The organism is Nocardia sp. NPDC059236, from assembly GCF_042754085.1.
Classification (GTDB): Bacteria; Actinomycetota; Actinomycetes; order Mycobacteriales; family Mycobacteriaceae; genus Nocardia.
The window spans coordinates 835,929-942,388 of the sequence record NZ_JBHZAF010000001.1; the positions used below are offsets into that span (position 1 = coordinate 835,929).

A 106,460-nucleotide genomic window follows, 5' to 3' on the forward strand; every position below is an offset into this window, starting at 1 on the left:
CACCGCACGCAGCTGCCCGACTACCTGGGCTTCTTCTCCGGGCGTCGGCTGGTGCCGATCCTGACCGCATGCGCGGCCGTCGTGATCGGCGTGCTCATGTCGTTCATCTACCCCGCCTTCAACTCCGCGCTGACCTGGCTGGGCACCACCGTCGCCGACAACTCGGTCGCGGGCGGCGGCATCTTCGGCTTCGCCAACCGCATGCTGCTGCCGCTGGGCCTGCACCACATCATCAACTCGGTGGTCTGGTTCGTCATCGGCGACTACCACGGCGCGCACGGCGACATCCCGCGCTTCCTGGCCGGTGACCCCTCGGCCGGCACCTTCATGACCGGCTTCTTCCCGATCATGATGTTCGGCCTGCCCGCCGCGGCCATCGCCATCTGGCGCCACGCCCGCCCCGAGCACCGCAAGATGATCGGCGGCATCATGCTGTCCACCGGTCTGACCGCGTTCCTGACCGGCATCACCGAGCCGCTGGAGTTCTCGTTCATCTTCGTGGCCTGGCCGCTGCTGGTGATCCACGCCTTCTTCACCGGCACCTCGCTGGCGCTCACCAATGCGCTCGGGATCCACGACGGGTTCACCTTCTCCGCCGGTGCCATCGACTATCTGCTGAACTTCGGCAAGGCCACCCATCCGCTGCTGCTGATTCCGATCGGACTCGGCTACGCGGCCCTGTACTACGTCACCTTCAGCTTCATCATCAAGCGCTGGAACCTGCCGACACCCGGCCGGGAACCGGACGAGTCCGAGTTCGAGAAGGAGAACATCGCAGCATGATCACCCGCACCGCCGTAGTCGCGTCCGAGACCGGACTGCACGCCCGTCCTGCTGCTCTGTTCGCCAAGGCCGCCGGGGAAGCCGGTGTCCCCGTCCAGATCTCGGTCGGCGACAAGGACCCCGTCGCCGCCAACAGCCTGCTGCAGGTGATGACCCTGGGCGTCAAGCAGGGCGACACCGTCACCCTGCACGCCGAGGACGGCGCCGATGCGGCCCTCGATACGCTGGTCGCGATGCTGGAGACAGATCTTGACGCGTGAGGTGCGCGGTGTCGCCGCCGCTCCCGGGATCGCCGTCGGATCGGTGAAGTGGCTGGCGCCCGCGCCGGTCACCAGCCGGGACGACGCGCCCGGGAGTGACGTCGAGGCCGAAATCGCCCGTGCGGAGGCCGCTTTCGAGACGGTCGCCGGCCGGTATTCCGCCCAGGCCCTCGACGCGCAGGGCCCGGCGGCGGACATCTTGTTCATGACCTCGGCGCTGGCCGCGGATCCGGCACTGCTGGATCAGGTGCGCGCCGAGATCCGGGGCGGGACGCCGACCGCGCACTCGGTGACCGAGGCGGTGGCGCATTTCGGCGCGCAGCTGGCCGCGCTCGGCGGCATGATGGCCGAACGGGCCTCGGATCTGCGCGATGTGGGCCAGCGGGTGGTGGCCGAGTTGCTCGGGGTGGATCCGCCCGGGATACCGGACAGTGCAACGCCTTTCGTGCTCGCCGCACAGGATCTGGCGCCCGCCGACACCGCGACGCTGGACCCGGAGCGGGTCATCGGGCTGCTCACGGTGGCGGGCGGGCCGACCTCGCACACCGCCATTCTGGCCAAGGCGCTGGGTATTCCGGCCGTGGTCGCCGCACCGGACGCGGCCGGGATCGCCGAGGACACCGAAGTCGTGCTCGACGGCACGGCCGGCGTGGTCGAGGTCGAGCCGACCGCGGCGCGTCGCGAGGAAGTGCTCGCGCTGCGCGCCCGGCAGGCGGCCGCGCCGACCGGTCCCGGCCGGACCGCCGACGGGCAGGCCGTACCGCTGCTGGCCAATGTCGGCTCCGCGGCCGATGCGCGGCTGGCGGTCGAACTCGGCGCCGAGGGTGTCGGCCTGTTCCGGACCGAATTCCTGTTCCTGGACCGCAAGTCGGCCCCGACGGTGGCCGAGCAGACCGAGCAATACGCCGAGATCTTCCGAGTCATGGGCGACCGGCCCGTCACGGTCCGCACCCTCGATGCCGGATCCGACAAGCCGCTGCCGTTCCTCGACCTGCCGGATGAGGAGAACCCGGCGCTGGGCGTGCGCGGTCTGCGATTGAGCACTGTCGATGAGGGGACGCTGCTCGACCAGCTCACGGCCATCGACACCGCGGCCAGGCAGACCGGCACGCCGGTACAGGTGATGGCGCCGATGGTCGCCACCGCGGAGGAGGCGGGGTACTTCGCCGCCCGGGCCCGCGACGCCGGGATCGGCACCTGCGGCATCATGGTCGAAATCCCCGCCGCCGCACTGTGTTCGGAGCAGCTCGGCGCGGAGGTGGACTTCTTCTCCATCGGCACCAACGACCTGTCGCAGTACCTGTTCGGCGCGGACCGCATGGCGTCGTCGCTGGCGGCGCTGCACAATCCGTGGCAGCCCGCGCTGGCCGCGACCGTCGCCATGACGGTGACCGGGGCGCGCAAGCGCGGCGTCAAGGTCGGCGTCTGCGGCGAATCCGCGTCGAATCCCGAATTCGCCTGTGTGCTGGTGGGTCTCGGCGTCGAGACACTGTCCATGGCGCCCCGCTCGATCGCGGGCGTCCGGGCCCAGCTCGGCGAGGTCACCCTGGAGCAGTGCAGAGCGGCGGCGGCAGCGGTGCTGTCGGCCCGCACCGCCGACGACGCGCACCAGGCCGCGCGCCGGGCATTGGGGCGAGATACGTGACGACCACCCTGCGCGGCCGGGTCGTCACCCTCACCGAGGCGGGCGAGCTCGCCGACGGGGTGGTGTCGTTCGACGGGGCACGCCTCGACTATGTGGGCCCGGCAACGGGATTCGGCGGTGACCTGCCGGACCTGCCGGACGAGCCGCGGATCATCCTGCCGGGGCTGATCGACGTGCACTGTCACGGCGGCGGCGGATTCGGCTTCCCGGAAACCGATCCCGAGGGCGTGGCCGCTGCCGCGAACTTCCATCGCCGCCGCGGCACCACCACGCTGGTCGCCTCCCTCGTCTCCGCCACCGAGGCCGAACTGCGCGACCGCATCGACGTGCTCGGCAAGGCCATCGACGGCGGCCTGCTGGCGGGCATCCACCTCGAAGGCCCGTTCATCAGCGAGCATCGGCGCGGCGCCCACGATCCCGATCGGATCATCGCCGGTGATCCGGCGTTGCTGGAGCGGCTCCTCGACTACGCGGGCGGCCGCGTCGTGTCGGTGACCGTGGCCCCGGAGACGGCGAACTTCGACGCCCTCGCGGACGTGCTCGCCGACGCGAATGTGATTCTCTCCCTGGGACACACCGTCGCCGACTACGCGCAGTCCGTGCACGCTATGCGCCGCGGCGGGCGGGTGTCCATCACCCACCTGTTCAATGCCATGCCCGAGCTGGCGCACCGCGACGCCAACTTCCTCACCGCCGCCATGGCCGCGGCGGGACGCGGGGATGTGGTGGCCGAGGTCATCGGCGACGGCGTGCACCTGGCCGACGGCACCGTGCGCATGGTCTTCGACACCATCGGCCCCGACAATCTGGCCCTCATCACCGACGCCATGGCCGCGGCCGGGCAACCCGACGGGCGCTACCAGCTCGGCAGCCTGGATGTCGTGGTGCGGGAAGGCATCTCGCGCATCTACGACCCGGACGGGGAGGGCGCCATCGCCGGCGGCACCGCCACCGCCGCGGAAGTGCTGCGCCGCACCGTCTTCCACGCGGGCGTCGAGCTCACCGCGGCGGCCACCGCCGCGTGCGCCACCCCGGCCCGCCTGCTCGGCGTGGCCGACGACATCGGCGCGCTGGCTCCGGGCATGCGCGCCGACGTCCTGGTCGCCGACCACCACCTCAACCCCGTGACCGTGTACAAGGACGGAGCGCTATGGAACTTGTGATCACCGACAACGCGGCCGAGGCCGGTGTGCTGGCCGGCCGCATCATGGCCGACCACGTGCGCCGCGGCGCCCGCGCCATCGGGCTTGCCACGGGCTCCTCACCGCTGGGCGCCTACCGGGAGCTCATCCGGCAGTATCGCGAGGAGGGCCTCAGTTTCGCGGGCGTGCAGGCGTTCCTGCTCGACGAGTACATCGGCCTGCCGCCGGGACATCCGCAGTCCTACCGGCGATTCATCCGTGACGAGTTCACCGCGCACGTCGACTTCGCCGACACCGACGTCCACAGCCCCGACGGCAATGCCGCCGACATCCCGGCGGCTGCGGCCGCCTACGAACGCGCCATCGCCGAGAGCGGGCCCATCGCCGTGCAGATCCTGGGCATCGGCGCGAACGGGCACATCGGCTTCAACGAGCCGGGCTCCTCGCTGCGCTCGCGCACCCGGGTCAAGACCCTGACCCCGGCGACCCGCGAGGACAATGCCCGCTTCTTCGACGACGACCTGGCGCAGGTGCCCACCCACGTCCTCACCCAGGGCCTCGGAACCATCGGCGACGCCGGCCATCTGCTCATGATCGCCACCGGCGCGGGCAAGGCCGAGGCGGTCGCCGCCGCGGTGGAGGGCCCGCTCTCCGCGTTCTGCCCGGCGTCGATCCTGCAGATGCACCCGCACGTCACGGTCATCGTGGACGCGGACGCGGCGGCGCGCCTGAAGGCCGCCGACTACTACCGGTTCGCGGTGGCGAACAAGCCCTCCTGGCAGAGCTTCTGAACCCTACGTGCCCTGCTGCATGGCGGTGAACGGGGCCATGTCGAAGTAGTCGCGCCAGGCGGCGATCCGGCCGTCGCGGACCTCGAACACCCCGGTCACCGGCAACTCGATGTGGTTGTCGCCGAGGGTGAATCGGTCGGTGCGCTCGTTGAGCACGACAGTGCCGGTGACGGCCTGGTGGTGGATGGTGAAGTCGATGCCGCCGAACGCGCCGATGAAGCCGCGCAGGAACTCCAGGATCGCGGCCTTGCCGACGAACGGCTGCATCGGAATGTTGTGGTAGACGGCGTCCTCGGTGAAGAACTCGGCGATGGATTCCGGTGTGCCGGTACGCCATTCGGCGCACAGCGCGGTGACGACCTCGGCGGGGGTCAGGGTCGTGTGGTCGATGCTCACTGCGGTGGGAGACCTTTCGTGCGGGTGACCTGAACTGCAGGGGTCAAATTTCCCGGCGACCCCGACGGTGTCAAGGGTGGTCTCGCAGTGAGACTTTCACCCGTCCGCGTCTCGGTGTTTCAGGACGTCAGCGCTCCACCCAGGATCGCGGTCACCATGGCGTGCACGGCCTCGGTCTCGGGTCGGGCCGCGGTGCGGTCGGCGAAGAGCAGGTGTCCCGATCCGATCAGCGTGCGAGCGAGCAGATCGGTGTCGCAGGTGGCCGCGAGGCGGCCGGTGTCGACCTCTGCGGCGAGGTATCCGGCGATCAGCTCGGTGGCCTCGGTCAGGACGGGGACGCCGACCGGCCGGCGCTTCCGCAGCCGGGCGCGCAGCTCGTCCCGATAGGTGACCAGGCTGACGATGGCCACCGCCACCGTCTCGAACACGGCGGTCAGCGCCTCGGTGAGATTGCCCGGCACCGTGGCCTGCCCGGCCCGGTCGCGCAGTGCGGCGCCGAGCCGCTCCACCCGGACGATCCGGTCCTCGACCAGCTCGGCGAGGAACCCGTCGAAGTCTGCGAAATGCCGGTGCAGCACGCCTTTCGCGCACCCGGCCTCGGCGGTGACGGACCGGCTCGTCAGCCCGCTCGGCCCGTCCCGCAACAGAATCCGCTCGGCCGCGTCGAACAACTGCTCCCGTGCATCCCGAATGGCCACCCCGGTGGGCACCCCGCACTCCTTCACGTCGGCCGGACCCAATCCAGTTGCGGAGTGGGCAAGTGCCCACTTAAAGTGGGCGCATGGTCACTCTACCGCCCTCGGGCCCCGAACCCGCAGCCCAGAGCCCCCATCGAGCCCGGCACATCGCGGAGTCGTTCGGTATCGACGCCGCCCGCTATGACCGCACCCGCCCGGCGTATCCCGCCGCCATGATCGAGCGCATCCTCGCGGCAAGCCCCGGCAAGGACGTCCTCGACGTCGGCTGCGGAACCGGTATTGCGACCAGGCAGTTCCGCGATGCCGGATGTACGGTGCTCGGCGTCGAACCTGATGCCCGCATGGCCGATTTCGCTCGCGAAACCGGCGTCGACGTGGAGGTCGGCACCTTCGAGGAGTGGGATCCGGCCGGCCGCACCTTCGACGCGGTGATCGCCGGAACCGCTTGGCACTGGGTCGATCCGGTGCGGGGCACGGCCCGGGCGGCGCAGGTCCTGCGTCCCGGCGGCCGGCTCGCCGCCTTCTGGCCCCTCGCCCAGCTGCCGCCCGACGCGGCGGCGGCCTTCGCCGCGGTCTATCGCCGCCTGCTGCCGGACACACCCGTCGCGCGGGTCGCGGATCGCCCCGCCCTCGAGATCTACCAGCCGATACTCGACACGGTGGCCAGGGGAATCCGCGAATCCGGAGCCTTCACCGACCCCGAGCAGTGGCAGTTCGAGTGGCGCCGCACCTACACCCGCGACGAATGGCTCGACCAGATCCCCACCCACGGCACCCTCACCCAGGCCCCACCCGACACCCTCACCGCCGTCCTCGACGGCATCGGCACGGCGATCGACGCCCTCGGCGGCGCCTTCACCGCCTCCTACGCCACGGTCGTCGTGACAGCCGCACTGCGACCCGGCCGATCCGCCCCGGTCGCACCGAGCTGATCCGGAAAAGCCTGCGCGGGTTCGTGATCGAGCAGCTCGACGCAGTCCGGTCACTTGCTCGGCTGTGCACCGCGACCCCTGCTGCCTGCGTCCGGGAGCGTCCGCATTGCCGGGTCCCTGCTCACCGTGCCCGTTCGCGTGCACCCGTTGCCGTGGCCGTCCGGCGTGCGATCAGGTGATCCGGGATAGCTTGTGCGGGTTGGTGATCGAGTAGATCGTCTGGATCCGGGTACCGGCCGGGTCCAGGTCGACGACGACGGCCGCCAGGGGGCTCTCGTCGGAGAACACCAGGACGCAGGGGTCTTCGGCCACCCAGCGGTAGCGAATGGCTAGGTGCCCGGCGGGGAGGTCGGCGGCCACGGCCATGAAGACCGCGGCGACCCGGTCGCGGCCGTGGACGGGTTCCAGGCTCTGGGCCCGGCCCGCGCCGCCGCTGTCGGTCCACAGGGTGACATCGGGGGCGAGGACCTCGAGCATGGTGGCGAGGTCACCGCGCAGGGTGGCCTCGGCCAGTCGCTCGCTCAGCCCGGCCTGGAAGTGCTGGTCGCGCCGGCGAGGCCGGCGCTCGTGGATGTGCTTGCGGGCGCGGGAGGCGAGCTGGCGGACCGCGGTGGGGGAGCGGTCGAGCATGGCCGCGATCTCGGGGTGGCCGAAGCCGAACACATCGTGCAGGACGAAGACCGCGCGCTCCAGCGGGGACAGGGTTTCCAGGACCACGAGGACCGCCATGGACAGCGATTCCTTGCGTTCCACGACGCCGGACACCTCGTCCTCGGCGGTGACCAGCGGTTCGGGAAGCCAAGGGCCGACATAGGTTTCGCGTCGTTTGCCGATCTCGGTGCGCCGCGCCAGGGCGTGATTGGCGACCACCCGGACCAGGTAGGCGCGGGCATTGTCGACCGGTGCCGCGGTGGGGTCACGGTGCCGTGCCGCCCACGCCAGCCATGCCTCCTGCAGCACGTCTTCGGTATCGGCGACGCTGCCGAGCATGTTGTATCCGACCGCGAACAGCAGTTCGCGGTAGTCGAGAAAGCGCGCGGTGACCTCGTCGGAGGCCGCGTGCGGTGGCTGTGCCGTCATGATTCGTCTCCCTTCTCTCGCCACCGAAGAGCCGGGCGGCCCGGAAACTGTGACATGGTGGCCCGGATCGTGTTCCGCGTCACCGAAACCCGCGCCCATGTCACTGTTCGCGGTCACCGCGCCTCTGTGTTGTCGTCCGGGGAGGGTCCCCGGGGCAGAGGAGACCGACCATGACCACCACACCCTCCGGCGCGGACCGCGCCCTGTTCATCCGGGCCGGCGAGGCCGAACAGCTGCCGGGCCTGGGCGTGCACCTGTATGCCGACCACGATATGACCGGCGGAAAGCTCAGCGCCAACCGCGCGGTCCTGCCCGCCGGCACCGACGGCCCGCCGCCGCACTTCCACACCACGTCCGCGGAGCTGTTCTTCCTGCTGGGTGGCACGCTGCGGGTGCTGGCCGGGGAGGAGATCCTCACCATGGGCGAGGGGGATTTCCTATTGGTTCCGCCCGCCATGGTGCACGCGTGGGCCGCCCCCGCCGATTCGGCGGCCGATGCGTTGATCGTGTTCACGCCCGGCATCGAACGCTTCGAATATTTCCGGATGGGTGAGCGGCTCCGCCGCGGCGACGGAGATCCGCTCGAAATCCTGCGCACCCAGGAGCGTTTCGACAATCACTTCGTCGACAGCCCGCTCTGGCGCGAATCCCGGATCGACCCGGCGGCGGTCGAACCATGGCCGCAGCGCCGATAATGAACCGGTGACCGAGCGTGCAGCGAGCCGGACAGCGGTCCTGGTCTGCCAGGGCCGCGCCGTGGCGGCCGGGCGAATGGGCGTCGGGCGGTTCTCCGACCCGGTCGCGGTCGAATTATTGGTCGACGGCGAACGCGAACTGGTCGATCTCGTGCGCGCGGGCGCGGTGCCGAAGGGGTTCGGCGCGCGGATGGAGTACGAATTGCTCTCCGCCACTTCGGAAGTGCTGGCGGCCCGCACGGTCGCCATCGACGAGGCGGTGCGGGAGAGTGCGCATCCGCAGCTGGTGATTCTGGGCGCGGGGCTGGACGCGCGCGCCTGGCGCATGCCCGAACTGGCGGGAGTCGCCGTGTTCGAGGTGGATCATCCGGCGTCCCAGACCGAGAAGCGGGAACGGCTCGGGGAGCGGGAAGCCCTCGCGGACGTCCGTTTCGTCCCGGTCGATTTCGGTAGGGACTCCCTCGGGGCCGCCCTCACCACGGCCGGCCACGACGAGACCCGGCCCACCACCTGGATCTGGGAGGGCGTCGTCCCCTACCTGACGCCCGCCGAGGTCGCCGAGACCGTCTCCGAGGTGGCGAAGCGCAGTGCCCCCGGCAGCCGCCTGATCATCACCTACCCGACCCCCAATCGGGCGCACCACTACGGCCGCAAGGCCATGGAGCTGTTGCTGTCCGTGTCCGGCCGCACCAATCCCATGGCCGGTGAACCGCAGCGTTCGAGCTGGACCCCCGAGGCGATGGCCGCAGTGCTCGCCGAGCGCGGCTTCTCCGTCACCGACGACCGCGACCTGCAATCGGTCGCCATCGAGGCGGGAATCGAGGGCAAACGCACGTCGGTCCGCGCCGGCGGTCACATCGTCATCGCCGATCGGCGCTGACCCTGGTCAGTTCAGCGTGACGACCCAGGAGCCGTTGCAACCGCGGTTGGTGTCGCGGTTCGGGTCGTAGTTCCACACCGTCTGCAGGTCCGAGTCCTTCTGAATGTTGAAATCACCCGTCGGCGACTGCACCGGCTCACCGTTGTACAGCAGCAGGCTCAGATCGTTCGGGTAGATCGTCCAGGACCCGTTGTAGCCCGCCGGGTAGTTCATGGTCACCGTGGTGGTGCGGCCGGCGTGGTTCTGCACCACGATGCACGAATTCGGATGATTGGACTGAGCCTGGGCCGGTGCCGCGGCCAGCACGATGGCCGCCACCCCGACCGCAGCAGCGGCCACCGGTGCCGCTGCCTTCGCCACCAGACCACGTCCGCCGTTGGGAACGTTCCACATGATGCCTGACCTCCGTTTGAATTCCACCGCCCGAATGGCTGATTGGATGAGACGAAGTTATCCACCGCACCCAGCGGGACTCTTATGAAATCCTTGTCGCCGCGACCCGGCGATTGTCGTCCCCTTCCATCGGATCGGCAGCGATCAGGCCCAGCCGTTCCCGCACCGCGGGCACCGAGATATCCACGTGCCCAATCGCGATCTCGCGAGTCCGTTCTTCGCAATCCGTGAGGCATAGCCACATGCTCGTTCTGAGCTGAGCCGCAACGTGATTCGCGGCAGGCCGAGCGCGCCGACCTGCTTCCGGTGTCGGTGGGCGTGGATATCGTGTTGTGACGGCGCTGATTTCGGTGCCGCCACGCGAGCAGGGGGGTACGCGAATGCTGGTCATCAACGGCGATGGAAGCCGAGTTCCGGGGACCAGAAGGAAGTGCCGGACTGGCTGCGGATCTGGAACGGCGACTACAGGATCGGCGGCATCGCCATCTCGGGGTGCTACATCCCCGACCGGCGCCCCGGCACCTCCAGCAACGCCACCGAGGCCGACCTGGTGATCATCACACCCCAGCTGTGCGTGGTGATCCAGGTCGAGGGCCTCACCGAACCGGTCGACGGCCAGATGACGTGCCCGGCCGACGGCCCGTGGACGCACTCCGCCATCGAGGGTCCTCCGGTGCACGTGCGGCGCAACGACACCAACCCGCTGGACCGGGTGAGCGCGGGCACCGTCAACCTGAAGAACCTGACCCGCCAGGACCGCATCGGCGACACGTTCGTCTCCGGCCTGGTGCTGGTGACCCCGCCCGACGGGCACACCCTCACTCTGGCCACGACCTGGATGCCCACGGGCATCGACGTCCGGGTGGGCACCCTGTCCGATCTGCGCTTGTGGTTCTACATCCGCGCCGCCCGCCGCCCGCCCGTCTGGACTGCGGAGCAGGTCCACGCCCTGCTGCGCGCCCTCAACCTTGCCGATACCGTCTCCTTCGCGGATCTTGCCGCCGAGGGCTTTGCCTGCGCCGCACCATCACCGAGCCCGGCCGCCGGGGCGCGATCCGCACGGCCCGCGCCGACCCTCGCGGGCAATCCGTGGCTTGACCTGGCCGATGACCCGAGAGCATCGTTCCGCGCGTCGCGAGGTACGGGCCGGTGGCGCCGTCGTTTCCTCCGCCGACCCGCCACCGGCGGCGAGTCGTAACCCGAGCCCTCAGCGCGGTGCTGATGCTCGAGCGCCGGCCATTGGCGCTACCAGGTGATCGCCTGGGGGCCATCGACCCATCGGCTGTTCTGGTGAACCGGGACTTCGCTCGTCATACGGGGATTGTTCGACGGGGCCGCAGGGGTGTGCGGTCGCGGAATGCTTCGATTGCCGCAGCGACTTCGAATGGTGTTGTGGCGTGGGCGATGTCGTCTCGGTAGAGCACCCGCTCGGCGACGGCGTCCAGGTCGAATCCCCAGACCATCGACATGAGGGGATTGATGAAGAGTTCGGCACTTTGGGCGCGGGTGCGGGCCAGGGAGTGGTGATCACCGAATTCGCCGCGGGCGGCGTCGGTGATCGACGCGCAGACGATGCTCTCCTTACCCGGGGTGTGCTGCTGAACCCAGTCGACGGCCGTCAGCCAGGCATCGACGGCCGCGATGCCGGGGGTGAGAGCGAAGACGCCGTGATATGCGCCGAGTCGGGCAAGTGCGGCAACGTTTTCCAGGAAATGCGCGTGGCAGACACCATGGTGGGCATCGACGCCGAACCCGACACAAACGGCCAGCTTGACGGGCAGGTCGAGCGCCTGCGCCGCCAACAGGCTGGTCACATCCTCGACCGGTGTACCCAATCCGGCTTCATCACCGGTCATCAGGAGATCCGTACCCCCATCGACCAACACCAACCCGTCGAGCCGGCGTTCGCGAGCCAACCACGCGTAGGCCGCCCGGACATCGGCGGGCCCACCCTTGCGAATCAGGAACACCCGATCCGGAAAGCCGTTGTCGCGCAACCACACCGCGAGGTGCTTCTCCGGAAAGTACGCGTCCGCACCCGCGGTCTCCGCATCGATGTCGAACAGCCCGGGCGCGACCTGCCGGGCCGTGGTCCGCGTGACCGGTGTGAACGTGAGATTCGCCAGCACCACCGACTTGCCCTGCTCCTGTAGCGCGAACGCCATCGGCAAGCCACTGAGCACGTCGAACCCGCCCCCGGCTCCAGCGACCAGGACCCGCTCGCAATCCCGCAGTCGATGCAGTGCCGGTGTGTCGAACAGCGAGAGCGCACCCATCCGTCGAAGTATTCAGCACTTCCGCCGTCCGTGCCCGATCTCGCGGGCGGATCAGCCGACCGTCATCCCCGAATTCGACTGTGCGACTCCGCTGCTCATCCATGAGCTCGCCGATCTCGCCTCCGAGGCCCAGATCTTGATGGGTGCCGCACTTCATTTCGTCGACGGGCTGGCTCCCGGTGTCGCGTATGCGGATTCGATGAATGGGCGGACGAGGTCCAGGAACTGCTCAGGGGCGGAGGAGAAGGGCAGGTGGCCGGTGGGGAGGACCTGGAGCTCGGAGCCGGGGATCAGGGCGTGGGCTTTCCTGCCGTAGCGGAGGGGGAGGACCGGGTCGCGGCGGCCCCACACGATCAGGGTCGGTGCCGCGATTTCGGTTGCGCGGCCGGTGAGGTCGTAGCGGGGATCGTTGAAGCTGTGCCACAGGGCGGAGTAGGTGGTGCGGCCGATGTCGGTGCCTGCCACGCGGATCGCGCGCTCTACGACGGCGTCGTCGTGCGGGGTCACGGGTTTCATGTAGTTGCGGATGCTGTGCGGGAGCCAGCGGCGGGCCACCAGAGCGGAGCCGTAGAGGTTGCAGTAGGCCCGGGTCAGCGGCGTCTGCCGGACGAAGCCGCCGGTGTTGACGAGGACGAGCCCGGCGACGCGCGCGGGTTGTTCCAGCGCCAGGCAGGCTGCCGCGAATCCGCCGACCGAACTGCCGATGAACACGGCGTGATCCAGCTCGAGTGCGGTGACCACCTCGGCGAGCGTGTCGGCGATCCCGGCGGCGGTGATGGTCGAATTCGGTTCGGACGCACCGTGTCCCGGCCAATCGATGGCGATCACCCGATGCTCCGCGGCCAATGCCGGGAGGATCGGATCGAAGTCGTGGTGGTCGTGCAGGGTGGCGTGCAGCAGGACCACGGTGGGCCCTGTGCCGATGTCTTCGTAGGCCAGTCGTCCGGCCGACGTGCGCATGATGTGCATACGCAACAACCCTTCATTCGATTGTGGTGACCGATCGGTCGTTCACTGACCAGTCGGTCGGTCAAGTATGATGTGACCATACAATCGGTCCGAAACACACGCAAGGGGGACGCCGAATCGCCTGTCGCGCAATGCAGGGCGAGCCGGCGCGGCGCCCGGTGAGGGTTGAATCTGATGAATCTGCGGGAGGATTCCGCCGCGCGCACCCGCGCCGCGCTCGTCGACAGCGGCCTGCTGCTGGCCGAGCGGCTGGGACTCGGCGGTGTGAGTGTGAACGTCCTGGTGGCCGAGCTCGGCGTCTCGAAAGGCACGTTCTTCCATCATTTCGGCACCCGCGCCAACTACCTGCTGGCCCTGCATCGCGAATTCCACGAGCGCCTGCAGGCCGTAATCGACTCCGCCACCTCCGGTCTCGCCCCGGGCCTGGACCGTCTCCTGGCCGGATCCACCGCCTACCTCGACGCCTGCCTGCGCGACCGCGGCGTCAAGGCCCTGCTCCTCGAAGCCCGAGCCGAACCTCTGATCGTGGACGAGGTGACGGCTCGCAACACCGACAACGCCGCGCTGATCGAACCCGATTTCGAGGTCCTGGGCTGGCCGCACCCGGAGGCAGCCGCCCGGTTGTGGGTCGGCTTGGTCGCCGAAGCCGCCCTGCTGGAATTGCAGGCCGGCCACGAGCAGAGTTCGGTGCGAAACGCCCTGAGGCGGTTCCTCCCCGCCTGAGACCCGCCCGGCCCCATTTTCGCCCCCCACGGTGGTCCACCCTGCACGAGCCAAACTCTCTGCGATCCTGAGTGTGGCTCTTGCGCTGTGCGGCGCGCGCCCGATCGGCTCCGGGCTCAGTCGGCTGCGCAGAGCGCGGTGTCGAACGCCTTCTGGAGGGCAGCGGTGACGGTGGGATCCGAGGGCCGGAGATTGGCGATGAGGGTGACCGCGCGGCCGTCCGGGGTGACGGCGTTGAAGGTTCGGAAGCCGGGGACGGAACCGCCGTGTCCCCACACCTGTATGCCACACGGTGCGGGGGTGGTGGTCAATCCGAGGCCGTACGAGTAACCCGGGCGGTTGGTCAGCGGTTTCGGATCGGTCCGCATGGCGGCCACCTGGGCCGGGGGCAGCAGGTTCCCGGTGAGGAGCGCACCGAAGAACCGATTCGCATCGGAGCCGGTGGAGATCAGCGCACCGGCGCTGCCCGCCCACGACGGATCGAATCGGGTGACGTCGGTCGGTTTCCCGTCGACCGCCTCGTAGCCCTGCGGGTGGGGACTGCGGAGGTCGGTGTCGCCGGCGGCCGGGAAGTAGGTGTCGCGCAGCCCCAGCCGGTCGATGACGCGGTGCGTGACTTCCTCGCCCACCGGGTGCCCGGTCACGCGTTCCACGATCATGCCGACGATGAGGTAGTTGGTATTGCTGTATTCGGCTTTCGCGCCCGGCTCGAAGTCCGCGGGCAGGGTCATGGCGCGACGGACCAGGTCCGCCGTGTCGAAGTGCATGGTCAGCAGATCGGGCGAATTACCTTGCAGCTCGGGCAGTTCCAGATACTCGGGCAGACCGCTGGTGTGCTGCATGAGATTCCGGACCGTGATCCGGTTGCCGTCGATGCCCGCACCCTGAACGACGCCGGGCAGGTAACGCTCGACAGGCGCGCCCACATCCACCGCACCCTCCGCGACGAGCTGCATCATGACGGTCGCGACGAACGCCTTGGTATTGCTGCCGACTCGCACATGCGCGCTCCGCGGAAAGGCCGCGCCGGTAGCGACGTCACCGACACCCGAGGTCGCACTCCACTCCCGGTCGTGCTCGGTCACGACCACCTGCACCCCGGGAACTCCCGCCGCCACGGCCGCGTCCAGGGCGCGCCCGACCTCCGCACGCGCATCGGCCGACAACGGCCCTCCCGGCTGTCGCGCCGCATCATCACCGCAGGCCCCCACCGCGCAGACCACTGCGGCGACCGCGACCGCAGCGGCAATCCGGCGAACGAGCCTCATATGCTCCCCTTCTGGCGTAGTGGCCACGAGCGCTCGGCCGGAACGCGCTGCTGCGCCGCCGGATTCGCAACTCGCGGAGGTCGATAACCGGATGGTAGCTCCGAGCCGCGATCCGGGCATCACCCGCAGCGCTCACCCGAGCTCATCCCTGAGGCGTAGCGCTGGTCAGGGAAAACCCGCTGTCCCGTCGTAGGGGGGCGAGATCACCGTCAGAGCCGGTAATGAGAGGCGACGGCGTCTTGGCCGGTGTAGTTCGGGCCGGCGTGGGCATCGGCGCCGGCGTAGGTGAATTCCCACCGGGGGAGGGCCCGGCCGTTGCAGGTGAGGCGGTCGCGGTTCATGGCGGAGTTCGCGACTACCGCAGTCTGTTCCAGGTGGGCGTCGTCGAGTAGCTCGGGCACACAGGACATCCTGCCGGGTGCGGTCGACGGCGGTGCGGAGCCGCCGACCGATTCAGGCGGCGGCCTTGTCCGCGGGCGCCGGGGCCGAGGTGGGGAGGGGTTCGCGGGTGCGCATGGCGGCCCAGAGGGCGGCGGTGGCGGCGGTGCAGGCGGCGGCGCCGCCGACGTGGACGGCGACCAGGGCGGCGGGCACGTGGGTGAAGTACTGGACGATGCCGACCAGGGCCTGGGAGCAGACCAGGGCGATCACCAGGATGAGGCGGTTGCGGATGGTCTTGTTCATGCCGACCGCGGCCAGGCCGCAGGCGAGGCCGACGAGCAGGGCCAGGTAGGCGACCAGGAGTTCGGCGTGCAGATGGACCAGCGTGACGATCTCGACCTGCAGGCGTTCGACCGGCTTCTCGACGCTCTTGTCGCCCGCGTGCGGACCCGCGCCGGTGACCAGGGTGCCCGCGATCAGCGTTCCGGTGAGAGCCAGACCGGACAGGGCGGTCAGCAGCCGCAGCGGCTTGGGAACCTGAACCGTGTCGATACCGTCGTCGGGTTCCCCGACCTTGGCCCACAGCAGCGTCGCCAGCCACACCATCAGCATGGACGCCAGCAGGTGCACCGCGACCGTCCACCACAGCAGCCCGGTGCGCACGGTGATCCCGCCGATCACGGCCTGCAGCACGGTGCCGCCGGGCATCAGCCACGCGTACACCTGGACCTCGCGCCGCCGCCGCGCCCGGGTGACCGCGAGCACGATGGCCGCCGCGGCCAGCGACACCACGAAAGTGAGCATGCGGTTGCTGAATTCGACCACCTGGTGCAGCACCGGCACCTCGGCCACCGCGGTCGGCACGAAGCTGCCGGGGAAGCACTGCGGCCAGGTGGGGCAGCCCAGGCCCGACGCGGTGACGCGGACGACCGCGCCGGTCACCGAGATTCCGGCCTGGGACAGGATGACCAGGAAGGCGAGGAGTCGCTGCACCCGCAGGGAAGGCATCGGGAACAGGTCGGCAAGTCGCTGGAAGGCGCGAGACAGCACGCACCGATGGTAACGGGGCCGCATTTCGCCCCGTCACCGGCCCTACTACAACGTGTCGTTAAACACCTGGGCGGGCGCGAACTTTCGAGGTGACCGCCGCCCGGACGGCCTCAATCGAACTTGAAGAACCGGGTGGCCAGCCACCCCGCGAGCCCGCCCCAGCCGGCCAGCACCGCGAGCCCGTACCAGTCGATGCTGGTGCGCATCGCCTGCTCCAGGCACTCCGACAGCGCCCCGGACGGAATGATCCGCGCGATCAGGCTCACCGCGTGCGGCAGGTCGTCGGACATGAACACCAGGCTCGCGGTCCCGAGCATGACGAACCACAGAATGTTGGCGAGCGCCAGCACCACCTCGGCCTTGAGCGTCCCGCCCAGCAGCAGGCCCAGCGCCGCGAAGGTCGCCGTCCCGAGCGCGATCACCACCGCGCCCAGCAGCAGCCCGGTCAGCGACGGCCGCCAGCCGAGCGCGAACCCGATGGCCCCCAGCAGGATCGACTGCAGCACCACCACGATCAGCACCGCCGAGCACTTGCCCGCGACAATGCCCCACCGCGGCAGCGGCGTCGCCCCGAGGCGCTTCAATGCCCCGTATCGCCGATCGAAGCCGACGGCGATCGCCTGCCCGGTGAACGCGGTCGACATGATCGCCACCATCATCACCGCGGGCACCACCCGGTCCACCCGGTGCTCGCCGAGCCCGCTCATCGGCAGCAGGGTCAGCCCGATCAGCAGCGTGATCGGAATGAACATGGTCAGCAGCAGCTGTTCCCCGTTGCGCAGCAACAGGATCAGCTCCATGCGCGTCTGCGCCGCCAGCATCTTGGCGCGTGTGGTCGGCTGCGGCGCGGGGGAGAAGGTGCCCGGCGCGAATCGGTTCACGGTCTCGGTCATCCGCGGAGCTCCCGCCCGGTCAGTTCGAGGAACACGTCTTCCAGCCGGCGCTGGTCGATGCGAATGTCGGTGGGCAGCACGTCGATTCGCGCGCACCACGCGGTCATGGTGGCCAGCACCTGCGGGGTGATGTCGCCCTGCAGCAGGTACGAACCGGGCGCGGTCTCGCGCGGGGTGAACCCTTCGGGCAGTGCGGCTTCCAGTAGCGACAGGTCGAGTTTGGGTGGTGCGGTGAACGCCAGCCGGCCCTCGGCTCCGTGCGAGGTGACCTCGGCGGGCGTGCCCTGCGCGACGACCTGCCCGTGGTCGATGATCACCAGCTGATCGGCCAGCTGCTCGGCCTCGTCCATCATGTGCGTGGTCAGCAGCACGCTGACCCCGTCGCGGCGCAGCGCGTCGATGAGCTCCCACACCAGATGCCGTGCCTGCGCGTCCAATCCGGCGGTCGGCTCGTCGAGGAACACGATCTCCGGCCGCCCGACCAGCGCGCACGCCAGCGCGAGCCGCTGCTGCTGCCCGCCCGAGAGCCGCCGATACGGCGTCCGCCGAGCGTCTTTCAGTCCGAGCGTGTCCAGCAGCCAGGCCGGGTCCAGCGGGTTCGCCGAATAGGAGGCGACGAGATCGAGCATCTCCCCGGCCTTGGACCCCGGATACGCGCCGCCGCCCTGCAGCATCACGCCGATGCGCGGTCGGAGCTGATCGGAGTCGGCGATCGGGTCCAGGCCCAGCACCCGCACGGTCCCGGCGTCGGGAGTCACGAAGCCTTCGCACATCTCGGTGGTGGTGGTCTTGCCGGCGCCATTGGGTCCGAGCAGGGCCAGCACCTGTGCGCGTTCGATATCGAAGCTGATGCCGTCGACCGCGGTGGTCTCGCCGTAGCGTTTCACGACGCCGTCGACGCGTACGGCGGGTCCGGAAGCTGCGGTCACGATGAGACACCGTAAGGCGTGGGCTGCTGTGACCGAGCCGACACCCCCGGCTGATTGCGCCACGGCAGCACATTTCGGGTGAGGAAGATCAGCGACAGGCCCACGATCACGGTGGCGATGGCGGATTCGACGATCTGGAAGACGTAGAAGTCCGCGCCGCGCGGCATGACCATCACCGACACCACGACCGACAGCACCACCGCCGGTACCCGGAACGCGGGCCGGTTGGCCCACGCGGCGAGGGGCACGATCGCCCACAGCAGGTACCAGGGTTGCACCACCGGGAACAGCAGCACGATCGCGCCGAGTGAAACACCCAGCGCGCCGATCGCATTCAAGCGCCCGGTCCAGGCGGCGATGAGCATGCGGATGGTCACGAAGGCCGCCACGAGCTCCGCGATGGGTCGGGTGATGTCGAGCAGGGCGGTGGTGTGATCGCCGAGCCCGAGCAGCACGCCGCCGAATCCGGTGATGATTCCGACGGCGGTCGGCAGCGACAGGTAACTGCGCACGGAGGTGGCGGTGCCGACGGTATTGACCCAGCCGAATCCGAGTCCGCTGGCATAGCTGACCGAAAGTGTCGTGACCACGGCGATGACACCGAGTACACCGCCGGCGACGAGTACCGGTTTGAGCCCGCCTCCCCACCGCCGCGCCAGCGCCATGCCCACGAATCCGAGGCTCACCAGGGAGATGATCTTCACTGACGAGGACAACGTGATCAGCACGGCACCGAAAACCAGCAGCGCCCAAGCCCTTTGATTGAACTGCGGGCAATCGTCGATGGCGCGCAGGCAGAATTCCAGGCCCGCCAGCATCAGCCCGAGCATGAGCGCGTCATTGTGCACGCCGCCGACCAGGTGGAACAGCACCAGCGGGTTGGCCGCGCCCAGCCACAGCGCGCTCACCCCCGCGATTCCGCAGCGTCGCGACAGTCGCGGCAGCGCCCATACCATCAATGCCACGCCCGCCAATGCCAGCAACCGATGCATCCACACCCCGAGAAGGATGTTGTCGCCGGTGATCTGCGCGATGCCGCGTCCCATCCACAGGAACAGCGGCCCGTAGGGCGCGGAGGTGTCCCGCCAGATGGTGGGGACATTGTTGGTGAGCACATTGTTGAGCCCGAGCCCGGCCACCGGGCCGACCGAATACGGGTCCATGCCCCGGGCGGCGATTTCGCTCTGTGCCAGGTACGAATAGACGTCGTTGCTGAACATGGGCGGTGCGACGCTGAGCGGAATGATCCACAGCAGCAGCGTCCGATCCATCTGCGAGCGGCTGAGCCGGTGGCGTGGATCCCCGCCCCAGCCGCCGACGGCGAAGCGGCCCAGCAGCAGCCACGCCATGATCACCAGGATGGTGCCGATCATGCACATGGCCAGCGTCGAGGTGCCGGCCCGTGCGAAGAACCCGAGCACCCGCATGCCGGAGATCGGATTCTGGTGCACCGGTTGGGCTCCGACACCCAGCGCGGACACCGCCATGATCACGGCCCCGGTCGCGCCGAGCAGCCGGATCCGCATCAATTGCAGGGTTTCGCGCCGGTCCAGGCCGGGCCGGTCGGCGTCGACGCCGTGCAGGACGGCGACGGTGTGATCGGCGGCGGGAACGTCCAGGCCCAGGGCCCGGCGTCCGATATCGATGACTCTGCGCCGCGCGCCTTCCACTACCGCCACAGCTGCGAAGCCTAGTCCGGAGCCGCGGGTCGGACGCCGATCGCATGGCCGTAGCGCGGGTTCGCCCGATGTGCTCGCGAGTTGCCGATCGGCACCCACACTTGCCATTGATACCCCGGGGGGTATAGTCGTGACATACCCCAGGGGGTATGGAAGGAAGTCAGATGCGAAGTACCACAGTCGGCGTCGCCGACGCTTCTCCGATCACGACCGCCCCCGGCGGTCTGCTGGGCCGCCTCGGGGCCCGCATGGCCGATCACGCCCGCTGGGTGTTCGGCTTCTGGTTGATCCTGTCGGTCGCCCTCGGTGCGGCCGCGCCCACGGTGTTCGACTCGCTCGCGGGGGCGGGCTGGCAGGCCAATGGATCAGAGTCCGTGCGGGTCCGCGAACTCGCGCAAGAGCACTTCGGTGGCAACTCGGCCGCGGCGGTGCAGGTGGTGATCCATTCGGACACCGCGACCATGGACGGTCCGCAGGCGCAACGCCTGGTGGGGGATCTCACCGGAATCCTGCAGGCCGACAGCCGATTCGGCGCGATCGTCGCACCCGTGCCGGGACAGTCGGTCAGCCGCGACGGCCACACCGGCATCCTGCTGGCGGGCGCGAATGCGAACACCGACGAGATGGTCGCCGCGGTCACCGACGTCGGCCCGAAACTGCAGGCCCTCTCATCCGACGGCTTCGAGATCTATCCGACCGGCGCCTCGGCGCTGTGGAGCGACTTCAACAAGGCCAATCACGAGGCCATGATGAAGGCCGAGATGTTCTCGTGGCCGGTCACATTGGCGATCATGGTGCTGGCCTTCGGCTCGCTGGTGGCGGCCGGACTGCCGCTGCTGCTGACGCTCACCGGCCTCGTCGCCTCGGCGGGCGGTCTGGTGTTGCTGAACCATGTCACGCCGATCTCGGTGTGGGCCATGAACTTCGCCATGATGTTCGCGCTGGCGCTGGGTATCGACTACGCGTTGTTCCTGGTCTCCCGCTTCCGCGACGCTGTTCGCGGTGACACGCCACCGCGCACCGCCGTCGCCGTCACCATGGCGACCGCCGGCAAGGCGGTGCTGCTCTCGGGCCTGACCGTGCTGGTGAGCCTGTCGGCCGTGCTCGTGGTGCCCGCGCCCGCGGTGCGGACCATGGCGGTCGGCATCATGTTCGCGGTCTCGTTCGTGCTGCTGGCGACGCTGACCCTGCTGCCTGCCGTGCTCGGCGCGCTGGGCCGGCGCGTGAACGCGGGCTCGCTGCCGTACGTGGCCCGGCAGCAGCATCGTTCGCCGGTCTTCGCGAAGTGGGGACAACTGCTGCACCGCCACCCGTGGCCGTTCGCCATCGGCTCCCTGCTGGTGCTGATCGCGCTCGCGATTCCGGTGACGAGCCTGAAGGTGGCCATGCCGTCCATCCAGGTGGTGCCCGCGGACGCGTCCGTGCGACAGGGCTACGAGCTGGTCCAGCGCGAATTCGGCCCGGGTGCGCCCGGCATGCTGCAAATCGTGGCCCCCGCCTCCGACGGCGCGGACGTGCAGCGAATCGCGGCCTCGGACAATCGGATCGCGATGGTCACCCCGCCGCAGCCCGCCGCCGACGACAGCGGCCTGGTCATGCTCCAGGCGACCCCGACGGTCGACCCCTCGGATCCGGCCATGGGCGATATCGTCCATTCGCTGCGCGCCGCGCTCCCCGCGGGTGCGCTGGTCGGCGGCGCGGTCGCCGAGAACCTGGACCTCCAGCAGGCCCTGAACGACTACCTGCCCCTGGTGGTCGGCATCATCCTGGTGCTGGGCTTCCTGCTCCTGCTGGTCGCCCTGCGCGCCCCGCTGATCGCCCTGCTCGGAGCGGGTGTGAGCCTGCTGTCGACCGCGGCGGCGTTCGGTGTGGCGAAGCTGGTCTTCCAGGACGGCCACGGCGCGGGCCTGCTCGGTTTCACGCCGCAGGGCTTCCTGGACGGCTGGGGTCCGGTGTTCTTCTTCGCCATGATCTTCGCCATCGCCATGGACTACACGGTCTTCCTGCTGGCCACGGCGAAGGAGCACTACGAGCGCTCGGGTGATCCGGAGGTGGCCCACATCGACGGCATCGCCCACTCGGGCCGGGTGATCGCGGCCGCGGCGGCGGTCATGGTGGCGGTGTTCTTCACCTTCGCCCTGGCCGATCCGCTGCCGCCGAAGGAGATGGGCATCATTCTCGGTGTCGCCGTCCTGCTGGACGCCGTGCTGATCCGCCTGATCCTGCTGCCGGTGCTGCTGCGCCTGACCGGGCACGCCGCCTGGTGGTCGCCGCGCTGGCTGCGCAGGGTGCTGCCGGACATCAGCTTCGCGCACTGACGGGTGGGGTCGTGGGAAAGGGTGAGCCCTCTCTCATGACCCTCCCATACCCCTAGGGGTATACTGAAGTCATCGGACTCAGGGAAGGAAACCCCCAATGATCGGCGACGAAGACAGCATCGCACTGGTCCTCAACCGGCTACGCCGCGCGCACGGACAGCTTGCGGGCGTCATCTCCATGATCGAGCAGGGCCGCGACTGCAAGGACGTGGTCACCCAGCTCGCCGCGGTCTCTCGCGCTCTCGACCGCGCCGGATTCAAGATCGTCGCCACCGGTCTGCGGGACTGCCTGACCGGGGAGCGGGCCGAGAACTCCGAGCCGATGACAGTCGAGGAACTGGAAAAACTCTTCCTGGCGCTGGCCTGAAGCTCTTCCGGGCGATCCCTGCCGAGCGATCGCCCAGCGCCGGGAGCGAAAGGAATTCAAGATGATCGCGATCCGCCACTGGTCCATCGACCGCATCGTGCCGGGCCTGGCCGGCACCGTGGTGCTGCTCAGCCTTGCGCTGGTGCTCGCGTTCTCTCCCTGGTGGCTGCTGCTGACCGCCCTGGTGGCGGCCAACCTGGTGCTCTTCGGGGTCGTCGGCTGGTGTCCGATGACCTTGCTCCTGCAACGCCTGGGCGTGCCCCGAACCGGCAGCCCCGCAACGGAAAGGAATTCGTGATGACCCTCGCACTCTCGGCCACCCTGCGCACCGATTTCGCCGACGCGGTGCAACGTACCCGGAAGGCCCTGTCCGAGCAGGGCTTCGGCGTGCTCACCGAGATCGACGTGACCGCGACCATGAAGCAGAAGCTGGACGCGGACATGGAGGACTACCTCATCCTGGGCGCGTGCAATCCGTCGCTGGCGCACACCGCGCTCGGTGTGGACCGTCAGATCGGCCTGCTGCTGCCGTGCAATGTGGTTGTGCGCGCGGATCGTTCGGACGCCGGCACGATGATCGTGGAGGCCATGAATCCGGAGGTGATGGTGCAGGTCGCGGGCGATCCGGCGCTGCAAGAGGTCGCCGACTGCGCCACGGAGATGCTGAGCGCGGCCATCGCGGCGCTCAGTTGATCCACTGCCCGAACACGATTCGCGCTGCCCCTGTCGGACCCCGCTCATACTCTGGATGAATGGTGTCCGATTCGAAACGGCGGATCGAGGTGGCTGCGGCCGGGCTGCTCGCCCGGCACGGCTATCACGGATTCGGGCTGAAGAAGTTGAGCGAGGCGGCGGGGCTGCCGTATGGGTCGATCTACCACCACTTCCCGGGTGGCAAGGAGGAGATCGCGGTCTCGGCCATCACCGGCACGGGCGTGCTGGTGGGGCGCATGATCCGGCAGGCCCCCGGCGATGTGTTCGGCACCGCGGCAACGCTGTTCGACTTCATGGCCACCAAACTGGCCGAGACCGACTGGGCCGCGGGCTGCCCGGTCGGGACCCCCGCCCTGGACGGCGGCAGTGATGTCGACGCCGTGCGCACCGCGTGCGTGTCGGCCTTCGAGGCGATGACACACGGTTTCGCAGAACTGCTCACCGAGCTGGGCCTGGCGCCGGGGGAGGCGCGTGATCTGGCCACCACGGTGGTCGCGGCCTATGAGGGCGCGACCGTCCTGGCCCGGGTGCGCCGCACCGATGAGCCGCTGCAGACGGTTTCGGTGGCCATGGCCCGGTTGATCCGGCTGAGTCTCGCGGAAGTCGCTGCTGCCGAGGCGAATTCATCCTAGGGGGTTGACTGGAAAGAACGTTCTAGCGACGATCGATCCATGAAGCGACTCGTGCTCGACGGCCCGCACGCACTGCGCTGGGAAGACGCCGCCGAACCCACCCTCGATGCCCCTGATCAGGCCCTGGTCCGCCCGATCGCCGTGGCCACCTGCGATATCGACCCCGCGATCCTGCAGGGCCGGTTCCCACTGGCGGGCCCCTACCCCTTCGGCCACGAGGGGGTGGCGGAGGTGGTGGCCGTCGGCGACGACGTCACCACCGTCCGCCCTGGCGACAGGGTGGTGGTCCCGTTCCAGATCTCCTGTGGCGCCTGCGATTCCTGCCGCCGCGGCCATACCGGCAACTGCACCACCCACCCGTTCATGTCCAGCTACGGCCTCGGCCCGATGGGCGGGCTGAGCTGGGGCGGGCTGTGGTCGGACCTGGTCGCCGTCCCGCACGCCGACGCCATGCTGGTCCCGCTGCCCGCCGGAGTGGATCCGGCGGCGGTCGCCAGTGCCAGCGACAATATCGCCGACGCCTACCGATCGGTCGCTCCGCAGCTCGCCGCCCGCCCCGGCGCCGAAGTTCTGGTCCTGAGCGGTCCGGCCGCACCGTCCATCGGCCTGTATGCGGCCGGTCTCGCGGTGGCGCTCGGCTGCGCCCGGGCCGTCTACCTCGACACCGACCCCGAAAGGCTCGCCATCGCAGCCGAACTCGGCGCGGAGCCCGTCGAGGGCAGGCCGACCGACCGGGTCGGCCGGTTCCCGGTCACCGTCGAAGCCGCGGGCGGCTCCACAGCCCTGGTGGCCGCCATCCGTGCCACGGCCAATGATGGCTTCTGCACCAGCGTCAGCGTCCAGACCCAGGATGTCGCCCTGCCCATGCTCGAAATGTATTCGCGCTGCTGCACTTTCCACACCGGCCGGGCGCACGCTCGCCCGTCGATCCCGCACATTCTGGATCTGGTGGCGGCCGGGCGTTTCGATCCGAGTGTGGTGACCACCCGCACCGTGGCCTGGGAGGATTCGATCGACGCGCTGCTCGAGGCGCCGGTCAAACTCGTCGCTACGCGCTGAAGCCGGATACCGAGAGTGGTAGTCGCGCCAGCGTTTCCGCGTCGGCGAGCACGTCGATCCGGACGATGCGCTCGCCCTCGACGGTGAACGCCATGACCGCCGGTGGCTCGTCGCGGCCGGCCACCAGTGCTCCCGGCCGCCCGTCGACCAGGACCATCGCCGAGAAGTCGGCGCGCGCCGCGAACCCGGCCGCCCGCCGCGCCACGATCGGCGCTCCCCGTGCGGTGACCGGCACCGGCCCCGGTGCGGCGGTCCGCGGACACCGTCACGTCGGCCGAACGTCACGGTGTCATGACTACACAAACCATCGTCACACGAAAAGCTCTCGACCGCTCAGTGCTCTATTGGACCGCCACCGTGCTGGTCGCGGCGGAACTGGTGGTCGGCGGCTGGTGGGACATCACCCGCTACTCGCAGGCCCGCGACACCATCGTGCACCTGGGCTATCCGACCTACTTCCTGGTCCTGCTGGGCGTCTGGAAGCTGCTCGGCGCACTCGCGCTCCTGATGCCGGGATTTCCCCTGGTCAAGGAGTGGGCCTACGCGGGCGTCGTCTTCGTCGACAGCGGCGGCATCGTCTCGCACCTGACGGTCGGCTATGCCCGTGGCGAGGTGGCCGTGCTCGCGCTGCTGCTCGTGCTCACGGTCGTCTCGTGGGCGACGCGCCCGGCCGGGCGGAAGGTCCGGGACCAGCTGATAGGTTTCCGGCGGAATCTCCCGTAGAACACCGCGTTCCCGTTCGACCCGATCGATCCGAAAGCGAGTGCTCGATGCAGGTGGCGATCGCCCTGTTCACCCGTGACCTGCGGGTGCACGACAATCCGGTGCTGGCGGCGGCCGCCACGGGCGGGGCGGTGGTGCCGCTGTTCGTGCTGGACCCCGGGATCATCGAGCGAAACCCGGTCGCGCCCAACCGGCTCCGCTTCCTGACGGCGGCGCTCGCGGACCTCGACGCCGAATTGCGCGGGCTCGGCACACCATTGGTGATCCGCCGGGGCCCGGTCGCCGACGAGGTGGCCCGGGTGATCGCCGAAACCGGCGCGACGAGTGTGCAGGTGGCCGCCGATGTCAGCCGGTACAGCCGAAACCGTGAGCGGGAGTTGCGCGTTCGCGCGGGCGAGTCGGGATGCCGGCTGGTGGCCCATCCCGCGTCGGTGACCGTGGTCGACCCGTCGGAGCTGCGTCCGGCCACCGGCCGCGACCATTTCGCGGTCTTCACACCGTATTTCCGTCGCTGGCTCGACACCCCGCTGCGGCCGCAGGCCCCCCGGCCACGACAACTCGCGGGTCCGGACATCGGCGGCGAGCCGGTGCCCACCTATGCGGATCTGTGCGCAGAGCCGACCTCCCCGCACCTGTCGGTGGGTGGCGAGCGCACCGGCCGGAAACTGTTGCGCGACTGGCTCTCCGGGCCAGTGGACCACTACCACACCGACAGCGACATGCTGGCCGGCGCCACCTCCGGCCTCTCGCCCTACCTCCACTTCGGCTGTCTCTCCCCGGTCGAGGTGGTCCGCCGCACCGATCTCGCCACCCCCGGCGGCGAGGCCTTCGCCCGTCAGCTGGCCTGGCGCGATTTCCACCACCAGATCCTCGCGGCCCGGCCGGACCTCGCCCACACCGACTTCCGCCCGCGCCCCACCGCCCCCCGCGACGACCCGCACGCCTTCGCGGCCTGGCGGGACGGACGCACCGGCTACCCGGTCATCGACGCAGCCATGCGGCAACTGCTGGCCGAGGGCTGGATGCCCGGTCGCGCCAGGCTGCTGGTCGCGAGCTTCCTCACCAAGTCACTGGGTGTGGACTGGCGCCTCGGCGCGGCGCACTTCCTGACCTGGCTGGTCGACGGCGATATCGCCAACAATCAGATGAACTGGCAGTGGGCCGCGGGCACGGGCACCGACACCCGCCCGAACCGGGTCCTCAACCCCATCCGCCAGGCCGAGCGGTTCGATCCCGACGGCGAGTACGTCCGTCGCTGGCTCCCCGAGCTCGCGCATCTTCCCGGTGCGCGCATCCACAAGCCTTGGCGCGCAACACCTCCCGTGCCCGGCTACCCGGCTCCGCTGGTGGAGTTCAACGGCATGTGACCGCCGGCCCGATTCGCGATATGGCAACAATGCAGCAATCCTGACTGCCCGATTTCGGTAGAGTGCGTCGGTGGCCTCCGGTCATGCTCGGTCTCGACACTGCGAACGGAGCGATCATGGGTCGGAATTCGGTCGCCAGCCAGTTGGTCTACGCCCTCGTCGTCGCCGGGGTCCAACGGGTGTACGGACTGGTGGGGGACAGTTTGAACCCCTTCGTCGACGCGGTGCGCCGGACCGAGGGCATCGACTGGGTGCATTGCCACAACGAGGAGAGCGCCGCCTTCGCGGCCGGCGCGGAATCGGTGCTCACCGGTCGGCTCGCGGTCTGCGCGGCCAGTTGCGGACCCGGCAACACCCACCTGATCCAGGGGCTCTACGACGCACATCGCAATGGCGCCTCGGTGCTGGCTATCGCCTCGCACATTCCCAGCCGTGAGATCGGCACCGGCTTCTTCCAGGAAACCCACCCCGAGCGACTCTTCGTGGAGTGCAGCCACTTCTGTGAAATGGTCGGCACCCCCGAGCAGATGCCGCGGCTCGCCTACATCGCCATGCAGACCGCACTCGGCCGGCACGGCGTCTCGGTGCTGGTGGTCCCCGGTGACGTGCTCAGCGCGGAGGCCGAGAACCGCGGCTGGCAGTCGGATCTGGTGTCCGAAGCGCCGACCGTGGTCCCGCCCGCCGCCCAGGTGGACCGCCTCGCGGAGGCCCTCAATGACGCCGACACAGTGGCCCTGTTCGCGGGCGCGGGCGTGCGCGGCGCACACGCCCAGGTCATGAGCCTGGCCGAGCGGCTGCACGCCCCGATCGGCCACGCGCTCGGCGGCAAGGAGTGGATCCAGTTCGACAACCCGTACGACGTCGGCATGAGCGGCCTGCTCGGCTACGGCGCCGCCTATGAGGCGACCAACGAAGCCGACCTGCTCTTGTTGCTCGGCACCGACTTCCCCTACGACACCTTCCTGCCGCAGAACGGCCGGATCGCCCAGATCGACCGCGACCCGTCCCGCATCGGGCGCCGCGCCGCGGTCGATATCGCCGTCAATGGCGACGTGGCCGCCACCATCGACGCCGTGCTGCCGCTGCTGCACCAGAATCCGAGCCGCGCCTTCCTCGACGACATGCTCCGCCGGCACGCCTCCGCGCTGGAGAACGTGGTGGACGCCTACACCCGCGATATCGACCACCACACGCCCATCCACCCCGAGTATGTCGCCTCGCTCATCGACGAAATCGCCGACGACGACGCGGTTTTCACCGTCGACACCGGCATGTGCAATGTCTGGGCGGCGCGGTACATCACCCCGAACGGCCGCCGCCGCATCGTCGGCTCGTGGCGGCACGGCACCATGGCCAACGCCGTCCCGCACGCCATCGGCGCCCAGACGGCCTACCCGGGTAGGCAGGTGATCTCGCTGTCGGGAGACGGCGGTCTGGCCATGCTCATGGGTGAGCTGCTCACCGTCTGGCGGCACCGGCTGCCGGTGAAGATCGTGGTGTTCAACAACTCCACACTCGGCATGGTGAAGCTGGAGATGCTCGTCGACGGCATGCCCGACTTCGGCACCGATCAGGAGCCGGTGAACTACGCCGATATCGCGGCGGCCGTGGGCATTCCGTCGTTGCGGGTGACCGACCCGGCCGAGGCGCGGGCCGTGCTGGCCAAGGCGTTCGCCGAGCCCGGGCCGATGCTGGTGGACGTGGTCACCGACCCCAATGCCCTGTCCCTCCCGCCCCGGATCGACGCCGCGCAGGTCAAGGGTTTCGCCCTGGCCGCGGGCAAGATCGTGCTGGCCGGCGGCGTCGGCCGCATGCTCGACATGGCCCGCAGCAACCTGCGCAATATCTCGCGCCTGTAGCGGGTCGCGAATTCCGCTGCTGGACCCCGGCGGAAACCGGTCGGCCTGCTTCTGGAAGAAATAGGGGCATGGCTGTTCGACCGATCCTCATCGCCGGTGACCCCAGACTGTCCACCCCGGCCGTGCCCGTCACCGAATTCGACGCGGAGCTGGCCGCTTTCGTCGAGGACCTGTTCGAGACGAACACCGCGGCCCGGGGCGCGGGCCTGGCGGCCAATCAGATCGGCGATCCCCGTGCGGTTTTCGTGTACGACCTGATGACCGCCGACGGCCGCCGGCGCGGGTACGTCATCAATCCGAGCATCGAGACCTCCGAGATCCCGGAGACCATGCCCCACCCCGATGATGACTCCGAGGGCTGCCTCTCGGTGCCCGGCGAGTGGTTCCCGACCGGGCGCGCCGACTGGGCCGAGGTATCGGGCGTCGACATCCACAACCAGCCGGTCATCGTCTCCGGCACCGGCTACCTGGCCCGCTGCCTGCAGCACGAGACCGACCACCTGCTCGGCCATCTGTACCTGGACCGCCTCATCGGCCGCAATCAGCGCGCCGCCAAGAAGATGATCAAGGCGAACGGCTGGACCGAAGCGGGCCGCTCCTGGTTGCCCGGCCAGGACGCCGACCCGTTCCACGACTAGGTCCCGGTCTCCCTACCGGGCGAATGCATCGGCCTCGACACCAGGGGCGATCCCGGTGATCGCCGACAGCGCGAATCCGGCCAGGGCGGCGAGGAATACGCGCGCGGCCGAGGGCGCGGGCCGGATGGCCGGCGAGGGTGAGCAGGGCAGCGCAGGCGACGACGTAGCGACTCACCACCCAGGCGATCAGGGTGAAATTGGCGAGGCCGATCCGCCGGGCCGCGAAGACCATTCGGCCGCGCCGAATCGAACCCTGTTGCGCCGCAGGAGTAAATAGGGGCTCGCGGTCGGGGGGGGCCCGTCACTACGGTCGGGCGGGCAATCGAAACCCGGGACCATGGGGGGTGCGCATGCCGTTGCCGGCCATCGATCAGGCGGCGGCCGCGAATCAGGCTGCGCCGCAGCGGCACTCGATTCCCCTGGTTGTGGTGTGGCCGGTAGCGGTGCTGGGTGCGCTGGCCGGGGTGTATTGGCTCCACCTGGCGATCGTGGCACCGCGGATGGCGCTGCACCTGGTCGATCTCGATGCCTATCGGATTGCGGCGGACCGGGTGGTGCACGGTGTCTCGGTGTACGACACACCGCTGCACGGCCATACGCGCGGGGTCTGGGAGTTCGTCTACACCCCGTTCGCGGCGCTGCTGTTCGTGCCCCTGGCGGCACTGCACGGAGCGGCGTTCACCTGGGTGGGCGGGCTCGCGAATTTCCTCATGCTCACCGGATCGGTGTGGGCAGCCCTGTCGGTGCTGGGCTATCGCCGCGACCGTCGCATGCTGATCGTGGGACCGACCGCTGCCGGGCTGCTGCTGTTGTGCGAGCCGATCCGCGAGACCATGGCGTTCGGCCAGGTCAACATGTTGCTGCTGCTCCTCGTCCTGGCCGATATGGCCTTGCCCGATTCGTCACGCGCGAAAGGCGTACTGACCGGCATCGCGGCCGGCATCAAGCTGACTCCGGCGTTCTTCATTCTCTACCTGCTGGTGGCCCGGCGATTCCGGGCCGCCGCCACCGCGACCGGCGCTCTGGTGACCACGATGGTGATCGGTCTGGCTGTGCTGCCGAAGGATTCACTGACCTTCTGGAGCGGCGGGTTCGCCGACCCCTCCCGCGTCGGCGCCCCCGAGAACCCGGACAACGAATCGCTGCGCGGCATGCTCGCCCGCTCGCTGGGTTCGGGTGGCGGCATCCAATTGCTGTGGCTCGCAGCAGCTCTCGTCATCACCGCCGTCTGCCTTGTGCTGGCCCGCCGTCTCTCCGGAACCGGCCGCGAACTTCCCGCCGTGGTCCTGTGCGGCCTGACCAGCACCGTCGTCTCCCCGTACAGCTGGATCCACCACTGGGTCTGGCTCGCGCCCCTGCTGATCTACCTGGCCCACCTGGCGAATCGCCACCGCTCCGTCCCCACCGTCGCGGGCCTGCTCGCCGTCTTCCTCGTCTGTTCAGGCGGTATGTTCATCCTGTTCGGCGTCCACCGCGAGAGTGTCTTCGACTTCCCGAACCGGGGCCCTTTCGCCCTCTTCGACCACAATGCCTTTATCTGACTCGCCCTGGTCCTGTTCGCTGTCACCGCCGTCGCTCTCCGGCGAAATACTCCGGCGGAGAGCGACGGGTCGGCATAGAGGTCGGCCGATGTCGTTCAGCGCGTGACGGATTCGCGTGCTTCCATCGCAGCGCCGGTCAGCTCGATCGAGCGCACCCGGTCGTCGATGTTCTGGGCGTGATGCGCCGTGATGAGTTCGTCGGCCTGGATGCCGACCGCGAAATCCTCCAGGTACGCCACGACGTCTGCGGGTGTGCCGACGGCCGTGTACGTGGTCATCCTGGCCAGGTGACGGCCATTGGGCGAGGCCAGGAAGGCGTCGATCTCCTCGTCGGAGAAGTCCATGCCCGCCGCGCCGCGCTTGATGAACGCGCGGGTGCGCGCCCGGTAGGAGATGGTCTTCTGCTCCTCGGCCTGCGCGCGATCCTCGGCCGCGAACACATTGACCCCGGCCATGACATACGGCTCGGCCAGTTGCTCGGAGGGCCGGAACCGGTCGCGGTATTCGCGGACGGCCTCGTGCAGCGAGTCGGGCGCGAAGTGCGAGGCGAAGGCGTAGGGCAGGCCCAGGTGTGCGGCCAGCTGCGCGCCGAACAGCGACGACCCCAGAATGTAGAGCGGCACAACGCCTTCCGCGCGCGGGACCGCCTGAATGCCCGGAATCCGCGAGTTCCCGGTCAGGTACCCCTGCAACTCCAGCACGTCCTGCGGGAAGGTGTCCGCCGAGGACGGGTTACGCCGCAGCGCCCGCATGGTTTCCTGATCGCTGCCCGGCGCGCGACCCAGTCCCAGGTCGATGCGACCCGGGTACAGCGATTCGAGGGTGCCGAACTGCTCGGCGATCACCAGCGGCGAGTGGTTCGGGAGCATGATTCCGCCCGCGCCGAGCCGGATGGTCTCGGTATGCCCGGCCACGTGGCCGATGAGCACGCTGGTCGCGCTGGACGCGATCGACTTCATATTGTGGTGCTCGGCATACCAGACCCGCCGGTACCCGCTGCGTTCCGCCGCCTGCGCCAGCGCGACGCTGTTCCGGAAGCTGTCACGCGCGGTCTGACCGGGCGCGATCACCGCCAGGTCGAGGAGGGACAGTGCGACGGGCATGCTGGCACCGGCTTTCGTGGATGTCGTTGTCTGGACGGCAGGCGCTGTAGCACCCGCACCCAGTGATAATTCGATTGGCATCGAACTTATGCCCGCGCCTCCTCGAGCGGCCATCGGGCGACCGGTCGGCTACCGGAATTTCTCCACGTGCTCCGCGGCCCAGTCCCGGACATCCCGTGCCGGCCGCCCGGTGAGGTCGGCCACCGTCGTCGTGACCAGATCCGAGCGTGGCCGGAATTCGGCCATCGACAGCAGTGATTCGATCAGCCGTGCCGGCAGTCCGGCCCCGGTCATCGACTCTCGCGCCGCCTCCAGCGGCAGCGCCTCGAACCGCAGCGAACGACCCAGCACCTCGCCGATCGCCGCGACCTGATCCGCTCGCCCGACCACCCGCGGCCCGGTCACCAGGTATTTCCGCCAGGTGTGCGAGTGGTCGGTGAGCAGTCGCGCCGCCACGGCCGCGATATCGCCCTCGTGCACCACCGCGCTCGGCGCGACCTCGGTCCCGCGCACCACGTCACCGGCGCGAATCTGCCCCGCCCAGCCCAGCGCGTTGGAGGCGAGGGTGTCCGCGCGCAGCACGGTCCACGGCAGCCCCGAGGCCTCGATGAGCCCCTCCATCTCGGCATGCAACTGCGGAATCAGATCCGATTGCGGCCCCTGGTCGTTCACCGTCGTGGACGACAGATAGACGACGCGCTGGGCATGCCCGGCGAGCACCTTCAGCACCTGCGCCGCGCCCTCCGTCCCATGGAACGGCCACACCAGGAACACCGAGTCGACCCCGTCCGCGGCCGCGGCCAGCGATTCCGGCTCGGCCAGGTCCCCGCGCACCACCTCGACTCCCGGCGGCAGGGCGGCGGTCTCCAGATCGCGAGCCAGCGCTCGTGTCCGGACCCCTGCCGCGACCAGTTGGGCAACTACCTGCCGGCCGACGTTTCCCGTCGCACCCACCACGAGCACACTGTTCACGTCTTCGGAAACCCGCCGTGACCGGGCCGAATTTCCGAAATGCCGGGATATATATGGTGGCTCGGATCACACCCGACCCCATCGCCCCAGGTCGCGAAGATCAGGTCAGGTGACCCTTACTGGAACAAGGGATGGAATTCCGTCACACTGATGTTGTGAAAACCGTGGGTTTGCGGAACGCGGAACAGGCCGGGCACCAAAACGACGGTGCCCGGTCCGTTGTCGTGCCCGTGCCGGCGGGTGAGGGTCATACCCGGGAAGCCGTCATCAAGCTGCTGCTGGAGGAGGGCCCGATCACCGCGACCGCCATCGGCGAACGCCTGGGCCTGAGCCCGGCGGGCGTGCGCCGGCACCTGGACGCGCTCATCGAATCGGGCGAGGCCCGCGCGATGCGGTCGGCACCGTGGCAGCAGAAGGGGCGTGGTCGTCCCGCCAAGCAGTTCCAGTTGACGGCCACCGGCCGTGGCCGCCTGGGGCATGCCTACGATGACCTCGCCGGAGCCGCCATGCGGCAGCTGCGGGAGATCGGCGGAGAGCAGGCCATCACCGAGTTCGCGCGCCAGCGGGTGGCGACCATCGTGTCCGGGGTCGGCGCGCTCGCCGAGCACACCCCGGCCGAGACCGAGGCCAAGGCGGAGGAGATCGCGGACGCGTTCACCGACGCCGGATTCGCGGCCTCGACCCGGAAGGTCGGTGCGGGCGTGCAGATCTGCCAGCACCACTGCCCGGTCTCGCATGTCGCCGAGGAGTTCCCGGAGCTGTGCGCGGCCGAGCTCGAAGCCTTCCGGGAGATTCTCGGTACGCACGTGCAGCGCCTGGCGACCATCGCCAATGGCGACTGCGCCTGCACCACGCACGTCCCGCTCGTCGCAGTGCCCCCCATATCGAATACCGCCCAAAAGAATTCCGCATCGACCCCCGTTGCACAGCCCGCAACGACTTCTACAGATGACTCCGGAAGGAGTGCCGAATGACGACGACCACCGACCAGGTGCAGCCGCTGTCCCAGGAAGAGACCATCGCGTCCCTGGGCACGTACGAGTACGGCTGGGCCGACAAGGATGTCGCCGGTGCCAGTGCCAAGCGCGGCCTGTCCGAGGACGTCGTACGCGACATCTCGGCGAAGAAGGACGAGCCCGAATGGATGCTCGACTTCCGCCTCAAGGCACTGCGCATCTTCGACAAGAAGCCCATGCCGAGCTGGGGCTCCAACCTCGGGGGCATCGACTTCGACAACATCAAGTACTTCGTGCGCTCGAGCGAGAAGCAGGCCGCGTCCTGGGAAGAGCTGCCCGAGGACATCAAGAACACCTACGACAAGCTGGGCATCCCGGAGGCGGAGAAGCAGCGGCTGGTCGCGGGTGTCGCCGCGCAGTACGAGTCCGAGGTCGTCTACCACTCCATCCGTGAGGACCTGGAGAAGCAGGGCGTCATCTTCCTCGACACCGACACCGGTCTCAGGGAGCACCCGGAGATCTTCCAGAAGTACTTCGGCTCGGTCATTCCGTCGGGTGACAACAAGTTCTCCGCGCTGAATTCGGCGGTGTGGTCGGGTGGCTCGTTCATCTACGTGCCGCCGGGCGTGCACGTGGACATCCCGCTGCAGGCGTACTTCCGCATCAACACCGAGAACATGGGTCAGTTCGAGCGGACGCTGATCATCGTCGACGAGGACGCCTACGTCCACTACGTCGAGGGTTGCACCGCGCCGATCTACTCCTCGGATTCGCTGCACTCCGCGGTGGTCGAGATCATCGTGAAGAAGGGCGGCCGCTGCCGCTACACCACCATCCAGAACTGGTCGAACAACGTCTACAACCTGGTGACCAAGCGCGCCAAGGCCGAGGCGGGCGCGACCATGGAGTGGGTCGACGGCAATATCGGCTCCAAGGTGACCATGAAGTACCCGGCCGTGTGGATGACCGGTGAGTACGCCAAGGGTGAGGTGCTCTCCATCGCGTTCGCCGGTCCGGACCAGCACCAGGACACCGGCGCGAAGATGCTGCACCTGGCGCCGCACACCTCCTCGACCATCATCTCCAAGTCGGTGGCGCGCGGCGGCGGTCGTGCCTCCTACCGCGGTCTGGTTCAGGTGAACAAGGGTGCGCACGGCTCGAAGTCGACCGTGAAGTGCGATGCGCTGCTGGTGGACAACGTCTCTCGCTCCGACACCTACCCCTACGTCGACATCCGCGAGGACGACGTGACCATGGGCCACGAGGCCACGGTGTCGAAGGTGTCCGAGGACCAGCTGTTCTACCTGATGAGCCGCGGCCTCACCGAGGACGAGGCCATGGCCATGATCGTGCGCGGCTTCGTCGAGCCGATCGCCAAGGAGCTCCCGATGGAGTACGCCCTGGAGCTGAACCGCCTGATCGAACTGCAGATGGAAGGAGCCGTCGGCTGATGACGGTCGAGAATGTTGCCGTTGCCACCGAGGGCCGTGTGCCGGCGATCAACAAGGGTGAGGTTTTTGCGTCCTTCGACGTGAACGCCTTCGAAGTGCCGTCCGCGCATGACGAGGTCTGGCGCTTCACCCCGTTGCGTCGCCTGCGTGGCCTGCACGACGGCACCGCCGTTCGCGACGGCCGGGCCGTCGTCGAGGCGAACGCTGTCGAGGGCGTGACGGTGGAGACCGTCGGCCGTGACGACGCTCGCCTCGGTGTCGCCGGTACCCCCACAGATCGCGTTGCCGCGCAGGCATACTCGGGTTTCGAGCACGCGACCATCGTGTCGATCGGCGCGGAAACCGAAGTGGCCGAACCGGTCGTCGTCACCATCACCGGTCCGGGTGAGGGCAAGACCGCCTACGGGCACACCCAGATCCGACTGGGCAACTTCGCCCACGCGAACGTGGTCGTCGATCAGCGCGGCAGCGGAACCTACGCGGAGAACATGGAATTCGTGCTCGGCGACAGCGCCAAGCTGAATGTCACCGTCATCCAGGACTGGGCCGACGACGCCGTGCACGCGACCGCGCACCACGCCAAGCTGGGGCGGGACGCCACCCTGCGGCACGCCAATGTCACCCTCGGTGGCGATCTGGTGCGCCTGACCGCGACTGTCCGCTACGACGGTCCGGGCGGCGACGCCGAGCTGCTCGGCGTGTACTTCGCCGATGACGGCCAGCACTTCGAACAGCGCCTGCTGATCGATCACGGGGTGCCCCACTGCAAGTCGAACGTGCTGTACAAGGGTGCGCTGCAGGGCGATCCGTCCTCCGGCAAGCCGGACGCGCGCACCGTGTGGGTGGGCGACGTGCTCATCCGCGCGGCGGCCGAGGGCACCGACACCTACGAGGCCAACCGCAACCTGGTGCTCACCGATGGTGCGCGCGCCGACTCGGTGCCGAACCTGGAGATCGAGACCGGCGAGATCGTCGGCGCCGGACATGCTTCGGCCACTGGGCGTTTCGATGACGAGCAGCTGTTCTACCTGCGCTCGCGCGGTATCAGCGAGGAGGCGGCGCGGCGTCTGGTCGTGCGCGGCTTCTTCTTCGAGATCATTCAGAAGATCGCGGTCCCCGAGGTCCGGGCGCGGCTCGAGGCGGCCATCGAGGCCGAGCTCGCCGCTGTCGGCGCCTGACACCAACTTCCCATCCCCGCAAAGGAATTCGAATTCGATGACCACCCTGGAAATCAAGGACCTGCACGTCGAGGTCGCCAACCCGGACCAGAACGCCGAGCCCATCAAGATCCTCAAGGGCGTCAACCTGACCGTGAAGTCGGGTGAGACCCACGCGATCATGGGCCCCAACGGCTCCGGCAAGTCGACCCTGTCCTACGCCATCGCCGGGCACCCCAAGTACACCGTCACCCAGGGCACCATCACCCTCGACGGCGAGAACGTGCTGGAGATGTCGGTCGACGAGCGTGCGCGGGCGGGCCTGTTCCTGGCCATGCAGTACCCCGTCGAGGTCCCGGGTGTCTCGGTCTCGAACTTCCTGCGCACCGCCGTCACCGCCGTCCGCGGCGAGGCCCCCAAGCTGCGCACCTGGGTGAAGGAAGTCAAGGACGGCATGTCCGAGCTGGACATCGATCCGGCCTTCGGCGAGCGCTCGGTCAACGAGGGTTTCTCCGGCGGTGAGAAGAAGCGCCAGGAGATCCTGCAGCTGGGCCTGCTCAAGCCGAAGATCGCCATCCTCGACGAGACCGACTCGGGTCTGGACGTGGACGCGCTGCGGATTGTTTCCGAGGGTGTGAACCGTTACAAGGAGCGGGAGACCGGCGGCATCCTGCTGATCACCCACTACACCCGCATCCTGCGCTACATCCAGCCCGACTTCGTTCACGTGTTCGTGAACGGCCGCATCGTGGCCGAGGGCGGCTCCGAGCTGGCCGAGGAACTCGACGCCAACGGCTACGTGCGCTTCACCTCATCCGCGGCGAGCCGCGAATCAGATTCTGTCGTAGGAGCCTAAATGACCAGCACCGTGGGGACTCTCGACATCGCCAGGATCCGGGCCGACTTCCCGATCCTGAGCCGGACCGTGCGCGACGGAAAACCGTTGGCGTACTTGGATTCCGGTGCGACGTCGCAACGTCCGCTGCAGGTGCTCGACGCCGAGCGGGAATTCCTGCTCGAACACAACGCGGCCGTGCATCGCAGCGCGCACCAGCTCGCCGAGGAGGCCAATGAGGCCTACGAGGCGGCGCGTGCGGCGATCGCGGCGTTCGTCGGCGTCGGCGCGGACGAGATCTTGTACACCAAGAACGCGACCGAGTCGCTGAACGTGGTGGCCTACGCCTTCTCCGACGACCGATTCCCGTACCGCGTCGGGCCCGGCGACGAGATCGTCATCACCGAGCTCGAACATCACGCGAATCTCGTGCCGTGGCAGGAGCTCGCGCGCCGGACCGGTGCGACGCTGAAGTGGTACGGCATCACCGACGAGGGTCGCATCGACCTGGACTCGCTGGAGCTGTCGCCCGCCACCAAGGTGGTCGCCTTCACCCACCAGTCGAACGTGACCGGCGCGGTCGCCGATGTCGCCGAATTGGTGCGCCGCGCAAAGGAAGTCGGCGCGATCGTGGTGCTGGACGCCTGCCAGTCGGTGCCGCACATGCCGGTGGACTTCAAGGCGCTGGGCGTCGACTTCGCCGCCTTCTCCGGTCACAAGATGCTGGGCCCCTCGGGTGTCGGCATCCTGTACGGCCGCCGTGAGCTGCTCGAGGACACCCCGCCGTTCATCACCGGTGGTTCCATGATCGAGACCGTGTACATGGATCATTCGACCTTCGCCCCGCCGCCGCTGCGGTTCGAGGCGGGCTCGCAGATGATCTCGCAGGTCGTCGGATTGGGCGCGGCTGTCCGGTATCTGAGCGAAGTCGGCATGGAAGCCGTTGCGGCGCACGAGCACTCGCTCATCAGCGCGGCACTGGAGGGCCTGGGCGAGATCGACGGCGTCCGCATCATCGGCCCGACCGAGAACGTGAACCGCGGCGGCGCGGTGTCGTTCCTGGTGGACGGTGTTCACGCCCACGACGTCGGCCAGATCCTCGACGACCAGGGCGTCGCCGTCCGCGTGGGTCACCACTGCGCGTGGCCGCTGCACCGGCACTTCGGTATCGCCGCGACCGCGCGGGCCTCGTTCGCGGTGTACAACACCCTCGACGAGGTCGATCAGCTGGTGGCCGCGGTGCGGAAGGCCCAGAGCTTCTTCGGAGTTGCATAGAACATGCGCATGGAGCAGATGTACCAGGAAGTCATCCTGGACCACTACAAGCACCCGCACCACCGAGGGCTGCGCGAGCCCTTCGGCGCCGAGGTGCACCACGTCAACCCCACCTGCGGTGACGAGGTGACGCTGCGTGTGCACATCGACGACGACGGCGACGTCAAGGACGTGTCCTACGACGGCCAGGGTTGCTCGATCAGCCAGGCGTCCACCTCGGTGCTCACCGACCAGGTCATCGGCCTGCCGGTGCAGCAGGCGCTGAAGGTGGTCGAGGCGTTCGACGAGATGGTCACCAGCCGCGGCACCGTCGAGGGCGACGAAGAGGTGATCGGCGACGGCATCGCGTTCGTCGGCGTCGCCAAGTACCCCGCCCGCGTGAAGTGCGCGCTGCTGGGCTGGATGGCGTTCAAGGATGCCGTGGTACGGATAGCCTCGGCCGAGGAAGCCAAGAAGACGATGGGCAACGGGGAGTAGAGATGAGCGAAACCGACCAGCAGGCCAAGGAATTCACCCCCGAGGAGATCCAGCACCTCGAGGACATGGAGGAGGCGATGCGCGACGTCGTCGACCCCGAGCTCGGCATCAATGTCGTCGACCTCGGCCTGGTCTACGGCATGGCCTTCGAGGACGGCATCGCCAAACTCGACATGACCTTGACCTCCCCGGCCTGCCCGCTGACCGACGTCATCGAAGACCAGTCCCGCAACGCCCTCGTGCGGTCCGGCCTGGCCGAAGACCTCCAGATCAACTGGGTCTGGATGCCCCCGTGGGGCCCCGACAAGATCACCGACGACGGCCGCGAACAGCTGCGCGCCCTCGGGTTCACGGTCTAACGGGACCACAATCCGCCGACGATGCGGGCCGATCCGATACGGATCGGCCCGCATCGTTGTTTTCGGCTCGAGTCCATATTCATTCGGCTGACCGAAACCACTGTGCGATAGTCGGATCCAGAAAAGGAGTGATCCCGACGAGGCAAAAGGCCTGTCTCCCGCCGCCGGCCTCGACCCGCAGCGCTACCGGGTCGGCCCCGGCCATCCGCCCGCCACATCACCGCCCGCCTCCGCGCCGCGGGCATCATGGACGACTGAGTCGTCCGGCTACCGAGCCGTGACGCCGAACCGAAAGAACGGTCGGCCCACCGTGTTACGGTGCGCCGACGTTTTCACTGGGGGAGGAAGCCTCGTCCTACGGAATCATGCCGTATGCCATTGATCTGGAAGGGATTCGGCGATTCGGTTCGTGCGGCCCTGAATTCGTGGACGACGCCCTTCCCGATCACTGGTCGAGGCCTCGGTCGAGGGGGTAGCGGTCGGCCAGGGTCATGCGATCGTTGTAGAAGAAGTTGAGGACGAGATCGTCGGCGACTCGGAACAATTCGTCGCGACCTTCGACGGCGGCTACCCATTCCATGGGCAGGGCCTCGAGGCCGTGGATGGCGCCGATGAGGTTGCCTGCCACCGCACCCGTGGAGTCGGAGTCGCCGGAGTGGTTGACCGACAGCAGGAGCCCGGTGCGGATGTCGCCGGTGCGGTAGGTGTGCAGTGCGCAGTACACGGCGATGGCCAGGCACTCCTCGGCGCACCACCCCGCGCCGATTCGCTCCAGCCGCTCCGGGGTGGGGTCACCCAGATGCGCGGTGGTGAGGGCGGCGGCCAGGGCGGTGATCGTTTCCGCACTCGCGGGCATCGGGGCGAGCCGGGAGATGGTGTCCTGCACCGCGATCGGTAGTTCGGTTCCGGACAGGACGCTGTCGATCAAGATGGCTAGGGCGCCCGCCGCGAGGTAGCCGGTCGGGTGGCCATGGGTGAGCTGGGCGCATCGCATGGCGGTATAGAACGCGCGGTCGGCGCCGAATCCGGCCAGCCCGAACGGCGCCGATCGCATCACGGTCCCGCACCCCTTCGACTTCGGATTCACCGGTCCGGGCTCCCCGAACTCCAACGGCGGCACGAACCCCTCGGCCTGCCGCCGCAGCCCGGTCAGGCAGGCATTGCCCGGAGACCGCATGGCATACAGGAATCGGTGCCCCGCCAGCCACCCGTCCACATCGGCCGCAGGTTTCTCCTGCTGTTGAGTATCCCGCCACCGCAGGTAGGCGCGGCGCAACACCGGCGCGGGGTCCGCACCCGGCGGACAGCGCAGCAGGCCCTCGGCGGTGAACAGCGTCATCTGAGTGTCGTCGGTGATCTGCTGTGGCGCGGCCGGATCCGGGCCGGGCAGGAATCCGGTGACCCCCGCCGCCCCGTACCGCCCCCGGATCTGCTGCAGCGACAGAAACTCGATCGGCCACCCCAGCGCGTCCCCGATCGCCCCACCCAGCAGCGCCCCGCGCACCCGGTCGAACAGCCTCTCGTGATCTTGCACGCCACCCACCCTATGCGCGTCGTCTGCAGAGCCGTCACGATGCGTCGCATCCGTCGGGGGCAGGACCTGGCAACGGTGGCCAGGCAGGCAGGTCCATCTGGCTCGTATCCCGCTGCCGGACAGCCTTTCCGAGTCGGTGGCCGTCGCTCGTCCTGACCGACGGCAGTGTCGACGCCTGCCGCACCGTCCAGACCCTGGGCGCGAAGGCGTAGCCGCGCTTGTCCCGGCCGGTTTTGCCGCAGACCTGCCGCTACCGTGGAGGTCGGCGTGGGCGGCTCGCGGCCACGCGTCGGTGCGGAAGCGGAGGGGCCCATGGCATTACGCAGTGCGTTCACCGAGTTGCTCGGGGTGCGGTATCCGATCGTGTCGGCGCCGATGGGTGGGTCGGCCGGTGGGGCTCTGGCTGCCGCGGTGTCCGAGGGTAGCGGGCTCGACCTGGTCGGGGCTCTCGCCGCCGAGGCCGAGGCGGCACTCGCGCGGGCCACGGCTGGTCGTCGCCGGGAGTGACACGGCCGGTCGTGGCCGGGAACAGCCGGTTCGGACCGTAGGATTCTCCGGTGACCTATGACGACTTCGACGGGTTCGAGCATCTCGACACCTCCACATTGCCGGAGCGGCAGCAGCGGATTCTGTGCAGTATTCGCGATTGGGTGCAGCGGCACGGGTATTCGCCGAGTACGCGGGAGATCGGCGATGCGGTCGGGTTGAAGTCGGCTTCGTCTGTTTCGCGGCATTTACGCGAATTGGAGGAGCGGGGGTTCCTCAAGCGCAGTGAATCGGTGACCCGGCCCATGGATGTGCGGCTGTTCCTGCGGGCGACCGGGCCGCAGCGGCAGCAGGACGAGAATTCGGTGCCGGTGCCCGTGGTGGGCGATATCGCGGCCGGTACGCCGATTCTGGCCGAGGAGCACACCGACGACGTGCTGTCCCTGCCGCGAGAGCTGGTGGGCCGCGGCACCGTCTTCGGCCTGCGGGTTCGCGGTGACTCCATGGTCGACGCCGCCATCTGCGACGGCGACATCGTGGTGGTGCGCAAGCAGCAGGAGGCGCACACCGGCGAGATCGTGGCCGCCATGATCGACGGCGAGGCCACGGTCAAGGTCTACCGCCGTGCCAATGGTCACGTTTATCTGGAGCCGCGCAATGCGGCCTACCCGGTGATCGATGGCGACCACGCCCAGGTGCTGGGTAAGGTTGTCTCGGTCATGCGCAGGGTCTGAGCGTCTGGCATGATGACGGCCGTTATCACCTTCCATCCCCGGGGAGTATCGAATGTCGTTGCTGCGCAAGGCCGGTGTAGGCCTCGCCGTTACGTCGATGGCCGCGATCGGCACCGTGGCCGCCGGAACCGCCTCCGCGGCGGACAGTGAACCGGTCTTCGTGGCCACCTCCGGTGACCTGTACGGCGCGCTCGCGCTGTCCAAGAGCACCGGAAACGTCGCCTATGCCGTGAACTACGGCAGCTGGGACAGCGCGGACAGCACCGCCGTGGACAAGTGCGGCGGCGGCGACTGCGCGGTCGTCGTGCACTTCGCCAATGCCTGCGGCGCGGTCGCACAGGGCGCCGACACCCGCTTCGGCTGGGCGTGGGCTCCGTCCAAGGTGGAGGCCGAGTCGGCCGCCATCAACGTGCTCGGCAAGAGCGCCCCGGGTTTCCCGGACACGGGGTCGTCCTCGCCGCGCCAGGCCAAGGTCATCCTGTCGGCGTGCACCGACAACGCGAGCTGACCGATCGCGAATCACCCCGGCGCCACACCGGATTCGTCCGGTGTGGCGCTGTTTTGTTTGCCGGACTCCATTTTCCAGCAACACGCCCGGCCGGACGGAGATGATTTCCCCGTGGACGACATCACCTACGAGGACACCCGGTTCGCAATGCACGCGGCGGCCGAGCTGCTGATCGCCGGCCCGCAGTACCGCCGATTCGGCAGTATCCGCATGCGTATCGTGCTGGGCGGCTTCACCGGCATCAAGTGGCCGGTGTCGGTGACGGGCACCGATCTGGTGTGGCCACAGGGCCGCATCCGCCTGCACGGCACCTACAGTGACCTCGCTTCGGCCGCCGGATTCGCGGCCGACGCCCCGCCCGCGGGCCTGTATGCCGATGGCACCCGGATGGATCCGGACGAACCCTTCAGGGTCGACGCCGACGCCGCCACCTCGGTGCACGACTGGTTCGCGGTGGGAGACACCGCATTACGGCGCTTCGCCGAGGAACAACCGGTGCTGTGGCCCGAGCACTTCGATCTGTCCGTCGCCGTCGACGAGGTGAATTACGGTGTCTCCCCGGGGGATTGGGACAACCCGCAACCGTACGCGTACGTAGGGCCGTGGACCCGGCGCGAGGGCGAGTTCTGGAACACGTCCTTCGGGGCGATGCGCCCGCGCGCCGAGGTGGCGACGGTCGAGGGCCTGCTGGAGTTCTTCCGGGAGGGCAGAGCCCGTGCCGCGCAGGATAATTGACGTCAGCGCAGGTGCGCCTTCAGTACGTCGCCGCCCTCGGTGCCGAGGATGTAGGTGTGGTCGTCGGACGGGTCGACGGCCACGGAGGTCAGCGGTTGTCCCGACAGCAGCGTGCAGCTGGTGTGGGTGACCGGATCGGCCCGCACGAATTGCCCACTGCCGGTGGCGATGTAGAGCAATCCGTCCGCAGTGATCGCCAGATCGTCGGGGAGCAGCGGTGCGGTGAGCGGCGCGGGCGCCAGATCGACGGCGACGCCGGCCCGGGCCGGATCGTCGATGGGCAGCGCGACGATGCGTGCCGTGGGGCTCTCCAGCAGGGTCACATAGAGGATGTTCCCGGCCGCGGCGATCCCGTCGGCGCCGGATCCCTTGGCCGCCAGCGCGTTCCGGGCCCGCTCGGTCCACTCGGTGTCGAGGGTCCCGTCCGGCCGGATCCGCTCCACCGTATTGGCGGTGGTGTCGGCGACGAACAGATTCCCGGCCGCATCGAAGGCGGCCCCATTGGCCTGGCCGAGCCCGGAGACGAAGACCTCGGGCTGCGGAACGGCCGCGCCGGGATCGAATCGGAGCACGCCGCCCTGCCCGGTGAGCCCGGCGAACGGTGAGTTGCCGTATGTCACGTACATCAGCCCGTCCGGGCCGAGCCGGACCGCGCCCGGGCTCGACACCGGCACGCTGACGACGAGGTGACCGTCCCGGTCGTACCGCTCCACCGCATTGCGGTAGGTGCGCGCGATCCAGATGTCCCCGGTCGCGTCGAATCCCAGATTCTCCGACCAGTCGCCCACCGGCGTGCGGGCGGGCAGGCCCATCGCCAGTTCGGTGGGGGAGCAGGAAACCGTCGTGGCGGTGCCGGGTACATCGGCGGCGACCGGACCGGCCATCGCGACGGGTCCGCCCGCGGCGACGGCCAGCAGGAGGGTCACGCCCAGTCCGGCGCGTCGTCCCCTGGGATCCGCTTGCGGCGCAGCTACTTCCGATCGCGGCTCCGGCATCGAGGCGCTCCCTTCGCTGGGCGGTGGTCGCGGCCAGCGTATATCGCCTGGTCCAGCCCGGCAATGATCGCCGGGCCGACATTTTCGAAGGTCAGGCGGCCGTCACGACGCGGCGGGGTGCGTGGGCAGCTGCTCGGTGGAGCGTTCCGCCAGTGCCGCTTCGACATTCGCGATGCCGGCCCGCACTCCGAGCCCGTAGCCGTCCTCGTCGAGGGCGTCGAGCCGGTTGCGGGCGTCGTCGAGGTGGCGCTGGGCTGTGTCGAACGCGCCCAGGCGCCGGTAATTGTCGGCGAGATTCAGGTGTAGCGACGGATAGAAGCCCGGGACACTCAACCCCGCATGGTGGGCCTGGGCCCGCTCGTCGGTCAGCGCGTCGGCGGCATCGAGGGCCCGGATGTCCCAGGTGAGCGCATCCGCCGCATGCGCCTGGAGGTCGGCCAGGAAATGGGCGAGCGAGACCCGGTGCAGCGGGTCGCCGCCCGCGCCGATGGTGTCCCACAGCGCGGTCAGCTGCTTCCGTGCCGTCGCCGTATCACCTTGGCGGCCAAGGGTTACGGCGTCGTTGATGGCGGTCATGATCTCGTCGACGGCGGTCATGCCCGCGACCGTAGCGTCAGGGTCCGACAACTAGCGGGCGGGCCGCCCGTGCCGCCCGTCCCCGGTTATCCGGCCGCGCCTGATGAGATCGCGCTTGGTGCCGGGTCCGAGGGTGACCTGCTCGTCGGCCCCGGCCACGGCCTCGTCCGGATTCGGCCGCACGAACAATGTCACCGTGGTGCCCTCGGTGAAACCGTTCCTGCGCATCATGGACGCCGAGGCCGTGTTGTGGTTCTCCACGTCGGTCACGATGCGGGCCGCGCCGTGCCGGAACAGCAGATCGCAGCACGCGGTCATGAGCCGGCCCGCGACACCGCGCCCCTGCATATCGGGCGCCACGGCGATCCACTCCAGGTACGCCCAGTCCTCGCGCAGCTCGAATTCCATGGAGGCCAGCACGAATCCGACGACCCGATCCGAATCCACCGCCACCCAGCAGGACCGGCCGGCGCTGTCGAGGTGCTCGGCCACCGAGGTCAGCGACCACGAGGTGTAGGGCTTGGCCTGGGTGTCGAACACCTGGTAGCCGAGGTCGATGACCTGACGCAGATGCCCGAGCCCCATGGGCACGACGGCGATATCCGGATGGCTGGATATGTCGGAATCCATGCCCGACAGTTTGCCAGGCGGGTGCTGGCTACCCGGGCGCCCGCCGGGTAGCGAGGCCGCGCGGGTGGCGTGCTATCACGCGCCCTTGCGGGTCTGTTTGGCCGGAGCCTTCTTCGCGGCTTTCTTGGCGGGCTTCTTCTCCGCGGTCGCCTTCGCCGCCTTGGCCGGCGCGGCCGGTGCGGTACCCGCCTTGCGTCCGGAGGCTTCGAGACTGCGCTGCAGGGCCGCGACCAGGTCCACGACCTCGGCATCCATTGCCGAGGCCACTGCCTCGGGCACCCGGGTGACCCTGCTGGAACCGCTGGCGATCGCCTCGTCGAGCAGCTTCTTCAATTCGATCTGATATTCGTCCACGTACAGACTCGGATCGAAATCGTCGGACAGCGTGTCGACGAGCGTCTCGGCCATCTGCAATTCCTGGGACTTCGGCTCGGTCACGCCCTCGAGCTTGTCGAACGCCACCGCCCGCACCTCGTCCGGCCACAGCAGCGTCTGCAGCACCAGCACCCCGTCACGCACCCGCAGCGCGCCGAGCCGGGTCTTCTGGCGCAGCGTGAAATGCACCAGCGCCACCCGGTCCACCCGTTCGAGGGTCTTCGCCAGCAGCACATAGGCTTTCGGCGTGGTCGAATCGGGTTCCAGGTAGTAGCTCTTGTCGAAGAGAATCGGATCGATCTGCTCCGACGGCACGAATTGCAACACTGGAATTTCGTGTTTCTCGGCCGCCGGAAGTTTGGCGAAGTCCTCGTCGGTGAGAATCACCCGATCCCCGTCGGGTGATTCGTAGGCCCGGTCGATATCGGAATACTGCACCGGCTGCCCGTCCACCGTGCACAACCGCTCGTAGCGAATGCGCCCGCCATCGGCGGCATGCACCTGGTGGAACTTGATGTCGTGGTCCTCCGTGGCGGTGTAGACCTTCACGGGGACATTCACCAGTCCGAACGCGATGGAGCCCTTCCAAATGGACCGCATTTGGCCAGACTACGTCGTACCAGGTCAGCGTTCTACCGCAACCCACCGCGACCTGGCGGTTTCGCCTGGTCGTCGGTGCTTGTTGGTGGCTGCCGGTGAGCGTCTGACGGCTTGTGGACGGCTTGGGCTCGCGGACGTGTGCCGTCCGGCCAGCGTGCTCGAAGGCTCTCGAGAACAGCTGGGAACCCGCTCCGCTCCTTGCGGTCATGCAATGGTTGCCGCTCGAGACACGATGCCCTACATCCTGTACGAAAAATGCGCGACCTCGGCCGTTTCCATCAGCAACAGGAATTCGCGCTGCTCCATATGGATGAGCGCCTCGTGATCGCCGGCCTCGAAATAGACCTCCGGCTCCAGCGCCAGATCCTGCTCGAGGAACGTCTGCATGCCGTACGCCATGCAGACCGGCGGCACCGCGCCCGTATCGCAGTCCTTGAACAGCTCGCGCAGCTCAACTTCCTTCGCGAGCACCAGATGCCGGCCGGTCCGCGCCCAGAGATCGTCCAGGCGCACCGCTTGCGTCGCCGGCAACACAGCTGCGACATAGCCGTTGTCGTCCTCGAGCAGCACGGTTTTCGCGAGGCGATCCGCGGGGATGTGCGCCGCCGCGGCCGTCTGCATACTCGTATCGCTATGAGGGTGGTTCACGACTTCGTACCGCGAGGATTTCTGGCGCAGGCAATCCTGCAGGGTAGGAGACATGGACATGGCACACCTCGTCTCAACGTCTCGGGTGAATATTGTGTTTGTGCCGGTGTCGTTCAGCATAGATCGCATTTGCGCGGATGGAATCACGTTGCACCCCTTTGCCTTCACATCGGCCCAAAGCCTGGCAATCAACCCCGACGCCTAGATTATCGAGGGCGGCCGGCAGCGTTGCTCGAGCCTGCGACCCCGCTCACCCCGAATCTGCCTCGGATCGCATCGAGCCCTTCGTCCGGAGAATCGAGAGGCGGTGAAGCGTGTGTGTCGTGTGCGCATTTCGCCTCGAAAGCGAGTCGCGTGCGATTGGCTGTCGGTATGGTCTCGGTAACACGGGGGGCGCGTCGGCGAGGCATCTTGCAAATCTGCTTATAACTAGCTGACCTTGCCTGATTGGAATGAATTCATATCGGGACGCCTATGTCCATAGGAAATGCTGCGAATGGCACGAATCAGCATATTTTAGCGGGGCTAATGTTTCTGCACCCCGAGCTCGCCCGCTACACCGCCGCCGAACTCATGGCCGCGCAAGCCCGCTGGTACCGCGAGCAGGCATACAGCTTCATCGACTGCCTCCGCCGCCACGACCGTCCCTTCACCGACGTGCAGACCACGTGGCCCCTCTACTCCCCGAAAGCCGAAGCAACATGACCACCACCGAACCCTCCTACCCTGCCCGCCGGCTGATCGCAGACGGCTACATCGACGCCACCCGCGCCCAGACCCACCTGGCGAAGATCATGGCCACCAGATGCGTTTCCTTCCACCGGCTTTCGCTGCAGATCCAATGCCGTCCATGTCCCTGCTGCGCCTGACCGATGGCCGCTCGCGACTGGTCAACCTGGAACTCGAACGGAGACTGCTCGCCGTCGACCCCCGAAGACCTGTACATCCTCTACCCCCTTCCCGAACCACCGTCGACGAGGACGTCCTGACACGAATCTTGGCCGGCAGCTCCTTCGCGATCGTCGCGAAGGACAAACCCGTCTACGCGCGAGTCCTTCATCGCGAGCACGGCTGGGCCAAGGGTCGCATCGGCAAAGAGCTCGGCATGTCCGGCACCAAGGTCAACAAGCACTGAACGGGTCGAACTGATGGCTGGATCGGCGCCGCTGCGGGTCTCCCGCAACGCACACTGTGGCTGGTCCGCGGGCGGACCTATGAGAAGACACGGCTGGAGCAGGCGATGCGGCTGATGAGCGTCACCCATGTTCCCGTCGCCGAGCAGTCGACCCTGTTCGTGTCAGCACTGGGTGTCCGGCGTCGAATTCATGCACTGCAGGCAATCGGCTACAGCTACCGCGACCTCGGCGACCATTCCGGAATCCGACCCGAATCGTTTCGACGCCTCACCGATGTCCCACAAGTGCTGGGACGCAGCTGGTTTTTCATCGCCGAGCTCTACGACCAATCCGGTACACCCGGACCGTCTCGCCTGAGCGATCGCCGGTCGTCAGCAGTTGTTGGGTTCGCCATATTTGACGACGGACAGGACCGCGTCGCCCTCGCCGAAAGGGGTTCCCGGGGAGGGGGATTGGGCGACCACGAGCCAGTTGCGGTCGATGATCAGGTGGCGGCCCTTGCCTGTGTTGTCCTTCGATCGGGAGTAGAAGACACCAGCCTCGTGGATCTTGTTCTGTGCGTCTTGCAGATTCATGCAGACGACGGCGGGCATGACGGCCGCCGGGGATGCCGGGACAGCCGTCGTCGTGGGAGGAGTCGTTGCCAGGGGCGATAGCGTCGGGTCAGGGGTGCTCGATGGCGCGAAGGTCGTTGTTTGCGAAACGGTGGCCAGCGGGAGGGATTTCGAGACCGTCGTTGTCGGATGTGCCGTGTCGGTTGCGATCCCGCAACCGGCCATGGCACACGCGAGACCGATCAGGACCACAAGGCGACGCGTGAACGATCCGGCCGAAATGGCATGGTTGTACACAGAACTCCTTGTTCTGGCCGCTGGGCACGTTGGACCTGGCAGCGAGTCGAGGACGGTACCCGACCCGTCAGGCGGGTCGAGCAGTGGAGAAGTATTGCAGAGAATTCGCCTGTGGGGATCGGCTTCTGAATCGGTCAGGGAATCGGTCGTCCAAAACCCTGGCACATTGCACTGCGTGCAATGCGGCGCGGCGGTCCACACAGGTCTCGTGCCGTGCGAGAACGGGTGTGACCCGCGCACGTGGAAGGCGGTGGCATGACCGCGCGGATAACAGCCGGACTATTGTGCGCGCTGAATCTCGGTAAACCGATGCTGAACAACAGTTTCCGAAACTGTGGGATATCTACCCGACCGTCATTGAGGCCGTCGTAGAGCCCGCCGTGTCCGCGGCGATGCTCAGGGGTCAGTGTCAGCTCCACCACCGACCGCACCGCGCCCTGCGCGCACAGCACTGCATCGGTGAGCTCGAACAACTCGTCGCCCCGCGCGGTCAGACACGCGTAGAACTCGCCGCGCATCCGCGACAGTTCCGCGAACGCTTCCCCTGCTCCGCCGCCGACCGGCAGACTCATCCCGGGCCTTCGTCTCGATCAGTGCATTCCTTGGTCGGAGCACATGATCAGACGAAGGCCGCCTGCTTGTCCCACGAATACCCGAGCAGGCCAAACGGTTTGGAATCGGAGGTTAAAGAACTAACAGCTTCATGTGTGCTCGCCCGGGTTCTTCAGCCAGTCGGGCCGGTGCTCGAGTACGTCGTTGACAGTGCGGATCGCGTTCGCCACCGCTTCGGTGGGGGTGGGACCGGCGGCCACCATGTCCTCGCGGGCCCCTGATCCGCACCACGCATGCACTGCACGCAGGGGGCACCATGCGTTTGACCTTCATCGCCAAGGATCCGGGATCGAACCCGACGTGCTCTCCGACTCTGTACCGCACCGATCGTGGTTCATGGGTGGTACAGGGCTGGGTGATCGACGATCCGGCAACGCTGGCGCAGATGGATATTCCTGCCGGCGAATCGTGTGTAGAGATTCCGGACCGTCTGGTTCCGTTCTTCGAACAGGGAGACAGTGACTCCGATAAGCGATGACGACTTCGAGCAACTACTGATCGAATTCCAGACGGAGTCCATCCATCTGGAGACTCGGGACGCCTACGGCACCGTGGTAGAGCTGCCGCACATGGCGCAGTGGACGGCCGGCGAACCAGTCGACCTGGAATGGCTCCAGGGCTGGTGCTCAACGCTGAGAGAACACACTGCCGCGGGGAAGTCGATCCGGCGAGCGCGCATCGTCTCGGAACCGCTCAGCGACTACCAGAGGTGGTCGTACAGCATCGCGTGGCCGATGGTTGATGCCGGCGAGGATATCCGCTGGACGCCGAGGCGTCTGGTCTCGTCGATTGCCATGCCAGGCAACGACTTCTACCTGTTCGATGACCGCCTTGCCGTGTTCCTTCACTACGCAGGCAACGGCCTGGGAACCGGCAAGGCCGCATCGACAGACCCCGCCGATATCCAGCTGTGCCGCACGGCATTCGAGGCGGTGTGGAAGCTGGCGATTCCTCACCATGAATACCAGCCCTTCTAGCTCAGCGCAGGAGGCGCGACGGGCACTCGGGGCCAGGCTGCGGGATATCCGCAGAGATGCTGGTCTCAGTGCCCGCCGCCTCGCTGATGCGACACAGCAGCACTACACACGTGTCTCCAAGATCGAAAACGGTATTCAGGCACCGACCGACCATGACATCAGGGAGTGGTGTCGCGTCTGCGGCGCCGAGGACCAGGTGGCCGATCTCATCGCGACATTGCGGGTAGCCGATTCGGCCTACCTCGAGTTCCGGCGTCAGAGCCGAGCTGGCCTTAAGCGAGTTCTCGGCGCTCACACCCAGCAGCGGTATGAGGCGACGAAGGTGTTCCGGATCTATGAGCACAACGTTACCCGGGCCTGTTCCAAACTGCCGAGTACTCCGCCGCCATGCTGTCGTTCTGGATTCGGTTCCTGGGCACACCAAACGACATCGATGCCGCGGTCGCCGTCGGGATGGAGCGTCAGCGGATCCTGCAGCGAGGTGGCAAGCGGTTCGTGACGGTGCTCGAGGAACAAGCGCTGCGAACGTGGTTCGGTGACGCCGAAGTTCAGGCGGGGCAGCTCGGACGGCTACTCGAGTTGATGTCGCTACCGAACATCTCGCTCGGCATCATTCCGCTCATGCGAGAACGCGAGGCGGTCGCATCAGCGGGGTTCTGAATCTTCGATGATGACCTCGTCGCTCTTGAAACGCCGACCGCGAGCATTCAGGTCACACAGCCGACGGAGTGCAACCTATATGTGCGCATGTTCGAGGTACTGAAACAGGCTGCGGTCTACGGGCGGGATGCGCGTGCGCTGATCCTGAAAGTGCTCGCTGAGCTTGACGATTGACTCGTGGCCGAGCAGGTCCGATCAGTAGCGGTCGTCAGCGTCGGCGAACGACGTTCCGATTACGGTAGACGCCGAGGCCCCTGCGCACGAGCAATCTGGAATATCGGACCGCCTCTATGGCCTTTGAGCTGATTGTTTGTCGGTCCTGGTGTGGGCCTTCGGTATTCGCGTTGTCGCGCTACCGAAAGCCCTTCCAAATGGACCGCATTTCCCGATCGTACTTCGGACGGGTGATTCCGGTGGGTATCCCCGGGGTCAGGCGGCCCGGCGTTCGGGCTCGCTGCGGTAGCGGGATTGGTCGCCGTCGATGTGCAGGAGCTTCCACAGTCGCTTGGTGACCGGGTTCATCAGGCCCAGGTCGTCGGCGAGGGAGCGCATGTCGCCGAAGTATCCGGAGAGGATTTTCGACGCGGTGGGGGAGCGCCAGAACGCTTCCTTGATGACCTCGCGGGGGATGTCGAAGGTGCGGGCGAATTCCGGTGGGGGAGCCATGATCTCACCGGCCAGCCACCGCATGGCGAGCGGGAAGGCGATACCGCAGACATTGCGATACAGCGGATTGAAACCCGGCACATGCTCTTTCAGGAACTCATTGGCAAAGGAGATGTGCCGGGCCTCCTCGGCGATATGGATCTCCATGCAGCGCACCACCGCGGGCGGCAGCTTCGCGCCATTGCGGATGACGGCCTTCTGATAGTGGTCGATCGGTTCCTCGCCGCCGAGAATGCCGATGAACAGAATCGGCCAGGCATAACCGCCGGCCACGCCGATGAACGGCGACAGCCTCCGGAAGATGGGCCGCATCCCCGGGACGTCCACGCCGATCCGGTTGACCAGCTCCTGGAACATCTGGATGTGGTTGCACTCCTCGGTCATCTCGTGGAGGCAGTAGCGGAACTCCGGCGACCCGTTGGGCAGCTTCATGATGTACTGCATCATGCCGCGGATCAGGATGCTCTCGAAGGCCGCGCCGACCTTGATGGCATTGGCGATCCGCCACCGCCCGATCTCGATCTGCCGTTCCAGGGGCAGGTTCTGATACCACTGCGTCGCGCCGAGCGGATCGATGTCCGGTTGCAGCACCCATCGCGGGTCCCGGGGGTCGATCGCGAATTCGGGTGAGTCCCAGGCGATATCGAGATACGGATCGAATCGGCGGTACACCGATCCCTCCGACAGGGTGTGCAGCACATCCGCATAGTCTCGTGCCGCCGGAACGGAGCCCGACATCGTCGTCAGAGCCATCATTGCCTCCTCGTCTCTGTGCCGCGCCGCCCGGAAGCCGAAGCCGAGGCCGCTCCTGTGCGGTGCAACACACTCCAAGGTAAGTGCTAACTAGGGTTACAGACAACCCCGAAATGCCCGCATGTCCCGGGATTCGCCTGGTGCCCCGCCTGTCACCAGCGCTGCCAGTGCAGAACCCGGTCGCGGGGGACGCGGGCCGCGGGCTTGAACTCGGTGCCGAGCGTGAAGGCCAGTGGCAGGAACGCGGCGAGCATGACCTCGTCGTAGGGCACGCCCAGGATTGCCGACAGTTCGCGCTCGAGCGGAGCCTGGGCCGTGGTCCACACGGTCCCGAGCCCGCGGGCGCGGGCGGCGAGCATGAAACTCCAGACCGCGGGAAGGATCGATCCCCAGGTGCCGGACTGGATCTGGACCGAGGCGGCGTCGGTGCGGCCCTCGACGGCGGGGATCACGAACGCGGGCACGCGGTGAATGTTGTCGGCCAGATGGCGCACGCCGTCGAACACCCGCGCCATGCTGCCCGGCCGGATGTGCATGCGCGCCAGGTCGTCCCGCGACAGCGGCGCGGCCTCGCTCAGTGTGAGCGCCCGGCGGAAGATCTCGGCCACCTCGCGGCGCTGCCCGGCCTCGGTGACGACCAGGAAGTGCCAGCGCTGGCGGTTGCGCCCGGTGGGCGCCTGGGTGGCGAGATCGACGCACTCCTCGATGAGGTCGCGCGGCACCGGCCGGTCGAAGTCCAGGCGGCGACGCACGGCCCGGGTGGTCGACAGCAGTTCATCGGGGGAGAGATCAAGCGTCATGGCAGCTCCTGAGGCCCAACGGGTTTCGAAATCGTCTGCGCGAAAATCATCTGCGCCCAGACGATTAGACCGTAGGCGCGGTAATCATCTGCTGTCAAACGATCTGTGCGCAGATGGTTTTGGTAGGCTGGCCGTGATCGAACGAGGAGACCATGCCTGCCGCCAGACCGTCCTACTTCCCGGCTCTCGCCGCCGAACGCCCCGATATCGCCCTCTGCCGCGCCTCCGTCGCGGTGGCCAAGGCCGGTGAAGCCCATGCCGCCGCAACGGAATTGGGGGTCGGACAGCATTTGGTGCTGAAGATGCTGGACGCGGTCGGTGACTGCGCGCAGCAGACGCTGGCCGCCGAACTCCGCATCGATCGCAGCGTCATGGTGACCGTCTGTGACGACCTGGAGCGATCGGGCTACATCCGCCGGGAACGCAACCCGACGGACCGGCGCTCGTACGCGGTCACCATCACCGCGGCCGGACGGGAGCGGTTGCGGACCGCCGAGGTCGAGATCCCGGGCTTCCTGGCCGGCGCCTTCGCCGCGCTCACTCCCGGGGAACGGGTCCAGCTGACGACCTTGCTCGGGAAGCTCCTCGCTGCCGGAGTGACATCCGAGTAGCAACCGCGCTGCGCGCGTGCGTGATTCGCGTGCGGTGGGAAATCCGTCGAACCGGGTTGCCCGAGGCGCTGAATTTCCCTGCCCCGGACCGTCTTACGAGGTAGGTGGCGCGAACACCGTGCCCTCGGAACAGGAGGAAGCCGGCCATGTCGATCCGGAAATCGTTGCAGCAAGCACGGCGCGTGCACTCGAAACTGGTGCAGGCCCATCGGGGTCGGGATGACGAGCGCAGCGCCCTGCACCGCCGTCGGGTGGCGCAGGACGCGTGGCGTGGCGCTCGGTGAGAGCGGGCCGGTCGGCTCAGTTCTGACCGGCGGCCGCGAGGGTCGGCTCCGGCTCCGGGGTGGCCGGGGTGGGGCGGGGTCGCAGGGTGAGGGCCAGGACGGCGGCTCCCGCGAGCGCGAAGACCATGGTCCAGACACCGCCGACGTGCATGGCGTGGATGAAGGCGTCGTCGGCGGCGTGGGACAGGTCGGGGCGGTTGATGGCGGTGGCCACATGGCGCGCCTGTTCGGCGGATACCTGGGCGGGTTCGCGGGCGGCGTCGGGCAGGCCGGTGAGCGCGGCCTGGATGCCGGTGCGGTAGGTGATGGCCATGATGGTGCCGCCGAGCGCGATACCCAGGACGCTGCCGGTTTGCCGGACGGTGTTGGTGACGGCCGATCCCGCGCCGGCGCGGTCGAGTGGGAGCGTGCTCATCAGGGCGCTGGTGACCGAACCGATCACCATGCCGATCGAGAAGCCCTGTGCCGCAGCCAGTGCCACGTTCCAGATGATGGGCGTGTGCAGTCCGAAGAAGACCGCGCTGCCCATGCAGAGCGCGCCGACGGTGAGGGCGGTCGCGGTCACCGCGCGCAGCGAGAAGCGGCGGACCAGGCGGACGCCGAGCGGACCGCCGATGATGACGCCGACGGCGGCGGGGGAGTTGATCAGACCCGCGGCGAGCGGTGAGAAGCCGCGGGCGCCCTGGAGGTAGAACGCGCCGTAGAAGCCGGCCGCGGTCATGGCCAGGAACAGCAGGCCCAGGGCCGCGTTGCCGCCGCCGAAGACCTGCTGCGCGAGCAGTCGTGGATCGAAACTCGGCTGTTCGGAACGCAATTCGACGACCACGAACGCGGCCAGCAGGGCCAGCCCGGCGGCGATGGGCGCCCACACCTGCACCGGTGTCCACGCGGCGACCTGGCCCGCCCGGATCAGTCCGTAGGCGAGGGCCGCCAATCCGCTCACCGACAGCGCCAGTCCGCCGAGGTCCAGCGGTCGCGGCGTCGGGCTGCGGAAGTTCGGGACCAGTACCGCGATCCCGATCAGTGCGACCGCGACGACGGGCACGTTCACGAGAAACACCGAGCCCCACCAGAAGTGGTCGAGCAGCACCCCGGCCAGCAGCGGCCCGGCCGCCAGTCCGACACCGGCGGAGGTCGAGAACAGCCCGATGGCCGATGCCCGCGCCGGACCGGTGAACGTCCAGGTCACCGTCGCCATGGTGGCGGGCATGATGAGCGCGCTGCCCACGCCCATGACAGCGCGGGCGGCGATGAGCCCGGCGGGATCACCGGTGTAGGCCGCCCAGACCGAGGCGGCGGCGAAGACGATCAATCCGGTGACGAGCACGGTCCGGTGCCCGTAGCGGTCGCCGAGCGCCCCGGCGGTGAACATGAGCGCGGCGAACACGAGCGTGTAGGACCCTGAGGCCCATTGCAGCTGAGCGGGATTCGCGCCCAGCCCGCGCACCGGATCGGCGAGGGTCTCGAGCGCGGTGGCGAGGATGGTGTTGTCCAGCCAGATCAGCAGGGAGGACAGCAGGAGAACGGCGAGGATGAGCCGCTGCCGGGATCTCGGCAGCGTCGCGGGCACGGTCATGGATGCCTTCGATAAGATTGGTAGGAACCTGACGATCGCCAGTGTGCGCGATTGTCAGGAACCTGTCAATCTTTGGAAAGGGTTGTCGCGGTGAGCTGTTCCGGATCGCAGGATGGATCCCTGACCTTCATGGTCCGCACGGTGTGGTTGAGCATGCGTTCCGCCATCGGCGAGGAACTCAAGGATTTCGGCCTCACGACCTCGCAGTACGCGACGCTGATGATGACGCAGGAACAGCCCGGGAAGTCGGTCACCGATATCGCCCGCGATGTCGGCAGCACCCGGCAGGCCGCGAACGAGATGCTCGGCGGCCTGGAGAAGGCGGGCCTGATCGAGCGCCGCCCGCACCCGACCGACCGCCGGACCCATCAGATCTACGTGACCGACGCGGGCCGCGCCATATACACCGAGGCCCACGCCGCGGTCGGACGCCGCGAAGCCGAACTGGAAGCCGGGTTCACCCCCGAGCAGCGCGCCGCGGTCCGGGAATGGCTCGGCGGCATGGCCGAAGCCTGCCGCTGACCCGCGCCGATTCCGCCGCGAGAAGCAAGCCGATTTCCACGATATGGAAAATTCGGCCGCCAAAGGATCGTCCTGATTCGAACCCTTCGGCGAGTACGACCGGCCGCCTTACCGTTCCGGACACCAACTCTCCCGGGAGGAACGGGCCGATGAGCGAACCATGGCAGATCAGGACCGACGTGCTGGTGATCGGCGGCGGGCCCGCCGCGTGCTGGGCGGCGGTGCACGCCCGGGAAGCGGGCGCGGAGGTGGTGCTGGTGGACAAGGGCTACTGCGGAACCAGCGGCGCCACAGCGCCTTCCGGCACCGGCGTCTGGTACGTCGCGCCCGAGGCCGCAGCCCGCGCCAATGCCAAGGCCGCCCGTGAGGCGTTGGGCGGGCATCTGGCCGACCACTACTGGATGGATCGGGTCCTCGACCAGACCTACGCGAACATGAACCGGCTTGCCGTCGAGGGCCGGTACCCGTTCCCGGTGGATCCCGGCACCGGCGAGCCGGTGCGCACCGGTGTGCAGGGGCCCGAATACATGCGCCGGATGCGGGCCTGGGTGAAACGCCTCGGTGTGCTGATCCTCGACCATTCACCCGCGCTGGAACTCCTCGTCGATGCCGAGGGGGTGGTGCGCGGGGCGGCCGGCTATCGGCGGCAGGCCGAGCAGGACTACCGGATCACCGCCGGTGCGGTGGTGCTGGCCACGGGCGGGTGCGCCTTCCTGTCGCGGGCGCTGGGCACCAATGTCGACACCGGTGACGGCGCGCTCATGGCGGCCGAGGCCGGCGCGCGCTTCTCGGGCATGGAGTTCTCCAACGCCTATGCCATCGTGCCCAAGGGCTCGACCGTCACCAAGACCGCCTACTACGGCTACGCCACCTTCTTCCACGCCGACGGCCGGGTGCTGGAGGGCGCGGGCTCCGCCAAGGGCCGGTCGGTCATCGCGCGAACCCTGTTGTCGGAGCCTGTGTTCGCGCAGCTGGACCGCGCCGACGCCGAGGTGCAGGCGCGGATGCGGCTGGGCCAGCCCAACTTCTTCCTCCAGTTCGACCGGCGCGGGATCGACCCGTTCACCGACCGCTTCGAGGTGGATCTGCTCGCCGAGGGCACGGTGCGCGGAACCGGGGGCATCGATATCGTCGACAATGACTGCGCGACCACGGTTCCCGGTCTCTACGCGGCGGGCGACGCCGCGACCCGGGAACGAATCTGCGGTGGATTCACCGGCGGCGGCAGCCACAACTCGGCCTGGGCCATGTCCTCCGGAAGCTGGGCGGGCCGGGGCGCGGCGGCCTTCGCCCGGCGATCGGGACGCGTCGATCCCTCCGCTGTCCACGGAGCCGGGCGGGTCGGATTGCGGCCGGAGACAACGGAATCGGTGTCCGCCGACGAGGTCGTGTCGGCCGCGCAGCGCGAACTCATCCCGTTCGAGAAGAACTATCTGCGTCATGGTGACCGCATCCGCCCCGCCCTGGCCGCACTGGACGAGCTCTGGGAGCGGGCCGCGCGCGGGCTCGGCGGCGCAACCGGTGCCGAGCGGATCCGGGCCCGGCAGGCCGCCGCCATCACCGCGGTCGGCCGGCTGATGTACCGATCCACGCTGGCGCGCAAGGAAACCCGCGGTATGAGCAAGCGTGCCGACCACCCGGACCTGGATCCGGCGCAGCACCACCACATCCTGTCCGGCGGCCTGGACCGGGTATGGACCTCGACCGCCGCGGCCACCGGTCTCACCTCGGCGGTGGCGTCGTGATCGAACTGGTCCGCGCCGACGACTGCATCGCCTGCGACAAGTGCGTCGACGTCTGCCCGACCGATGTCTTCGACCGCACCGACAGCGGAATACCGCTCATCGCACGGCAATCCGACTGCCAGACCTGCTTCATGTGCGAGGCGTACTGCCCGGCCGACGCCCTCTACGTCTCACCCGAGGAAGCGCCGCTCGCGGACCGCAGCGCGATCCCCGAATCCCACATCGGTCGCTACCGTGAGCAACTCGGTTGGGGCCGGGGCCGCACACCGGGCAGCCTCGTCGCCCTCGGCCCGGCCCTGCCGCACGGCGCTCTGCCACCGCGGCTGATCGAGCCCGGTCGACTGGTTCGATGAGTGGCCGCTGCGCATACTCGACGCGCTGCTGCCCGCACCTATCTCCGGCCGAGATGTACCCAGCCGAGCTGGTGTGTCGATTAGGGTGTCCGGCACAGTGATCGGCGATCGCGCCCGTCGATCCGGGCATGCGGTCACCGCAGGGCGAGGGCGAGGAAGAAGTCGACGCGGTCCTCGAGCCGGGACAGGTCGCGGTTGGTGAGTTCCTCGATGCGCTGAATGCGGTAGCGCAGCGTATTCACGTGCAGGTGCAGCAGATCCGCGCACTTGGTCCAGGAGCCGGACACCTCCAGGAAGGTCTCCAGAGTGTGCACCAGATCGGCGCGATTGTCCTGGTCGTAGACCCGCAGCGGATCCAGCAGCCGCACCCGGAACATGCGCCGGACCTCGTCGGGAACGCTGGCCAGCAGCAGCATGTGGGTGGCGAGTTCGTCGTGGCGGACCACGCTGGTGGGCTGCTGCCGTTCGGCGGCCATGCGCCGGGCGTAGCGGGCCTCCTCGACCGCGCCGCGCAGCCCCTCGCCGTCGACCGCGCCGCTGATGCCGACCGAGAGCCGGCTCAGTTGCAGCCCGGGTTCGAGGGCTTCGATGGCCCGGTGGATGCGGTCGTCCAGGGCCTTGTCGTCACCGAGGGCGACCAGCAGGATGACCTCGCCGTCGACCACACCGACGGCAGGGCTTCGGCCGTAAAGGATTTCGCGCAACACGGCGCGCAACTCACCGGGCCGCACGGCCCCGGAGTCCGCGGTCGCGGCGACCGCGAGGTACCGGTCGGACAGTCCCAGCCCGGTCAACTCCAGCCGGGAGATGATGTCGGCGGATTTGGCGTCGGACATGATCAGCTCGATCAGTTCCTGGGCCAGCCGCCCCTCGGCGCTGTGCCGATCGTCCTGCCGGGCTCGTTCGAGGGACACCACCGCGGCCAGTTCCCCGATGAGGGCCCGCCGCTCCTCGGGCCAATCCTTGTAGTCGCTCTCGAACACGAGGAACCAGTCCGCGATGCGCGAGGTTCCGTCGGCGTCCACCGCGAACAGTGAGTACCGCACCTGATTGTGGGAAAGCACATGCGGCAGCCGCCGCGCGCCCAGGAACGCCGACCGAACCTGTTCGGGCAGGTCCCGGGTCGGCCCGGCCACCACGCGGCCGAGTGCCGACACCACCCAGCAGCGCGTGCCCAGCGTGCGATGCACCAGGTCGAGCACCGAATCCAGCCCGCCGCCGGACACCAGTTGCCGGTGCCGGTCCAGGATCGCGCTCAGGTCGGCGGCCCGTCCGGACGACAGTTTCCGGTTGATCTGCTCGGTGACGGTGGCGAAGGCGATCTGTTCCTCGACCCGGAACAGCGGGATTCGGTGTTTCTTACAGGCCGCGACGAGATCGTCGGGCGCTCCGCCGTACAGCGCGTCACCCGCGGCGAGCGCGGCCACCCGGGCGCGGGCGAGCGCGCTCACGAAGGTCTCGCTGTCCTCGGGAGAATGCCGCCATTGCAGCCCGGTCAGGACGAATTCGCCGCCGGAGAGGTATCGACCGGGATCGAGCATGTCGGTGGTTACCACCCAGCGTACGAAGCGGTCCAGCTCGTCCTCTCCGGTGACGAGCCGCAAGCCCAGATCGTGCATGGTGAGCAGGGAACGTAACCGCATGATGCCCGAGGCTAACAGTCGGTGACGGCCCGGTTACCGAACTTGGATGTAACTACGAACGCGCCCCTGTGAAGCAGGCCACAGGTTCGGAGGTCTCGTCCTTTCGGGCATGACCACCCGCCGGGTTAAGTGGTTGACACACGCCAATGACGGATGGAGGTCGGATGTCGAGTCGCCTGGAATGGCTCGGTTCGCTGCCCCTGGAAGAGGCCGAAACGCACCTGCTGACCTGCAATGCGTCGCGGACCTGGGCACGCAAGATGGTGGCGAACAGGCCGTACGCGGACGAGTCGAGCCTGATCGCCGCGGCGGTGACCGGGGTCACCGAGCTGAGTTGGACCGATGTCGAGGAGGCGCTGTCGGCGCACCCCCGGATCGGGGAGCGCACGGCCGCCGCCCACCAGTCCGAGCGTGAGGCGAAGTGGTCCGCCGACGAACAGTCCGGAGCCGCCGACGGCGACGATCAGGTGAAGGCCGACCTGGCCTCCTGGAACGTGACCTACGAGGAACACTTCGGCCACGTCTTCCTGATCCGGGCCGCCGGGCGCAGCGCCACCGAGATGCTCGCGGAGCTCCAGCGCCGTCTCGGCAACTCTGTCGCCGACGAGCAGCTGACGGTCCGCCGCGAGCTCGCCGACATCACCGGCCTGCGGATCCGGAAACTCCTGGAGGACAAGTGAGTCTGTCCACCCACGTGCTCAATGCCGCGACCGGACGCCCGGCCGCGGGCATGGCGGTGCGGCTGGAGAGCGCGGCGGGGGAGATCCTCGCCGAGCGCCACACCGATGACGACGGCCGGGTCGCGGATCTGCCCGCCCCGAGCGCCGGTACGCACCGCCTGATCTTCGACACCTCCGGTGTCAGCCCGTTCTATCCCACGGTGACCATCGATTTCCTGGTCACCGATCCGGATGAGCACTACCACGTACCCCTGCTGTTGAGCCCCTACTCCTTCTCTACGTACCGGGGCAGCTGAGTGCTGTCGTACCTGCGTCGAACCGATATCTAGAGGATTGCAATGGATTTCCTACAACCGGGAAGCTGGGCCGAAGCGCTCCAGCTGAAAGCGGAACGCCCCGAGGCGGTTCCGATTCAGGGCGGCACCGACGTGATGGTCGAGCTGAACTTCGACCGGCACCGTCCGGCCGCCATTCTGGACCTGAACCCGTGCCGTGAGGTCTTCACCGTCGACGAGCAGGAGGACGGCCGGATCCGGCTGGGCTCCGGCGTTCCGTTCGTGAAGCTCATCAACCGGTATCAGGACCGCCTGCCCGGTCTGGCCCAGGCGTCGCGCACTGTGGGTTCTCCGCAGATCCGCAATCGCGGCACCGTCGGCGGCAATCTGGGCGGCGCCTCGCCCGCCGGTGACGCCCACCCGGCCCTGCTGGCCGGCAATGCCGTGGTTGAGGTCGAGTCGGCCGCCCGCGGCACCCGCATGATCGACATCGACGACTTCTACGTCTGGGTCAAGAAGAACGCGCTCGAGCCGGACGAGCTGATTCGCGCCGTGTGGCTGAAGCCCGCCAGCGGCCCCCAGTACTTCTCGAAGGTCGGCACCCGCAACGCCATGGTGATCGCGGTGTGCTCGTTCTCCGTTGCGCTGCACGCGGATTCGCGGACCGTCGGCGCGGGCATCGGCTCGGCCGGTCCGACCCCGATCCGTCCGGTGGAGGCGCAGGACTTCCTGGCCGCCAACCTGGACTGGGACAACGCCGGCGCGCTGAACGACGAGCTGGCCCGCGAATTCGGCCGTCTGGTCGGCGCCGCGGCCAAGCCCATCGACGATGTGCGCGGCACCGCCGACTACCGCCGGCACGCGCTGTCGGTGATGGCCCGCCGGACCCTCAGCTGGGCGTGGAACGACTACAACGCGGAGAGGAGGGCGGCCTGATGCGTATCAACTTCACCGTCAACGGATCCCAGGAAACCGCCGACGACGTCTGGGAAGGCGAGAGCCTGCTGTACCTGCTGCGTGAGCGGGTCGGCCTCCCCGGCTCCAAGAACGCCTGCGAGCAGGGCGAATGTGGTTCCTGCACCGTCTATCTGGACGGCACCCCGGTCTGCTCGTGCCTGGTGGCCGCCGGTCAGGTGGAGGGCCGCTCGGTCCGCACCGTCGAGGGCCTGGCCGACGGCGACAAGCTGGACCCCATGCAGCAGGCCTTCGTGGAGGCCGGCGCGGTCCAGTGTGGTTTCTGCACACCGGGTCTGATCGTGCAGGCGCACGACCTGATCGATCGGGTGCCGAACCCGTCCGACGTCGAGATTCGTGAGGCGCTCGCCGGAAACCTGTGCCGCTGTACGGGTTACGAGAAGATTCTGGATGCCGTTCGACTGGCGGCCGAGCGGAAGGCTGCCAAATGAGTACTGCATCGCGAAGCGATTCCACCAGGGGCGGCGGTGGGGCGACGGGTGGGCGCAAGCTCGTCATCGAAAACGCCTACATCGCACCGGTTGTCGGTGCGGAGATTCCGAACGGCTATCTGATCGTCGGCGACGACGGCCGGATCGAAGCTCTCGGTGCAGGACCTGCGCCGATGGTGGTGGGTGCTGAACGCCTCTCCGGCACCGGCTGCCTGGTGACCCCGGGCCTGGTGAATACCCACCACCACCTCTACCAGTGGGCCACCCAGGGCCTGTTCCAGGACGCCACCCTGTTCGAGTGGCTGACTGGTCTGTACCGCCTGTGGGCCACCATGGACGCCGAGATCGTCTACGGCGCAGCGTCGGCAGGCCTGGGCTGGCTCGCGCTGACCGGCACCACCACCTCGACCGATCACCACTACGTGTTCCCCAAGGGCCGTGGCGATCTGTTCGAGGCCGAGGTGCGCGCCGCCCGCGAGCTGGGCATCCGCTTCCACCCGTGCCGCGGGTCCATGGACCGCGGTCAGTCGCACGGTGGCCTGCCGCCGGACGAGGTGGTCGAGAACCGCGAAGAGATCCTCCTCAACACCGAGGAGATCATCCGCACGTACCACGACCCGTCCTTCGACTCCATGCTGCGCGTGGCCGTCGCCCCCTGCTCGCCGTTCTCGGTGTCGGAGGGCCTGATGGTCGATTCGGCCGCGCTGGCCCGCCGGCACGGCGTGCGCCTGCACACCCACCTCGCCGAGACCCTCGACGAGGAAGAGCACTGCATCGAGCAGATGGGTTGCACCCCGGTCGAATACATGGAGAAGCTGGGCTGGCTCGGCGACGACGTGTGGTTCGCCCACGCGGTGCACCTGCACGACAAGGACATCGCGGCGTTCGCCAAGACCGGCACCGGTTCCGCGCACTGCCCGACCTCCAACGCCCGGCTGGGCGCGGGCATCGCGCGAGTGATGGACCTGCTCGCCGCCGGCGCGCCCGTCGGCCTCGGCGTGGACGGCGCGGCCTCCTCCGAGCTCACCTCCATGGCCGGGGAAATGCGGCAGGCCATGCTGTTCCAGCGCGCCGTGCACGGCCCCCGCGCCATGACCGCGCGGCAGGCCCTCGAGGTCGGCACCCTGGGCGGCGCCCGGAACCTGGGCCGCCAGAACGAGATCGGTTCCCTCGAGGTCGGCAAGCTCGCCGATATCGCGGTCTGGAAGGTGGACGGCTTCCGTGCCGCCATCGAGGACCCGGTGTGCTCGCTGGTGTTCGGCCCGCAGCCGCCGCTGGCGCGCCTGCTGGTGGGCGGCAACACCGTCGTCGAGAACGACGAGCTCAAGACCATGCCGCACGACGCCGTCGGCCAGGCCGGCGTCGCCGCACGGCAGCGAATCATGAAGCAGGAGAACCGATGACCATCACACGCACCACTCGGTTCCCCACGGATGTGGCGGTCCCGGGCAAGGGCGGGATCGGCGAGAGCCCGCTCCGCCCGGACGGCACCCTCAAGGTGAAGGGCGAATTCGCCTACTCCTCCGACCTGTGGATGGACGGCATGCTGTGGGGCGCGACCCTGCGCAGCCCGCACGCCCGCGCCAAACTCGTCAGCGTCGACACCAGCAAGGCCCTCGCCATGACCGGCGTGCACGCCGTGCTCACCCACGAGGACGTGCCGGGCCGCAAGGTCTACGGCCTCGACCACACCTGGGACCAGCCGGTGCTGGCCTTCGACGAGGTGCGCCACCACGGCGAGGCCATCGCCCTGGTCGCCGCCGACCACCCCGAGATCGCCCGGCGCGCCGTCGCCGCCATCGAGGTGGAATACGAAGTGCTGGAACCGATCACGGACCCGATGGCCGTGGTCGAGGACCCGGTCGGGCTGGCCGTGCAGTCGCGCGGCGGCATCGCGCGCTACCAGCCGGTGCGCTCCGGCGACATCGAGATCGGCAAGACCCTCGCCACCGTGGTGGTCTCCGAGGAGTTCGAGGTCGGCATGCAGGACCAGGCCTTCCTGGGCCCGGAGTCCGGCATGGTCATCCCGAACGAGGACGGCTCGCTCGACTTCTATGTCGCGACGCAGTGGCTGCACTGGGACCTCACCCAGATCGGCCCGTGCCTGGGTCTGGACGAGGACCAGATCCGCATGACCATGTCCGGCGTCGGCGGCGCGTTCGGCGGCCGCGAGGACCTGTCCATGCAGATCCACGCCGGCATGCTGGCCATGCGCACCGGCAAGCCGATCAAGATGATGTACAACCGCGAGGAGTCGTTCTTCGGGCACGTGCATCGCCACCCGGCGAAGATGCGCTACGAATTCGGCGCCACCGCGACCGGAAAGATCACCTACGCCAAGGTTCTCATCGTTCTCGACGGCGGCGCGTACACTTCGGCCACCCAGAACGTGATCGGCAATGCCGCCTCGCTGGCGCTGGGCCCCTACGAGGTCCCGCACCTGGAGATCGACGCCTACGGTGTCTACACCAACAACCCGGTCTGCGGCGCCATGCGCGGATTCGGTGTCGTGCAGGCGTGTTTCGCCCACGAGTCCATGATGGACAAGCTCGCCGAGGCCCTCGACATGGATCCGGTCACGGTCCGTCAGGTCAATGCCGTCTCCCAGGGCTCCACGCTCGCCACCGGCCAGGTCGTGCACGCGCCGACCCCGCTGAAGGAGATGCTCGACAGCCTGCGCGACATGGAACTGCCGGAGTCCGTGGACACCTCGGACATCCGCAACCTGCCCGGCGGTGCGTCGCAGACCACCCACGGCGAGGGCGTGTACCGCGGCGTCGGCTACGGCGTCGGCATCAAGAACATCTGCTTCTCCGAGGGTTTCGACGACTACTCGACCGCCCGGGTGCGCCTGGAAGTGATCGGCGGCGAGCCGGTCGCGCTGGTGCACACCGCCGGCGCGGAGGTCGGCCAGGGTCTGATCACCCTCGAGGCGCAGATCGCGCGCACCGAGCTCGCCATCGAGCGGGTGGTCAGCCACCCCTCGGACAACAATGTCGGCAGCTCGGGTTCCTCGTCCGCGTCACGTCAGTCATACATGACCGGCGGCGCGGTAATGACCGCCTGCCGCGCGGTGGCCGACGAGCTGTTCGTGCTGGCGCGCAAGAAGTTCGACGTGCACGGCTTCATGCGGCTCGAGGGCGGCAAGGTCGTCAAGAACAACGGTGAAGTGGTCGCGACCATCGAGGATGTGCTCGGCGACGACGTCATCGATCTGACCCGTGAATACCACCACCAGCCGACCACCGGTATGGACAAGGTGACCGGTCAGGGCTCCAGCCACACCCAGCTCGCGGTCTGCGTGCACCGGGCCGTGGTGGATGTCGACACCGAACTCGGATTGGTCAAAGTCGTTGCCCTGGACGCCGTTCAGGACGTCGGCAAGATCATGAACCGGCTTTCGCTGGAAGGCCAGATCCACGGCGGCTCCATTCAGGGCCTGGGTCTGGCGGTTATGGAGGAAATTCAGGTCACCAACGGCAAGGTGCGGAACCCGTCCTTCACGGACTATCTGATTCCCACCATTCTCGATACACCCCCGCAGAAGCTGGAGATCCTGGAGAACCCGGATCCGCACGCCCCCTACGGCCTGCGCGGCGCGGGTGAACCGCCCACTCTCTCCTCCACGCCTGCGATCGCCGCAGCGATTCGCGATGCCTGCCGCAAGCGGGGCGGCACCGGAAACATCAACCGCGTGCCCGTGCGTCCGGAAGACATCATCCGGAACAGTTGACTAACAGGGGCAGATCGCGCTTCTCGAAATGTGGAGCGCGATAGGGACCCCACAACAAGCATCACCGAATCCGCGGCCCGGGATACCCCAGCACCCCGGGCCGCTGGTCGGCTACGCCCATAGGAGGGCAGCCATGACCCAGACTCAGTCACCGATCACCACCCCGGAAACGCGGGGTTCTGCGCTCGAAAAGTTCTTCAGGCTATCGGAGCGCAAGACCACCATATCGCGTGAAATCCGTGGCGGCATCACCACATTCGTCGCTATGGCGTATGTCATATTGCTGGTTCCGCTAATTCTCGGCGGCGTCACCGACGCGCACGGGGACAAGCTCAGTATCGCTCAGCTGACCACCACGACCGCCTTCTCCGCCGGCCTGACCACCGTCCTCATGGGCGTGGTCGGCAATGTGCCCCTCGCATTGGCCGCCGGCCTCGGTCTGGTCCCCGTCGTCGCCTATCAGGCCGCACCCCATATGACCTGGCCGCAGGCCATGGGCCTGGTGGTGCTGATGGGCATCGTCATCGTCATCCTGGCCGCGACCGGCCTGCGGACGATGATCATCAATGCCATTCCGCTGGCCATGAAGAACGCCATCGGCGTCGGCATCGGCATGTTCATCGCCATGATCGGCCTGGTCTCCTCCGGCGTGGTGGGACACGGTGCGCCCGGCGGGCCACCGGTAACACTGGGTGTCGAAGGGCATCTGGCCGGCTGGCCCACGGTGATCTTCGCGGTCGGCCTGCTGCTGATGCTCGCCCTGTTCATCCGCAAGGTGCCGGGCGCGATCCTGATCAGCATCGCCATCTCGACCGTGCTGGCGATCATCGTCAACGCCATGGCGACCATCGACCCCAAGGCGTGGGGCACCGTCGTCCCCGAGAAGCCGAAATCGCTGTTCGCTTCCCCGGATTTCGGTCTGATCGGCCACATCGACCTGTTCGGCGGCTTCGCCACCGCGGGCGCGGTGACCGCCACGGTGGTGCTGTTCACCCTGGTGCTGACCGGCTTCTTCGACGCCATGGGAACGGTTTTCGGCGTCTGTGACGAGGCGGGCCTGGTGGACGAGAAGGGTCAGGTGCCCGGCATGGGCAAGATCCTCACCACCGACGGTGTCGCCCAGATCGTCGGCGGCCTGTCCGGCGGCGCGGGATCCACGGTGTACGTCGAGTCCGCGACGGGTGTCGGTGAGGGCGCCCGTACCGGTCTGGCCAGCGTCATCTCCGGCGGATTGTTCTGTGCCGCCATCTTCTTCACCCCGATCGCGGCCGTGGTGCCGATTCAGGCCGCCGCTCCCGCCCTGGTGCTGGTCGGCGCGCTCATGATGACGCAGGCCCGCAAGATCGACTGGAACGATCTCGAGGTCGCCGTGCCGGCCTTCATCACGATCGTGCTCATGCCGTTCACCTACTCGATCACGAACGGTGTCGGTGCGGGCCTGATCGCCTACACGGTGATCAAGCTCGCTCGCGGTAAGTACCGCGAAATCCATTGGCTGGTGGCCGTGGTGAGCGTCGTCTTCGTCGCCTACTTCGGTATCAACGGCATCGAATTGGCCCTGGGAGGCTAGTCATGCGCGACATCGCGGCACAACTCTTGGAATGGCATGCGGCGGGCAAGGATTACGCCGTGGCCTCCATCATCGGGATCGGCGGCTCCGCGCCCCGTCCGATCGGCGCGGCCCTGGCCGTGGATGCCGACGGCACCGTCATCGGGAGCATTTCCGGCGGCTGTGTCGAGGGTGCGGTCTACGAGTTGTGCCGCGAGTCGCTGCGAACGGGAGAACCGCTCCGGGAGACCTTCGGCTACAGCGATACCGACGCCTTCGCGGTCGGATTGACCTGTGGCGGAACGATTCAGGTGTTCGTCCAGTCGGTGACCGAGTCCAATCGCGATGCGGTGGAGAAGGTCCTGCGAGCTGAGGGGGAGGCCGTGGCCATGGTCCGCGACCTCGACAGCGGCGCCGTGATGGCGCTGGGCACCTGGTGGACCTCCGGAGCCGAATTCGACGAACGGGTGGTGGCCGAAGCCCAGGCCATGCTCGACGCCGGCACGACCGCGGTGCGCACCATCGGGTGCGGTGCTCAGTCCGATGGGCAGCCCGCTGCCGCCGAAGTCACGGTGTTCGTGGAATCCCATGTGCCGCCGCCGCGGATGATCGTCTTCGGGGCGATCGACTTCGGGGCCGCGGTCGCCGGAATCGGCAAGTTCCTCGGGTATCACGTCACCGTCTGCGACGCGCGGGAGGTCTTCGCCACCCGCGCCCGCTTCCCCGACGCGGACGAGGTGGTCGTGGAATGGCCGAACAAGTATTTGGCGCGGACCCAGGTGGATGCCCGGACCGTGCTGTGTGTGCTCACTCACGACGCCAAATTCGATGTGCCGCTACTGGAGGTGGCGCTTCGCCTGCCGGTGGCGTTCGTGGGTGCGATGGGATCCCGGCGGACGCACGAGGACCGTCTCCAGCGGCTTCGTGCGGTCGGGATGACGAATGCCGAACTGGCGCGGCTGAAGTCGCCCATCGGACTCGATCTCGGCGGGCGGACTCCGGAGGAGACAGCCGTCTCCATCGCCGCCGAGATCGTGGCGGTCCGCCGTGGGGGCACCGGAATGCCTCTGGGCACCTACGGCGGGCCGATCCATCGCGATGCGATCGCGGTGCCGGAGGTGACCGTCCCGGACTCGCCGGACGCCCTCCGGCTCACCGCCTGACCCCGCTGTCGACCGAAAAGGGAACCACGGCAATGCCTTTGATCTTCCTGAACGGGGGTGCCATGCGCGGCGGACCCCTGAACCACCTGCTCGAGGGCGCGCCCTGCACCGGGGAGGTCAGGACCGCGCCGCACTACCGGTTCTATTCGGTCGGCGACCGCTTCCCCGGCCTGCATCCGGTGGCCTACGGCGGCGCGCCCATCGCGGGCGAGCTGTTCGAGGTGCCGATGCAGGTGCTGCGCACCCGCCTGCTCCCGGCCGAACCGCCGGAGCTGGAACTGGGTGTGATTGTGTTGGACGACAACCGCTCGGTGCTGTCCATGCTGTTGCGCCGCCCGATCATTTCCTACCCGCAGCTCATCGACATCACCGATTTCGGTAGCTGGCACACCTACAGGGAGGAAACGACCCGATGAAGTACACCGCCGACGGTGCGCTGCGGAAGTTCGACGTGCACTGCTCGATCCTGTTCACCGATCTGCCGCTGCTGGAGCGTCCGGCGGCGGCGAAGGCGGCCGGGTTCGACGCGGTCGAGTTCTGGTGGCCCTTCGGCGAGAACCCGGCGCCCGGGGACAAGGAGGTCGACGCGTTCGTCTCCGCGGTGTCCGACGCCGGAGTGCAGCTGGTCGGGTTGAACTTCATCGATCTGGTGCCCGCCGGGCGGGGACTGGTGTCCGTGCCCGGGCGGGAGGCCGAATTCCGGGACAATATCGACATCACCGTGGGGATCGCCGAGCGGCTCGGCTGCCGGTCGTTGAATGCCTTGTACGGGAACCGGATTCCCGGTGTGGACCCGGCGGTGCAGGACGAGCTGGCTTTGGAGAACCTGCGACTGGCCGCGCGCGCCGCCGCGGGCATCGAGGCGCAGGTGGTGCTCGAGGCACTGAATTCCATCGAGTCGCCGGACTATCCGATCGTCTCGGCGGCGCGGGCCGTACAGGTGATCGATGCGGTCGGCGAACCCAATCTCCGGTTCCTCTGCGACCTCTACCATCTCGCGCGCATGGGTGCGGATCTGTTCGGCGTGATCGCCGAATACACGCCCCGGATCGGGCATGTGCAGATCGCGGATGCGCCCGCGCGCAGCCGGCCCGGCACCGGAACCCTCGATTTCGAGGCCCTCTTCGCCGCCCTGGACGCCGCCGGATACGACGGCTGGATCGGGCTGGAATACCAGGACCCCGACCGTGATTGGAGCTGGATCGAGTGAGTGTCGTGCTGGGTCGGCCGGGATCGTGGACACCGCAGGGGCACTGTGCGTCGGCGCTGCCGCCCGGCTGGGTGGTGGAGCGGTTCACCGTGCAGCTGCCGGTAGTCGGACGCACGCGGCATCGCCACGGGCGAGTGGGACCGACGGCCACGAGCGAGTGGGGCTGACCTCCCTTCACGGCCCGGGAGCCGCTGACCGATGAGGGGCCGGCGGCTCCCGTGCTTCACTGCGTCAACGCCCGATCGATGACCACGGCGTACATCGCTGTCTCCCAGGGCTCCGGCTCGGCACCCATGAGGATCTCGTCCAGAAGTGGCGCTCGTGCCAGGCTTCCCGCGCCGTAGTGGCCGGAGGCGCGTGCACTGGCGATGACCGCGAAGATGACGGTCGCATACACCTCGGACCGCTCCGCGAGCACGACACCGTCCTTCGCCTCGAAACGCCGCAACCGATCCTCGACCGCATCTATCACATCCTGCAGCGCTCGAATCTCGATGTCACTCTGGTCGTCCACGTCCCACCCCATTCGGTCTGCGGTGCGATTCACCGAGAAGAAATGTCCTGGCCTGCAATTTGATCGGGCAGATAGTGATCGGGCATTCGGCGTGCGCTTTCTGCGCGGCGAGCGCATCAGAAACGGTCATCCTCGGCAGTACACGGTGACTGGATCGTGGAAGGTCGAACATCGTTGGAACCTCCCCTATTCGGGATTGCGACCCCACCAGCAGACCATCAGCGACTGCTTTAGACTGGCAATTCGGGAGAATTCGGGTAGATCAATACCGAACGCGCTACCGATAACCGTCGACCCACTGCGCTACACGGGACCCTCGGCGGATGAGGGCGTGGCTCGGGAGGTGGGTGTGCGGCGGGGCGGTCGGGCCACGGCAATGGCGAGCGTGCGCTGTATTCGCCAGGGGAGCGTCGCGAACAGTGACATCATGGCGGCGGCGGTGCCGCGGAGGTCGTCGCGGCCGGAGAGGTAGGCGCGCTGGGATTCGACGGGCAGTGCGAAGAAAGCCTCGAAGAAGAGGGGCAGGTCGGCGGGTGGCAGCGCCAGCAGAGCGCGTAATCCGGCCTGGCGCAACAGGTGCACGACGCGCGCCCGACCCGGCCACAGGGGGTCCCCGGCTACGACGGCATCGGCCATCCGCAGGGAGGTCGCGACGCTGTATCCCGTCGCCGGATGCGTGAAAGCGCCCGCGGCGCCGAACGTGCGGGCATTCGGCCGACCGCCGTGCACGGGGAACCGGACCCGTTCGACCGGTTCGGTGCCGGTGAGAGTGATTCCCCGGGAACGCAATCGGTGCGTCAGCCGGTCGTGCAGCGTCCGCTGATCCAGCGCCGGGAGCCCGGCCAGGCACGTCTCCTCCAGCAGGACCCGCTCATCGTCCAACGGCACCGCGTACAGAAACGACCGGGGCGCATCGGTTTCCGCGCCGTTGTCCGCACGCCAGTCCATGAAATACGTCTCCGGCTCCGGCAGGCGGGCCCGGTCCACGATCACCCCGAATGCCGTCTGCTCGGCCAGCCCGGGGGAGCGGGCCACCCCGCGCGCGTCGATGACGCGTCCGGCCGCCAGCACCGAACCCGACGCGAGCCGCACCGACGGCAGATCCAGTCCGTCGTGCCGGTGGCGGGCCGCGGGCGCGATGTCGGTCACGCTGTCCTGCAGGAGCCGCGCCCCCGGGAGGTCCAGCGAATCCTGTAGGCGCGCTGTATCGAAGACGACGTAGCGGCGGTCCAGTTCGATGCGGTGCTGCGTCCACACGATCGGGCGGTCGACCGTGGCCCCCATCGCCTCCGGGGCGACCCATTGCGGCAGCTCATCCGCCCAGGCCGCATAGGTGGCCGTCCATCGCCGCCGCGGGCGCGGATCGACGATCGTGACCGAGAGTCCGTGCGCCAGCGCGCGGTGGGCGAGGGCTCGCCCCGCCGGGCCCGCACCGCAGATGAGGAGATCATCGGTCACCACGTGATTGGATCATGCCGGGTCGCCCGCCTACGCTTCGGGAATGATGCCGGGCCGGGGAGGGCTCGGGCAGGCCGTGAAAGGTGAGCAGATGACGTATCCACCCGCCGGATTCGGCGGCGACCCCACCGTGCACGGGCAGCCGCCGCAGGATCCGGATCCGGCGTGGTGGGACCACCCCACTCAGCAGACCGGCAGCCAGCAGCAGGCGCCGCAGCCCGGCTGGCCGGGACAGCAGCAGGCCGACCCGGCGGGCTGGCAGCCGACGCAGACGAATTGGATTGGGCAGCAGGGATATCCGCAGCAGCCGGGGTATCCGCAGGACGCGGGTTATGCGCAGCAGCCGGGGTTCCAGCAGAACCCGGGCTTTCCGCAGCAGCCGGGCTTCCCGCCGCCGCAGCCGCCGAAGTCGAACACCGGCTTGATCATCGGCGTGGTGCTGGGCGCGATCGTGGTGCTCGCGGTCGCCGTCGGCGCGATCGTCCTGGTCTCCAAGAAGGACGACTCCTCGCAGGCCGACGCCACGACGACGACCACCACGTCGTTCGCCACCAGCGCCCCGGCCACCACCCGCAGTGCGCCCACCACCTCCAAGTCCGCGCCCGGCGGCAGCCGCTTCAGCTACACCGAATACGGCAAGGACTGGAACTTCAAACTGGGCGACGTCGCGCTGCAGGCCACCTACGTGTCCGGCCGCGACTACGACTCCTGCGCCCCGATCGAGGAGTCGGGCGCGCTGACCGGCCTCGGGTGCACGCGCGCCTCGGAGATGGCGTGGAAATCCGAGAACGGCGCACTCATGCTGACTCAGCTGGTGCTCACCATGTCCGACGCCGGCAAGGCCTCCAGCGCCGACGGCCAGTTCGACGACCAGGACGTGGTGCTCCCCGACGGCAGCTACATCAAGAACTTCGAAACCGGCAAATGGAAGGACGGCAACCAGGACAAGTTCCTGGTCATCACCGTCGGCACCGCCACCCCGGCCGTCGACGAGGCGACGGTCGAGAAGTACGTGAAGTACCGCCACAGCGACACCCTCGGTGCGCTCGCCTTCCGCTGAGTACTGCGAAACTCGCGCCCGGCACCCAATCCTGGTGCCGGGCGCGAGTTTTCGATGCGTCCGAGGTCAGATGCCGCCGGTGGCCAGCAGGCCGCCATCCACCCGCACGGTCGTGCCGGTGATCCACGACGACTCGTTCGAAGCCAGGAATCCGATCAGCGCCGCCACATCCTCCGGCGACCCCAGGCGCTTCATCGGATAGATGCCCGCCGCGGCCTCCTCGTCGGCCGAGTACAGCGCGTCCGCGAACTTGGTCTTGATCACGCCCGGCGCCACCGCGTTCACCCGGATCTTCGGACCCAGCTGCCACGACAGCTCCTCGGTGAGCCGGATGAGCGCGGCCTTGGACGCCCCGTACGCGGCGATCACGCCGGTGGACCGCAGCCCCGCGACGCTGGCCACATTCACCACCGCGCCCCCGTGCTCACCCATCCACGCCCGGTACGCCTCCTGCACATACCCCAGCGCCGCAACGACATTCACATCGAAGATCTTGCGCACGGCATCCAGATCGGCATCCATCAGCGCCCCGTACACCGGATTGATCCCGGTGTTGTTGATCAGCACATCCAGCGACCCGAACTGCGTCACCGCGGTGGCGACCTGCTCGGCCCGCGCCGCCGCATCGCCCGAATTACCGGCGACCGCGACCACCTTCCCCGGATACCCCAGCCCGCGCAGCCGCTCGGCCGCCTCCTCCAGCGGCTCCGGCTTCCGAGCCGAAATCACCACATTGGCGCCTCGCCGCAGCAGCTCCGCAGCCACCGCGAACCCGATACCCCGGCTGGCCCCGGTGACCAGCGCGCTCTTACCCGACAAGTCATCACTCATGTGACGGCACGTTACTCGGCAACCGGCGCGCCTTCTTGACCTGCAGGGCCGGGTTGTCGTGGGGGTGAAGGATCCGATCCGCTTCGGCGTGGCGGTAGATGCAACGGATCGCGGAGATCATGTTCGTTGCCGCGCCGCGTCCGCCCCGGAAATTGCGCCGAACGACGGCGTTCGACCGATGATGCCGGACCAGCTGATCGATCTCGGTAGCCGCCGGCGAGGTAAGGGGCCGGTCGGGCCAGGCCCTCTCGATGACGTTCCAGTACGAGCCGTAGGTACTGACTGTCGTTTCCGACAGAGCCTCACGCAGATGCCGGAACTACGCAGAAAATGTCGGCCTCGTGCAGTGATTTCAGTGTCTGGGCGACAGCATGTGCATCTTTGGTCGGCGATTCGTCGGCGACGCGGCGCGCCAACTCGTCCCGTTGCCCGGCGTGGTGGCCTTTTCGAGGGCATCGATTGTGGGGGTTGAGTTGGCGACGGCCCAACCTGGCCTTCGGCTAGGAGACTGCTGAATAAGCGGGTTTTGGGGCGGGAAGAGCGCCGACAAGGCCGTCTGTGCGGCGTGTGAAGTCAGACCCCGTGGGGTCGACAGAGTGGTCGTTCTTCCCGCCAGTGACAGTATGGCGGTCGGCGGGCGGGTGTGGCGAGTGTCAGGTGATTGCCCAGGTGCCGGTGACGTGGGTGAGGCCCGCACCGCGTCAAAGATCCGGTGTGGCCGATCCGACCGCGAGGGCAACTCGATCGCGCACGACACCGATTTCGAGGGGCAGCCGGGTCGGCAGCCGTTGACCTATGACGAGGTCCAGGCGTTGTTCGATGCCGATGACGGGCGCGTAGAGGTAGCACGGCGGCGTGGCCGCAAAGGTGCATTGCCCGCGTTGCGGGACGCCGCGCTGCTGAAGACCGTCTACGCCTATGGATTACGGCGTCGAGAAGCTGGCGGCCTGGACCTATCCGATCGTCGTCATGCACGACGATGCCGCACTACGGTCAGTACGGTGCATGGTTCGTGCGATGGGGAAAGCCGTCGAAGGGCAGTCCGCCCAGGCGGCGGACGGTACTGACTGTCCCGGAGATGGATTGGGTGGTCGAGGTGCTCGACCATTGGGTGAGTGAGGTGTGCCCGCTGTTCAATCCCGGCCGGTTGCAGGCACTCTGGGTTCACGAACGCGCGGGTCGGATATCTCCGGGTGTCGCATAGTGCATCTGAAATTGTGATGGTTTGCAGCAGATCCAGCTATTGGACTTATGGCGCTGTCGGTCGCAGAGTGGAATCAGACGGGCGAGAACAAGGCCAGTCCTTCGCCCGGTCGACATTCTGATCGATTCGAAAAGTCAACCAATGGAAAGGAATAGGGTCGCGATGCCATCTGGCTCGTGTGCCCTGACTGCGCTATGACTGTATTTCGCGATCTGCGGCACTACATCGATAACCTCACTGAGAACTTGGGTGAGGATGAAGTGCGTGTCATCGACGGTGCCGATTGGGACTTGGAGATCGGTGCGATCACCGAGCTGCTCGCCGAAAAGGAGGGGCCAGCACTGCTTTTCGACAATATTCCCGGCTATCCAGCGGGCTATCGGGTCTTCACGAACTTCATGGGCACCGCGGAGCGTTGCGCGGTGGCGCTCGGGCTGCCTGCGGATACCTCGAAGATGGATATCATCCGGGCCTGGAAGGACCTGAGCAAGCGGATCGAACCGATACCGCCTGTGGTCGTATCGACGGGTTCGGTGCTGGAAAACATCATGGAGGGTGACGATATCGATTTGACCGCCTTCCCTACGCCGCGCTGGCACGCCGAGGACGGCGGTCGCTATATCGGCACGGCCTGCATGGTCATCACACGCGACCCCGACACCGGATGGGTCAACGTCGGCACCTACCGGGGGTGTGTGCAGGGTAAGGATCGCTTGTCGCTGTGGATGCTCGGCAATCGCCATGCGCGCGCCATCGCGAAGAAGTATTGGGATCGTGGCATCGCGTGCCCGATCGCGGTGGTCGTCGGTTCGGATCCGATTCTGTCCACGGTCGCCGCAATCGCCGCGCCCGCAGGTGTTTCCGAGTACGACGTGGCCGGCGGTCTCCGCGGTGAAGCGGTGGAGGTGCTGTACGCCCCGGGTAGCGACCTACCGATTCCGGCGCATGCCGAGATCGTCATCCAAGGCGAGATGCCGCCGGTAACAGAGGAATCGGTCCTCGAAGGTCCCTTCGGTGAATGGACGGGCTACTTCACCCACGCGGGGCAGGAGACGGTGGTCCGGGTCAATCGGATCATGCATCGAGACTCGCCGATCATTCTCGGTGCGCCGCCGATGATTCCGACCGTTCCGGCCGGCGACCAGGCGGTCCCGCTGTACTCCGCGTCGGTCACCTGGGACCACCTGGAGGCCTCTGGAGTGCAGAACATTCGAGGCGTGTGGGCCTACGCGCGCCAGCTCATGATGGTGATCTCGATCGAGCAGACCGGCGCGGGAGACGCGATGCACGCGCTCATGGCTGCCGCCGGCCGCAAGCGCACCGGCGGCATGGAGCGGTACTTCGTCGTGGTCGACGAGGACATCGACATCACCGATATCAACCATGTCTTGTGGGCCATGTTCACTCGGGTCGACCCGTCGGAGTCGATTCACGTGGTGCGGGCTCCGACCACCGCGATCGATCCACGACTGTCGCCCGCCAAGCGTGAGGCCGGGGATATGTCCATGGGGATCGTGCTGATCGATGCCTGTAAACCGTTCGCGTGGAAGGACTCCTACCCGAAGTCGAACCGTTTCGATGAGCCGTATCGGGCCGAGATCCGCGAGCGGTGGAAGGCGACGCTGCCGCTGTAATTCCGGATCCGCTGACACGCCCGAGAAATGATGGAAAGGCCCGATCTGATGCCACTGCCCGACGAGATCATCGCGTTGCTACGCGGATTCCCTGATCCAGACGCCCATGAACAGGCCTTTCCATTCCTCACCGTGGATCCGAACGGGTTTCCCCACAGCGCACTGTTGTCGCGGTCGGAACTCGAGCCGGCCGCTGACGGCGAACGCTTGCTCGCGGTGATCGCGAGTAACCGGAGTCGGGCGAATCTGCGGCGCTCGGGTTGCGCCGGATTCATCGCAGTGCATGGTTCGGTCTGTCACCACGTCAAGCTCGAGCTGACGGCATCGTTGGACGACGGCGATTTCGCCGGCTGCGTCTTCGCGCTCGTCGAGCACAAACGTGACGATATCGGTATTCCGATGAAGCCGTTGACATTCCGGACCTCCGCTGAGCTCGCGGCCCGGGAGGATTGGCGGCGCAGTGCGGCGCTGCTCGCTAGATTGCACATGGTGGGGGCCGACGGGGAGGTGCGGCGATGACCGAATCCGTGACCCGCATCATTGTGGGAATCACCGGTGCCAGCGGTGCACCGTTCGCGGTACGCCTATTGGAGACATTGCGTGAAATGCCGCAGGTCGAAACCCATCTCGTGATGAGCGCCTGGGCGAAGTCCAATATCGAGATGGAAACGCCCTACTCCGTGCGCGAGGTCGCGGCATTGGGCGACGTCACCTACAACCTGGGCGAGCAGGGTGCGGCTATCTCGTCGGGGTCCTTCCGGACTGCCGGGATGATCGTCGTGCCGTGCAGTATGCGGACCCTCGCGGGTATCCGGCACGGCCACGCGGACAACCTCATCTGCCGCGCCGCCGACGTGGTGCTCAAGGAGCATCGCCGGCTGGTCGTCGTGCCACGGGAAATGCCGCTCAACGAGATTCATCTGGAGAACATGCTGGCGCTGAGCCGGATGGGCGCGCGGATCGTGCCGCCGATGCCGGCGTTCTACAACCAGCCCGAGACGATCGACGACATTGTCGACCACATCGTCACCCGGATTCTCGACCAGTTCGATCTCGATGCTCCGCAGGCCCGCCGGTGGCGAGGTTTGGATGTGGCCCGACATGAACGCGCAAGGGCACGCGCTGTTGCGGATTCATCCGAAAGCTGAGGGCTGACGTGGTTCTCTGCGTTGCGATGCCAGTGCCGCCGTGTGTTCGATGAAGACCCGGGCGGCGGGACTGGCGGCGGCGCCGGCGCGCCAGATGATCCCCAGCCGGCCCCGTGGAAGCTCTGGAATGGGCACTCCGACAACTCGATCATTGTGCCGGAGTGCTGATTCCGGAACCAAGGCCATGCCGAGGCCCTTTTCCACCATCATGACGAGAACATCGGTGTCACCGGCCTCGAACGCGATATGGGTGCGAATGCCGGCGCGGGACAGGGCTCGGTCGAGCTGCCAGCGCAGGCCCGAGCCCTCCGGTAGTGCGATGAGTGGCCGTTCGCTGAGAACGCTGAGCGGTAGTTCCCCCTGCCGTGCCAGCGGATCGGACGGTAAGAGTGCGGCGACAACGTGCTCGGTGTGGAGTTCGCGAGTGTGGATGCCCGCCACCGCTTCGTCGGTGAGGCTGGTGAACGCGACGTCGATGACACCTTCGTTCAACCGTCGGAGCAGTGTGGCCGCCGTGTCTTCGATGAGTGAGATGCCGACGCCCGGATGTTTGCGGTGGAACGAGGCGAGGGTCTCGGGTAGGTCGACGCTGCGTGGCGAGATCGAGGTAATGCTGCCGATCGCCACATGTCCGTTCAGTAGCCCGGTGAGGGCGTCTACGGCGGCGCGACCGGTCGCGAGGGCGTTGATCGCCGCGTGTGCGTGGGGGAGCAGCGCCGCCCCGGCGGCCGTGAGCTGTGCTGCTCGCGGCCGCCGATCGAAAAGCGGTTGTCCCAGTTCACGTTCCAGCGCCTTGATATGGGCACTGACCCCGGATTGGGCGACATGCACCTGTTCCGCCGCGCGGGTGAAGGTGCCCGCTTCCGCGACGGCAATGAAGTACTGCAGCTGGCGCAGGTCCATTGTCTATGTCTATCGGAGAGGCGTTGCTGGGCGGCGGCCGGTGTCGACTGGTGCCATGTCCGGAAAGGTTGGTTCTATAAGCGGAACCCTCGGCGCTACACTGCGGAGCTGAGCGCGACGGAACAGCCCGAACACAGCTCCCTGATCAACCTGACCCACTGCCATCTTGGTGCTGCTGGTCACGGTCCGAGGAACAGTTGTTCGCACGGCAGGCGCGGCAGCAGCCCATAGTCGTCGATCGTGTCGCGTATGAATTCGATTGTGAACCAATGCTTTTTCCTCCAATCGTGGATCAAGTAGCGCACTGCCGCCGCGGTGGCCGTGTAGTCGAAGGCCATGCCGGCCAGCCAGATTCGCACGTGGACATCACCTTTGGGCGGGAACCATCCTTCGGTAGTCATGGCCGGTCATCCCCAGGCATTACCGTGTCAACCTTTCCGGATGAGGCACTAGGTGGTCAGTTCGTCGCCCAGCGGGACCAGACCTCGGCTCTGCAATCCGCCGTCGGAGTGGATGACGCACCCGGTCACCGACTTCGTGCGTTCCTTCGACGCGAGGTACACGTAGGCCCAGACATGGTCGGCGGGTTCGGAGGCCACCTGCAGCGGGTTGGTCTGGCGAATCAAGTTGGGCAGGTCGGGCATGTCGACCAGTCGAACGTCGCCGGAATCCATCGCCTCCACGCCACGTAGCTGCGTGACGGTCCCGCCCGGTGCGACCGCGTTGACCCGGATGTGCGGGGCCAGCTCGAAGGACAGCTGGGACAGCAGGCCGCGGACGGCGAATTTGGAACCGGTGTACAACGGTCCGCCTCCACCGGGGAGGAAGCCGGCGTTCGAAATCGTCAGCACCACATTGCCCTGCGTCTTGGACAGCTCGGGCAGGGCTGCCTTCACGGCCAGGAGCGATCCCTTGACGTTGATGTCGAACATCTCGGTGAAGGCAGCGTCGATTCGATCGTCGGGCAGGCTCTCCAGGGACACGAAGTAGTCGAAAATCCCCGCGACCGTCACCAGCACGTCGATCCGGCCGAACCGTTCGACGGTGTCGGCGACCGCGCGCTGGTGGTCGGCAAGGTTGCGCACGTCACCCTGGGTCGCCGATACCGCGGTGCCCGGTAGGGCGCGCAGCTCAGCGATCGCCTCGTCGGAGCGATCGAGCACCCCGACCTGTGCGCCCTCGTCGACGAAACACTCCACCACTGCCCGGCCGATTCCGGTGCCGCCGCCGGTGACCAGCACGACCTTTCCGGCCAACCAACCTTCACTCATATCCAACTCTTTCCACTGGGGGTGCCTCGCCTCCGCGAGGCCGAACGGGCGGTTGTCACAGCGTCGCCGGGCCGATAGAGCCCTCGAGCATGCGGGTGAATACGTCGGCGGGCTGCCATGTCAGGGCCTCCAGCACGACCGGGTCGAGACGAATACTGGTGCCCCGTCGCAGTGAGGTGATCTCGAGCCGCTCGCCATTGCCGGTCGCGACCACCCGCATGAAGACCTCGGCGAACTCGTTGCTGAGCCGTAGCGGACTCACAGGAATATCCCGAGGTTGGCGGTGACCAGTGTGGTGTGTGCCAAATGAACCGTCCGCGCCGCGACTTTCCAGCCGTCGGCGGTGTCGTGCAGTATGTCGAACCGTTCGCCGACGATCAGATCGGATCCGGTGCCGTCACCCTGCCCCCGAAAACACATGAAATTGCTTCGCACATCATATTTTCCGGCGGTGTCGAGTGCATCGACTCGGACGTTCGTCACCAGCCGCTGGGTTCGTGACGGCGGATCTTCGGCGTAGGCGTGTTCGGTGTAGAGCCGAGAGACACGCATTTTCATCGATGCGTACGTCTCTTTCATGTGGAATCCGATGGGGGAGAGCTCCAGATGCCGCGCTTCCGGGCCGCGAGTGATGCGAATGGGCATCAGATACACGAGCTCCTCGGACAGGCATTCCAGCCAGCAGTTGAACTCGCGGTGGTCCAGGTACTCGGCCTCGCGATAGAGGAAGCTCGCGCACTCGGCGGCGATGTCTCGAGGGGTGTTCGTCGGTGAAGTCGTCGAAACCGTCACTGGTCGGTCTCCTGTCCTTCGCCGTGGTTCGCGTTGGAGACCTCACGCAGCCAGCGTCGGTAGAAGGCCCGCTGCGGGGCTTCTCCGAGCGCGGAGGTGGTCGCTCGGCCGGGGAACTGCCATTGCGTGTCCTCCTCGTAGTCGCTCATTCCGTCGATACCGAGCTGAAAGTTGAGGCGCATGCCGCTCTTCCGCGCGAAAACCGATTTGCCGGCGACCGGTGCACCGGCCCACGCGACCGGGTCATCCTGCTCGAGGATTCCGGCCGGGCCGTGCATACTGAGCCCGGCGACGTAGGCGTCTTCGTTGAATCCGTCCGGTGCGCTGTTCCAGCCCAGCGTCCAATTCCAGTTCTCCAGCGTGTCCGGTCCGGCGGGTTGCAGCAGGCGCAGGTAGGTGAACACCGTTGGCGGGGCGTCCGGGTGTGGGGACGCGGGGACGCGAATCAATCCCAGGTTGGGGAAGATGAGAAAGGTTGTCGCCGAGTGGTTCTCGACGAACAGGCGCTGGTCCGGGGCGAGGCGGTCGGTCTGGAATGTCTCGGCGACTTCCGGCGGAAAGCCGGAACGATGCCACGGAGGTGGGAGGAATCCGTCGTTGATGATCATCCCGTGGCCTTCGTCGAAGTACACGTGCCTCGACACCCCTTGTGGCCCCGCGCCGCCCGATTCGATGTTGGGGAACATGCCGACCTCCTCCGCCGAACGGTGCAGGGAGGGAACGTGATACGCGTCGGCCATGACATTGTCGGCGGCGGATTTCCAGTTCGCGGGCACACGCCAGCGGTGGGGTTCGCCGATTGCCCGCATTCCCTGGTCATTGAGACCGAGCAAGACGTCCAGGTACCAGCGCATGTCGCCGAGATACTCGTCGAGCGTCGGCGCGTCCGGATCGAGCGTGGCGAATACCAGGCCGTGTACCGAGTCCACATGGGGCGCGGACGCCAAGCCCCACACCGCGGCGTCCAACTTCTTGTATGCCTTCTTTCGATACGGCGCGCCGCTCCATTCGCCGTTGTTCTTGAAGACCCAGGAGTGATACGGGCAGCGGAAGTGCGAGCTATTGCCCCTTTCCACCCGGCACACCGGACTACCGCGGTGCGTACATTTGTTGAACAGAACCCGGATCTCGCCGTCTTCGTCACGTACGACGATGAACTGATCCTCGCCGATGTAGCGCAGCACGTAGTCGCCGGGCGTCGGAATCTCGGACTCATGGGCGACGAAACACCAACAGCGCGCGAAGATTCGGTCGAGCTCATAAGAATAGAGCTCCGGATCGTTGAAGATCCGAGGTGAAATAATTCCTTGTTCCAACTCGCGATCCACCGTACGGAAGAATTCTGCGGCAGAATTGGATGTCTGGATTCCGCCCCCGGATTCGGGCTTGATCTTCTGATCGAACACGTGATATCTCCTCGTGAAGCACCCTCGGACTTCCGAGCAAAGTACGGCCCTGGAGACCGGACGCCAATGGAGCCGGTCCGGATGTCGGAACATCGGCGGTGGCGGCGCCGGGATCGGGTGAATCAGCGGATCGGGCACGTGTGTCGCAGTATGCTGGCGCTATGCTGCTCAATGGATCGGTCGGCTGCCCGAGATCGGCCGATTCGAGGATTTCGGCCTCATGTTCCGCGCGTAGCTCTCGGGAGATAGGCCTTGTCGATGGTCAGCCACGATCCGCTGCGAACGCAACGTGAAATTGGCGCGAGCATTCCAGCCGGTCTGAGAGAGGCCGGATTCGAGGACGTCACCGAGATCGGGCGCGGCGGTTTCGGAATCGTGTACCGCTGTGCGCAGTCAGCGCTGGAGCGGACGGTTGCCGTGAAGGTGCTGACCTCCGACCTCGACCGCGAGAACCTCGAACGGTTCCTCAGAGAACAGCGTGCCATGGGCAAACTCTCGGGTCATCCGAATATTGTCGGCATTCTGTTCACCGGCGTGATAATGGCCGACCGCCCGTATATAGTCATGCCGTTCCACCCGCGCGGATCGCTGCAGCGTCGGATCGAACAGGATGGTCCGCTCCGGTGGCAAGACGGCCTGCGGATCGGCGTGCGGCTGGCAGGCGCGCTCGAGACGGCGCACCAGTCGGGTGTGCTGCATCGGGATGTCAAGCCGGGAAACGTATTACTGAACGAGTACGGCGAACCGGAACTCAGCGACTTCGGAATAGCCCATGTCCCAGGTGGGTTCGTCACCACATCCGGAATCATCACGGGGTCGCCGGCCTTCACCGCACCAGAAGTATTGAAAGGCCACTTGCCGACCGTGGCATCGGACATCTACAGTCTCGGTTCGACATTGTTCTGTTTGATCACCGGTCACGCCGCCTTCGAACGCCGCACCGGAGAGAAGGTGATGTCGCAATTTCTGCGCATCACCTCAGAACCTGTTCCGGATTTGCGTGAACGACACATTCCGGATGATGTGTGCGCCGCGATCGAGCGAGCGATGTCCGAGGATCCGGCGGATCGCTTTGCCACCGCCGCCGCATTCGGCGGCGACCTCTGCGAAATCCAACGACGCCACCGTTTGCCCGTCGACAATATGGCCCTGCCCGACGGCCAGGCCGCCGCCTCGCTGGATATCGTCCACAGCTCCGACAGCCCATCGAACGACCGAGGTGATGTGATGGCCGATGCACCGACGCCCCCGGGCGGTTCCGGCCTTCCCGTGGACATGACCAGCCTGGTGGGACGAAAAGCCGAGTCGGCGGAAGTCCGCCGGGTGCTGGCCAATTCGCGGCTGGTCACGCTGACCGGTATCGGTGGCGTCGGCAAGACCCGGCTCGCCGTGCACGTGGCTCGAAAAGTGCAGCGCGGCTTCGCCGATGGTGTGGTCCTGGTCGAGTTGGCAGATTTGGCGGATCCCGCCCTGGTGGGGTTGACGGTCGCGCAGGCGGTGGGCGCTCCGACGCATCAGCCGGATGTGGTCGCGACCTTGATCGACTATCTGCGTAGGCGTGAGCTGCTCTTGGTGTTGGACAATTGCGAGCATCTGCTGGACGAGAGTGCGGTCCTGGTCCGAAATCTCTTGTCCGCGTGCGCGGGTCTGCGGATCCTCGTCACCAGCCGGGAGCCATTACGTGTTGCGGGTGAGCATGTGTTCGAGGTGGACCCGCTGGCGGTGCACCGGACGGCCGCGCAGCTGGCGTATCCGGCATCCGTCGCGGATTCGCGACCCGATGCCGTGGCACTATTCGTCGAGCGTGCGTTGGCGGCGGCGCCGGTCTTCCGGATCACCGCCGACAATGCCCAGACGATCGAGGAGCTGTGCCGGCGACTCGATGGATTGCCACTGGCGATCGAGCTCGCCGCCGGGCGCATGCGGGCGCTGTCGCCACGTGAGCTGCTCGATCGGCTCGACGACCGCCACAGATTGCTCAGCGTCGGTGACCGCTCCGCGGCCCCGCGTCATCAATCGTTGTGGGCGACCCTCGACTGGAGCTACGAACTGTGTTCGGATCGAGAACGACTTCTGTGGGAACGGCTTTCGGTCTTCACCGGTGCCGTGCATCTACAGGCAGCCGAATGCATCTGCAGTAGTGAGGATTTGCCGCGAGACGCGGTCGTCGATTGCATCTCGGCACTGGTGGACAAGTCCATCCTCGCCCAGCATTCGACGGGCGGCACGCCGACCTATCGGATGCTCGAAACGGTGCGTGACTACGGTCTGCGGAGGCTGCACGGGCGTCCTGCCGAAGCCGAGATCAACGGGCGCTATCGAACCTATTACCAGCGACTGTCGCGCGAGTTCGAAGAGAATTGGTTCGGTCCCGGCCAAGAGCAGATGGTCGAACGAATGCGTGGCGAACACGCGAACCTGCGGGCCGTCCTCGATTCCCTGTTGTCGGATCCGGCGGGTGGGCGGGCTGCCCTCGGCATGGCTGCCGCGCTGTTCTGGTATTGGCTCGGCTGCGGCCAGCAGCGCGAGGGCCGGCATTGGCTCGATCGGGCCCTGGCGTCCGACAGCGCCGCGAGTTCCGAGCGTGCGGCGGCCCTGTGGTCCAACGGCTATCTCGCGGTCGCCGAGGGCAAACCGGTGGTGGCGCTCGAACTGCTGCGCACCAGCCAGGCTCTGGCGAAGGAGCTGGGCGACACGGTGAACCTCGCGCATGCAACACATTTCCGCGGCGTGGCCGAACATAATCTCGGAAATACGATGCAGGGGATGGCCCTTATCGAAGAGGGGTCTGCGATGGAGGCGGCGGGTGGTCCCGGTCTGCTGCACATCCTGGCACTGGAACAGCTCGGCTGGGCCTACTGCCGCAAACACGAACCCGACCGGGCACTCGAGGTTCTCGAACAGTGCCGCCAGGCCTGCACGGCCCACGGCGAGCGCTGGCTGCTGTCCTGGATCCTGACCTTCCTCGGTTTGGCGCAGTGGATGCGTGGCGAGTTCGCCGAGGCCGGTGCACTGCTACGAGAAGCGTTGGCGGGCAAACGGCCGTTCCACGACGCCCTCGGAATCGCGGTCGCGCTGGAAATACTGTCCTGGGTGGCAGCGGCCGAGGGCGACCCCGGACGATCGGCGCGCCTGATGGGTGCGGTTCGCCAGGTTTGGGAACCGCTCGGCGATTATCCAGGGGGCTTCGAACTGCGGACCTGGAGTGATCAGACCGGGCGAGAGGTGAGAGCTCTGTTGGGGGACAACGCCTTCGAGAACGCGTTCAGCGAGGGCAGTCGGCTCGGCACCGAGCGCGCGACCGGGTATGCGCTGGGCGAGGCAGCGCCGGTCGAGGAGCAGTCCTCGCCCGACGACGCCCCCATCGCCGCTCTCACACCACGTGAGGCGCAGGTCGCGCGCATGTTGGCCGAGGGAATGACCAACAAGCAAATCGCCCAGGCCTTGATCATTGCCCCGCGCACGGTGGAGACGCATGTGGAGCACATCTTCACGAAATTGGGTGTGAACAATCGAACCCAGGTCGCCTCCCTGCTAGCGGCCCAGTAATGCTGACCTGCGATGAGCCGTGTTGGGTCGACCCGGATCCAGCGTGGAGTTCACAATATCGTCGCGCGATTGGCCAGTACGCCGGTAGCGGCCCGGGCGTCGCTGACGACGGTGTCGTCGATATCGACGATGAGCAGCCCGGGGGCCGCGCCCAGTCGACCCTCGATGCGGCCGAGTGGATCGATCACGACCGAGCGGCCGATACCTGTCGGTGCATTCGGATCGACCTGCGTGCCAGTGGTTCCAGGGTCTGCCTGATCGCATCCGAGTACCCAACAGCCGGTGTCCAGTGCCCGCGCGCTTACCAGGATGTCCCATTGCTCGGCCTTTCCGTCGCCCGCGCCCCAGGAGGTGGGGAGTAGAACCGCACTCGCCCCCTGCTCGGCGAGGCGTTGGAACAGCGTGGGAAAGCGCACGTCGTAGCAGGTAGCGATACCCAGCCCGAAGCCGTCGACGGTGACCGTGACGCAGTCCGTGCCAGCGGCGACGGTGTCGGATTCGCGATAGCCGAAAGCGTCGTAGAGGTGAATCTTGTTGTAGCCGAGGTGCTTTCCGAGACCGGTCAGTAGAACTGTGTTGTGAATCCGGTCACCCGCAGGGGTGAACATGCCCGCGACGATGAGGACATCGTGGGCGTCGGCCAAGTCGGCGACCGCAGTGGGCCACGGACCGTCGAGCGGTTGGGCCAGCTCGGCCAGCGGGGCGCCGAAGTGGGCCATGGTGGCCTCCGGGAACACGACCACCCGGGCACCGGCATCGGCCGCGCGCCGTACCCACTGTCGCATCAGTGCAAGATTTTCGGCGGGATCAGCGGTGGAGACTACTTGGCACAGCCCGATGCGCAATCTGGTGTGGGTCACGACTGCGCACCCTGTCCTGCCCGGGGGATCCATCCGGGTCGGCTCAGCAGGTAGCGCACCATGCGCGGGGGGATCGTCAATGTGGTTTCGATGTCGGTGGGGTGCGCCGGCAGCTCGGTTCGAATCTGATGGTGTGCACCGGCTTTCACCTTGTCGACCCATTCGGGATCGATGAGTGCCGCGCGGCCGATCGCGACCAGATCCGCACCCGCACGCAGTGCGTCGCGGGCATCGTCCAGCGATCGGATGCCACCGCTCGCAACGATCGCGCTGCGTCCGGCTACCGCCGCGGCGATCGCCTCGATCGGATTGCGTGATTCCACTCGCGCCCGCGTCCTCGTCCAGTCCCGATCCTCCGGCTGCGGTGAGTTCGTCCGGAAGTTGTCCATCGAAATATGCACGTAGTCGACTCCGGCGGCGGCCAACCGGTCGGCGAGGCGTGCGGAGTCGTCGAGGGTGTAGCCGCCGGGCTCGGATTCGAACGGCGTGATTCGGAATCCGACGGTGACCGTTGGGCCGACCGCGCTGCGCACGGCATCGGCCACCGCGAGTGGGAAGCGCATTCGCTCGTCGAGTCCGCCGCCCCAGTCGTCGAGCCGGCGGTTGGCGCGCGGCGAGAAGAACTGGTGGATCAGATAATGATTCGCGCCGTGGATTTCGATCCCGTCGAACCCTGCCTGCACCCCGAGGGCGGCCGACTGCGCGAAGGCCGTGAGCAATTGATCGATTTCCGGAGCGGTCAGCTCACGGGGCGTGCGGGCGTTGGGACGGGCCGACGGAATGGGTGAGGGGCCGCGAATGCCGCTGGGCCCCACCAGCTCCGGGAGGGCGATCCGGCCCCCGTCGTAGATTTGCAGGATACCCAGGCCGCCATCACCGCGAACGGCGTCGGCGACGGAGGCCAGGCTGCCGAGGTGAATGGCGTCGGTTGCGCCGATCCCACGCCAGGACCGGCCGTCGGCATGCACGTACGCGCACGAGGTGATGGCCGCGCCGAACTCGGCGGCGCCGCGGCGGGCGAGGTAGTCGATTTCGGCTTCGGTGACCAACCCGTCCGGCTCGGACGCGTCGGTTGTCATGGGTGCGAGTACAAACCGATTTCTCAGTGTCGCACCGGAGTTGAGGCGCAGTGGCGCCCAGGGATCGGCGGTTTCGTGCACAGCGGCTCCTGCGGAGAGGGTGATGTCGGGGGGATCAGTCGACCGGCGGCGGCGTCTGGCGCACCGTGTAGGACAGCGAGATCGATTGCCCGGTACGGGGATCGCCGAGCTCGACGCTCCATCCGGTGCTGAATTGGTCGACGTCGGCGCGCATCGGAATGGTTCCGGACACGAGTACGGTGCCGGGCTTCAAGAGCCGGCGTGCACGTAGTTCCTCGGCCCAGTACATCGGTGTCAGCAATTCCGCGAGCGTGCCCTGCTGGATCAGCTGAGGACCCGCGTCGGTGATCACACTGCCGGTGAGTGTGAGCTCGTCGATGTAGCCGGCCACGTCGTCGAGGCGCCATGCCTTGCGGGCCAGCACATCCGGTGCGGCCTGCTTGCTCCAAGCCACGCCGTGTTGTTCGAGGCGGCGATCGGTGTGGTCGCATGCCGCGGTCAGCAGCAGGTCACCCGGGTCGTCCCCGGCCACCACGAGCGCCCACTCGGCCTCGCCGGAGGTGCGTTCGTGTTGCACCGGCACCTCGTCGACCTGCATCGCCAGGTAGGGGGCGATCGGATAGATGCACGGGATCCTGGTGGGTGCGGGCACGCCCAGCTCGGCCAGTTCAGCGACGTGCGCGGCGACATCGGCCTGGCTGCGGCCTGCATACCCGGCGTTGAGCAGCGTGCCGACCGTCACCGTGTACTGCTCGCCATCGGGGAGGTCGAAGGTGAGGCGGGTCATCGGTTGTCCTTGCTGTGAGGGTGGCGTTATGCCACAGGTGTTTTCGAGGATTCGTGTCAACGAGACAGATGCCGTTGCCAACTCGCCTGCTGGGCGCGCTTGGCGATTCCCGCAGCGGCAGTGCGGATCGCGGTCGCCGCGGTGGCCGGTTGGAAGCGTTGTACCGAACCGGATATGGAGACCGCGGCGACCACGGTGCCGGACCAGCTCCGGACCGGCGCCGCGATACAGCTCAGGCCAGGCCTGGTCTCCTGCCGGTCGTAGGCGATGCCGGTTCGCCGGATCGCGGCGAGCTCGCGGGCGAGTTGAGCCGGCGAGGAGATGCTCGACGAGGTTGCCGGACGGAGATTTCTCGCGACCCGGTCGACCACCGCGGTTTCGCTGAATGCGAGCAGCGCCTTGCCGACCGCGGTGTTGGCCGCCGGGAGCCGGGCGCCGACCAGAGCCGGAGAATTGACGCAGTTGTGTCCGTGGATCTTATCGACGTAGAGCACATCGTCGCCGACCAGAACACAGAGATTGACTGTCTCGTGGGTCATTTCGTAGAGGTCGAGCAGGTACGGCAGCGCGACGCGGCGCAGATCCTGAGTATCTGGCTGCGCGGAGAGCGCGGCCAGCTCGGTCAATCGGCCGCCCGGCGAGTACTCCGTGCCACGCTTGGTGATCATCTCCCATTCGACCAGGACCGACAGCAGGCGATGTGCGGTGGATTTCGGCAGGTTCGCGCGCCGAGCGATCTCGGTGACGCCCATGGTGAGGTGATGCGGTGTGAAGCTGCTCAGGAGCGCGAGCGCCTTCGCGACGGAGGTGGACGAGTCGCGGTCGGGGCGGTCCCAACCGGCGATCTCGGGAGTATGGACGCCACTACGCGAGGGGCTCGATAGCCGGGCGTATGGGACGGTGTGGGAGATGGTCACGGTTGCCTCTCGGTCGCCAGGTCCGACCGCTGAGTCGGCGACCTGGTGCTGTCAAGAAGGTGCGACGGATGGGTCGCGTTTGGGTCGGCGGGCTGGTGGAAGCCGTATCCGACCTGCTCCTCGACGGTATGGCAGCCGTGGCGTCCGTCACATCGGGAGAACTCCCGAGGGGCTGCCCATTCCTCAGCACCGCACCCCGACCGATCCGAGATGGGTGAACTGTGCGCTGATCGTTGCGCCGGCGGGCGCGTCGACCGCGTCGGTCAAGCCACCGGTCATCACGATCCAGCCTGCCTCGATGGCATGACCGCGCTGGGCGAGCGAGTTGGCGGCCATGGCGAGCGCCTCCGCGGGATGCCCCTGTACCGCCGCGCCGACCCCGGTCGCCACCAGCCGTCCGTCGACCTCGAGCAGACAAGCCTCCAGCGGCAGATTCAATGTTGTCGGGTCTGCGCCGACCGGTCCGGTCACGTAATAGGCGGAGGACGCGTTGTCGGCGATCACATCCGGCAGTGTGAAGCGGAAGTCGAGGTAGCGGCTGTCGATGATCTCGAGGCTCGCGTACACCCGATCCACCGCTGCCAGTGCGGTGGCGGCCGTGATGCCCGGCCCCTCCAACCGCCGCCCCATGACGAACGTGATCTCGGGCTCGATCCGGGGATGAATCAGCAGCTCCCGTGGCAGTGGGGTGCCGTGGGGCAGTGTCATCGCATCAGTGAGCCACGCGGTCAACGGCGCGGATACACCCATCTGGCGTTGCTTGGCGGGCGAGGTCAGGCCCAATTTGACGCCGATGATGTTCTCGCCACGCTCGATTCGCTGACTCAGCGCCTCGTCTTGAACGCGGTAGGCCAGGTCGATATCGAGCTCCGGGTACTCGGTGGTGAGCGGACCGCGTGCGGTGCGCACAGCCTCCGCGCGCAGCAGTTCAGCCGCCAATGAGTCGGCCGATGATTGTGGCTCCAGGACCCGGATCGGTCCGCAGGGTTCTACTTTCATGTCGCGCTCCTCGCGTCGTTCTTGGGCTCGGTGAACGTTCACCCTGATCGCCGCCGCGGACCATGAGAATCGTTGCGGTCCGCCCCCCGGAACATCGGTGCCGACGATGCGGGGACAGCCGTGTTTGCCGTTCTGCGGAACATCGCCGTTGCCGCGCGCGTCGTTGTCGTCGACCCTGCCATCTCGACAAACAGTGCTGGAACAGAAGGGAATCGCCCATGGCCACCTTGGCCGTCGACAGTGTCGAGATCTACTACGAGGAGCATGGGCAGGGGGAGCCGTTGCTGCTGGTGCACGGCGCCGCCGCGTCCGGGCGGTGGTTCGGTGACCTCGTGCCCAGGCTGGCACGGACACACCGGGTAATCGTGCCGGACCTGCGTGGGCTGGGGCGCAGCGAACGCGTTGCGCCGCTGGTGCATCCGCGGGTGTGGGTGTCGGACCTGTGGCGACTCTTGGATCAGCTCGAACTCGATCGGGTCAACCTCGCCGGGGTTTCGCTGGGGTCGCGGATCGCAGGCCGATTGGTGCTCGACGATGCGACCCGGATCCGGACATTGACCGTGGATGCGCCGATCATCGGGTTGAGCACCAGCGGAAACACCTCCCTCAATACGGTTTTCACCGAGATCGACCCCGACAGCGAGCAGGCTCGCGAATGGCAGACCCTGCACGGTGACGACTGGCGCGCTGCCATCGCCTTCTACGCCGAAACGCGCGCCACCGCCGAGTTCCAGGAGTACTTGACGCTGCGGCCACATCTCGCTGACCTCACGGTGCCGACACTGGTGTGCCGCGGCGATCACGACGACGCGATCCACCCGGTGGATGATGCCTTCATCTGGCACAAGCAGGCGCCGGACACTCGGCTTTTCATCGCGCCGGGCATGAGCCAGTCGTCGGTGATGCTGGAACGCGCCGATTCGTTCGTCACGGCGTTCACCGCGTTCCAGACGAGCTGTGCGTCTGCGCTGTCGGCATGAGCCGGGTACTCGTCACGGGATTCGGCGCATACGCGCAGGAGACCGACAACCCCAGCGGCTTGATCGCACAGCGGCTCGATGGGCGGCGGCTCGATGGTTTCGATGTCGTCGGCCGGGTACTCCCGGTGGACACCGAGGCGGTGCGGGAGGCGCTGAGTGCGGCCATCGAATTCGCCCAGGCCGACGTCATTCTCGTCACTGGGGTGGCACCGGGACGTACAGCACCTGCGCTCGAGCGTGTCGCAATCAATGTGCGGGACTTCCCGATTCCCGATATCGAGGGCCGCACACCGGTCGACGAGCCCGTCGAGCCGGATGCGCCCGCAGCCTATCTGAGCACGCTGCCCGTCAAGGCGATCGTCGACGGCTGGCGACGCGCGGGAATTCCGGGATACGTCTCGAATACCGCTGGTACATACCTGTGCAATCAAACTTTCTATCTTGCCCGGCATCTCGCGCGGGAGTCGGCGGCGCGGGTCGGCATGCTGCACGTTCCGGTCACACCGGCCCGTGCCGTCGAAGCCGTTGCGCCGCAACCGATTCCGTCGGTATCGCTGGACCAGCTGGAGGCGGCTGTGCTACTGGCTATTTCGATCGCTGCACGATTCGAAGGGCCGGATCTTCCTATTGGAGGCGGTGCGATCAGTTGACGACGACGCAGCGCTGGGAGCAGTCCAGCAGTCGCACTCTGGAGGTGGACGGGAGCGCGGTCCACTTTCACGATGTGGGCTCGGGCCCGCCGGTGATCGTTCAGCAGGCATTCGGTCCGTTGCCCGGTACCACGGCGTGGCTGACATACCATCGGGTGCTGGCGGACCTGGCGGCCGATCACCGCTGTATCTTGGTGGACTACCCCAACTTCGGGCGCAGCGCCGCACGCGAGTTCCATGAGCCGGTTCACGACCTGTATGTGCGGAACACCCTCGCGATACTCGACGAGCTCGATCTGGACACCGTCACCCTGCTCGGCGTGTCTACCGGCGGCACCGTCGCACTCGATATGGCGCTGACCGCTCCAGAGCGCGTCTCTCGACTCATTGTCGGAGGCTGTAGTGCGTCCACCGGCGGTGACCCGTATCTGCTCGCACCCGCGCCGACCGAAGTGGGAAGGCTGTTCGACGAATGTCAGTCGGGCCCACCCGATCTCGGTGCCATCTCCCGTCTGCTTCGCGGGATCGTGTATGACGCCGGACTGATCGGCGACGACCTCGTCGAGGACATGTACAAGTGGCGGCTGCGCGAGCCGGAGCATGCCGCGACCTGGTCACGCTCGACGATTGTCCCACGCAGCAATCTGCAAGCGCTGTCGACGATTACGGTGCCGACGCTCGTCGTGCACGGGCGCTTCGACCGGATGGTGCCGCTGGAGGGTGCACTGATGCTGCTCGGCCATCTGCCGACCGCGGACTTGGTTGTGCTGAACAACTGCGGGCATTGGCCGCCCTTCGAGCGTCCGCGCGAATTCATGACCGCGGTCCGGGCATTTCTGACCGCCTGAGGATCCTGCGATCGGGCACTGGTGTTCCGGCTGACGGATCGGTGCCGTTGTCGGGCCCGACAGCTATCGCGCATGCTCCACACCCACGCCGGAGCCGACATCGCGGCATCCAGCGTATTTCATCAGGAAGGCAATACGAGATCATGACTGAAGTTGTCGGGCTCGGCTACGTGGGCCTCTACGCGACGGATCTGGACGCCTGGCGCGCATACGGCACCGAGATTCTCGGCCTGCAGGATGTCTCCGCCGCGGTAGGGGCCGACCAGGACACGGTCCTGCTGCGCGCCGACGAACGCGGCTGGCGGTTCGCGATTCACCGGGGTGAGGCCGGCGGGGCGGCATATATCGGCTGGGAAGTCGTCAACCGGCAGGCGCTCGACGCGCTCGGTCGCAGGCTGGCCGCGGCAGGTGTGGCGGTCGAAGAGGATGCGCAGTGCGCAGCGACCCGCCGGGTGGAGGGGCTGCTGTGGTGCGTGGACTCCGACGGCCACCGGATCGAATTCTTCTACGGTGCCCGCGTGCCGAAGCAACCGTTCCTTTCGCCGCGTGGGATCCGTTTCGTCACAGGTGATCTCGGTCTGGGACACGTCTTCTTCTTCGTCACCGACCTGGCCGCCGCCAAGGAGTTCTATCTCGACGTGCTCGGATTCCGGCTCAGCGACACCATCGAGTTCCACGGACGCAAGGTCCACTTCCTGCACGTCAACCCGCGCCACCACAGCCTCGCATTCGTGCAGAACAACGAATTGGCCCCGGCCCTGGGACATTTCATGCTCGAGGTGGCCGACATCGACGACGTCGGACGGACCCTGGACGAGGTAGCGACCCGGGGCGTACAGCTCACCGAAACGCTCGGCAGGCATACCAACGATCTGGCGCTGTCCTTCTTCATGAAGAACCCATCCGGATCCGAGGTCGAGTACGGCTACGACGGCCGCCTTGTCGACGATTCGACCTGGCGGGTGTCGAACTACGACTCGACCAGCCTGTGGGGCCATCGCCGCGATTGAGATGCACTGCCCGAAAGAGCTCGAGAGGCACCGAACATGACCGAGAGGACGAAATGACCGAAACCTACGCCGTCATCGGCGCGAGCCTGGCGGGGGCACGTGCGGTCGAGGCGCTTCGAGACGAAGGGTTCGACGGTCGCGTCGTCCTGATCGGCGCCGAGCACCACCTGCCCTACGATCGCCCGCCGCTGTCGAAAGAAGTGATTCTGGGACAGAAGCAACCCGGCATGACACTGATCCATCGCGATGGATTCTACTCCGACAACGATATCGAACTGCGCCTCGGCGTGCGTGCAACCCGCATCGATACGCACAGTCGCGCAGTCGAACTCGATAACGGTACGTCGCTGCGTGTGGACAAGTTGTTGCTCTGCACAGGTACCGCGCCGCGCCGGCCGGATATCCCCGGACTCGACCTCGACGGGGTGCATTTCCTGCGTACGGTGGACGACGCGATCGCCATCCGGGGACGATTGCTGACCGGCGGTTCTGTGGTCATCGTCGGTGGTGGGTTGATCGGGATGGAGCTCGCGGCCGCCGCGGTCGTGCTGGGCAATGAAGTCACAGTGTTGGAGCGCGACGCCGGACTATTGCGGCGCGTGCTCGGCACGCGGATCGGAGACCGACTGTCGCGCTGGCATTCCGAGCGTGGCGTGCACATTCGAACCGACGCGGAGGTGGCCCGGATCGAGGGCGATCACCGGGTGCGCAGGGTGCGCACCGCGGATGGATTCGTCGCCGAGGCCGACCTGGTGGTGGTCGGCATCGGCGTCGTTCCGGCACTCGATGTGGCTCGGGACTGCGGCATCGAGATCGACAACGGCATCGTCGTCGACGAATTCTGCGAGACCTCGGTGCCTGGTATCTACGCGGCGGGCGATGTGGCTCAGCATCCGAATTGGCTGACTGGACAACATATTCGACTCGAGCACTGGCAGCACGCCCAGAATCAGGGCATCGCCGCCGCCCGTGCGATGGCGGGACGCCGCGAACCTTATCGGGAAGTCCCGTGGTTCTGGTCCGATCAGGGCGACACCAACATTCAGGTCGCAGGCGATCCCCGGACCGCCGATGAGCAGGTGTGGCGCGGTGATCCGGAATCGCTGGACTTCACCGTGTTCCACCTGCGCCGCGGAGTGCTGGTCGGAGTGGTCGGGGTCAACCGCCGCCGCGATGTCCGAATGGCGATGCCCTTGATCGAAAAACAGGTGCGCCCGGTGCCCGCGCTGCTTGCCGACCCTTCGGTGGATATACGCAGCGTCGATGACGGCGCCGCGACGGCCACGAGCGCCCAGTGGTGAAGAGGAGAAGACAATGACAACAACCGAGAAGTCGGAGAATCTTGTCCGGGTGTGTGCCGTCGGGGAACTGACCCCCGGCAACGTCACTCGGGTGAATACGCAGCCGCCCATCGCGGTATACAACATCGACGGCGCCTTCTACGCGACGGCGGACTGGTGCTCGCACGACAAGTCGTCGCTGGCCGATGAAGGATACATCGAGAACGGTCAGATCGAATGCGGCTGGCATTTCGCAAAATTCTGCATCAAGACCGGTGCGGTCACCGCGCCACCTGCATCCGCGCCGCTCGCCAAGTACGAGGTCCAGGTCGTCGACGATGCCGTCTATGTCGTGATCGAGAGCTGAAACCGCTGTTCCGCAGCTCAGAACGAACGTATCGACTGGACACTCGCGCACTGCTTGGCTGTAGTGCAGTCATTGAATAGCAATGCCGGACAATCATATTGAAAGGAGATGGTCGTGGCTGTTGACGCCGATTATCTGCATTCACTGGTGAACTGGAAGAAGGGCAATATCGGGCCCGAGATCTTCATTAGTGAAGAAATCTACAAGCTGGAGCAGGAGCGCATTTTCGGGCGCTCCTGGCTGTTCCTGGCGCACGACAGTATGATCCCGAATCCCCACGACTTCTTCGCGACCTACATGGGCGGAGATCCGGTGCTCGTGGTGCGTCAGCCTGATGGCGGAGTCAAAGCATTCCTCAATGTCTGCCGCCACCGCGGCATGCGGGTGTGCCGCGCCGAGGAGGGCAACACCCGCTCGTTCATGTGCACCTATCACGGCTGGACCTACGACAGCGCGGGCAAGCTGATCGGCGTCCCGAACATGGAGGACGCCTACTTCAACAAGCTGTCGCTGGAGGACAACGGCCTGATCCAGGTCGCGCAGGTCGACAGCTACCAAGGTCTGATCTTCGGAAACTTCGACCAGGCCGCGCCGCCGCTGCACGAGTACCTGGGTGATCTGAAGTACTACATCGACGGCTGGGTCGATCATGCCGAAGGCGGCATCGAGGTGTTGCCCGGCGCGATCAAGTGGACCATCAACGCCAATTGGAAGCTGGCCGCCGAACAGTTCGCCGGCGACACGTATCACGCCACCACGAGCCATCTTTCGTCGCTCCTGGCCTTCGGCCCCGGCTTCGAGGCCAAGGACGGCGCACATGTCTCTCTGCGGGAGGGCCACGGCGAGAGCTTCCTGTTCGAGCGCCACACCAGGTTCGCGGACGACCCGCTCGGCCAGTACAACGAGAACAAGCGCCGCATCGCGCGCGAGCGGGTCGGCGATCGCGCCGATATGGTCGCCAACTTCAACGCGTTCCCGAACTTCGCAGGCCTGCCGGGTTCTGCCAATCTGCGGGTGTGGCACCCCAAGGGTCCCGGCAAGTTCGAGATCTGGTCGTTCACCGTCGTGGAGAAGAACGCGCCCGAGGAAGTGAAACGCGCGCAACAGATTTCGGCGTCCTTTACCGAGGGGGCCGCCGGTGTCGTCGAGACCGACGATGGGGAGAACTGGGGCATGATCGGTGGCGTCCTCGAACACGGCTATCAGGCGCGGAAGATGGCCTGGAACTACGAGATGGGCCTCGGAAACGAGCAGGAACACTCGGAATTTCCGGGCGAATACTACGACACGTTCTTCGGCGAGGCGGGTCAGCGCGGATTCTACCGGCGCTGGTTGGAATTCATGACAAGCGAGGCGTGGCCAGTGATTCCGCCGGCAGACCGGAACGGTGAGATGGCTGCGGCAGCGCCCGTAGTAGCAGGAGGTGCGGAATGACCGTTGAAGGAATCGTGGCGCCCGAAGGCACGAATGCCCTGGGACAGTTGCTACTCCAGCATCAAGTCGAGCAGTTCCTCTACCGTGAGGCGCGGTTGCTCGATCGCTGGCAGTGGGGCACCTGGCTCGAGCTGTTCACCGAGGACATCCTCTACTGGATGCCGGTGCGCAAGAACCGTCTTCGCCGCCAACGCGATCAGGACGAGGTGCCCCAGGGCATCGAAATGGCGCACTTCTATGACAATTACGAGTCGCTGCGGATGCGCGTGAACCAAATGCACTCCGGAACCCACTGGGCCGAGGACCCGCCCTCGCGCTGCCGACATCTGGTGTCCAACGTCGTCGTCACTCCGCGTGGCGAGCATGGCTGCGCCGCAGTGGAATCCGCGGAGTTCGACGTTGTGTCGAACTTCCTGCTGTACCGGAATCGACTCGAGTCGGAGACCGATGTCTGGGTGGGTGAACGACGCGATGTACTGCGTGTGACCGACGGCGAATTCAAGATCGCGAAACGCACGATCCTGCTCGACCAGAACGTCGTGCAATCGAAGAACCTCAGCGTGCTGTTCTAGCTCGCCGCCGGAATCTGAAGGAGACGAATTGCCATGGTAGTTACCAATATCGACGATTCTGCGGACGTGGCCTTGCATCAGACGCTGGTCGAGCGTGCGCGGGCGCTCGGGCCGCAGATCCGGGAGCTGTCCCAGGTGACGGAGGCGCTGCGCTCGGTGCCGCGGGAGCTGATCGACCAGATACTGGCGGCCGGGCTCGGCGGACGGATCCTCGCCCCGCGCCGATTCGGAGGTGATGAGCTCACGCTCGACACCATGTACGAGGTATCGCTGGAACTCGGCCGCGCCTGTGCATCCACCGCATGGTGTGCGGCGCTGCTGCCACACGATGCGCACATGGTCGGGTTCTTCCCGCTCACCGCGCAGGAGGCGGTGTGGGCGGACGGACCGGACGCCTGCATCGCCGCATCGCTGGCCCCCGCGGCGACCGTGCAGAAGGTCGACGGCGGCTATCGGCTGACGGGCAAGCACGCCTTTGCCAGCGGTGTCGACCACGCGTCCTGGGTAATTGTCAGCGGGCTGATCAAGGACGGCGGCCGGCCGGCGAATCACCACTTCCTGGTGCGGCCGGGCGATTACACCATCGATGACGACTGGTATGCGGCCGGCATGCGCGGCACCGGCAGTAAGACCATCGTGGTCGACGATATATTCGTACCGGACGGGTTCGTACTACCCGCGGCGGCCTTGGTATCGGGCGACGGTCCGGGCACCGAAATCAATCAGGGCCCGCTCTACCGTCAGCCGCTGGCGCTCCACGCCGGGCTCACCTTCCTCGGCCCGATGATGGGTACATCTCTGGACGCATACGACCACTTCGTCGAGTGGGCGCGCAGCCGCCCGCAGACCGCCGGCTCGGAGATCGTCCAGGAGGCGGTCGCGCGCACCGCGGCCGACCTCGGGCTGGCGCAGCTGTCGATTCGGCGAATCCTGGACGCAGCCGGCACTTCCGGGCGGCTCGAGCTGGCCGATCGTGCCGAGATCCTGCGCGACTACAACCGGGTGGCCGAGCTGCTCGTCGAGTCCGTCGATCGACTGTTCGCGCTCAGCGGCACGTCCGGTTTCAAGGACACCAGCCCGATGCAGCAGAAGTGGCGCGACATCCACATGATGGCCAGCCACGTCTCGTTCGCCCGCGCCAACTATCAGCATTACGGACGCATGGTGCTCGGTCTCGAGCGCGACCCCAAGCTAGCGGTGTTCTGAGTCGCAGTCCTCACACACTCCACGTTGTTCCACTAGATCTCCGGAAAGAAGCAGATCCATGGCCGCTGTCAGCCAACTCAGTTATGTCGTAGGGACGTCCAGCGACGTCCCGGGGTGGACACAGTATGCGACCGACGTTCTCGGACTGGAGGTGTCGCGCGACAGCGACAACAGTCTGCTCTACGTCCGCGCCGACGACCGGCACCACCGGATCGGAGTGCGCGCAGGCCACGACGATGATGTGGCGTATGTGGGCTGGGATGTGCCCTCGAAGGTGGCGCTCGAAGCCGCAGCGGCCCAGCTCGAGGCCGCAGGCGTCGTCGTAACGGCGGGAACGCCGGAGGAGGCGGCCGATCGGCGAGTCATGGAGTTCGTCCACTTCATCTGCCCGTATTCGGAAGTGCGGATGGAGCTCGTGCTCGGACACGAGAAGGTGTTCATGCCGCGGTTCCGTCCGGGGCGGGACATGGCGGGGTTCAATACCGGCGAGATGGGCATGGGGCATGTCGTGCTCTACGCCGCCGACATCCTCGGCGCGGCCGACTTCTATTCGCGGGTACTGGGTTTCGGTGTCAGCGACTTCGCCCACATTCCGAAGGTGGGACCGTTCGCGGTATTCCTGCACTGCAACTCGCGCCATCATTCGCTTGCGTTCATGAATATTCCGGGTGCGCCGCGCCGCATCCAGCACGTCATGTTCGAGACGGTCAGCATCGATGACGTCGGCCACAGCTACGACCTGTGCCTCGAGCGCGGTATCACCAGCACTTCGACCGGTCGCCACCAGAACGACCATGTCTTCTCGTTCTACTTCCGCAACCCTTCCGGATGGCATTTCGAGTACGGCTGGGGCCCGCGGCTGGTCGACCCGGCAACGTGGACGGCTGAAAGCTATTCCCTGGGTTCAGGTTTCGCCTGGGGACACCACGGCCTGATGAAGATGGTGTGACTGCCGTGGAACGAAGGATGCGGCCATTCATCGTCGGGCTCGGCGGCACACTGCGCGCCGAGTCGTCGACGGAGTCGGCTCTGCGCATTGCGCTGGACGCCGCCGCCGCGAACGGTGCGCGCACGGAACTGTTCGGCGGCAGCGTGCTCGCGGCCCTGCCGATGTACGACCCGGACGGGCCGAAAGTCGCTGAGGCCCAAAAGCTCATCGATGCACTGCGAGTCGCCGACGGCGTAATCATCGCGTCGCCCGGCTACCACGGGTCGATATCGGGATTGGTGAAGAACGCCCTCGACTATGTCGAGGACCTTCGCGAGGACGGCAACCCGTATCTCTCGGGCCGCGCGGTCGGGTGCGTGACCACGGCCTACGGCTGGCAGGCCGCGGTCACCACGCTGCAAACGCTGCGCAGCATCGTGCACGCGTTGCGGGGCTGGCCCACTCCGCTGGGGGCGGCGATCAACTCGGCGACCACGCGGATCGCCTACGGGCAACAGCCGGACGAGCGAGTCGAATTTCAATTGCAGACCGTCGGTCGCGAAGTGTGCGCACTGAGTGGGATGGCGCGCACGGTCAATAACGGTGTCGCGGTTGCCATACCGGAATAGGTAGTGGCTCGGCGCGCAAGGAATCGCCCCGATATTCGGATTCATCGAATATCGGGGCGATATGCATCGGCAAGGATGCGCGTTGGTCAGGCATCCTCGAAGATTGCGAAATGCTTCCCCGCGGTGAGCCCGCCATCGACGGCCAGGACTGCGCCGGTGATGTAACTGGCCTCGTCGGAGGCAAGGAAGACTGCCGGCCGGGCAATCTCTTCCGGTTCGGCATAGCGCTTCATCGGGCACAGGCCATCGAGCAGGGAGTCATGTCCGGGTACTCGATCGAGGTAGTCCTGAATGCGGGGAGTCATCGTGCTTCCGGGGCAGATCGCGTTCACGCGGATGGCGTCGGCGGCATAGTCCATTGCCATGTTCTTGGTCAGCAGCAGGACTCCGCCCTTGGCGGCACTGTAAGCGGAGCAGCGGTTTTCGGCGAGCAGTCCCGCGGTCGAGGATATGTTGACGATACTGCCGCCGCCCACCCGCCGCAGTTCGGGGATAACGAACTTCGAGCAGCGATAGACCGAGGTCAGGTTGATATCGATCATCCGATACCAATCGCTGTCGGCCATCTCGTCGATGCGCTTCGGCAGGCTCGCGCCCGCGACATTGAACAGTGCGTCGATCCGGCCGAAGCTGTCGAGGGCCGTCGCGACGACACGTGGCATCGCATCGGCGTCCGTGACATCGGCGGCCACCCACGCGGATTGCCCGCCGGCGTCGGTGATCGATCGGGCCGTCGCGCGGGCCGCGTCGCCGTGCAGATCCGCGACGACCACCGAGCCGCCACGCGCGGTCCACTCGACCGCGATAGCCCGCCCGATACCTGCGCCCGCAGCGGTGACGATAGCGGTCCGGCCGGCCAGCGACAAATGAGAATTCGAATTGGACACTTTTATTCGACCCTTCGGGTAAACGCACGAAGAACGGGCTGAGGTCAATTCAGCTGTTCCGGCATGTGGCACAACGGATTTGAGTGTGGTGACGCTTGACCTGGTGTGAATCGAATCATAAGATTCGTGCAACCGGCAGTAGCTTTGTTCTACGCGCTGGAATCAAATGGGCAGATCGGCGAGGGTCGACTCGGGCGGTCCGATGCCCGCAAAAATATCGATGCGGAGGCGTGGTGTTAGTCACCAAATATGAACCAGAAGTCGCGGCGGACTATGAGCGGGTTCGGGCGTCGATCGCCGCGCGCTTCGCCAATCCGCTCGACCTGCCCAAGGAGATATTCTCCGATCCGCTGGTGTACCGGGAAGAGTTGCAGCGGATCTTCTACGGTCCGTACTGGCATCCGGTCGCGCACCGAGCGGAATTGGGCGAAGTCAACAGCTTCAAAACGGCATGGCTCGGCGAAGTCCCGATCCTGGTCAGCCGGGGTTCCGATGACAAGATTCGAGCCTTCGTCAACACCTGCACCCATCGCGGGACGTTGCTGGAACAGCGCTCAGCCGGAGTAGCCACAGAGTTCCAATGTCCGTATCACCGTTGGCTTTTCAACAGTTCGGGTGACTTCTGCGGAGCGCCGGGGGAGCGGGATTTCCGTTCCGACTTCGATCGCAAGGACTACGCGCTGCCGGAACTGCGGGTCGCGGAGCTGGCCGGGTTGATCTTCGTGACCAGACATCGCGAGACCCCGTTGCTCGAAACCTTTCTCGGCGAGTGCGCAGATTCGGTGCGTGATTGCCTGCTCGACGATGGGAACCTCACCCTGCTCGGCTACCAGAAGGTCGTCTACAAAACGAACTGGAAGACCTACTTCGACAACGACTTCTATCATGCGCCGTTGCTGCACACCGGGTTTCGGATTCTGGGTTGGCAAGGTGGCAAGGGTGAAGTTCGGATCACACAACCGGTCGGCCACTTCTCGGTCGGCTATCAGAGCACACCGTACGTCGACAACGGCTACCTGGCGGATCCGAGCGTCGTACAGTTTCGCGGCGCGGACGACAGGGCCAGAGTTGTGGCATTGCGCCCGGTCACGGTGCTGACCAAGCATGTCGACACCATCAACGTGCGATTCGCACGCCCACGTGGTGTCGATCGCACCGAGGTCAGCTATGCGTTCTTCGGGCACGCCGGCGACACCGAGGAGTATCGCGCGCATCGAGTACGGCAGGCATCGAATCTGTTGGGGCCCAGCGGTTTCATCACGATCGAGGATGCCGCGGTGTTCAACCGCCAGCAAATGACCGCGGACGACGGGACATTGGCCCGCTTCGTCAAGGGCGTCGACGGCCGCCCCGAAGACGCCACTCAGAACGACGAGATCGGCAATACCGTCGGCTGGGCGAACTACCGGAAGGTGATGGGCTTTGATTACTGAGACTACCGCCGGACTGCTCGCGATCGACGAGCTGCTCGGGCGCTGCTCCTACGTGCTCGACCAACAGGACTGGGCGCAATGGCCGGACCTGTTCGCGCAGGAATGCTCGTACACCGTGCAAACTCTCGACAACATCGAGCGCGGCTTGCCGCTGGCCTATATGTATGACGACAATCGCGCCAGAGTGCTGGACCGCGTCAAGTTCATCACCGAGGTGTGGGCGGGGACCATCGAGCCGTACCGGACTCGCCATGTCACCCAGCGTACCCACGCGAGCCCGGTGGATGCCGACCACTGGATGATCCGTTCGAACTTCCACGTGAGCTTCACCGAGAACGATTCGCTATCAGGACTTTTGGCGACCGGGTACTACGAAGACGTGATCGAGCTCGCTGGTGGCAACGCTCGGCTGACGAGTCGCGCAGTTCGCCTCGACAGTATGCCTGCTCGCTATCTCGTATATCCGCTGTAGCGGTTGACACTTCGGCGCGTGACCGCCGCGGTTCAGGCTTCCTCAGGAGATTAGTATGACCGACCTAGCATTTCTCTCCGCACGCGAGCTCGCTGCCGCCATCGCCGCAAAGGAGGTGTCGAGCACCGAGCTACTCGACCACTACCTGTCCCGGGTGGAGCAATTCAATCCGCAGGTGAACGCCATCGTCGCCTGGGATGAAGAGGGTGCGAGAGCTGCGGCATCGGCGGCCGATCGCGCCGTCTCCCGCGGCGAGCAGCTCGGCTGCCTGCATGGTGTGCCCGTGACGATCAAGGACAGTCTCGAAGTTGCGGGCATGCGAACCACCGGTGGTTCGACCAGATGGGGACACCATGTCTCGACCTGCGACGCCGACTCGGTCGCGCAACTCAAGAACGCGGGCGCGATCGTTTTCGGCAAGTCCAACCTTCCGGAAGACGCCCGGGACTGGCAGACCTACAACGAGATCTACGGAACCACGAGCAATCCCTGGGACCTGACCCGCGGACCCGGCGGTTCCTCCGGCGGGTCCGCCGCCGCCCTCGCCGCGGGTTTGACCGGCCTGGAGCTCGGTGGCGACACGGCAGGCTCGATTCGGGTGCCCGCCCACTTCTGCGGTGTGTACGGGCTGCGCCCGTCATACGGAATCGTCCCGAGACACGGCAGCGTCTCGGGACATGCTCCCGGGACGCTCGCGGAGTTCGACATGGCGGTATTGGGACCGCTCGGCAGGCACGCCGACGACCTCGATCTTGGTCTCGACGTCCTCGCAGTGCCGGACCCCGACCGCGCCCCGGCGTGGCGGCTGGAGCTGCCTCCGGCGAGATCGAGCACACTGCGGGAGTTCCGGGTCGCCGCATGGCTCGACGACCCGTTCTGCGCCGTCGACAGCGAGCTGGTCGCGATCATGGAGACGGCCCTGGAGGCAGTGCGGGCCGAGGGCGCGGTCGTCGTCGAGCGCAAGGGCCCGGTCGGACTCGAGGAGACGATGGCTCTCTACCAATCGTTACTGATGGCGCAGAGTGGGTTGATCGAACCAGATGAGTCGTATGCCGGACTCGTGGAGATGGCCACAGCCGAAGGGGCCACCGGCGGGTTCGCATCCGACCTGACGGTCCGCTTCCGTGACTGGCACCGGCTCGACGAACGCCGGCAACACTCACGACGCCGCTGGTCAGAGTTCTTTCGCGAGTTCGACGTGCTCCTTTGTCCGGTGAGCCCGACAGCCGCCTTCCCACACGACCATCGACCGGATCCCGGCTGGTCGGTACGAACACTGCAGGTCGACGGCACCGACCGGCCGTATCGCGAGATGCTTGCATGGATGGCGCCCTCGGCGCTCAACCATTTGCCCGCAGCGGTCGCGCCGGTCGGTGCGAACCGGCAGGGTCTTCCGGTCGGTATTCAAGTGATCGCGCCCTACCTCCACGACCGCACGGCAGTGCAGTTCCTGCGGTGCCTTGCCGAGGTTATCGGCGGGTTCCGCCGTCCCCCTGGATTCTGAGTGGTCGCAGTTTCCTCGTCCCGTGGAGTGCTGCGGTCTTGAATCAAATGGCAATGAATCATACTGCTGTCCTTCATATTTCATCGGAACAGATCGCGAAAGATGCATCGGCACTGCCATCGCCTGTTCGCGACGAACATCGGCAACAGCCAGGAAATGGCAAAGGGATCGCCGCAGCAGTCGGCCGCGGACTGCGCCGCGCCGCGGGCGGCTTTCCCGAGGACGGCCGCTTGGCCGCTCTGATTCGAGCTCATCCTTCGACGCAGCGCCAACAACAGTCTGCTGCTGACTATGCTCCTGCAAATGCCGTGGATCGGCGCCCACTATGGCTTCAACCGCCACTGTTCAATCATTGAGGCCAGTTGATCGATCTCGTCTGTCGTCACCGACAACGGATCGCGGCTTGCCGTTCCGATCGCCCCGGTCACCCAGGTGTGCATCCTCCATTTTGATAGGGATCTGGCTAGGACGGGCCATGCCCTGTGACTGGAGCCCGCTGAGCAGGTCCAGCGGTTGTGGGAGTTCTGATGCACCAGAATGGGTGCAGGAGGACGAGATCACGACATGGCGCGACGACGACACACTCCCGAGCAGATCATCCGCAAGCTCCGCGAGGGCGAGAAGCTGCTCGGTGAGAAATTCTCGATCGAGGAAGTGTGTAAACACCTCGAGATTTCCGAGGCCTCCTGGCATCGCTGGCAGGCCCAGTACGGCGGCATGAAATCCGACGACGCCAAACGGCTCAAAGAGCTCGAACGCGAGAACGCGCGGTTGAAGAAGATGGTCGCCGAGCAGGCCCTCGACATCGACATGCTCAAGGAACTGAACCGGGGAAACTACTGAACCCGGACCGGCGCCGCAGAGCCGTTGTGGTTCTGCAGCAACGATTCCGGGTATCGCAACGGCGTGCCTGCGCGGTGGCCGGGCAGTCACGGTCGGTGCAACGGCGACCGCCGGCGGTCACCGAGATCGAACAGGCGTTGCGGGCGCGATTGCGCGCGATCTCGCGCAAGCATCCGCGGTGGGGTTGGCGCAAGGCTCATGCGCTGTGTCGCGGTGAAGGACTGGTGACCAACCATAAACGGACGCAACGCCTCTGGCGGGAGGAGGGATTGAAAAGACCCAGCCGGGCGCG

The 106,460-nt window shown here is 67.1% G+C and carries 115 protein-coding genes and 3 pseudogenes (1 of these 118 only partly in view); 76 read left to right on the forward strand and 42 right to left on the reverse strand.

Annotated elements, in window-relative coordinates:
• The 5 genes in view from ACFXIV_RS04480 to nagB are tightly spaced (each overlapping or abutting the next) and all read left to right on the forward strand, a layout consistent with a single transcriptional unit that may run on beyond the window.
• Positions 1 to 783 carry the 3' portion of a PTS transporter subunit EIIC gene (locus ACFXIV_RS04480; RefSeq protein WP_379387210.1) on the forward strand. The gene continues 501 nt to the left of window position 1, outside the view, so only the last 783 of its 1,284 coding nucleotides appear in the window; its start codon lies off the left edge, out of view; the stop codon is at positions 781 to 783.
• Positions 780 to 1,043 carry an HPr family phosphocarrier protein gene (locus ACFXIV_RS04485; protein WP_364612775.1) on the forward strand — a complete coding sequence of 88 codons (264 nt, stop codon included), beginning with the start codon at positions 780 to 782 and terminating at the stop codon, positions 1,041 to 1,043. The genes ACFXIV_RS04480 and ACFXIV_RS04485 overlap by 4 nt, the downstream gene beginning before the upstream one ends.
• Positions 1,033 to 2,688 (forward strand): phosphoenolpyruvate--protein phosphotransferase, encoded by a 1,656-nt coding sequence (ptsP, locus tag ACFXIV_RS04490; RefSeq protein WP_379401878.1) that lies wholly within the window; start codon positions 1,033 to 1,035, stop codon positions 2,686 to 2,688. Before ACFXIV_RS04485 ends, ptsP begins: the two co-directional genes overlap by 11 nt.
• Positions 2,685 to 3,851: an N-acetylglucosamine-6-phosphate deacetylase gene (locus tag ACFXIV_RS04495; protein ID WP_379401879.1), complete on the forward strand. Its 1,167-nt coding sequence runs from the start codon at positions 2,685 to 2,687 to the stop codon at positions 3,849 to 3,851. The genes ptsP and ACFXIV_RS04495 overlap by 4 nt, the downstream gene beginning before the upstream one ends.
• Positions 3,839 to 4,621: a glucosamine-6-phosphate deaminase gene (gene nagB, locus ACFXIV_RS04500; protein ID WP_379401880.1), complete on the forward strand. Its 783-nt coding sequence runs from the start codon at positions 3,839 to 3,841 to the stop codon at positions 4,619 to 4,621. Before ACFXIV_RS04495 ends, nagB begins: the two co-directional genes overlap by 13 nt.
• Positions 4,622 to 4,624: 3 nt before the next feature.
• On the opposite strand, the gene ACFXIV_RS04505 is transcribed toward nagB, so the two are convergent.
• Complete coding sequence (locus ACFXIV_RS04505; RefSeq protein ID WP_379401983.1) at positions 4,625 to 4,996, reverse strand: limonene-1,2-epoxide hydrolase family protein; 372 nt, start codon at positions 4,994 to 4,996, stop codon at positions 4,625 to 4,627.
• 140 nt (positions 4,997 to 5,136) lie between these two features.
• Positions 5,137 to 5,727 (reverse strand): TetR/AcrR family transcriptional regulator, encoded by a 591-nt coding sequence (locus ACFXIV_RS04510; RefSeq protein WP_379401881.1) that lies wholly within the window; start codon positions 5,725 to 5,727, stop codon positions 5,137 to 5,139.
• Positions 5,728 to 5,798: 71 nt separating this feature from the next.
• Here ACFXIV_RS04510 and ACFXIV_RS04515 point away from each other — a divergent pair, with 71 nt between their 5' ends.
• Complete coding sequence (locus ACFXIV_RS04515; RefSeq protein ID WP_379401882.1) at positions 5,799 to 6,647, forward strand: class I SAM-dependent methyltransferase; 849 nt, start codon at positions 5,799 to 5,801, stop codon at positions 6,645 to 6,647.
• A gap of 171 nt (positions 6,648 to 6,818) precedes the next feature.
• Here ACFXIV_RS04515 and ACFXIV_RS04520 read toward each other — a convergent pair whose 3' ends face one another.
• Positions 6,819 to 7,727 carry a sigma-70 family RNA polymerase sigma factor gene (locus ACFXIV_RS04520; RefSeq protein ID WP_379401883.1) on the reverse strand — a complete coding sequence of 303 codons (909 nt, stop codon included), beginning with the start codon at positions 7,725 to 7,727 and terminating at the stop codon, positions 6,819 to 6,821.
• Between the two features lie 170 nt (positions 7,728 to 7,897).
• On the opposite strand from ACFXIV_RS04520, the gene ACFXIV_RS04525 reads away from it, so the two are divergent.
• Both ACFXIV_RS04525 and ACFXIV_RS04530 read left to right on the forward strand, forming a co-directional pair.
• Positions 7,898 to 8,422, forward strand: coding sequence for a cupin domain-containing protein (locus tag ACFXIV_RS04525; protein ID WP_379401884.1), 525 nt, complete (start codon positions 7,898 to 7,900; stop codon positions 8,420 to 8,422).
• Between the two features lie 7 nt (positions 8,423 to 8,429).
• A complete protein-coding gene (locus ACFXIV_RS04530) occupies positions 8,430 to 9,302 on the forward strand; it encodes a class I SAM-dependent methyltransferase (protein WP_379401885.1) in 873 nt (290 codons plus the stop codon).
• A 6-nt stretch (positions 9,303 to 9,308) separates the two neighbouring features.
• On the opposite strand, the gene ACFXIV_RS04535 is transcribed toward ACFXIV_RS04530, so the two are convergent.
• A complete protein-coding gene (locus ACFXIV_RS04535) occupies positions 9,309 to 9,695 on the reverse strand; it encodes a hypothetical protein (protein WP_379401886.1) in 387 nt (128 codons plus the stop codon).
• A 430-nt stretch (positions 9,696 to 10,125) separates the two neighbouring features.
• Between ACFXIV_RS04535 and ACFXIV_RS04540 the strand changes: the two genes are divergently transcribed.
• Entirely contained in the window at positions 10,126 to 10,893 is a 768-nt protein-coding gene (locus tag ACFXIV_RS04540) for a hypothetical protein (protein WP_379401887.1), read from the forward strand.
• 112 nt (positions 10,894 to 11,005) lie between these two features.
• Here ACFXIV_RS04540 and ACFXIV_RS04545 read toward each other — a convergent pair whose 3' ends face one another.
• The gene (locus ACFXIV_RS04545) at positions 11,006 to 11,971 is read right to left on the reverse strand and encodes a DUF1152 domain-containing protein (protein WP_379401888.1); all 966 of its coding nucleotides are present in this window, start codon (positions 11,969 to 11,971) and stop codon (positions 11,006 to 11,008) included.
• Positions 11,972 to 12,124: 153 nt separating this feature from the next.
• Positions 12,125 to 12,940, reverse strand: a complete 816-nt coding sequence (locus ACFXIV_RS04550; protein WP_379401889.1) for an alpha/beta fold hydrolase — start codon at positions 12,938 to 12,940, stop codon at positions 12,125 to 12,127.
• A 174-nt stretch (positions 12,941 to 13,114) separates the two neighbouring features.
• Here ACFXIV_RS04550 and ACFXIV_RS04555 point away from each other — a divergent pair, with 174 nt between their 5' ends.
• Complete coding sequence (locus ACFXIV_RS04555; RefSeq protein WP_379401890.1) at positions 13,115 to 13,663, forward strand: TetR/AcrR family transcriptional regulator; 549 nt, start codon at positions 13,115 to 13,117, stop codon at positions 13,661 to 13,663.
• Positions 13,664 to 13,779: 116 nt separating this feature from the next.
• Here the strand turns inward: ACFXIV_RS04555 and ACFXIV_RS04560 are convergent, their stop codons facing one another.
• The 6 genes from ACFXIV_RS04560 to mptB form a co-directional block, all read right to left on the reverse strand.
• Positions 13,780 to 14,931 carry a serine hydrolase domain-containing protein gene (locus ACFXIV_RS04560; RefSeq protein ID WP_379401891.1) on the reverse strand — a complete coding sequence of 384 codons (1,152 nt, stop codon included), beginning with the start codon at positions 14,929 to 14,931 and terminating at the stop codon, positions 13,780 to 13,782.
• A gap of 209 nt (positions 14,932 to 15,140) precedes the next feature.
• A complete protein-coding gene (locus ACFXIV_RS04565) occupies positions 15,141 to 15,332 on the reverse strand; it encodes a hypothetical protein (RefSeq protein ID WP_379401892.1) in 192 nt (63 codons plus the stop codon).
• 52 nt (positions 15,333 to 15,384) lie between these two features.
• The gene (locus tag ACFXIV_RS04570; RefSeq protein ID WP_379401893.1) at positions 15,385 to 16,362 is read right to left on the reverse strand and encodes a heme A synthase; all 978 of its coding nucleotides are present in this window, start codon (positions 16,360 to 16,362) and stop codon (positions 15,385 to 15,387) included.
• Between the two features lie 110 nt (positions 16,363 to 16,472).
• Positions 16,473 to 17,255, reverse strand: a complete 783-nt coding sequence (locus ACFXIV_RS04575; RefSeq protein WP_379401894.1) for an ABC transporter permease — start codon at positions 17,253 to 17,255, stop codon at positions 16,473 to 16,475.
• Complete coding sequence (locus ACFXIV_RS04580; protein ID WP_354846689.1) at positions 17,252 to 18,184, reverse strand: ABC transporter ATP-binding protein; 933 nt, start codon at positions 18,182 to 18,184, stop codon at positions 17,252 to 17,254. Before ACFXIV_RS04580 ends, ACFXIV_RS04575 begins: the two co-directional genes overlap by 4 nt.
• Positions 18,181 to 19,863 (reverse strand): polyprenol phosphomannose-dependent alpha 1,6 mannosyltransferase MptB, encoded by a 1,683-nt coding sequence (gene mptB / locus ACFXIV_RS04585; RefSeq protein ID WP_379401895.1) that lies wholly within the window; start codon positions 19,861 to 19,863, stop codon positions 18,181 to 18,183. The genes ACFXIV_RS04580 and mptB overlap by 4 nt, the downstream gene beginning before the upstream one ends.
• A 164-nt stretch (positions 19,864 to 20,027) precedes the next feature.
• Here mptB and ACFXIV_RS04590 point away from each other — a divergent pair, with 164 nt between their 5' ends.
• The 6 genes from ACFXIV_RS04590 (at position 20,028) to ACFXIV_RS04615 (ending at position 24,953) form a co-directional block, all read left to right on the forward strand.
• Positions 20,028 to 22,181 (forward strand): MMPL family transporter, encoded by a 2,154-nt coding sequence (locus tag ACFXIV_RS04590; RefSeq protein ID WP_379401896.1) that lies wholly within the window; start codon positions 20,028 to 20,030, stop codon positions 22,179 to 22,181.
• Positions 22,182 to 22,278: 97 nt separating this feature from the next.
• On the forward strand, positions 22,279 to 22,548 hold the full coding sequence (locus ACFXIV_RS04595) for a metal-sensitive transcriptional regulator (RefSeq protein ID WP_354846695.1): 270 nt from the start codon (positions 22,279 to 22,281) through the stop codon (positions 22,546 to 22,548).
• A 61-nt stretch (positions 22,549 to 22,609) separates the two neighbouring features.
• Complete coding sequence (locus ACFXIV_RS04600; protein ID WP_379401897.1) at positions 22,610 to 22,846, forward strand: DUF2892 domain-containing protein; 237 nt, start codon at positions 22,610 to 22,612, stop codon at positions 22,844 to 22,846.
• The gene (locus ACFXIV_RS04605; RefSeq protein ID WP_379401898.1) at positions 22,846 to 23,241 is read left to right on the forward strand and encodes a DUF302 domain-containing protein; all 396 of its coding nucleotides are present in this window, start codon (positions 22,846 to 22,848) and stop codon (positions 23,239 to 23,241) included. Before ACFXIV_RS04600 ends, ACFXIV_RS04605 begins: the two co-directional genes overlap by 1 nt.
• A 59-nt stretch (positions 23,242 to 23,300) precedes the next feature.
• Positions 23,301 to 23,894, forward strand: coding sequence for a TetR/AcrR family transcriptional regulator (locus ACFXIV_RS04610; RefSeq protein ID WP_379401899.1), 594 nt, complete (start codon positions 23,301 to 23,303; stop codon positions 23,892 to 23,894).
• Between the two features lie 39 nt (positions 23,895 to 23,933).
• On the forward strand, positions 23,934 to 24,953 hold the full coding sequence (locus ACFXIV_RS04615; protein WP_379401900.1) for a zinc-binding dehydrogenase: 1,020 nt from the start codon (positions 23,934 to 23,936) through the stop codon (positions 24,951 to 24,953).
• Here ACFXIV_RS04615 and ACFXIV_RS04620 read toward each other — a convergent pair.
• A complete protein-coding gene (locus tag ACFXIV_RS04620; protein WP_379401901.1) occupies positions 24,943 to 25,158 on the reverse strand; it encodes a hypothetical protein in 216 nt (71 codons plus the stop codon). The two genes, ACFXIV_RS04615 and ACFXIV_RS04620, sit on opposite strands and share 11 nt — an antisense overlap.
• Positions 25,159 to 25,244: 86 nt before the next feature.
• On the opposite strand from ACFXIV_RS04620, the gene ACFXIV_RS04625 reads away from it, so the two are divergent.
• From ACFXIV_RS04625 to ACFXIV_RS04650, 6 genes are all read left to right on the forward strand, one after another.
• Complete coding sequence (locus tag ACFXIV_RS04625) at positions 25,245 to 25,676, forward strand: DoxX family protein (RefSeq protein WP_379401902.1); 432 nt, start codon at positions 25,245 to 25,247, stop codon at positions 25,674 to 25,676.
• A 47-nt stretch (positions 25,677 to 25,723) separates the two neighbouring features.
• Positions 25,724 to 27,043, forward strand: coding sequence for a cryptochrome/photolyase family protein (locus tag ACFXIV_RS04630; protein WP_379401903.1), 1,320 nt, complete (start codon positions 25,724 to 25,726; stop codon positions 27,041 to 27,043).
• A 116-nt stretch (positions 27,044 to 27,159) separates the two neighbouring features.
• On the forward strand, positions 27,160 to 28,902 hold the full coding sequence (locus ACFXIV_RS04635; protein WP_379401904.1) for a pyruvate dehydrogenase: 1,743 nt from the start codon (positions 27,160 to 27,162) through the stop codon (positions 28,900 to 28,902).
• Positions 28,903 to 28,970: 68 nt separating this feature from the next.
• Positions 28,971 to 29,540 carry a peptide deformylase gene (locus ACFXIV_RS04640; protein WP_379401905.1) on the forward strand — a complete coding sequence of 190 codons (570 nt, stop codon included), beginning with the start codon at positions 28,971 to 28,973 and terminating at the stop codon, positions 29,538 to 29,540.
• 55 nt (positions 29,541 to 29,595) lie between these two features.
• Positions 29,596 to 29,817, forward strand: coding sequence for a hypothetical protein (locus tag ACFXIV_RS04645; RefSeq protein WP_379401906.1), 222 nt, complete (start codon positions 29,596 to 29,598; stop codon positions 29,815 to 29,817).
• 73 nt (positions 29,818 to 29,890) lie between these two features.
• The gene (locus tag ACFXIV_RS04650) at positions 29,891 to 31,081 is read left to right on the forward strand and encodes a glycosyltransferase 87 family protein (protein WP_379401907.1); all 1,191 of its coding nucleotides are present in this window, start codon (positions 29,891 to 29,893) and stop codon (positions 31,079 to 31,081) included.
• Positions 31,082 to 31,176: 95 nt separating this feature from the next.
• On the opposite strand, the gene ACFXIV_RS04655 is transcribed toward ACFXIV_RS04650, so the two are convergent.
• Together ACFXIV_RS04655 and ACFXIV_RS04660 are read right to left on the reverse strand one after the other, a co-directional pair.
• Positions 31,177 to 32,184: an LLM class flavin-dependent oxidoreductase gene (locus ACFXIV_RS04655; protein ID WP_379401908.1), complete on the reverse strand. Its 1,008-nt coding sequence runs from the start codon at positions 32,182 to 32,184 to the stop codon at positions 31,177 to 31,179.
• Between the two features lie 129 nt (positions 32,185 to 32,313).
• The gene (locus ACFXIV_RS04660; RefSeq protein ID WP_379401910.1) at positions 32,314 to 33,156 is read right to left on the reverse strand and encodes an NAD(P)H-binding protein; all 843 of its coding nucleotides are present in this window, start codon (positions 33,154 to 33,156) and stop codon (positions 32,314 to 32,316) included.
• Between the two features lie 131 nt (positions 33,157 to 33,287).
• On the opposite strand from ACFXIV_RS04660, the gene ACFXIV_RS04665 reads away from it, so the two are divergent.
• Genes ACFXIV_RS04665 through ACFXIV_RS04695 form a run of 7 tightly spaced genes read left to right on the forward strand, consistent with a single transcriptional unit; the run spans position 33,288 to position 39,666 of the window.
• On the forward strand, positions 33,288 to 34,130 hold the full coding sequence (locus ACFXIV_RS04665) for a helix-turn-helix transcriptional regulator (protein ID WP_379390558.1): 843 nt from the start codon (positions 33,288 to 33,290) through the stop codon (positions 34,128 to 34,130).
• A complete protein-coding gene (gene sufB, locus ACFXIV_RS04670) occupies positions 34,127 to 35,563 on the forward strand; it encodes a Fe-S cluster assembly protein SufB (protein WP_354846731.1) in 1,437 nt (478 codons plus the stop codon). Before ACFXIV_RS04665 ends, sufB begins: the two co-directional genes overlap by 4 nt.
• The gene (gene sufD, locus ACFXIV_RS04675) at positions 35,563 to 36,741 is read left to right on the forward strand and encodes a Fe-S cluster assembly protein SufD (protein ID WP_379401911.1); all 1,179 of its coding nucleotides are present in this window, start codon (positions 35,563 to 35,565) and stop codon (positions 36,739 to 36,741) included. Before sufB ends, sufD begins: the two co-directional genes overlap by 1 nt.
• 37 nt (positions 36,742 to 36,778) lie before the next feature.
• A complete protein-coding gene (sufC, locus tag ACFXIV_RS04680) occupies positions 36,779 to 37,576 on the forward strand; it encodes a Fe-S cluster assembly ATPase SufC (RefSeq protein WP_379401912.1) in 798 nt (265 codons plus the stop codon).
• Positions 37,577 to 38,830, forward strand: a complete 1,254-nt coding sequence (locus tag ACFXIV_RS04685) for a cysteine desulfurase (RefSeq protein ID WP_379401913.1) — start codon at positions 37,577 to 37,579, stop codon at positions 38,828 to 38,830. It abuts the gene before it with no gap.
• A 3-nt stretch (positions 38,831 to 38,833) separates the two neighbouring features.
• Positions 38,834 to 39,307 (forward strand): Fe-S cluster assembly sulfur transfer protein SufU, encoded by a 474-nt coding sequence (gene sufU / locus ACFXIV_RS04690; protein ID WP_379401914.1) that lies wholly within the window; start codon positions 38,834 to 38,836, stop codon positions 39,305 to 39,307.
• Positions 39,308 to 39,309: 2 nt separating this feature from the next.
• Positions 39,310 to 39,666, forward strand: a complete 357-nt coding sequence (locus tag ACFXIV_RS04695) for a metal-sulfur cluster assembly factor (RefSeq protein ID WP_379401915.1) — start codon at positions 39,310 to 39,312, stop codon at positions 39,664 to 39,666.
• 445 nt (positions 39,667 to 40,111) lie between these two features.
• On the opposite strand, the gene ACFXIV_RS04700 is transcribed toward ACFXIV_RS04695, so the two are convergent.
• Positions 40,112 to 41,200: an ADP-ribosylglycohydrolase family protein gene (locus ACFXIV_RS04700; RefSeq protein WP_379401916.1), complete on the reverse strand. Its 1,089-nt coding sequence runs from the start codon at positions 41,198 to 41,200 to the stop codon at positions 40,112 to 40,114.
• A gap of 312 nt (positions 41,201 to 41,512) precedes the next feature.
• Between ACFXIV_RS04700 and ACFXIV_RS04705 the strand changes: the two genes are divergently transcribed.
• From ACFXIV_RS04705 to ACFXIV_RS04720, 4 genes are all read left to right on the forward strand, one after another.
• Positions 41,513 to 41,707: a hypothetical protein gene (locus ACFXIV_RS04705; protein WP_379401917.1), complete on the forward strand. Its 195-nt coding sequence runs from the start codon at positions 41,513 to 41,515 to the stop codon at positions 41,705 to 41,707.
• A gap of 50 nt (positions 41,708 to 41,757) precedes the next feature.
• On the forward strand, positions 41,758 to 42,420 hold the full coding sequence (gene lexA / locus ACFXIV_RS04710) for a transcriptional repressor LexA (protein ID WP_379401918.1): 663 nt from the start codon (positions 41,758 to 41,760) through the stop codon (positions 42,418 to 42,420).
• Between the two features lie 52 nt (positions 42,421 to 42,472).
• Positions 42,473 to 42,928, forward strand: coding sequence for a DUF4189 domain-containing protein (locus tag ACFXIV_RS04715; RefSeq protein WP_354846753.1), 456 nt, complete (start codon positions 42,473 to 42,475; stop codon positions 42,926 to 42,928).
• A 111-nt stretch (positions 42,929 to 43,039) separates the two neighbouring features.
• A complete protein-coding gene (locus ACFXIV_RS04720) occupies positions 43,040 to 43,663 on the forward strand; it encodes a hypothetical protein (protein ID WP_379401919.1) in 624 nt (207 codons plus the stop codon).
• 2 nt (positions 43,664 to 43,665) lie between these two features.
• Here ACFXIV_RS04720 and ACFXIV_RS04725 read toward each other — a convergent pair whose 3' ends face one another.
• From ACFXIV_RS04725 to ACFXIV_RS04745, 5 genes are all read right to left on the reverse strand, one after another.
• Complete coding sequence (locus tag ACFXIV_RS04725) at positions 43,666 to 44,658, reverse strand: hypothetical protein (protein WP_379401920.1); 993 nt, start codon at positions 44,656 to 44,658, stop codon at positions 43,666 to 43,668.
• Positions 44,659 to 44,760: 102 nt separating this feature from the next.
• The gene (locus ACFXIV_RS04730) at positions 44,761 to 45,255 is read right to left on the reverse strand and encodes a hypothetical protein (RefSeq protein ID WP_379401921.1); all 495 of its coding nucleotides are present in this window, start codon (positions 45,253 to 45,255) and stop codon (positions 44,761 to 44,763) included.
• 30 nt (positions 45,256 to 45,285) lie between these two features.
• Positions 45,286 to 45,864, reverse strand: a complete 579-nt coding sequence (locus tag ACFXIV_RS04735) for a GNAT family N-acetyltransferase (protein ID WP_379390533.1) — start codon at positions 45,862 to 45,864, stop codon at positions 45,286 to 45,288.
• Between the two features lie 75 nt (positions 45,865 to 45,939).
• Positions 45,940 to 46,839 carry a Ku protein gene (locus tag ACFXIV_RS04740; RefSeq protein ID WP_379401922.1) on the reverse strand — a complete coding sequence of 300 codons (900 nt, stop codon included), beginning with the start codon at positions 46,837 to 46,839 and terminating at the stop codon, positions 45,940 to 45,942.
• Between the two features lie 237 nt (positions 46,840 to 47,076).
• Positions 47,077 to 47,541, reverse strand: coding sequence for an aminoacyl-tRNA deacylase (locus tag ACFXIV_RS04745; protein ID WP_379401923.1), 465 nt, complete (start codon positions 47,539 to 47,541; stop codon positions 47,077 to 47,079).
• A 474-nt stretch (positions 47,542 to 48,015) separates the two neighbouring features.
• Between ACFXIV_RS04745 and ACFXIV_RS04750 the strand changes: the two genes are divergently transcribed.
• From ACFXIV_RS04750 to ACFXIV_RS04760, 3 genes are read left to right on the forward strand one after another with little or no spacing between them, the layout of a single operon-like run.
• Positions 48,016 to 48,192, forward strand: coding sequence for a hypothetical protein (locus ACFXIV_RS04750; RefSeq protein ID WP_379401924.1), 177 nt, complete (start codon positions 48,016 to 48,018; stop codon positions 48,190 to 48,192).
• Positions 48,189 to 48,356, forward strand: a complete 168-nt coding sequence (locus tag ACFXIV_RS04755) for a hypothetical protein (protein ID WP_379401925.1) — start codon at positions 48,189 to 48,191, stop codon at positions 48,354 to 48,356. Before ACFXIV_RS04750 ends, ACFXIV_RS04755 begins: the two co-directional genes overlap by 4 nt.
• Complete coding sequence (locus ACFXIV_RS04760; protein ID WP_379401926.1) at positions 48,338 to 48,622, forward strand: hypothetical protein; 285 nt, start codon at positions 48,338 to 48,340, stop codon at positions 48,620 to 48,622. Before ACFXIV_RS04755 ends, ACFXIV_RS04760 begins: the two co-directional genes overlap by 19 nt.
• A gap of 372 nt (positions 48,623 to 48,994) precedes the next feature.
• Here ACFXIV_RS04760 and ACFXIV_RS04765 read toward each other — a convergent pair whose 3' ends face one another.
• Together ACFXIV_RS04765 and ACFXIV_RS04770 are read right to left on the reverse strand one after the other, a co-directional pair.
• The gene (locus ACFXIV_RS04765; protein ID WP_379401927.1) at positions 48,995 to 49,474 is read right to left on the reverse strand and encodes a PASTA domain-containing protein; all 480 of its coding nucleotides are present in this window, start codon (positions 49,472 to 49,474) and stop codon (positions 48,995 to 48,997) included.
• A gap of 134 nt (positions 49,475 to 49,608) precedes the next feature.
• Positions 49,609 to 50,046 carry a transposase gene (locus ACFXIV_RS04770; RefSeq protein ID WP_379401928.1) on the reverse strand — a complete coding sequence of 146 codons (438 nt, stop codon included), beginning with the start codon at positions 50,044 to 50,046 and terminating at the stop codon, positions 49,609 to 49,611.
• Positions 50,047 to 50,342: 296 nt separating this feature from the next.
• Between ACFXIV_RS04770 and ACFXIV_RS04775 the strand changes: the two genes are divergently transcribed.
• From ACFXIV_RS04775 to ACFXIV_RS04790, 4 genes and pseudogenes are all read left to right on the forward strand, one after another.
• Positions 50,343 to 50,564 carry a hypothetical protein gene (locus tag ACFXIV_RS04775; RefSeq protein ID WP_379401929.1) on the forward strand — a complete coding sequence of 74 codons (222 nt, stop codon included), beginning with the start codon at positions 50,343 to 50,345 and terminating at the stop codon, positions 50,562 to 50,564.
• Positions 50,545 to 51,063 carry a DUF6879 family protein gene (locus ACFXIV_RS04780; protein ID WP_379401930.1) on the forward strand — a complete coding sequence of 173 codons (519 nt, stop codon included), beginning with the start codon at positions 50,545 to 50,547 and terminating at the stop codon, positions 51,061 to 51,063. Before ACFXIV_RS04775 ends, ACFXIV_RS04780 begins: the two co-directional genes overlap by 20 nt.
• Positions 51,044 to 51,250, forward strand: a pseudogene (locus ACFXIV_RS04785) (helix-turn-helix domain-containing protein); the annotation flags it as partial. The gene ACFXIV_RS04780 and the pseudogene ACFXIV_RS04785, both read left to right, overlap by 20 nt.
• A gap of 170 nt (positions 51,251 to 51,420) precedes the next feature.
• A complete protein-coding gene (locus ACFXIV_RS04790) occupies positions 51,421 to 51,723 on the forward strand; it encodes a Scr1 family TA system antitoxin-like transcriptional regulator (RefSeq protein ID WP_379401984.1) in 303 nt (100 codons plus the stop codon).
• Between the two features lie 429 nt (positions 51,724 to 52,152).
• Here ACFXIV_RS04790 and ACFXIV_RS04795 read toward each other — a convergent pair whose 3' ends face one another.
• Both ACFXIV_RS04795 and ACFXIV_RS04800 read right to left on the reverse strand, forming a co-directional pair.
• Positions 52,153 to 53,142: a diiron oxygenase gene (locus tag ACFXIV_RS04795; protein WP_379401931.1), complete on the reverse strand. Its 990-nt coding sequence runs from the start codon at positions 53,140 to 53,142 to the stop codon at positions 52,153 to 52,155.
• Between the two features lie 152 nt (positions 53,143 to 53,294).
• Positions 53,295 to 53,942: a nitroreductase family protein gene (locus ACFXIV_RS04800; RefSeq protein WP_379401932.1), complete on the reverse strand. Its 648-nt coding sequence runs from the start codon at positions 53,940 to 53,942 to the stop codon at positions 53,295 to 53,297.
• Positions 53,943 to 54,094: 152 nt separating this feature from the next.
• On the opposite strand from ACFXIV_RS04800, the gene ACFXIV_RS04805 reads away from it, so the two are divergent.
• Entirely contained in the window at positions 54,095 to 54,553 is a 459-nt protein-coding gene (locus tag ACFXIV_RS04805) for a MarR family winged helix-turn-helix transcriptional regulator (protein ID WP_379401933.1), read from the forward strand.
• Between the two features lie 300 nt (positions 54,554 to 54,853).
• Here ACFXIV_RS04805 and ACFXIV_RS04810 read toward each other — a convergent pair whose 3' ends face one another.
• Entirely contained in the window at positions 54,854 to 56,413 is a 1,560-nt protein-coding gene (locus tag ACFXIV_RS04810) for an MFS transporter (RefSeq protein WP_379401935.1), read from the reverse strand.
• Positions 56,414 to 56,503: 90 nt separating this feature from the next.
• On the opposite strand from ACFXIV_RS04810, the gene ACFXIV_RS04815 reads away from it, so the two are divergent.
• The 3 genes from ACFXIV_RS04815 to ACFXIV_RS04825 all read left to right on the forward strand — a co-directional run bounded on the left by ACFXIV_RS04815 (position 56,504) and on the right by ACFXIV_RS04825 (position 59,033).
• Positions 56,504 to 56,935, forward strand: a complete 432-nt coding sequence (locus ACFXIV_RS04815; protein WP_379401936.1) for a MarR family winged helix-turn-helix transcriptional regulator — start codon at positions 56,504 to 56,506, stop codon at positions 56,933 to 56,935.
• A 149-nt stretch (positions 56,936 to 57,084) separates the two neighbouring features.
• Positions 57,085 to 58,680: an FAD-binding protein gene (locus ACFXIV_RS04820; protein WP_379401937.1), complete on the forward strand. Its 1,596-nt coding sequence runs from the start codon at positions 57,085 to 57,087 to the stop codon at positions 58,678 to 58,680.
• On the forward strand, positions 58,677 to 59,033 hold the full coding sequence (locus ACFXIV_RS04825; protein ID WP_379401938.1) for a 4Fe-4S dicluster domain-containing protein: 357 nt from the start codon (positions 58,677 to 58,679) through the stop codon (positions 59,031 to 59,033). Before ACFXIV_RS04820 ends, ACFXIV_RS04825 begins: the two co-directional genes overlap by 4 nt.
• A 134-nt stretch (positions 59,034 to 59,167) precedes the next feature.
• Here ACFXIV_RS04825 and ACFXIV_RS04830 read toward each other — a convergent pair whose 3' ends face one another.
• Entirely contained in the window at positions 59,168 to 60,676 is a 1,509-nt protein-coding gene (locus tag ACFXIV_RS04830) for a PucR family transcriptional regulator (protein WP_379401939.1), read from the reverse strand.
• 164 nt (positions 60,677 to 60,840) lie between these two features.
• On the opposite strand from ACFXIV_RS04830, the gene uraD reads away from it, so the two are divergent.
• The 10 genes from uraD to ACFXIV_RS04880 all read left to right on the forward strand — a co-directional run bounded on the left by uraD (position 60,841) and on the right by ACFXIV_RS04880 (position 70,692).
• A complete protein-coding gene (gene uraD, locus ACFXIV_RS04835) occupies positions 60,841 to 61,356 on the forward strand; it encodes a 2-oxo-4-hydroxy-4-carboxy-5-ureidoimidazoline decarboxylase (protein ID WP_379401940.1) in 516 nt (171 codons plus the stop codon).
• Complete coding sequence (gene uraH, locus ACFXIV_RS04840; protein WP_379401941.1) at positions 61,353 to 61,652, forward strand: hydroxyisourate hydrolase; 300 nt, start codon at positions 61,353 to 61,355, stop codon at positions 61,650 to 61,652. Before uraD ends, uraH begins: the two co-directional genes overlap by 4 nt.
• A gap of 42 nt (positions 61,653 to 61,694) precedes the next feature.
• Positions 61,695 to 62,567 (forward strand): FAD binding domain-containing protein, encoded by an 873-nt coding sequence (locus ACFXIV_RS04845; protein WP_379401942.1) that lies wholly within the window; start codon positions 61,695 to 61,697, stop codon positions 62,565 to 62,567.
• Entirely contained in the window at positions 62,567 to 63,037 is a 471-nt protein-coding gene (locus ACFXIV_RS04850) for a (2Fe-2S)-binding protein (protein ID WP_357003449.1), read from the forward strand. Before ACFXIV_RS04845 ends, ACFXIV_RS04850 begins: the two co-directional genes overlap by 1 nt.
• Positions 63,034 to 64,440, forward strand: coding sequence for an 8-oxoguanine deaminase (locus ACFXIV_RS04855; RefSeq protein WP_379401943.1), 1,407 nt, complete (start codon positions 63,034 to 63,036; stop codon positions 64,438 to 64,440). Before ACFXIV_RS04850 ends, ACFXIV_RS04855 begins: the two co-directional genes overlap by 4 nt.
• Positions 64,437 to 66,770, forward strand: a complete 2,334-nt coding sequence (locus ACFXIV_RS04860) for a xanthine dehydrogenase family protein molybdopterin-binding subunit (protein WP_379401944.1) — start codon at positions 64,437 to 64,439, stop codon at positions 66,768 to 66,770. Before ACFXIV_RS04855 ends, ACFXIV_RS04860 begins: the two co-directional genes overlap by 4 nt.
• 133 nt (positions 66,771 to 66,903) lie before the next feature.
• On the forward strand, positions 66,904 to 68,340 hold the full coding sequence (locus tag ACFXIV_RS04865; RefSeq protein WP_379390497.1) for an NCS2 family permease: 1,437 nt from the start codon (positions 66,904 to 66,906) through the stop codon (positions 68,338 to 68,340).
• 2 nt (positions 68,341 to 68,342) lie between these two features.
• Positions 68,343 to 69,482, forward strand: coding sequence for an XdhC family protein (locus tag ACFXIV_RS04870; protein WP_379401945.1), 1,140 nt, complete (start codon positions 68,343 to 68,345; stop codon positions 69,480 to 69,482).
• A gap of 32 nt (positions 69,483 to 69,514) precedes the next feature.
• Entirely contained in the window at positions 69,515 to 69,898 is a 384-nt protein-coding gene (locus ACFXIV_RS04875; protein WP_379401946.1) for a gamma-glutamylcyclotransferase, read from the forward strand.
• The gene (locus ACFXIV_RS04880; RefSeq protein WP_379401947.1) at positions 69,895 to 70,692 is read left to right on the forward strand and encodes a hydroxypyruvate isomerase family protein; all 798 of its coding nucleotides are present in this window, start codon (positions 69,895 to 69,897) and stop codon (positions 70,690 to 70,692) included. The genes ACFXIV_RS04875 and ACFXIV_RS04880 overlap by 4 nt, the downstream gene beginning before the upstream one ends.
• A 223-nt stretch (positions 70,693 to 70,915) precedes the next feature.
• On the opposite strand, the gene ACFXIV_RS04885 is transcribed toward ACFXIV_RS04880, so the two are convergent.
• Positions 70,916 to 71,206, reverse strand: coding sequence for a hypothetical protein (locus ACFXIV_RS04885; protein WP_379401948.1), 291 nt, complete (start codon positions 71,204 to 71,206; stop codon positions 70,916 to 70,918).
• 303 nt (positions 71,207 to 71,509) lie between these two features.
• Positions 71,510 to 72,667: a lycopene cyclase family protein gene (locus tag ACFXIV_RS04890; protein ID WP_379401949.1), complete on the reverse strand. Its 1,158-nt coding sequence runs from the start codon at positions 72,665 to 72,667 to the stop codon at positions 71,510 to 71,512.
• A gap of 88 nt (positions 72,668 to 72,755) precedes the next feature.
• Here ACFXIV_RS04890 and ACFXIV_RS04895 point away from each other — a divergent pair, with 88 nt between their 5' ends.
• Positions 72,756 to 73,724 (forward strand): hypothetical protein, encoded by a 969-nt coding sequence (locus ACFXIV_RS04895; RefSeq protein ID WP_379401950.1) that lies wholly within the window; start codon positions 72,756 to 72,758, stop codon positions 73,722 to 73,724.
• A 66-nt stretch (positions 73,725 to 73,790) separates the two neighbouring features.
• Here ACFXIV_RS04895 and ACFXIV_RS04900 read toward each other — a convergent pair whose 3' ends face one another.
• A complete protein-coding gene (locus tag ACFXIV_RS04900) occupies positions 73,791 to 74,555 on the reverse strand; it encodes an SDR family oxidoreductase (protein WP_379401951.1) in 765 nt (254 codons plus the stop codon).
• 731 nt (positions 74,556 to 75,286) lie between these two features.
• Here ACFXIV_RS04900 and ACFXIV_RS04905 point away from each other — a divergent pair.
• The 4 genes and pseudogenes from ACFXIV_RS04905 to ACFXIV_RS04920 form a co-directional block, all read left to right on the forward strand.
• Positions 75,287 to 75,747: pseudogene (locus ACFXIV_RS04905) on the forward strand (site-specific integrase); the annotation flags it as partial.
• Between the two features lie 224 nt (positions 75,748 to 75,971).
• A complete protein-coding gene (locus tag ACFXIV_RS04910; RefSeq protein ID WP_379401985.1) occupies positions 75,972 to 77,393 on the forward strand; it encodes a UbiD family decarboxylase in 1,422 nt (473 codons plus the stop codon).
• Positions 77,394 to 77,420: 27 nt separating this feature from the next.
• Positions 77,421 to 77,912, forward strand: coding sequence for a hypothetical protein (locus ACFXIV_RS04915; RefSeq protein WP_379401952.1), 492 nt, complete (start codon positions 77,421 to 77,423; stop codon positions 77,910 to 77,912).
• Complete coding sequence (locus ACFXIV_RS04920) at positions 77,909 to 78,541, forward strand: non-oxidative hydroxyarylic acid decarboxylases subunit B (RefSeq protein ID WP_379401953.1); 633 nt, start codon at positions 77,909 to 77,911, stop codon at positions 78,539 to 78,541. The genes ACFXIV_RS04915 and ACFXIV_RS04920 overlap by 4 nt, the downstream gene beginning before the upstream one ends.
• Here ACFXIV_RS04920 and ACFXIV_RS04925 read toward each other — a convergent pair.
• The 6 genes from ACFXIV_RS04925 to ACFXIV_RS04950 form a co-directional block, all read right to left on the reverse strand.
• Positions 78,527 to 79,444: a LysR family transcriptional regulator gene (locus ACFXIV_RS04925; RefSeq protein ID WP_379401954.1), complete on the reverse strand. Its 918-nt coding sequence runs from the start codon at positions 79,442 to 79,444 to the stop codon at positions 78,527 to 78,529. The two genes, ACFXIV_RS04920 and ACFXIV_RS04925, sit on opposite strands and share 15 nt — an antisense overlap.
• Before the next feature lie 179 nt (positions 79,445 to 79,623).
• Positions 79,624 to 79,845, reverse strand: a complete 222-nt coding sequence (locus ACFXIV_RS04930) for a hypothetical protein (protein ID WP_379421211.1) — start codon at positions 79,843 to 79,845, stop codon at positions 79,624 to 79,626.
• Positions 79,846 to 79,893: 48 nt separating this feature from the next.
• Entirely contained in the window at positions 79,894 to 80,715 is an 822-nt protein-coding gene (hcaB, locus tag ACFXIV_RS04935) for a 3-(cis-5,6-dihydroxycyclohexa-1,3-dien-1-yl)propanoate dehydrogenase (protein ID WP_379401956.1), read from the reverse strand.
• Between the two features lie 55 nt (positions 80,716 to 80,770).
• Positions 80,771 to 80,977 (reverse strand): dihydrodiol dehydrogenase, encoded by a 207-nt coding sequence (locus tag ACFXIV_RS04940; protein ID WP_379401957.1) that lies wholly within the window; start codon positions 80,975 to 80,977, stop codon positions 80,771 to 80,773.
• A complete protein-coding gene (locus ACFXIV_RS04945; protein ID WP_379401958.1) occupies positions 80,974 to 81,507 on the reverse strand; it encodes an aromatic-ring-hydroxylating dioxygenase subunit beta in 534 nt (177 codons plus the stop codon). Before ACFXIV_RS04945 ends, ACFXIV_RS04940 begins: the two co-directional genes overlap by 4 nt.
• Positions 81,504 to 82,913, reverse strand: a complete 1,410-nt coding sequence (locus ACFXIV_RS04950; RefSeq protein ID WP_379401959.1) for a Rieske 2Fe-2S domain-containing protein — start codon at positions 82,911 to 82,913, stop codon at positions 81,504 to 81,506. Before ACFXIV_RS04950 ends, ACFXIV_RS04945 begins: the two co-directional genes overlap by 4 nt.
• Positions 82,914 to 83,171: 258 nt before the next feature.
• Here ACFXIV_RS04950 and ACFXIV_RS04955 point away from each other — a divergent pair, with 258 nt between their 5' ends.
• Positions 83,172 to 86,462 (forward strand): protein kinase, encoded by a 3,291-nt coding sequence (locus ACFXIV_RS04955; RefSeq protein ID WP_379401960.1) that lies wholly within the window; start codon positions 83,172 to 83,174, stop codon positions 86,460 to 86,462.
• 50 nt (positions 86,463 to 86,512) lie between these two features.
• Here ACFXIV_RS04955 and ACFXIV_RS04960 read toward each other — a convergent pair whose 3' ends face one another.
• From ACFXIV_RS04960 to ACFXIV_RS04980, 5 genes are all read right to left on the reverse strand, one after another.
• A complete protein-coding gene (locus tag ACFXIV_RS04960) occupies positions 86,513 to 87,355 on the reverse strand; it encodes a carbon-nitrogen hydrolase family protein (protein ID WP_379401961.1) in 843 nt (280 codons plus the stop codon).
• Entirely contained in the window at positions 87,319 to 88,482 is a 1,164-nt protein-coding gene (locus ACFXIV_RS04965) for a HisA/HisF-related TIM barrel protein (protein ID WP_379401962.1), read from the reverse strand. The genes ACFXIV_RS04960 and ACFXIV_RS04965 overlap by 37 nt, the downstream gene beginning before the upstream one ends.
• 34 nt (positions 88,483 to 88,516) lie before the next feature.
• A complete protein-coding gene (locus tag ACFXIV_RS04970) occupies positions 88,517 to 89,209 on the reverse strand; it encodes a DUF2848 domain-containing protein (RefSeq protein ID WP_379401963.1) in 693 nt (230 codons plus the stop codon).
• Positions 89,210 to 89,265: 56 nt separating this feature from the next.
• Positions 89,266 to 90,126: an IclR family transcriptional regulator gene (locus tag ACFXIV_RS04975; RefSeq protein ID WP_379401964.1), complete on the reverse strand. Its 861-nt coding sequence runs from the start codon at positions 90,124 to 90,126 to the stop codon at positions 89,266 to 89,268.
• Positions 90,127 to 90,309: 183 nt separating this feature from the next.
• Positions 90,310 to 91,125, reverse strand: coding sequence for a 2-keto-4-pentenoate hydratase (locus ACFXIV_RS04980; protein WP_379401965.1), 816 nt, complete (start codon positions 91,123 to 91,125; stop codon positions 90,310 to 90,312).
• A gap of 218 nt (positions 91,126 to 91,343) precedes the next feature.
• On the opposite strand from ACFXIV_RS04980, the gene ACFXIV_RS04985 reads away from it, so the two are divergent.
• The 11 genes from ACFXIV_RS04985 (at position 91,344) to ACFXIV_RS05035 (ending at position 101,029) form a co-directional block, all read left to right on the forward strand.
• Entirely contained in the window at positions 91,344 to 92,105 is a 762-nt protein-coding gene (locus ACFXIV_RS04985) for an alpha/beta fold hydrolase (RefSeq protein WP_379401966.1), read from the forward strand.
• Positions 92,102 to 92,755 (forward strand): peptidase C15, encoded by a 654-nt coding sequence (locus ACFXIV_RS04990; RefSeq protein WP_379401967.1) that lies wholly within the window; start codon positions 92,102 to 92,104, stop codon positions 92,753 to 92,755. The genes ACFXIV_RS04985 and ACFXIV_RS04990 overlap by 4 nt, the downstream gene beginning before the upstream one ends.
• Before the next feature lie 44 nt (positions 92,756 to 92,799).
• Positions 92,800 to 93,603 carry an alpha/beta fold hydrolase gene (locus ACFXIV_RS04995; RefSeq protein ID WP_379421214.1) on the forward strand — a complete coding sequence of 268 codons (804 nt, stop codon included), beginning with the start codon at positions 92,800 to 92,802 and terminating at the stop codon, positions 93,601 to 93,603.
• Positions 93,604 to 93,746: 143 nt separating this feature from the next.
• Positions 93,747 to 94,613 carry a VOC family protein gene (locus tag ACFXIV_RS05000; RefSeq protein ID WP_379401970.1) on the forward strand — a complete coding sequence of 289 codons (867 nt, stop codon included), beginning with the start codon at positions 93,747 to 93,749 and terminating at the stop codon, positions 94,611 to 94,613.
• Between the two features lie 53 nt (positions 94,614 to 94,666).
• Positions 94,667 to 95,914 (forward strand): NAD(P)/FAD-dependent oxidoreductase, encoded by a 1,248-nt coding sequence (locus tag ACFXIV_RS05005; RefSeq protein WP_379401971.1) that lies wholly within the window; start codon positions 94,667 to 94,669, stop codon positions 95,912 to 95,914.
• Positions 95,915 to 95,927: 13 nt separating this feature from the next.
• Positions 95,928 to 96,260, forward strand: coding sequence for a non-heme iron oxygenase ferredoxin subunit (locus tag ACFXIV_RS05010; RefSeq protein ID WP_379401972.1), 333 nt, complete (start codon positions 95,928 to 95,930; stop codon positions 96,258 to 96,260).
• 108 nt (positions 96,261 to 96,368) lie between these two features.
• Positions 96,369 to 97,694 (forward strand): SRPBCC family protein, encoded by a 1,326-nt coding sequence (locus ACFXIV_RS05015; RefSeq protein WP_379401973.1) that lies wholly within the window; start codon positions 96,369 to 96,371, stop codon positions 97,692 to 97,694.
• On the forward strand, positions 97,691 to 98,266 hold the full coding sequence (locus ACFXIV_RS05020; protein ID WP_379401974.1) for an aromatic-ring-hydroxylating dioxygenase subunit beta: 576 nt from the start codon (positions 97,691 to 97,693) through the stop codon (positions 98,264 to 98,266). The genes ACFXIV_RS05015 and ACFXIV_RS05020 overlap by 4 nt, the downstream gene beginning before the upstream one ends.
• A 33-nt stretch (positions 98,267 to 98,299) precedes the next feature.
• Positions 98,300 to 99,472, forward strand: coding sequence for an acyl-CoA dehydrogenase family protein (locus ACFXIV_RS05025; protein WP_379401975.1), 1,173 nt, complete (start codon positions 98,300 to 98,302; stop codon positions 99,470 to 99,472).
• Between the two features lie 58 nt (positions 99,473 to 99,530).
• Positions 99,531 to 100,421, forward strand: coding sequence for a VOC family protein (locus ACFXIV_RS05030; protein ID WP_379401976.1), 891 nt, complete (start codon positions 99,531 to 99,533; stop codon positions 100,419 to 100,421).
• A gap of 17 nt (positions 100,422 to 100,438) precedes the next feature.
• Positions 100,439 to 101,029 (forward strand): NADPH-dependent FMN reductase, encoded by a 591-nt coding sequence (locus tag ACFXIV_RS05035; protein ID WP_379401977.1) that lies wholly within the window; start codon positions 100,439 to 100,441, stop codon positions 101,027 to 101,029.
• An 86-nt stretch (positions 101,030 to 101,115) separates the two neighbouring features.
• Here ACFXIV_RS05035 and ACFXIV_RS05040 read toward each other — a convergent pair whose 3' ends face one another.
• The gene (locus ACFXIV_RS05040; RefSeq protein ID WP_379401978.1) at positions 101,116 to 101,916 is read right to left on the reverse strand and encodes an SDR family NAD(P)-dependent oxidoreductase; all 801 of its coding nucleotides are present in this window, start codon (positions 101,914 to 101,916) and stop codon (positions 101,116 to 101,118) included.
• A gap of 233 nt (positions 101,917 to 102,149) precedes the next feature.
• Here ACFXIV_RS05040 and ACFXIV_RS05045 point away from each other — a divergent pair, with 233 nt between their 5' ends.
• The 5 genes and pseudogenes from ACFXIV_RS05045 to ACFXIV_RS05065 all read left to right on the forward strand — a co-directional run.
• Positions 102,150 to 103,349, forward strand: coding sequence for an aromatic ring-hydroxylating dioxygenase subunit alpha (locus ACFXIV_RS05045; protein ID WP_379421212.1), 1,200 nt, complete (start codon positions 102,150 to 102,152; stop codon positions 103,347 to 103,349).
• Positions 103,339 to 103,821 (forward strand): aromatic-ring-hydroxylating dioxygenase subunit beta, encoded by a 483-nt coding sequence (locus ACFXIV_RS05050; RefSeq protein WP_379401980.1) that lies wholly within the window; start codon positions 103,339 to 103,341, stop codon positions 103,819 to 103,821. The genes ACFXIV_RS05045 and ACFXIV_RS05050 overlap by 11 nt, the downstream gene beginning before the upstream one ends.
• A gap of 55 nt (positions 103,822 to 103,876) precedes the next feature.
• A complete protein-coding gene (locus ACFXIV_RS05055) occupies positions 103,877 to 105,325 on the forward strand; it encodes an amidase (RefSeq protein WP_379401981.1) in 1,449 nt (482 codons plus the stop codon).
• A gap of 38 nt (positions 105,326 to 105,363) precedes the next feature.
• Positions 105,364 to 105,681, forward strand: a complete 318-nt coding sequence (locus tag ACFXIV_RS05060; RefSeq protein ID WP_379401982.1) for a hypothetical protein — start codon at positions 105,364 to 105,366, stop codon at positions 105,679 to 105,681.
• Between the two features lie 208 nt (positions 105,682 to 105,889).
• Positions 105,890 to 106,460 (forward strand): annotated as a pseudogene (locus ACFXIV_RS05065) (transposase); the annotation flags it as partial.

What these genes read in the sequence shown, in the direction of transcription:
- ACFXIV_RS04870 (WP_379401945.1), top strand. Translation starts at nt 68,343, where the DNA reads ATGCGCGACATCGCGGCACAACTCTTGGAATGGCATGCGGCGGGCAAG.
- ACFXIV_RS05055 (WP_379401981.1), top strand. Translation starts at nt 103,877, where the DNA reads ATGACCGACCTAGCATTTCTCTCCGCACGCGAGCTCGCTGCCGCCATC.
- sufU (WP_379401914.1), top strand. Translation starts at nt 38,834, where the DNA reads ATGCGCATGGAGCAGATGTACCAGGAAGTCATCCTGGACCACTACAAG.
- ACFXIV_RS04750 (WP_379401924.1), top strand. Translation starts at nt 48,016, where the DNA reads ATGTTTCTGCACCCCGAGCTCGCCCGCTACACCGCCGCCGAACTCATG.
- ACFXIV_RS04590 (WP_379401896.1), top strand. Translation starts at nt 20,028, where the DNA reads ATGCGAAGTACCACAGTCGGCGTCGCCGACGCTTCTCCGATCACGACC.
- ACFXIV_RS04755 (WP_379401925.1), top strand. Translation starts at nt 48,189, where the DNA reads ATGACCACCACCGAACCCTCCTACCCTGCCCGCCGGCTGATCGCAGAC.
- ACFXIV_RS04525 (WP_379401884.1), top strand. Translation starts at nt 7,898, where the DNA reads ATGACCACCACACCCTCCGGCGCGGACCGCGCCCTGTTCATCCGGGCC.
- ACFXIV_RS04820 (WP_379401937.1), top strand. Translation starts at nt 57,085, where the DNA reads ATGAGCGAACCATGGCAGATCAGGACCGACGTGCTGGTGATCGGCGGC.
- ACFXIV_RS04915 (WP_379401952.1), top strand. Translation starts at nt 77,421, where the DNA reads ATGATGGAAAGGCCCGATCTGATGCCACTGCCCGACGAGATCATCGCG.
- ACFXIV_RS04795 (WP_379401931.1), bottom strand. Translation starts at nt 53,142, where the DNA reads ATGGCTCTGACGACGATGTCGGGCTCCGTTCCGGCGGCACGAGACTAT.
- ACFXIV_RS04535 (WP_379401886.1), bottom strand. Translation starts at nt 9,695, where the DNA reads ATGTGGAACGTTCCCAACGGCGGACGTGGTCTGGTGGCGAAGGCAGCG.
- sufD (WP_379401911.1), top strand. Translation starts at nt 35,563, where the DNA reads ATGACGGTCGAGAATGTTGCCGTTGCCACCGAGGGCCGTGTGCCGGCG.
- ACFXIV_RS04550 (WP_379401889.1), bottom strand. Translation starts at nt 12,940, where the DNA reads ATGCACATCATGCGCACGTCGGCCGGACGACTGGCCTACGAAGACATC.
- ACFXIV_RS04850 (WP_357003449.1), top strand. Translation starts at nt 62,567, where the DNA reads ATGCGTATCAACTTCACCGTCAACGGATCCCAGGAAACCGCCGACGAC.
- ACFXIV_RS05020 (WP_379401974.1), top strand. Translation starts at nt 97,691, where the DNA reads ATGACCGTTGAAGGAATCGTGGCGCCCGAAGGCACGAATGCCCTGGGA.
- ACFXIV_RS04730 (WP_379401921.1), bottom strand. Translation starts at nt 45,255, where the DNA reads ATGACCGCCGTCGACGAGATCATGACCGCCATCAACGACGCCGTAACC.
- ACFXIV_RS04650 (WP_379401907.1), top strand. Translation starts at nt 29,891, where the DNA reads ATGCCGTTGCCGGCCATCGATCAGGCGGCGGCCGCGAATCAGGCTGCG.
- ACFXIV_RS04515 (WP_379401882.1), top strand. Translation starts at nt 5,799, where the DNA reads ATGGTCACTCTACCGCCCTCGGGCCCCGAACCCGCAGCCCAGAGCCCC.
- ACFXIV_RS05030 (WP_379401976.1), top strand. Translation starts at nt 99,531, where the DNA reads ATGGCCGCTGTCAGCCAACTCAGTTATGTCGTAGGGACGTCCAGCGAC.
- ACFXIV_RS04655 (WP_379401908.1), bottom strand. Translation starts at nt 32,184, where the DNA reads ATGCCCGTCGCACTGTCCCTCCTCGACCTGGCGGTGATCGCGCCCGGT.
- ACFXIV_RS04855 (WP_379401943.1), top strand. Translation starts at nt 63,034, where the DNA reads ATGAGTACTGCATCGCGAAGCGATTCCACCAGGGGCGGCGGTGGGGCG.
- ACFXIV_RS05000 (WP_379401970.1), top strand. Translation starts at nt 93,747, where the DNA reads ATGACTGAAGTTGTCGGGCTCGGCTACGTGGGCCTCTACGCGACGGAT.
- ACFXIV_RS04610 (WP_379401899.1), top strand. Translation starts at nt 23,301, where the DNA reads ATGGTGTCCGATTCGAAACGGCGGATCGAGGTGGCTGCGGCCGGGCTG.
- ACFXIV_RS04875 (WP_379401946.1), top strand. Translation starts at nt 69,515, where the DNA reads ATGCCTTTGATCTTCCTGAACGGGGGTGCCATGCGCGGCGGACCCCTG.
- ACFXIV_RS04745 (WP_379401923.1), bottom strand. Translation starts at nt 47,541, where the DNA reads ATGTCTCCTACCCTGCAGGATTGCCTGCGCCAGAAATCCTCGCGGTAC.
- ACFXIV_RS04740 (WP_379401922.1), bottom strand. Translation starts at nt 46,839, where the DNA reads ATGCGGTCCATTTGGAAGGGCTCCATCGCGTTCGGACTGGTGAATGTC.
- ACFXIV_RS04860 (WP_379401944.1), top strand. Translation starts at nt 64,437, where the DNA reads ATGACCATCACACGCACCACTCGGTTCCCCACGGATGTGGCGGTCCCG.
- ACFXIV_RS04715 (WP_354846753.1), top strand. Translation starts at nt 42,473, where the DNA reads ATGTCGTTGCTGCGCAAGGCCGGTGTAGGCCTCGCCGTTACGTCGATG.
- ACFXIV_RS05005 (WP_379401971.1), top strand. Translation starts at nt 94,667, where the DNA reads ATGACCGAAACCTACGCCGTCATCGGCGCGAGCCTGGCGGGGGCACGT.
- ACFXIV_RS04985 (WP_379401966.1), top strand. Translation starts at nt 91,344, where the DNA reads ATGGCCACCTTGGCCGTCGACAGTGTCGAGATCTACTACGAGGAGCAT.
- ACFXIV_RS04600 (WP_379401897.1), top strand. Translation starts at nt 22,610, where the DNA reads ATGATCGCGATCCGCCACTGGTCCATCGACCGCATCGTGCCGGGCCTG.
- uraD (WP_379401940.1), top strand. Translation starts at nt 60,841, where the DNA reads ATGTCGAGTCGCCTGGAATGGCTCGGTTCGCTGCCCCTGGAAGAGGCC.
- ACFXIV_RS04705 (WP_379401917.1), top strand. Translation starts at nt 41,513, where the DNA reads ATGGCATTACGCAGTGCGTTCACCGAGTTGCTCGGGGTGCGGTATCCG.
- ACFXIV_RS05035 (WP_379401977.1), top strand. Translation starts at nt 100,439, where the DNA reads ATGCGGCCATTCATCGTCGGGCTCGGCGGCACACTGCGCGCCGAGTCG.
- ACFXIV_RS04895 (WP_379401950.1), top strand. Translation starts at nt 72,756, where the DNA reads ATGACGTATCCACCCGCCGGATTCGGCGGCGACCCCACCGTGCACGGG.
- ACFXIV_RS04800 (WP_379401932.1), bottom strand. Translation starts at nt 53,942, where the DNA reads ATGACGCTTGATCTCTCCCCCGATGAACTGCTGTCGACCACCCGGGCC.
- ACFXIV_RS04635 (WP_379401904.1), top strand. Translation starts at nt 27,160, where the DNA reads ATGGGTCGGAATTCGGTCGCCAGCCAGTTGGTCTACGCCCTCGTCGTC.
- ACFXIV_RS04900 (WP_379401951.1), bottom strand. Translation starts at nt 74,555, where the DNA reads ATGAGTGATGACTTGTCGGGTAAGAGCGCGCTGGTCACCGGGGCCAGC.
- ACFXIV_RS04830 (WP_379401939.1), bottom strand. Translation starts at nt 60,676, where the DNA reads ATGCGGTTACGTTCCCTGCTCACCATGCACGATCTGGGCTTGCGGCTC.
- ACFXIV_RS04810 (WP_379401935.1), bottom strand. Translation starts at nt 56,413, where the DNA reads ATGACCGTGCCCGCGACGCTGCCGAGATCCCGGCAGCGGCTCATCCTC.
- ACFXIV_RS04760 (WP_379401926.1), top strand. Translation starts at nt 48,338, where the DNA reads ATGTCCCTGCTGCGCCTGACCGATGGCCGCTCGCGACTGGTCAACCTG.
- ACFXIV_RS04955 (WP_379401960.1), top strand. Translation starts at nt 83,172, where the DNA reads ATGGTCAGCCACGATCCGCTGCGAACGCAACGTGAAATTGGCGCGAGC.
- sufB (WP_354846731.1), top strand. Translation starts at nt 34,127, where the DNA reads ATGACGACGACCACCGACCAGGTGCAGCCGCTGTCCCAGGAAGAGACC.
- ACFXIV_RS04775 (WP_379401929.1), top strand. Translation starts at nt 50,343, where the DNA reads ATGCGTTTGACCTTCATCGCCAAGGATCCGGGATCGAACCCGACGTGC.
- ACFXIV_RS04560 (WP_379401891.1), bottom strand. Translation starts at nt 14,931, where the DNA reads ATGAGGCTCGTTCGCCGGATTGCCGCTGCGGTCGCGGTCGCCGCAGTG.
- ACFXIV_RS04615 (WP_379401900.1), top strand. Translation starts at nt 23,934, where the DNA reads ATGAAGCGACTCGTGCTCGACGGCCCGCACGCACTGCGCTGGGAAGAC.
- ACFXIV_RS04990 (WP_379401967.1), top strand. Translation starts at nt 92,102, where the DNA reads ATGAGCCGGGTACTCGTCACGGGATTCGGCGCATACGCGCAGGAGACC.
- ACFXIV_RS04520 (WP_379401883.1), bottom strand. Translation starts at nt 7,727, where the DNA reads ATGACGGCACAGCCACCGCACGCGGCCTCCGACGAGGTCACCGCGCGC.
- ACFXIV_RS04930 (WP_379421211.1), bottom strand. Translation starts at nt 79,845, where the DNA reads ATGACTACCGAAGGATGGTTCCCGCCCAAAGGTGATGTCCACGTGCGA.
- ACFXIV_RS04960 (WP_379401961.1), bottom strand. Translation starts at nt 87,355, where the DNA reads ATGGATCCCCCGGGCAGGACAGGGTGCGCAGTCGTGACCCACACCAGA.
- ACFXIV_RS04970 (WP_379401963.1), bottom strand. Translation starts at nt 89,209, where the DNA reads ATGACCCGCCTCACCTTCGACCTCCCCGATGGCGAGCAGTACACGGTG.
- ACFXIV_RS04925 (WP_379401954.1), bottom strand. Translation starts at nt 79,444, where the DNA reads ATGGACCTGCGCCAGCTGCAGTACTTCATTGCCGTCGCGGAAGCGGGC.
- ACFXIV_RS04545 (WP_379401888.1), bottom strand. Translation starts at nt 11,971, where the DNA reads ATGGGTGCGCTCTCGCTGTTCGACACACCGGCACTGCATCGACTGCGG.
- ACFXIV_RS04640 (WP_379401905.1), top strand. Translation starts at nt 28,971, where the DNA reads ATGGCTGTTCGACCGATCCTCATCGCCGGTGACCCCAGACTGTCCACC.
- ACFXIV_RS04725 (WP_379401920.1), bottom strand. Translation starts at nt 44,658, where the DNA reads ATGCCGGAGCCGCGATCGGAAGTAGCTGCGCCGCAAGCGGATCCCAGG.
- ACFXIV_RS05025 (WP_379401975.1), top strand. Translation starts at nt 98,300, where the DNA reads ATGGTAGTTACCAATATCGACGATTCTGCGGACGTGGCCTTGCATCAG.
- ACFXIV_RS04630 (WP_379401903.1), top strand. Translation starts at nt 25,724, where the DNA reads ATGCAGGTGGCGATCGCCCTGTTCACCCGTGACCTGCGGGTGCACGAC.
- ACFXIV_RS04695 (WP_379401915.1), top strand. Translation starts at nt 39,310, where the DNA reads ATGAGCGAAACCGACCAGCAGGCCAAGGAATTCACCCCCGAGGAGATC.
- ACFXIV_RS04685 (WP_379401913.1), top strand. Translation starts at nt 37,577, where the DNA reads ATGACCAGCACCGTGGGGACTCTCGACATCGCCAGGATCCGGGCCGAC.
- ACFXIV_RS04920 (WP_379401953.1), top strand. Translation starts at nt 77,909, where the DNA reads ATGACCGAATCCGTGACCCGCATCATTGTGGGAATCACCGGTGCCAGC.
- nagB (WP_379401880.1), top strand. Translation starts at nt 3,839, where the DNA reads ATGGAACTTGTGATCACCGACAACGCGGCCGAGGCCGGTGTGCTGGCC.
- sufC (WP_379401912.1), top strand. Translation starts at nt 36,779, where the DNA reads ATGACCACCCTGGAAATCAAGGACCTGCACGTCGAGGTCGCCAACCCG.
- ACFXIV_RS04485 (WP_364612775.1), top strand. Translation starts at nt 780, where the DNA reads ATGATCACCCGCACCGCCGTAGTCGCGTCCGAGACCGGACTGCACGCC.
- hcaB (WP_379401956.1), bottom strand. Translation starts at nt 80,715, where the DNA reads ATGAGTGAAGGTTGGTTGGCCGGAAAGGTCGTGCTGGTCACCGGCGGC.
- ACFXIV_RS04575 (WP_379401894.1), bottom strand. Translation starts at nt 17,255, where the DNA reads ATGACCGAGACCGTGAACCGATTCGCGCCGGGCACCTTCTCCCCCGCG.
- ACFXIV_RS04805 (WP_379401933.1), top strand. Translation starts at nt 54,095, where the DNA reads ATGCCTGCCGCCAGACCGTCCTACTTCCCGGCTCTCGCCGCCGAACGC.
- ACFXIV_RS04980 (WP_379401965.1), bottom strand. Translation starts at nt 91,125, where the DNA reads ATGAAAGTAGAACCCTGCGGACCGATCCGGGTCCTGGAGCCACAATCA.
- ACFXIV_RS04880 (WP_379401947.1), top strand. Translation starts at nt 69,895, where the DNA reads ATGAAGTACACCGCCGACGGTGCGCTGCGGAAGTTCGACGTGCACTGC.
- ACFXIV_RS04865 (WP_379390497.1), top strand. Translation starts at nt 66,904, where the DNA reads ATGACCCAGACTCAGTCACCGATCACCACCCCGGAAACGCGGGGTTCT.
- ACFXIV_RS04555 (WP_379401890.1), top strand. Translation starts at nt 13,115, where the DNA reads ATGAATCTGCGGGAGGATTCCGCCGCGCGCACCCGCGCCGCGCTCGTC.
- ACFXIV_RS04605 (WP_379401898.1), top strand. Translation starts at nt 22,846, where the DNA reads ATGACCCTCGCACTCTCGGCCACCCTGCGCACCGATTTCGCCGACGCG.
- ACFXIV_RS04665 (WP_379390558.1), top strand. Translation starts at nt 33,288, where the DNA reads ATGGAATTCCGTCACACTGATGTTGTGAAAACCGTGGGTTTGCGGAAC.
- ACFXIV_RS05015 (WP_379401973.1), top strand. Translation starts at nt 96,369, where the DNA reads ATGGTCGTGGCTGTTGACGCCGATTATCTGCATTCACTGGTGAACTGG.
- ACFXIV_RS04595 (WP_354846695.1), top strand. Translation starts at nt 22,279, where the DNA reads ATGATCGGCGACGAAGACAGCATCGCACTGGTCCTCAACCGGCTACGC.
- ACFXIV_RS04735 (WP_379390533.1), bottom strand. Translation starts at nt 45,864, where the DNA reads ATGGATTCCGACATATCCAGCCATCCGGATATCGCCGTCGTGCCCATG.
- ACFXIV_RS04625 (WP_379401902.1), top strand. Translation starts at nt 25,245, where the DNA reads ATGACTACACAAACCATCGTCACACGAAAAGCTCTCGACCGCTCAGTG.
- ACFXIV_RS04770 (WP_379401928.1), bottom strand. Translation starts at nt 50,046, where the DNA reads ATGAGTCTGCCGGTCGGCGGCGGAGCAGGGGAAGCGTTCGCGGAACTG.
- ACFXIV_RS04845 (WP_379401942.1), top strand. Translation starts at nt 61,695, where the DNA reads ATGGATTTCCTACAACCGGGAAGCTGGGCCGAAGCGCTCCAGCTGAAA.
- ACFXIV_RS05010 (WP_379401972.1), top strand. Translation starts at nt 95,928, where the DNA reads ATGACAACAACCGAGAAGTCGGAGAATCTTGTCCGGGTGTGTGCCGTC.